General features: G+C 74.0%; 70 protein-coding genes and 1 riboswitch (1 of these 71 only partly in view). Of the genes, 19 read left to right on the top strand and 51 right to left on the bottom strand.

What is annotated here, in order from left to right:
* Positions 1 to 1,041 precede the first annotated feature (1,041 nt).
* From NQU55_RS23615 to NQU55_RS23570, 10 genes are all read right to left on the bottom strand, one after another.
* On the bottom strand, positions 1,042 to 2,361 hold the full coding sequence (locus NQU55_RS23615) for a class I SAM-dependent RNA methyltransferase (protein ID WP_168092995.1): 1,320 nt from the start codon (positions 2,359 to 2,361) through the stop codon (positions 1,042 to 1,044).
* A gap of 100 nt (positions 2,362 to 2,461) precedes the next feature.
* A complete protein-coding gene (locus NQU55_RS23610; RefSeq protein ID WP_168092996.1) occupies positions 2,462 to 4,513 on the bottom strand; it encodes an APC family permease in 2,052 nt (683 codons plus the stop codon).
* A 173-nt stretch (positions 4,514 to 4,686) separates the two neighbouring features.
* Positions 4,687 to 5,790, bottom strand: coding sequence for a cytochrome P450 family protein (locus tag NQU55_RS23605; protein WP_256791072.1), 1,104 nt, complete (start codon positions 5,788 to 5,790; stop codon positions 4,687 to 4,689).
* Complete coding sequence (locus NQU55_RS23600) at positions 5,787 to 7,388, bottom strand: cytochrome P450 (protein ID WP_240976366.1); 1,602 nt, start codon at positions 7,386 to 7,388, stop codon at positions 5,787 to 5,789. The genes NQU55_RS23605 and NQU55_RS23600 overlap by 4 nt, the downstream gene beginning before the upstream one ends.
* 311 nt (positions 7,389 to 7,699) lie before the next feature.
* Positions 7,700 to 8,317 carry a GTP-binding protein gene (locus NQU55_RS23595; RefSeq protein WP_058042180.1) on the bottom strand — a complete coding sequence of 206 codons (618 nt, stop codon included), beginning with the start codon at positions 8,315 to 8,317 and terminating at the stop codon, positions 7,700 to 7,702.
* Positions 8,295 to 8,657: a DUF742 domain-containing protein gene (locus NQU55_RS23590; protein WP_058042179.1), complete on the bottom strand. Its 363-nt coding sequence runs from the start codon at positions 8,655 to 8,657 to the stop codon at positions 8,295 to 8,297. The genes NQU55_RS23595 and NQU55_RS23590 overlap by 23 nt, the downstream gene beginning before the upstream one ends.
* On the bottom strand, positions 8,654 to 9,055 hold the full coding sequence (locus tag NQU55_RS23585) for a roadblock/LC7 domain-containing protein (RefSeq protein WP_206329336.1): 402 nt from the start codon (positions 9,053 to 9,055) through the stop codon (positions 8,654 to 8,656). Before NQU55_RS23585 ends, NQU55_RS23590 begins: the two co-directional genes overlap by 4 nt.
* 29 nt (positions 9,056 to 9,084) lie before the next feature.
* Positions 9,085 to 10,983: an ATP-binding protein gene (locus NQU55_RS36890; RefSeq protein WP_308402265.1), complete on the bottom strand. Its 1,899-nt coding sequence runs from the start codon at positions 10,981 to 10,983 to the stop codon at positions 9,085 to 9,087.
* A gap of 219 nt (positions 10,984 to 11,202) precedes the next feature.
* Positions 11,203 to 12,657 carry a nitrosuccinate lyase gene (locus NQU55_RS23575; RefSeq protein ID WP_168092999.1) on the bottom strand — a complete coding sequence of 485 codons (1,455 nt, stop codon included), beginning with the start codon at positions 12,655 to 12,657 and terminating at the stop codon, positions 11,203 to 11,205.
* Positions 12,654 to 14,699, bottom strand: a complete 2,046-nt coding sequence (locus tag NQU55_RS23570; RefSeq protein WP_168093000.1) for an FAD/NAD(P)-binding protein — start codon at positions 14,697 to 14,699, stop codon at positions 12,654 to 12,656. Before NQU55_RS23570 ends, NQU55_RS23575 begins: the two co-directional genes overlap by 4 nt.
* 310 nt (positions 14,700 to 15,009) lie before the next feature.
* On the opposite strand from NQU55_RS23570, the gene NQU55_RS23565 reads away from it, so the two are divergent.
* The 3 genes from NQU55_RS23565 to NQU55_RS23555 all read left to right on the top strand — a co-directional run bounded on the left by NQU55_RS23565 (position 15,010) and on the right by NQU55_RS23555 (position 18,131).
* Complete coding sequence (locus NQU55_RS23565; protein ID WP_168093001.1) at positions 15,010 to 15,990, top strand: NADPH:quinone reductase; 981 nt, start codon at positions 15,010 to 15,012, stop codon at positions 15,988 to 15,990.
* A 103-nt stretch (positions 15,991 to 16,093) separates the two neighbouring features.
* A complete protein-coding gene (locus tag NQU55_RS23560) occupies positions 16,094 to 16,675 on the top strand; it encodes an SRPBCC family protein (protein ID WP_168093002.1) in 582 nt (193 codons plus the stop codon).
* A gap of 19 nt (positions 16,676 to 16,694) precedes the next feature.
* Positions 16,695 to 18,131, top strand: coding sequence for an MFS transporter (locus NQU55_RS23555; RefSeq protein WP_256791071.1), 1,437 nt, complete (start codon positions 16,695 to 16,697; stop codon positions 18,129 to 18,131).
* 806 nt (positions 18,132 to 18,937) lie between these two features.
* Here the strand turns inward: NQU55_RS23555 and NQU55_RS23550 are convergent.
* From NQU55_RS23550 to NQU55_RS23540, 3 genes are read right to left on the bottom strand one after another with little or no spacing between them, the layout of a single operon-like run.
* Positions 18,938 to 20,500: an FAD-dependent monooxygenase gene (locus NQU55_RS23550; protein WP_168094793.1), complete on the bottom strand. Its 1,563-nt coding sequence runs from the start codon at positions 20,498 to 20,500 to the stop codon at positions 18,938 to 18,940.
* Positions 20,497 to 22,188: a class I adenylate-forming enzyme family protein gene (locus NQU55_RS23545; protein ID WP_256791070.1), complete on the bottom strand. Its 1,692-nt coding sequence runs from the start codon at positions 22,186 to 22,188 to the stop codon at positions 20,497 to 20,499. Before NQU55_RS23545 ends, NQU55_RS23550 begins: the two co-directional genes overlap by 4 nt.
* Positions 22,185 to 23,237, bottom strand: coding sequence for an arylamine N-acetyltransferase family protein (locus NQU55_RS23540; protein WP_240976736.1), 1,053 nt, complete (start codon positions 23,235 to 23,237; stop codon positions 22,185 to 22,187). The genes NQU55_RS23545 and NQU55_RS23540 overlap by 4 nt, the downstream gene beginning before the upstream one ends.
* A 381-nt stretch (positions 23,238 to 23,618) precedes the next feature.
* Between NQU55_RS23540 and NQU55_RS23535 the strand changes: the two genes are divergently transcribed.
* Positions 23,619 to 24,425, top strand: a complete 807-nt coding sequence (locus tag NQU55_RS23535; protein ID WP_168094796.1) for an NADPH-dependent FMN reductase — start codon at positions 23,619 to 23,621, stop codon at positions 24,423 to 24,425.
* Here NQU55_RS23535 and tal read toward each other — a convergent pair.
* The 5 genes from tal to NQU55_RS23510 form a co-directional block, all read right to left on the bottom strand.
* Positions 24,371 to 25,663, bottom strand: a complete 1,293-nt coding sequence (gene tal / locus NQU55_RS23530) for a transaldolase (RefSeq protein WP_168094795.1) — start codon at positions 25,661 to 25,663, stop codon at positions 24,371 to 24,373. The two genes, NQU55_RS23535 and tal, sit on opposite strands and share 55 nt — an antisense overlap.
* Entirely contained in the window at positions 25,660 to 26,181 is a 522-nt protein-coding gene (locus NQU55_RS23525) for a transketolase-like TK C-terminal-containing protein (RefSeq protein ID WP_168094794.1), read from the bottom strand. The genes tal and NQU55_RS23525 overlap by 4 nt, the downstream gene beginning before the upstream one ends.
* A complete protein-coding gene (locus tag NQU55_RS23520) occupies positions 26,178 to 28,133 on the bottom strand; it encodes an anthranilate synthase family protein (RefSeq protein ID WP_256791075.1) in 1,956 nt (651 codons plus the stop codon). Before NQU55_RS23520 ends, NQU55_RS23525 begins: the two co-directional genes overlap by 4 nt.
* Positions 28,134 to 28,213: 80 nt before the next feature.
* Positions 28,214 to 28,894, bottom strand: a complete 681-nt coding sequence (locus tag NQU55_RS23515) for an isochorismatase family protein (RefSeq protein ID WP_168095656.1) — start codon at positions 28,892 to 28,894, stop codon at positions 28,214 to 28,216.
* A 6-nt stretch (positions 28,895 to 28,900) separates the two neighbouring features.
* Positions 28,901 to 30,073, bottom strand: a complete 1,173-nt coding sequence (locus NQU55_RS23510) for a 3-deoxy-7-phosphoheptulonate synthase (RefSeq protein ID WP_168095657.1) — start codon at positions 30,071 to 30,073, stop codon at positions 28,901 to 28,903.
* A gap of 462 nt (positions 30,074 to 30,535) precedes the next feature.
* On the opposite strand from NQU55_RS23510, the gene NQU55_RS23505 reads away from it, so the two are divergent.
* Positions 30,536 to 31,693: a transaldolase family protein gene (locus tag NQU55_RS23505; protein ID WP_168095658.1), complete on the top strand. Its 1,158-nt coding sequence runs from the start codon at positions 30,536 to 30,538 to the stop codon at positions 31,691 to 31,693.
* A 62-nt stretch (positions 31,694 to 31,755) separates the two neighbouring features.
* Here NQU55_RS23505 and pabB read toward each other — a convergent pair whose 3' ends face one another.
* Together pabB and NQU55_RS23495 are read right to left on the bottom strand one after the other, a co-directional pair.
* Positions 31,756 to 33,846: an aminodeoxychorismate synthase component I gene (gene pabB / locus NQU55_RS23500; protein WP_256791069.1), complete on the bottom strand. Its 2,091-nt coding sequence runs from the start codon at positions 33,844 to 33,846 to the stop codon at positions 31,756 to 31,758.
* 18 nt (positions 33,847 to 33,864) lie between these two features.
* Positions 33,865 to 34,554: a methyltransferase domain-containing protein gene (locus NQU55_RS23495; RefSeq protein WP_240976878.1), complete on the bottom strand. Its 690-nt coding sequence runs from the start codon at positions 34,552 to 34,554 to the stop codon at positions 33,865 to 33,867.
* Positions 34,555 to 34,929: 375 nt separating this feature from the next.
* Here NQU55_RS23495 and NQU55_RS23490 point away from each other — a divergent pair, with 375 nt between their 5' ends.
* The gene (locus NQU55_RS23490) at positions 34,930 to 36,954 is read left to right on the top strand and encodes a helix-turn-helix domain-containing protein (protein ID WP_168095632.1); all 2,025 of its coding nucleotides are present in this window, start codon (positions 34,930 to 34,932) and stop codon (positions 36,952 to 36,954) included.
* On the opposite strand, the gene NQU55_RS23485 is transcribed toward NQU55_RS23490, so the two are convergent.
* Positions 36,942 to 38,171: an IS701 family transposase gene (locus tag NQU55_RS23485; RefSeq protein WP_240976879.1), complete on the bottom strand. Its 1,230-nt coding sequence runs from the start codon at positions 38,169 to 38,171 to the stop codon at positions 36,942 to 36,944. The genes NQU55_RS23490 and NQU55_RS23485 overlap by 13 nt on opposite strands.
* A gap of 399 nt (positions 38,172 to 38,570) precedes the next feature.
* Between NQU55_RS23485 and NQU55_RS23480 the strand changes: the two genes are divergently transcribed.
* Positions 38,571 to 39,239 carry a potassium channel family protein gene (locus tag NQU55_RS23480; RefSeq protein WP_256791068.1) on the top strand — a complete coding sequence of 223 codons (669 nt, stop codon included), beginning with the start codon at positions 38,571 to 38,573 and terminating at the stop codon, positions 39,237 to 39,239.
* Positions 39,236 to 39,913 (top strand): potassium channel family protein, encoded by a 678-nt coding sequence (locus NQU55_RS23475; protein ID WP_168095847.1) that lies wholly within the window; start codon positions 39,236 to 39,238, stop codon positions 39,911 to 39,913. The genes NQU55_RS23480 and NQU55_RS23475 overlap by 4 nt, the downstream gene beginning before the upstream one ends.
* A 73-nt stretch (positions 39,914 to 39,986) precedes the next feature.
* Here NQU55_RS23475 and NQU55_RS23470 read toward each other — a convergent pair whose 3' ends face one another.
* The 4 genes from NQU55_RS23470 to NQU55_RS23455 all read right to left on the bottom strand — a co-directional run bounded on the left by NQU55_RS23470 (position 39,987) and on the right by NQU55_RS23455 (position 44,634).
* Positions 39,987 to 40,718, bottom strand: coding sequence for a DUF3159 domain-containing protein (locus tag NQU55_RS23470; protein ID WP_168095846.1), 732 nt, complete (start codon positions 40,716 to 40,718; stop codon positions 39,987 to 39,989).
* A gap of 3 nt (positions 40,719 to 40,721) precedes the next feature.
* Positions 40,722 to 41,120, bottom strand: a complete 399-nt coding sequence (locus NQU55_RS23465) for an OB-fold nucleic acid binding domain-containing protein (RefSeq protein ID WP_079110128.1) — start codon at positions 41,118 to 41,120, stop codon at positions 40,722 to 40,724.
* 186 nt (positions 41,121 to 41,306) lie between these two features.
* Positions 41,307 to 41,996 carry a response regulator gene (locus tag NQU55_RS23460; RefSeq protein ID WP_058042159.1) on the bottom strand — a complete coding sequence of 230 codons (690 nt, stop codon included), beginning with the start codon at positions 41,994 to 41,996 and terminating at the stop codon, positions 41,307 to 41,309.
* Between the two features lie 85 nt (positions 41,997 to 42,081).
* Positions 42,082 to 44,634, bottom strand: a complete 2,553-nt coding sequence (locus NQU55_RS23455; protein WP_256791067.1) for a DUF4118 domain-containing protein — start codon at positions 44,632 to 44,634, stop codon at positions 42,082 to 42,084.
* 229 nt (positions 44,635 to 44,863) lie between these two features.
* Between NQU55_RS23455 and NQU55_RS23450 the strand changes: the two genes are divergently transcribed.
* Positions 44,864 to 45,400 carry a GNAT family N-acetyltransferase gene (locus NQU55_RS23450; protein ID WP_168096682.1) on the top strand — a complete coding sequence of 179 codons (537 nt, stop codon included), beginning with the start codon at positions 44,864 to 44,866 and terminating at the stop codon, positions 45,398 to 45,400.
* Positions 45,401 to 45,493: 93 nt separating this feature from the next.
* Here NQU55_RS23450 and NQU55_RS23445 read toward each other — a convergent pair whose 3' ends face one another.
* The 8 genes from NQU55_RS23445 to NQU55_RS23410 form a co-directional block, all read right to left on the bottom strand.
* On the bottom strand, positions 45,494 to 47,422 hold the full coding sequence (locus NQU55_RS23445; RefSeq protein WP_372504789.1) for an NAD-binding protein: 1,929 nt from the start codon (positions 47,420 to 47,422) through the stop codon (positions 45,494 to 45,496).
* A 132-nt stretch (positions 47,423 to 47,554) separates the two neighbouring features.
* Positions 47,555 to 48,202, bottom strand: a complete 648-nt coding sequence (kdpC, locus tag NQU55_RS23440) for a potassium-transporting ATPase subunit KdpC (RefSeq protein WP_168096177.1) — start codon at positions 48,200 to 48,202, stop codon at positions 47,555 to 47,557.
* A 7-nt stretch (positions 48,203 to 48,209) separates the two neighbouring features.
* Complete coding sequence (gene kdpB, locus NQU55_RS23435; protein WP_168096176.1) at positions 48,210 to 50,318, bottom strand: potassium-transporting ATPase subunit KdpB; 2,109 nt, start codon at positions 50,316 to 50,318, stop codon at positions 48,210 to 48,212.
* Positions 50,315 to 52,006 carry a potassium-transporting ATPase subunit KdpA gene (gene kdpA / locus NQU55_RS23430; RefSeq protein WP_256791066.1) on the bottom strand — a complete coding sequence of 564 codons (1,692 nt, stop codon included), beginning with the start codon at positions 52,004 to 52,006 and terminating at the stop codon, positions 50,315 to 50,317. Before kdpA ends, kdpB begins: the two co-directional genes overlap by 4 nt.
* Positions 52,007 to 52,014: 8 nt before the next feature.
* Positions 52,015 to 52,104, bottom strand: coding sequence for a K(+)-transporting ATPase subunit F (gene kdpF / locus NQU55_RS23425; RefSeq protein ID WP_043188605.1), 90 nt, complete (start codon positions 52,102 to 52,104; stop codon positions 52,015 to 52,017).
* Between the two features lie 328 nt (positions 52,105 to 52,432).
* Positions 52,433 to 53,215 (bottom strand): DUF3710 domain-containing protein, encoded by a 783-nt coding sequence (locus NQU55_RS23420; protein ID WP_168091524.1) that lies wholly within the window; start codon positions 53,213 to 53,215, stop codon positions 52,433 to 52,435.
* 1 nt (position 53,216) lies between these two features.
* Positions 53,217 to 53,717 carry a dUTP diphosphatase gene (dut, locus tag NQU55_RS23415; RefSeq protein ID WP_058042151.1) on the bottom strand — a complete coding sequence of 167 codons (501 nt, stop codon included), beginning with the start codon at positions 53,715 to 53,717 and terminating at the stop codon, positions 53,217 to 53,219.
* The gene (locus NQU55_RS23410) at positions 53,714 to 54,298 is read right to left on the bottom strand and encodes a PaaI family thioesterase (protein ID WP_168091525.1); all 585 of its coding nucleotides are present in this window, start codon (positions 54,296 to 54,298) and stop codon (positions 53,714 to 53,716) included. Before NQU55_RS23410 ends, dut begins: the two co-directional genes overlap by 4 nt.
* Positions 54,299 to 54,357: 59 nt before the next feature.
* Between NQU55_RS23410 and NQU55_RS23405 the strand changes: the two genes are divergently transcribed.
* Positions 54,358 to 54,804 carry a DUF3093 domain-containing protein gene (locus tag NQU55_RS23405; protein ID WP_168091526.1) on the top strand — a complete coding sequence of 149 codons (447 nt, stop codon included), beginning with the start codon at positions 54,358 to 54,360 and terminating at the stop codon, positions 54,802 to 54,804.
* Positions 54,805 to 54,876: 72 nt separating this feature from the next.
* On the opposite strand, the gene NQU55_RS23400 is transcribed toward NQU55_RS23405, so the two are convergent.
* The 4 genes from NQU55_RS23400 to NQU55_RS23385 all read right to left on the bottom strand — a co-directional run bounded on the left by NQU55_RS23400 (position 54,877) and on the right by NQU55_RS23385 (position 58,310).
* Positions 54,877 to 55,689 (bottom strand): hypothetical protein, encoded by an 813-nt coding sequence (locus NQU55_RS23400; protein WP_168091527.1) that lies wholly within the window; start codon positions 55,687 to 55,689, stop codon positions 54,877 to 54,879.
* 14 nt (positions 55,690 to 55,703) lie between these two features.
* Entirely contained in the window at positions 55,704 to 56,000 is a 297-nt protein-coding gene (locus NQU55_RS23395; RefSeq protein WP_030366107.1) for a DUF4193 domain-containing protein, read from the bottom strand.
* A 398-nt stretch (positions 56,001 to 56,398) separates the two neighbouring features.
* Positions 56,399 to 57,649 carry a sensor histidine kinase gene (locus tag NQU55_RS23390; RefSeq protein ID WP_168091528.1) on the bottom strand — a complete coding sequence of 417 codons (1,251 nt, stop codon included), beginning with the start codon at positions 57,647 to 57,649 and terminating at the stop codon, positions 56,399 to 56,401.
* A gap of 7 nt (positions 57,650 to 57,656) precedes the next feature.
* A complete protein-coding gene (locus NQU55_RS23385; protein WP_030368611.1) occupies positions 57,657 to 58,310 on the bottom strand; it encodes a response regulator transcription factor in 654 nt (217 codons plus the stop codon).
* Positions 58,311 to 58,670: 360 nt separating this feature from the next.
* On the opposite strand from NQU55_RS23385, the gene NQU55_RS23380 reads away from it, so the two are divergent.
* Positions 58,671 to 58,835 (top strand): hypothetical protein, encoded by a 165-nt coding sequence (locus NQU55_RS23380; RefSeq protein WP_168091529.1) that lies wholly within the window; start codon positions 58,671 to 58,673, stop codon positions 58,833 to 58,835.
* Positions 58,836 to 58,913: 78 nt separating this feature from the next.
* Here NQU55_RS23380 and NQU55_RS23375 read toward each other — a convergent pair whose 3' ends face one another.
* Positions 58,914 to 59,714, bottom strand: a complete 801-nt coding sequence (locus NQU55_RS23375) for an inositol monophosphatase family protein (protein ID WP_168091530.1) — start codon at positions 59,712 to 59,714, stop codon at positions 58,914 to 58,916.
* 14 nt (positions 59,715 to 59,728) lie between these two features.
* Complete coding sequence (locus NQU55_RS23370) at positions 59,729 to 60,856, bottom strand: ferrochelatase (RefSeq protein WP_168091531.1); 1,128 nt, start codon at positions 60,854 to 60,856, stop codon at positions 59,729 to 59,731.
* A gap of 142 nt (positions 60,857 to 60,998) precedes the next feature.
* On the opposite strand from NQU55_RS23370, the gene NQU55_RS23365 reads away from it, so the two are divergent.
* Together NQU55_RS23365 and NQU55_RS23360 are read left to right on the top strand one after the other, a co-directional pair.
* Positions 60,999 to 62,279 (top strand): MFS transporter, encoded by a 1,281-nt coding sequence (locus NQU55_RS23365; RefSeq protein ID WP_168091532.1) that lies wholly within the window; start codon positions 60,999 to 61,001, stop codon positions 62,277 to 62,279.
* Positions 62,230 to 63,585, top strand: coding sequence for a D-arabinono-1,4-lactone oxidase (locus NQU55_RS23360; RefSeq protein WP_168091533.1), 1,356 nt, complete (start codon positions 62,230 to 62,232; stop codon positions 63,583 to 63,585). The genes NQU55_RS23365 and NQU55_RS23360 overlap by 50 nt, the downstream gene beginning before the upstream one ends.
* Before the next feature lie 157 nt (positions 63,586 to 63,742).
* Here the strand turns inward: NQU55_RS23360 and NQU55_RS23355 are convergent, their stop codons facing one another.
* Positions 63,743 to 64,729 (bottom strand): hypothetical protein, encoded by a 987-nt coding sequence (locus NQU55_RS23355; protein ID WP_168091534.1) that lies wholly within the window; start codon positions 64,727 to 64,729, stop codon positions 63,743 to 63,745.
* A gap of 347 nt (positions 64,730 to 65,076) precedes the next feature.
* On the opposite strand from NQU55_RS23355, the gene sepH reads away from it, so the two are divergent.
* Positions 65,077 to 66,159 carry a septation protein SepH gene (gene sepH, locus NQU55_RS23350; RefSeq protein WP_168091535.1) on the top strand — a complete coding sequence of 361 codons (1,083 nt, stop codon included), beginning with the start codon at positions 65,077 to 65,079 and terminating at the stop codon, positions 66,157 to 66,159.
* Positions 66,160 to 66,599: 440 nt separating this feature from the next.
* Here the strand turns inward: sepH and NQU55_RS23345 are convergent, their stop codons facing one another.
* Entirely contained in the window at positions 66,600 to 67,436 is an 837-nt protein-coding gene (locus tag NQU55_RS23345) for a sulfurtransferase (RefSeq protein ID WP_168091536.1), read from the bottom strand.
* Between the two features lie 292 nt (positions 67,437 to 67,728).
* Between NQU55_RS23345 and NQU55_RS23340 the strand changes: the two genes are divergently transcribed.
* Positions 67,729 to 68,574, top strand: coding sequence for a VOC family protein (locus tag NQU55_RS23340; protein WP_168091537.1), 846 nt, complete (start codon positions 67,729 to 67,731; stop codon positions 68,572 to 68,574).
* Here the strand turns inward: NQU55_RS23340 and NQU55_RS23335 are convergent.
* The 4 genes from NQU55_RS23335 to NQU55_RS23320 all read right to left on the bottom strand — a co-directional run bounded on the left by NQU55_RS23335 (position 68,549) and on the right by NQU55_RS23320 (position 74,056).
* Positions 68,549 to 69,226 carry a thymidine kinase gene (locus NQU55_RS23335; RefSeq protein WP_168091538.1) on the bottom strand — a complete coding sequence of 226 codons (678 nt, stop codon included), beginning with the start codon at positions 69,224 to 69,226 and terminating at the stop codon, positions 68,549 to 68,551. The two genes, NQU55_RS23340 and NQU55_RS23335, sit on opposite strands and share 26 nt — an antisense overlap.
* A gap of 75 nt (positions 69,227 to 69,301) precedes the next feature.
* Positions 69,302 to 70,510 carry an alkaline phosphatase family protein gene (locus NQU55_RS23330; RefSeq protein ID WP_168091539.1) on the bottom strand — a complete coding sequence of 403 codons (1,209 nt, stop codon included), beginning with the start codon at positions 70,508 to 70,510 and terminating at the stop codon, positions 69,302 to 69,304.
* Positions 70,510 to 71,115 (bottom strand): DUF5998 family protein, encoded by a 606-nt coding sequence (locus tag NQU55_RS23325; protein ID WP_168091540.1) that lies wholly within the window; start codon positions 71,113 to 71,115, stop codon positions 70,510 to 70,512. The genes NQU55_RS23330 and NQU55_RS23325 overlap by 1 nt, the downstream gene beginning before the upstream one ends.
* Positions 71,116 to 71,245: 130 nt before the next feature.
* On the bottom strand, positions 71,246 to 74,056 hold the full coding sequence (locus NQU55_RS23320; protein WP_168091541.1) for a bifunctional acetate--CoA ligase family protein/GNAT family N-acetyltransferase: 2,811 nt from the start codon (positions 74,054 to 74,056) through the stop codon (positions 71,246 to 71,248).
* A gap of 107 nt (positions 74,057 to 74,163) precedes the next feature.
* Here NQU55_RS23320 and NQU55_RS23315 point away from each other — a divergent pair, with 107 nt between their 5' ends.
* A complete protein-coding gene (locus NQU55_RS23315; RefSeq protein ID WP_168091542.1) occupies positions 74,164 to 74,445 on the top strand; it encodes an HPr family phosphocarrier protein in 282 nt (93 codons plus the stop codon).
* Between the two features lie 246 nt (positions 74,446 to 74,691).
* Here the strand turns inward: NQU55_RS23315 and NQU55_RS23310 are convergent, their stop codons facing one another.
* From NQU55_RS23310 to NQU55_RS23295, 4 genes are all read right to left on the bottom strand, one after another.
* Positions 74,692 to 75,441 carry a GntR family transcriptional regulator gene (locus tag NQU55_RS23310; protein ID WP_168091543.1) on the bottom strand — a complete coding sequence of 250 codons (750 nt, stop codon included), beginning with the start codon at positions 75,439 to 75,441 and terminating at the stop codon, positions 74,692 to 74,694.
* A gap of 185 nt (positions 75,442 to 75,626) precedes the next feature.
* Positions 75,627 to 76,436: a M23 family metallopeptidase gene (locus NQU55_RS23305; protein ID WP_168091544.1), complete on the bottom strand. Its 810-nt coding sequence runs from the start codon at positions 76,434 to 76,436 to the stop codon at positions 75,627 to 75,629.
* Positions 76,437 to 76,449: 13 nt separating this feature from the next.
* A riboswitch (cyclic di-AMP (ydaO/yuaA leader) is annotated at positions 76,450 to 76,605 on the bottom strand.
* Between the two features lie 215 nt (positions 76,606 to 76,820).
* Positions 76,821 to 78,188 (bottom strand): M16 family metallopeptidase, encoded by a 1,368-nt coding sequence (locus NQU55_RS23300; protein ID WP_168091546.1) that lies wholly within the window; start codon positions 78,186 to 78,188, stop codon positions 76,821 to 76,823.
* 35 nt (positions 78,189 to 78,223) lie between these two features.
* Positions 78,224 to 79,576 (bottom strand): M16 family metallopeptidase, encoded by a 1,353-nt coding sequence (locus NQU55_RS23295; RefSeq protein WP_168091547.1) that lies wholly within the window; start codon positions 79,574 to 79,576, stop codon positions 78,224 to 78,226.
* Positions 79,577 to 79,799: 223 nt separating this feature from the next.
* Here NQU55_RS23295 and NQU55_RS23290 point away from each other — a divergent pair, with 223 nt between their 5' ends.
* Positions 79,800 to 82,256, top strand: coding sequence for a DNA gyrase/topoisomerase IV subunit A (locus tag NQU55_RS23290; protein ID WP_256791063.1), 2,457 nt, complete (start codon positions 79,800 to 79,802; stop codon positions 82,254 to 82,256).
* 37 nt (positions 82,257 to 82,293) lie between these two features.
* Here NQU55_RS23290 and NQU55_RS23285 read toward each other — a convergent pair whose 3' ends face one another.
* Positions 82,294 to 83,400, bottom strand: a complete 1,107-nt coding sequence (locus tag NQU55_RS23285; protein ID WP_168096296.1) for a CobW family GTP-binding protein — start codon at positions 83,398 to 83,400, stop codon at positions 82,294 to 82,296.
* Positions 83,401 to 83,416: 16 nt separating this feature from the next.
* Positions 83,417 to 84,565, bottom strand: a complete 1,149-nt coding sequence (locus tag NQU55_RS23280; RefSeq protein WP_168096297.1) for a citrate synthase/methylcitrate synthase — start codon at positions 84,563 to 84,565, stop codon at positions 83,417 to 83,419.
* Between the two features lie 130 nt (positions 84,566 to 84,695).
* Between NQU55_RS23280 and NQU55_RS23275 the strand changes: the two genes are divergently transcribed.
* The gene (locus NQU55_RS23275) at positions 84,696 to 85,985 is read left to right on the top strand and encodes a citrate synthase family protein (RefSeq protein WP_168096298.1); all 1,290 of its coding nucleotides are present in this window, start codon (positions 84,696 to 84,698) and stop codon (positions 85,983 to 85,985) included.
* 61 nt (positions 85,986 to 86,046) lie between these two features.
* Positions 86,047 to 86,439, top strand: partial view of a ferredoxin family protein gene (locus tag NQU55_RS23270; RefSeq protein ID WP_256791062.1) — the start only. It continues 510 nt past the right edge of the window; the window shows 393 of its 903 coding nt (coding positions 1-393); it begins with the start codon at positions 86,047 to 86,049; its stop codon lies beyond the right edge, outside the window.

Genomic DNA, 86,439 nt, shown 5'->3' with positions numbered 1-86,439 from the left:
AAGCTACTCGTCATGGAAAGACAGTTTGATGGGTCGGCGTCGACGATGTCCTCTCAGGACCCGGAACGGGCTCAGCGGACGCTCACCACGCGACCAGCCAAACGTGCGGACTGGAGCGACATCCTCGAACCGGCCCGCCACACAGTCCCGCAGCGGATGTCGACGACGCCCGTGCACGGCGTCCATAAACGACGCTCGACGCACGGTCCCGCCGGGTCCACCCCAGCTCAAGCAGATTCCGGTCCCCGTCGTCCTGACGGTGGCTGGTGACCCCTCTCGCCCGCTCGAGGCCCCCGACGCGCGCACCGCGAAGAGGATCACCCAGAACCTTCGCCGCGCACTGCTCTCGCCCCTGCACCAGATCTTGTTCCGGAGCCAGGGCTACACCTTCCTGCTCCAGGCCGAACCGAGCACGGGTGAAGCCATGCGGCCGCCGGGGATGCGTACGATCCTCGTCCCCCCGAGCAACATGGCCGGTGTCATCTCCGCGGGGTCGGTCTCCATGGGGATCGAGAAGAAGGTCAGCAAGTACCGCGAGCTAGCCCAGGAAGCCGGACTCCCGCTGATCGTCGCGGCCGGCGCGGACACGTTCAGCTCGCGCTTCGCAGGCCTAAACGGTGAGGGAGCCCGGATTGTTTCCGGCGAAGCCCTCGGGGTTGTGAAGGTCCTGGAAGCGTGGCACGCACCCAACAGCCGGATACTTCCCCGGTCGCACCCGCGACACCTACTGAGAGTGATGGAGCAGGGGTTCCGCTACGAGCTGCTTCGATCCCCGCGCTCACCCACTGGGCAGACCAGGCGCCCGGCACGTGCCCGCTCCGCCGGGTTCAGCGCGATCACTAGGCGGGGCCGGCAACCGCATGGCGCAGTCCGCCGGCCGAGCCCCTAGCGCCAGGTGGTCCGAGGCCAGCGAACTGGGCCCTCAACCCACCTGACACCTCGTCAAAACGAGCGTCACGAGCGTCATTTCAGCGTCAAGATATCGCCCGTACCGCACGTAACGCCCATAGTGCGCACGCACAAAGGCGCAGGTCAGGCGTCCTACCCCACCGGCTTGAGGATCGCCACGCACTCCACGTGATGCGTCATCGGGAAGAGGTCGAACGCCCGCAGCTTCACCGGCTTGTAGCCGGCCTCCGCGAAGTAGTTGAGGTCGCGGGCCAGGGCGGCCGGGTCGCAGGCTACGTAGGCGATGCGGCGGGCGCCCAGGGAGGCGAGGTGGCGGACCGTCTGCTTGCCGGCGCCGGCGCGGGGCGGGTCGAGGACGATGATGTCGGCCTCCTTGATGCCCGTGCGCGGGAGGACCTGCTCGACCTTGCCCTGTTCGATGCGGACGCGGTCGAGGTCCTGGAGGTTGTGGCGGGCGTCCTCGACGGCGCGCTTGCCGGATTCGATGCCGAGGACGGCGCCCTTCTCGCCGATGCGCTCGCCGAGGGCGCCGGCGAAGAGGCCCACGCCGCAGTAGAGGTCGAGGGCCATGTCGCCCTTGCGGGGCATGAGGCCCTGCATGACGGCCTTCACCAGCATGTCGGCGGCCTGCGGGTGGACCTGCCAGAAGCCGCCCTCGCCCACGCGGTAGGTGCGCTCGTCGGCGCGTTCGCGGACGAAGGGGCGGCCGTGGACGCGGTGGACCTGCTTGTCCTTCTCGCCGATGCGCAGGACCGAGACCGGCTTGTCGAGTTCCACGATCGGGAGGCGGCCTCCCGGCTTCGGGGTGAGGATGACCTGGCGGTCCGCCGAGCCGCTCGCCGCGATGGCCTCCACCGAGGCGATCTGCGGCCACTCGCGCTTCTCGATGCCCAGCTCGCTCACGCCCGGCGCGGCGATCATGCAGTGGTCGATGACCTGGACGTCGTGCGAGCGGTGCTTGCGCAGGCCCGCGTGGCCCTCGGCGTCGATGGCGTACTGGACGCGGGTGCGCCAGGCGGGGACCTCGCCCGCGGGGAGCTTGTCGCCCTCGGCCGGCATCACGGTGCCGTCCCAGCCGGCGTCCTCGGGGGTGAGGCCCGCGAGGCGCTTGAGCTGCTCGGCGATGACCTCGCCCTTGAAGCGGCGCTGGGCGCCGGGCTTGGCGTGCTGCCAGTCGCAGCCGCCGCACTTGCCGGGGCCGGAGAAGGGGCAGGGGGCCGGAACGCGGTCCTTCGACGGTTCCAGGACCTGTACCGCGTCCGCGCGGAGGAAGCGGGAGGTCTCCTCGCCCTCGGTCACCCGTGCGATCACTCGCTCGCCGGGGAGCGTGTGGCGGACGAAGAGGACGCGGCCCGACTCCGTGCGGGCGACGCAGTGGCCGCCGTGGGCGACCGGGCCCACCTCGACCTCGTACTCCTCGCCGACCAGCGATTCCTGCGGGGCGTTCTGCATGGTGGTCGGCTCCAGAGACGTAAAGAGAAAGGTGGGGCGGGACAGCCGTCCAGTCTACGGGCCGTCCCACCCCACCTGCGAATTCACCGGGTCGACGGTGCTACTTCTTCGTCGACGCCTTTTCCTTCTTCTGCTCGCCCACCGGGCCCCGCCGCACCGAACCCGGCGCGTTCCACTCGGCGCGCTTGCGGGCCCGCAGCTTGGCCGCCTCGGAGGAGTCGAGCTGCCAGGGCACCGAGGTGACCATCACGCCCGGCGTGAAGAGCAGGCGGCCCTTCAGGCGCAGGGCGCTCTGGTTGTGCAGCAGGTGCTCGTACCAGTGGCCGACCACGTACTCCGGGATGTAGACGCTGACGACGTCGCGCGGGCTCTCCTTGCGGAGGCTCTTGACGTAGTCGATGACGGGGCGCGTGATCTCGCGGTAGGGCGAGTCGAGGATCTTCAGCGGGACGTCGATGCTGCGGCGCTGCCACTCCTCGCGCAGCGCCTTGGTCTCGGCCGGGTCGACGCTGATGCTGAGCGCTTCGAGGGTGTCGGAGCGCATGAGCTTGGCGTAGGCCAGGGCCCGCAGCGTCGGCTTGTGGATCTTGGAGACCAGGACGATCGAGTGGACGCGCGAGGGGCGGACGGTGTCGTCGCCCGGGCCCTCGTCGGCGGCGATCTCCTCGGACACCCGGTCGTAGTGCTTCCGGATCGCCGTCATGGTCGCGTAGAAGATCACCATGCCGAGCAGGGCGACCCACGCGCCGTGGGTGAACTTCGTCAGCAGCACGACGACGAGGACCAGGCCGGTGAGGAAGGCGCCGAACATGTTGATCGCGCGGGAGCGGACCATGTGGCGGCGCTTGGCCGGGTCGGTCTCCGTCCGCAGGTGGCGGTTCCAGTGCCGGACCATGCCGGTCTGGCTCAGGGTGAAGGAGACGAAGACGCCGACGATGTAGAGCTGGATGAGCTTGGTCGAGTCCGCGCCGTAGATGTAGACCAGGACGGCCGCGGCGCCCGCGAGCAGCACGATGCCGTTCGAGAAGGCCAGGCGGTCGCCGCGCGTGTGCAGCTGGCGCGGCAGGTAGCGGTCCTGGGCGAGGATCGAGCCGAGCAGCGGGAAGCCGTTGTACGCGGTGTTCGCCGCGAGGAACAGCACCAGCGCGGTCGACGCCGCCAGGATGATGAAGAGGAACGATCCGCTTCCGAAGACGGCCTCGGCGACCTGCGAGATCACCGGGTTCTGGGTGTAGTCCTCGCCGACCGGCGTGCCGTTCTTGAGCAGGTCGGTGGCCGGGTTCTCGGCCATGCGGACGTTCGTCGCCATGGCCAGGCCGATGATGCCGCAGAACATGGTGACGGCGAGGGCGCCCATCAGGGCGAGCGTCGTGGCGGCGTTCTTCGACTTCGGCTTGCGGAAGGCAGGGACGCCGTTGCTGATGGCCTCGACGCCGGTGAGGGCCGCGCAGCCGGAGGAGAAGGCGCGCAGCAGCAGGAAGACGAGGGCGATGCCCGCGAGGCCCTGGTGCTCGGCGTGGATGGTGAAGTCGGCCGTGGGGGCCTTCATGGTCTCGTCCATGAAGAAGCCGCGGATCGCGCCCCAGGCGATCATGATGAACACGCCGCCCACGAAGACGTACGTGGGGATCGCGAAGAGCTTGCCCGACTCCTTGACGCCGCGCAGGTTCATCAGGGTGAGCAGCACGATCACGCCGACGGCGCAGGCCGTCTTGTGCTCGATGACGAACGGGATCGCGGAACCGAGGTTCTCGATGCCGGAGGAGATGGAGACCGCGACGGTCAGGACGTAGTCGACGAGCAGGGCGCTCGCGACGGTCAGGCCGGCCTTGGGGCCGAGGTTGACGTTGGCGACCTCGTAGTCGCCGCCGCCGCTGGGGTAGGCGTGGACGTTCTGGCGGTACGAGGCGACCACCGTGAACATCAGCACGACCACGGCGACGGCGATCCATGGGCTGAAGTGGTAGGCCGACACGCCTGCCGCGGAGAGCACGAGGAGCACTTCGCCCGGCGCGTACGCCACGGAGGAGAGCGGGTCGGAGGCGAAGACGGGCAGGGCGATGCGCTTGGGGAGAAGGGTTTCTCCCAGCTTGCTGCTGTGCAGCGCCCGGCCGATGAGGATCCGTTTCGGCAGGTCGGTCAGTTTGGACACAACAGAGAATCGTAAGCGCTCGCCCGGACGGCCGCCCACCCGCCACCCGCCGGAACGGAAATGTGGCGCACGCCGCACCACCCGTTCCGTGCTGCGACGGGGGTGCGGCGGGGCTCGGCCGGACCAGGCCGGGGGTCCAGGGGGTGACCCCTGGACGATCGCCGTGGGCGGGGTCAGCCGTGCAGCAGGGCGGGCAGCGCCCGGTGGCCGTTGGAGATGAAGGACTCCACGGGCCGCAGGTCGCCCGGCTCGACGGCGAGCCGCATCCGCGGGAAGCGGTCGAAGAGCGCGGGCAGGGCGATCGAGGCCTCCAGGCGCGCGAGGGGGGCGCCGAGGCAGAAGTGCACGCCGTGGCCGAAGGCGAGGTGGTCCTTGACGGTGCGGGTGACGTCGAAGCGGTCCGGTTCCGCGCCGTGCAGCTCCGGGTCGCGGCCGGCCGCGGCGTAGGCGGCGAGGATCGCGTCGCCCTGCTTCAGCACCGTGCCGTCGGGCAGCGCGATGTCCTCGGTGGCGTAGCGCAGCGGGAGGCTCGCCACTGGGGCCCGGTTGCGCAGGGTCTCCTCGATCACGTCGTCCCAGCCGGCCTTGCCCGCGCGGACGAGGGCCAGCTGGTCGGGGTGGGTGAGCAGGGCGTGGATGGCGTTGTCGAGGAGGTTGACGGTGGTCTCGTGCCCGGCGCTGATCACCAGCAGCAGGGTGTCGAGGAGCTCCTGCTCGCTCAGGCGCGAGCCGTCCTCCTCGCGGGCGGAGATCAGCACGCTGGTCATGTCGTCGGCGGGGGCGGCCCGCTTGGCGGCGACGAGGGCGCCGAGGAGCTCGTAGGTCCGCGCGTACGTGGCCGTGACCTCGTCCGGGTCGGCGGAGGTGTGGAAGATGCTGTCGACGCAGTCGCGCAGGCCGTCGCGGAGGTCCGGGTCGGTGACGCCGAAGAGCTCGCAGATGACCTGGATGGGGATCGGGTAGGCGTACGTCTCGCGCAGGTCGACGGGCTCGCCCGGGGCCCTGGCGGCCAGAGCGTCGAGGAGGTCCGCCGTCATCGCCTCGATGCGGGGGCGCAGGGCGGCGGTGCGGCGGGCGGTGAAGGCCTTGGCCACGAGGGTGCGCAGCCGTTTGTGGTCCGTGCCGTAGGCGGTGAACATGTTCCGCACGGCCACCCAGGTGAACAGGGGCCACTCGGGCGAGATGTCACCGTTGATCCAGGCCGGCCAGTGCTGGTGCGGGTCCTTCGAGACGCGCGGGTCCGTCAGGAGCTCCTTCAGCAGCGGCTGGGTGGTCACTGCCCACGCCACCACTCCCCCAGGAAGCTCCACGGGCGTCGCGGCGCCCCGCGCCCGGATGCGGGCGGCCTCGCCGTGGATGTCGCTGCCGGTGGCGTCGATCCGGAAGGGGGCGGACTGAACCGGGGCGGTACGGGGCTTGTGTTCCATCGGCTGTCTCCAGGGAGGTCGGCCTGCTGCGGGGAATGAGCGGACTGATCGGAGCGGGGGTGCTCGTACGGCGGTACGGGGCCGGAACCGGGTACGGGGCCGGAACCGGGAACGGGGACGGGACCGGCACCGGGGACGGGCCTGAGGCCCGGGCCGGGGCCGGAACCGGGCCCCGGGCCGCGTACGGCGGACGCCGAGAGGTCGTGGACGGGCGCCGGCCGCGAGGTGGACGGCGGCGCCGGGGGGAAGCGCACGGGCAGGGCCGTCAGCGCGCGGTGGAAGGGGCCCGGGCGCCAGACGAGGCGGTCGGCCGGGATCGCGAGCTCCAGGTCGGGCAGGCGGTCCAGGAGCTTCTCGACGGCGACGGCGGCGATCAGGCGGGCCGCGTCCTTGGCCGGGCAGTGGTGGGGGCCCGCGCTCCACGCGAGGTGGGCGCGGTTGCCGGTGCGCCGGCCGGAGAGCAGCGCCGGGTCGGTGTTGGCCGCGGCGAAGCTGACGACCACGGGCTCGCCGGCGGCCAGCGGCACGCCGCCGAAGTCGACGTCCTGGACGGGGTAGTGGACGCCGTAGTTGGCCATGGGCGGGTCGAGCCACAGCACCTCGTCCAGGGCGTCCTCGACGGGCATGCTGCCGCCGGCGAGGTCGCCGGCGAAGCGGTCGTCGGAGAGCAGCAGCCGCAGGGCGTTGGCGATGAGGTTCTGCTGGGGCTCGGTGCCGGCGCCGATGAGGACGACGTGCTGGTGGATCAGCTCCTCGTCGCTCAGGCGGGCGTGGTGCGCCATCAGCCAGGACGTCATGTCCGCGCCGGGCTGCTCCCGCTTGAGGGTGATGAGCTCGACGAGGCTGCTGGTGATGAGGGCGTCGGCGCGCTCGGCGTCGACGCCGTCGAAGATGCCCGAGAAGCCCTCCACGAGCCGGTCGCCCAGCTCGGGCGGGCAGCCGAAGAGCTGCTGGAAGACCAGCAGCGGCAGCACCTTGGCGTACGCGCCGAGGAGGTCGGCCTCGCCCAGGCCGGCGAAGCGGTCGATGAGCGTGTCGGCGCTGCGCTCGACGTAGCCGCGCAGGGCGTTGGGGTCGATGCGCGCCAGGGAGTCGGTGACGGCCTGGCGCAGCCGCGTGTGGGCGTCGCCGTCGGAGAACAGGCAGTTCGGCCGGTAGGCCATCATCGGCACGACGGGGTTGTCCGGGGCGACCCGGCCGTCGGCGAGGGCGCGCCAGCGGCGGGCGTCCTTCCCGAAGATCTCCGGGGTGCGGAGCACTTCGAGGGCGGCCCGGTAGTCGGTGACGAGGGTCGCGTGCGCACCGGGCGCCAGCTCCACCGGGGCGGCCGGGCCCAGGGCGCGCAGGCGCGTGTAGACGGCGTGCGGGTCGGCGGCGAAGTCGGGGCCGTACATGGGGGTGGGCGCGGGGGCGCCTGCAGCGCCCGGGTAGGCGAGGCCCTGCTGCATCAGGTCCTGGGGCGCGGCGCCCTGCTCCACGGCTCCCGGGTGCGCGGGGTCCTGCGGCATGAAGCCCTCGTGCGCGGGGTCCTGCGGCATGAAGCCCTCGTGCGCGGCGTCCTGCGGCATGAAGCCCTCGTGTGCGGGGTCCTGGAGGGCGCCCTGGAGCCCGGTGCCGTGTTCCACGGGACCCTGGTGCCCCGCGCCGTGCTGCGCGGGGCCGCCCGGGTGGGCCGGAGCCCGGTGGGCCGGGCAGCCCGGTGGGGGTGTGGGGGCGGGGGCCGGGTCCCCTCCCGTTCCCCACACGTCGGGACGGTGGTTCACGCGTGCTCCCGTACCGCGGTGCGCCGCTGCAGGTACTCGACGAGGGAGATCAGCGCGCGGGTCGAGGAGACCCGGTCGCGGGCGTCGCACGTGACCAGCGGCGTCTCGGGCAGCAGGTCGAGCGCCTCGCGGATCTCCTCCTCGGGGTACACCGGCGCCCCGTCGAAGTGGTTCACGGCCACCGCGTACGGCAGGCCGAGCTCCTCCAGGAGGCCCATGACGTCGAAGGACTGCTCCAGGCGGCGGGTGTCGGCCAGGACGAGCGCGCCGAGCGCGCCGTGGGTCATGTCCTGCCACAGGCGGGTGAAGCGCTGCTGGCCGGGCGCGCCGAAGAGGTAGAGCACGAGGCTGTCGCTGAGGGTGAGGCGGCCGAAGTCCATGGCGACCGTGGTGGTGGTCTTGCCCTCGATGCCGGCGAGGTCGTCGACGCTCGCACCGGCCTGGGTCATGGTCTCTTCGGTGCGCAGCGGCCGGATCTCCGACAGCGAGCCGACGAACGTGGTCTTGCCCACCGCGAAGTGGCCGACGACGAGGAGTTTCGCGGCGGTGCTCACGGTACGGCGCAGATAGAGGTCTCCGTCGGGAGCTGGCTCAGAGGCGAGCGCGGAGTCCATCCAGCACCTCCTGCAGGATCTGGGCCTCGGGGAGTTGTGCCGAGGGGATGGGGGCCCGGGTGATGAGGTGGCCGCTGTCGACGAGGTCGCCGAGCAGCACCTTGGTGACGCTGACGGGCAGCATGAGGTGCCCGGCGATCTCGGCGACCGACAACGGGCCGCCGAGGCAGAGTTCCATGAGCCGGCGCTTCTCGGGGCTGAGCCCGGTGAGCGGCCGGTCGTACTGGGCCAGGACCAGGGTGACCAGGTCGAAGGTGTTGCGGGTCGGGTGGGCGCGGCCGTCGGTGACGACGTACGGGCGCACTAACCCTCGCTCGTGCCTCGGCGTGGGCGGGGTCATGCCGGGGCGCCCGTGCCCTGCCAGTTGTTCGCGCGGGGCGGGCTGGTCAGCTCCTTGCCGAGCCGGTCGACGAGCTTCTGCATGCGGTACGTGACCGCTTCCATGTCGACGTGCTCGGTGGCGGAGACGGCCAGGTAGGCGCCGGGTCCCGCGGCGATGAGGAAGACGTAGCCGTGGGCGAACTCGACGAGCGTCTGCCGCCACGGGTTCTCCTGCTGCGCCTGGTGGGTGCAGAACTCGGAGGTCGAGCGGCTGATCGACTGCAGGCCCGAGAGGGCCGCGGCCTGGCGCTCGGCCTCGTCGCGCTCGATGCCCTGGGAACGGGCGCGCAGCATGCCGTCCGAGGAGAGCAGGATCGCGTGCCGGGCTTCGGGCATCTTGACGACCTCGTCCAGCATCCAGCCGAGCTCGTTGTTGAGGTGGTCGTTCACGCGTGGGGGTTCCCTTCGTCGTCTACGGGGGTGCGGGGCGGCGGAGCCTGGGGAAAGGGGTGGGCGGCGTCCGGTTCCGGGGCCCCGTGCAGCGGGCCGACGGGGGTGCCCGCGGCGGGCGTGCGGCCCGCGCGGGTGCCGCGCGCGAAGGCGCCCATGCGGCGGGCGGTCTCCTCGGCGGTGCGCTCGGGGACGGCGGGCCCGCCGCCGGGGGCGCCCGGTGCGGACGTCTCGGCGGGCAGGGGCGCGGGGCGGCCCCGGCGGGCGTCGGGGGACGGCTGCCGGCGGCGGCGCTTGGGGAGGCCGCCGGCGGTGGAGCCCACAGAGCCGGGGATCCCTCCGGGGAAGCCGCTGCCGGAGCCGGGGCCGCCGTCGGTGCCCGGGGCGCCGTCGGGGACGGAACCGCTGCCGGGGAAGGGGCCGCCACCGGCGAGCGGGCCGCCGTCGGAGACCGGGCCGCCCCCGAGGCTGCCGTCGGAGCCCCCGCGGCGGCCGCCGGGCGCGCCGGGGAAGCCGGCCGGTGCCTCGGGGTTACGGGTGGAGCGCTCGGGGAAGCCGGTCGGCGCCTCGGGCCCACGGGCGGAGGACTCCGGGAAACCGGCCGGTGCCTCGGGCCCACGGGCGGAGGACTCCGGAAATCCGGCCCGTGCCTCGCGGTTGCGGCGGGCGGGGCCTTCCGGGAAGCCGCCGGGGGACTCGGGCCCGCGGGCGGAGGTCTCCGGGAAGGCGGCGGCCGAGGCCTCGGGGAAGTCGGGGAAGTCCGGGACGGGCGGCGTACGTCCGGGGGACCGCGTCGCGGCGGTGCGGTCCGCCGCCTGCGAGCCCGCACCCGCGCCTGCGCCCGTGCCCGCGCCCGCGCCCGGGTGACGCAGCGGCGTCGTGCCGGGCCCGTCGATGTCGAGCTGGGTGAGCAGGGTGCTGGGGAGGAACAGCACGGCCCGGACGCCGCCGTAGGGCGAGCGGGTGTCGACGGAGACGCTGAACCCGTAGCGCGCGGCGAGCACGCCGATGACGGGGAAGCCGAACTGCGGCGGGTCGCCGAGGCGGGAGACGTCGACGGCGGCGCGGCCGGACAGCAGGGCGCCGGCCCGCTGGGTCTCCTGCCCGTCCATGCCGACCCCGGCGTCGTCGATGACGATGCAGGCGCCGTTGTGCACGGGCTGCAGGCCGACCTCGACGGTGGTGTTGGGCTGGGAGTGCCGGGCGGCGTTGTCGAGGAGCTCGGCGACGGCGAGGACGACGGGCTCCACGGCGCGGCTGACGACGGCGAGGTCGGCCTGGCTGTGCACCTGGACGCGCCGGTAGTCGCGGATGCGGGACGTGGCGCCGCGGACGACGTCGGTGAGCGGGGAGGCGGCGCGCTGCCGGCCCGGCCAGGAGCCGCACAGGACGGCGATGGCCTGGGCGCGGCGGCCGAACTGGGAGTTGGCGTGGTCGATCTGCAGCAGGTCGCGCAGCACGTCGGGGTTGTCGTGCCGGTCCTGCATGTCGGAGATGGCCAGCTGCTGCTCGTGGGCGAGGCCCTGGAGCGCGCGCATGGAGGCCTTGAGGGCGGCCTTCGCGGACTGGTCGGCGCGGGCCTGCGCCTTGTCGACGGCCTGGGTGAAGGTGTCCATCACCGACTGCAGGCCGTGCGCGAAGACGGTGCCCGTGAGCTGTTCGTCGAGCAGGCCGGGCAGCGGCACGGGCTGGTGCATGGAGGCCGTGACGGCGGGGAGCCGGACGGTGACCAGGTGCCCGAGTTCGCTGTCGCGCGCACGCTGCCCCTCCTCCAGCGTGGCGGCGCGCAGCCGCAGGGCCGCGGCGATCCCCCGCTGGCGCACCAGCAGGACCGCGACGGCGATCAGCGCGGCGGTCAGGCACCAGGTCACTACGTCCGGTATGTGATGTGACATCAATTCCTCGTGGACGCAGGGGGCATGCGGACGGCTGGACGGGTCCGTTGTCCCTGACGTCCCGTCCAGAAGCGGAATACGCCGATCATCCTAACCACGGCGTCGCCCGCTTGGCCGATCTTCGCCCGTGAATGACCGAACACGCATCCGCCTTCCGCGGGCCTCGGGTGAGGGTACGGAAGGCGGAGGAAAAACGCAGGTGATTCGCGTGAGGTGTTGTCAGGGCCACAATGCCCGGTCCACCAGCGGGCCTGCGGCGCCGGTGTAGTCGGCGGGGTCGCACAGGGCCGCCAGTTCCGCCTCGGTGAAGTGACCGTTCAGTAGTGGCTTCTCGGCGAGAACCGCCTGCAGTTCCCGGCCATCCGCGGCCGCTTCGGCCGAAGCCTCCGTCAGCAGCCGCCTGGCCTCTGCCCTGCCGAGGCGCGGCGCGAGGACCGCCGCGAGCCGCTCCGAGACGATCTGTGCGCCCGTCAGGCCGAGGTTGGTGCGCATGCGGTCCGCCCGCACGTCCAGGCCGCCGGCCAGCTCGCCGGCGGTACGGGCGGCTCCGCCGGTGAGGCGGAGGCACTCGCGCAGCAGCTGCCACTCGGCGTGCCAGGCGCCGGCCGACCGCTCGTCCTCGGCCGCCAGACACTGCGTCAGGGCACCGGCCAGCGCGGGGACCTGCAGCGCCGCGCTGCGGATCAGGGTGGCGAGCACGGGGTTGCGCTTGTGCGGCATGGCCGAGGAACCGCCGCGCCCGGCCGGGCCGCCCGGCTCGGCGACCTCGCCGACCTCCGTGCGGGCCAGCGACTGCACGTCGGCCGCGACCTTGCCGAGGGCGCCCGCGGTGAAGGCGAGGGCCCCGGCCAGGTCGGCGACGGGGGTGCGCAGCGCGTGCCACGGCAGGGCGGGGCGCGCCAGGCCCGTCTCGGCGGCGAACGCGTCCACGAGCCGCTCCGCGTAGCTGCCGTCGCCGGTGCCCGCGACGCCGTCGAGCCGGGCGTGCTCCAGGTAGCCGGCGAGCGTGCCCGCCGCGCCGCCCAGCGAGACCGGCAGGCTCTCGTGCACCCGGCCGAGCCGGGCCTCCGCGTCGAGGACGAGCTGCCGCCAGCCGGCCGCCTTCAGCCCGAAGGTGGTGGGCACGGCGTGCAGGGTGAGCGTGCGGCCCGCCATGACGGTGTCCCGGTGCCGGGCCGCGAGGGCGGCCAGCGCCTCGGCGGTACGGGTCAGGTCGGCGCGGACGGTGCGCAGGGTGCGGTCCGCGACCAGCATGGCGCCGGTGTCGAGGATGTCCTGGCTGGTGGAGCCGCGGTGCACGTAGGCGGCGGCCTCGGGTGTGTCGGCGGCGACGAGACGGGTGAGCGCCTGGACGAGGCCGACGACGGGGTTGGCCGTCTCGCGGGCCGCCAGGGCCAGGGCCCGCACGTCGAGCCGCCCGGCCCGCGCGCACCGGGTGACGGCCTCCGCGGCCGGGGCGGGCACGGCCCCGAGACGGGCCTGCGCCCGGGCGAGGGCGGCCTCGGCGTCGAGCATGGCCTGCAGCCAGGCGGTGTCGGCGGTGGCCTCCTCGGCGGGCGTGCCGGCCCGGACGGGCGAGAGGAGCCCGGCGTCGACGACCGGTCCGGCGTTGTCCGGCGCCGTCCGGGCCGTGTCACGTTCACGAGGGCCCGCGTTTCCTCCGCCGCCGGTCATACGATCACTCCTTCCGGGGTCGTGTCCGGCGCCGGGGGCCGCAGGGCCGGGGGGACGTGGGCCACCGGGGGCAGGGACAGGACCGCGCGGGCGATGGCGTCCGCGTCGCCCAGGGTCACCGAGTCCACGCCCGGCCGGATGCCCGCCGCCGTGACCCAGTGCACAGATTCCGTGGGCACCCCGTAGGCGAAGCGGCGCGGGTGGGGCCGGCCGCGGCCGTCGAGGACGTGGTACGGGCGCTCGGTGACGGCCAGTCCGCCGGTCTCGTAGCCCGCGCCGGTGGCCGTGGGGATGCGGTAGGTGGTGATCTGATCGGTGTTCAGCAGGTGGCGCAGGAGGGGGTCGGCGGTGCGGCGCAGGTCCGGTTCGGGCAGCCGGGCCTCGATGAGCACCCGGGAGCGGACGGGCGGCCCGGGCACGGCCGGGCAGCCGGCGGCGAAGGAGGGGCCGTCCGGTCCCGCGACCTCCAGGCGGACGACGGTGCCGGGGCCGGTGACGACCAGGACGCCTGCCTCGATGAGGGCGGCCATCTCCTCGATGCGGGAGGCGGGCGGGCCGATGGAGAGGAAGGCGTTGAGGGGGGTGTACCAGCCTTCGAGGTCGTCCCGGTGGGAGTCGCCCTCCAGGCCGCCGTGGTCGACGGCGAGCCGGATCTCGTTGCGCAGGTCGCGCAGGACGTCCAGGGCCGCCTTCAGGGGCCCGCTGACGTTGCCCTCGCGGGCGGCCCGCACGTCCGCGCGCAGGTAGTCCAGGAGCCAGGCGTGGAAGTCGGCGCGGCCGGTGAACGCGCGGTCGCCGTACGGTCTGGCGAGGCGCTGCCAGTCCCAGCGGTCGGCGGGGGCGATGCGGAAGGCGTCGAGGAGTTCGGCGCGCTCGTCGTCCTTCTCCAGCGCCAGGTAGCGCTCCGTGAACGCCTCCCGTTCGCCCGCCCGGCCGAGCCGCTCCAGCAGCGTGCCGTAGTAGACGCTCTCCACCTCCCCGGCGATCAGCGGCCACAGGTCGGTGCCGAAGCGCACGGGGCCCCCGCGCCCGGCGCGCTCGCGCAGGCCGGCGATGTAGCGGGCGGTGAGCAGCCGGGGCCGGTGGCGGCCGTGGGCGCCCTTCTCGTTCTCGCCGCGCGCGTGGTACGGGACGCCGCGCCGGGAGAAGGCGTACAGCCGCGGCTCCGCGCCGGACGGGCGGTAGACGACCCGGCCGCCCTCGCGGACGAACGCGCCGCCGCGCCCGGCGGTGAACAGGGCCATGTAGTCGAAGAAGTTCAGGCCCAGGCCGCGCAGCAGGACGGGCTGCCCCGGCGCGATGCGCCCGAGGTCGAGGTCGGCGGGGTTGACGGGCGTGACGTAGTCGAGGTGGTGGATGCGGGCCAGCGACGCCGTACGGGCCTCCCGGGCGGACAGCTGGGCGGGCACGTGGCCGAGCGCCATGACGACGGCGTCGAGCCGGTTTAGGCGCGTGCCGTCCTCCAGGCGGATGCCCTGCGGGCCGCCGGTGATGCCCTCGACGTCGGCCATGGCGACCGCGCGCGAACGGTGGACCTCGACGGTCACGTGCGCGGGGGCGCGGGCGGCGATCCGCCGGAAGCTGTCGTGGAGGTAGCGGCCGTAGAAGGCGCGGGTGGGGTAGGCGTCCGGGCCCAGGGCGCGGGCCTCGGAGAGGGTCGCGGCGTCGTGCAGGCCGTTGTTCTCGCCGTCCCCGTCGGCCCCGTCATCCCCGTCGGCCCCGTCGGCCCCGTCCGGCCTCTCGGCGGCGATGCCGCGCGCCCACTCGTACAGGCTGGGACCCGGCTCGACCGGGCCCTCGATCCGGGCGCTGTCGTCCGTGTACACCGTGATCTGCGAGGCCACGGTGTTCATCAGCAGGTGGGGGGACTGATCGGTGCGCCACACCGTGCCCGCGCCGGGCGCGGAGGGGTCGACGACGTGCACGGTCACCGCGGAGTGCGAAGGCGCGGCGCGCTCGTTGGCGCACAGCCGCTCCAGCACGGACAGCCCCCGTGGGCCGGCACCGACGATGCCGACCTCGATACGACTGCTGCTGCTCATGCGTATGCTCCTCCGTTCTGAGGGGACTCCCGGGGCGGGGACTCCCGGGGCGGGGACTCCCGGGGCGGGGATGCACGGCGGTGCGGCGGTGCGGCGGTGCGCCAACGGTTGCCGTACGAACGGCTGTGGTGCGGCGGTCTCCGCACGGTTTTCCTCTGATCTCATCTGGCCGTCGGCGGACGACGGGGTCAACGTGCGGGTACGGGGTCCGTCAGGTCCCCGCCGCCGGGCCGCATGAGGTGACATACCGTCAGCCGCCCCCTTCCCCGGCCCTCTCCCCCGCCGACCGCGCCGTGCGACAGTGGGCGGCATGCGCGCCGCCTACATCGACCGGCTCGGCCCGCCGGAGGAGATCGCGGTCGGCGAGCTCCCCGCCCCGCGGCCCCGGCCGGGCCCCACCGACGTCCTGGTCGACGTCGCCGCCACGACCGTCAACCCCGTCGACACCCTCGTCCGCTCGGGACGCTTCCGGACGGCGCTGCCCTTCCCCTTCGTGATCGGCCGGGACCTGGTGGGGACGGTCGCCGAGGCCGGGCCGGGCGCGCCCGGTTTCGCGCCCGGCGACCCGGTGTGGTGCAACAGCCTGGGGCACTGCGGCCGGCAGGGAGCCGCCGCCGAACGGGCCGTCGTCCCCGCCGACCGGCTCTACCCGCTGCCGGCCGGGGCGCGGCCCGAGGACGTCGTCGCGGTCGCCCACCCCGCCGTCACGGCCTACCTCGCGCTGTTCACCCACGGGGGGCTGCGAGCCGGCGGGACCGTGTTCGTCGGCGGGGCCGCCGGGAACGTGGGCAGCGCGCTGGTGGCGCTGGCCGTGTGGGCGGGCGCCCGGGTCGTGGCCACGGCCGCGGCGCGCGACGCGGAGTACGTGCGCTCGCTCGGCGCCGACGAGGTCCTCGACTACGCCGGCCCCGGGCTCGCCGGGCACCTCGCGGCGGCCGCGCCCCGCGGCGTCGACGTGCACCTCGCCACCCACGGCGGGCACGACCTGGACGCCGCCGTACCGCTGCTCGCCCCGCGCGGCCGGATCGTGCTGCTGGCCGGCGTCGCCGCCCGGCCCGTCCTCCCCGTGGGGCCGCTGTACCAGAAGGGCGGGGCGGTGGTGGGGTTCGCGATCTCCCACGCGTCCACCGCCGAGCTCGCCGAGGCCGCGGGGGTCGTGGGGCGACTGGCCGCCACGGGGCGGCTCCGGGCGCGGGCCGTCGAACGGCTCCCGCTCGCGGCCGCCGCCGAGGCGCACCGCCGCATGGAGAACGGCGAACTCCGCGGGCGGCGGCTGCTCCTGACGATCTGAGGACCGGCCCCGCGCAGAACCGTACCGGGGGGTTGCCCGGGACCTGACTCATCCGCCGGGCCGCCATTGCCCGGGGCCCGCGGGCCCGCGCACCCTGGAACCTATGACTCCCCCGACTCCCCCGGCCACCGGCTCCGGCACCGCCGACGCCGACGCCGACGCCGATGCGATCCTCAGGGTGCGGGCCCACGTCCTCGTCGCGGCCGCGCCGGACGCCGTCTACGACACGGTCAGCGACCTCGCCCGCAGCGGCGAGTGGAGCCGCGAGTGCACCGGCGGCCGGTGGGTGTCCGGGACGCCGCGCACGGCCGGCGCCGTCTTCCGCGGCGAGAACCACCGCGGAGCGGACGTCGTGCCCTGGGCGCCGGTCGTCCGCGGCCCCTGGACCACCGAGTCCGAGGTCGTGGCCGCCGAGCCGGGGCGCCTGTTCCAGTGGGTCGTCCGCGACAGCGCCGGCCGCCGCCAGGACAGCACCTGGACGTACGAGTTCGAGGCCGCCGGGAACGGCTGCCTGCTCGTCCACCACTACCGGCTCGGCCGGCCCACCGAAGGTCTCGCGAAGATCTTCCGGCAGCTGGGCCCGGACGGGCAGCGGCGGTTCACCGCCGAGTGGAACCGCAAACTCGCCGACGACGTGGAGGCGTCGCTGTCCCGCATCAAGGACATCGTCGAGCGGACCGTCTGACAGGCCGGGATGAGGAGAGATGTCGAACCGAGCGGCGCCGTCCCGCCCTTGGGCCGAGCAGTGGGACCCCGACGACCCGGGCTTCTGGGCCCGGGGCGGGCGGCACGTGGCCCGGCGCAACCTGTTGCTGGCGGCGGTCTGCGGGCACCTGGGGCTGTCCGTCCGCGGCATGTGGCCGGTGATCGTGCTGTTCCTGCCCGCGGGCGGCGGGGCGGTGCCCGGGCCCGGGCCCGCTGAGAAGTTCCTGCTGCTCGTCACGCCCGTGGTCGCCGGGGCGGCGCTGCGCCCGGCCGCCGGGCGCGCCCTCGCCCGGCTCGGCGGCCGGGACCGTACCGCCGTCACCACGGCCGCCCTGGCCCTGCCCGGGCTCGCCGCCGTGTACGTCCTGCAACGGCCCGGCGCACCGCTGTGGCTCCTCCTGGCCGCCGCCGCGGCCGCGGGCGCCGGTGACGCCGCCGCGGCCTCCCCGGCCGGGGCCGCCGCCTCCTACCCGCGGCACGCCCGGGCGCGGGCCCTCGCCCTCGCGACCGCCGGGGGCGACCTCGGACTCGCCTCCGCCCAACTCGCCGGGCTGCTCGCCGCCGTCACCGCGGGCGGCTCCTCCCCGGCGCTGATCGCCGCCGTCCACGTGCCGCTGACCGTGCTGGCGGCGCTGGTGGCCGCGCTGCGGATGGACAACCTGCCGGGGCGGGGCGGCGGGGCGGGTGCGGGGCGTGGGGCCGGCGCGGGGCGCGGGGCCGGCGCGGGGTTCGGGGCCGGTGCGGGGTTCGGGGCCGGTGCGGATCCGCACGTGGTGGGGCTGTCGCTGCTGTTCCTCGCCACCGCGGGCTCGTTCACCGGCTACGGGATCGCCTTCGGGCTGGTGCTGCGGCACCAGTCCGGCGTCTCCGCCCTTGTCGCCCTCGCCTGCGCGCTGCCGGCCACGCTGCTCGGCGCGGCCGCCCGGCCCTGCGGCGGGTGGCTGGCCGGGCGGTGGGGCGGGGCGCGGGTCACGCTGGGGAGCCTGTCGGGGATGGCAGTGGGTACGGCCGTGCTCGCCGCGGCGTCGTCGCGGGGCTCCGTGGGGGTGTTCGGCACCGCGTTCACCGTGCTCATAGTGCTCGGGGGCGTGGGAGCCGGTGCCGTCGTGACGGTCGCCCCCGCGGTGTTCGCGGCGCGGGCCGGAGAGGCCATCCTCTCCGGCCAGGACGCGAGGACCGCCTTCGCGGCCGCCCGCCGGCGCACCGCCGGCGCCGCCGCGCTGACCGGCCCGGCGGGCGCGCTCGGCGCCGCGTTGACAGGCCTGTCCCTGGGCGCCGCCTACGAGGCCGGCTCACCGGCCCCCGCCCTGTGGGGCCTCCTCGGCCTCTACGTGGTGTGCGCGGCGCTCACATGGACGGCATACGCCCGCCACGAACCGGCACCGACGGCCCGCCGCTACCGAACGGGGGGCTCGGGCGAGCCCGTACACCCTTGACGGCCGGCCCCCGCAGGGGGCAGTTCGGCACCGCCGAACACGCCCTTCATGGCCGATCGCCGTCGCGGCGGAAGGAAGGACGCGGGCGGCACCCTTCACCCGGCCCGCCCGCACCCTCACCGACCACGACCGACCAGGCAAGCGATGCCCCCAGCCCCTGAACCGCCGCCACGGCGAACAACCACCACGGCCCGGACCGGCGGTGCCGAAGCGGCAGCACACGTGAACTCGGCACCGCCGGACACCACCGTCATGGCCGATCACCGTCGCGGCGGCAGGAAGGGCGCTCCCCGCGCCCTTCAACCCAGCCGTCGGCAGACCGCCAAGGAGACCCGTACCTCTGAAACCGCCGCCACGGCGAACCACCACCACAACGCGGACCAGCGGCGCCGAACCGGCAGCACACGTGAACTCGGCACCGCCGGACACCACCGTCATGGCCGATCACCGTCGCGGCGGCAGGAAAGGCGCTCCCCGCGCCCTTCAACCCAGCCGTCGGCAGACCGCCAAGGAGACCCGTACCTCTGAAACCGCCGCCACGGCGAACCACCACCACAACGCGGACCAGCGACGCCGAACCGGCAGCACACATGAACTCGGCACCGCCGGACACCACCGTCATGGCCGATCACCGTCGCGGCGGCAGGAAGGGCGCTCCACCCGCCCTTCAACCCAGCCGTCGGCAGACCGCCAAGGAGACCCGTACCTCTGAGACCACCGCCACGGCGAACAACCACCACGGCCCGGACCGGCGGTGCCGGGCAAGCCCGTGCAGGTGGGCTCGGTGCCGCCGCAGGCCGGCCCTGTCAGGGCAGAGGTGTCGTGGCGTGGGTCAGCTCTGCCTGTAGGTGGGGGGTGTCGTCAGCGTGGCCGTGGGCGGAGATGTGGCCGTCCGGGCGGATCAGGTAGTAGCCGGGGCGGTGGCAGTGGGTTGTGGGGGCTGTGGTGGTCAGGGGGAGGTGGTACGGGCGTATGCGGCGGTGGGCGGAGGCCAGTCGGGTGGCCTCCGCCGCCCACGCCGGGGGCGTTCCCGAGGGGAGGACCAGGGCCAGGGCCCACTCCGACGGGTCCGTTCCCGGGCCGCTGATGCCGTGGGCGAGGGCGAGCCCGCGGGGGAAGAGAGCCCCGGCCCGTACGCCGCCCGGCAGGCGGCAGGCCGCCGGGCGGGCGGGTTCCTGCGTGGCGCGCCGCGGCCGGTAGGCGAGGCGGTGCCCCGCCATGACGGGGGCGTAGAAGCGCGTGACCGCTCCCGTCCGCTCCAGGAGCCGGAACGCGGCGTCGCGGGCCGCGACCCGCACCCGCCCGTCGGCCATCCAGGCCCGCGTCTGCAGGTCGGTGTCGCGCACGATGCGCCGCGTGGCTTCGGCGCGCTCGGGGCCGTAGTCGGCGAGGAGGGAGGCCGGGGAGTCGCCGTGGAGGACCGCGGCGAGCTTCCAGGCGAGGTTGTGCGCGTCCTGGAGGCCGTTGTTCATGCCCTGGCCGCCCGCGGGGCTGTGGACGTGCGCCGCGTCGCCGAGGAGGTGGACGCGGCCGTGCCGCAGGCTGCGGGCCCGGCGGGCGTGGACGCGGAAGACGGCCTGGTGGACGGGCGCGGTGATGCGTACGCCGCCCGGTCCGCGCGCGTCGAGGAGGGCTTGCACGGCGGGGACGCCGGGGGCGGGCGCTCCGGCGGGCAGGGCGGTCAGGATGCGGAAGACGCCGCCGGGCAGGGGCACGATCACGAGGGTGCCGGACGGCGCCTGGTAGTAGTGGATCTCGCCGGGCGGGAGGGGCCCTTCGACGCGGGTGTCGAGGAGGGCGAAGGTCATCGGGTAGGTGGTGCCTTCGAAGGGCGTCGCGAGCCGGTCGCGGACGGTGCTGCTCGCGCCGTCGGCGCCCAGGAGGTACGGCGTGCGCCAGGTTTCGCCGCGCCCGCCGGGGTGGCGCAGGAGCACCCGCACCGTGCCGTCGTCCTGGGAGAAGTCCGTCAGCCGCACGCCCCGTTCGACGGTGCCGCCGAGCGCGTGCAGCCGCCGGGTGAGCAGCCGTTCCGTCTCGTACTGCGGAAGGTTGCGGGCCGCGCAGCCGGCGGGGAAGGCGAAGGCGGCGAGGGGGCGGCCGCCGGTGAAGTAGCGGTAGGCGTCGATGCGTACGGACGCGGCGCGCACGTCGTCGCCGATGCCGAGGTCGTCGAGGATGCCGAGCGCGCGGGGCCACAGGGACAGCGCCCTGGGCGTGTCCGCGGGGTGCGCGGCGCTGTCGACGAGGCGCACGGGCACGCCGCGGCGCAGGAGTTCACAGGCGGCGAGGAGCCCGGTGGGCCCGGCGCCGGTGACGAGCACAGCGTCGGACGAGGACCCGTACCCGTACCCGGATCGGGAACGGGTCACGGCGTCCGCCCCGCGCTCCCGTCCCCGGCCGCGGCCCTTCCCCCGTCCCCGTCCCCACCCCCGCCCAGCCTGCGGGCGAGTTCCAGGCGGCGCACCTTCATCGTGGCGGTGCGGGGCAGCGCGGACAGGGGCAGCTGCACGGGCCCGGCGAGCTGCGGCCATTCGGCGGAGGCGGAGGCCCAGCGGCCGGGGTCGAGGGGTGCGTCGCCGCGGGTGCAGACCACGGGGACGGGCTCCTTGCGGGGCCCGGGCACGAGGACGACCTCGGCGAGTTCGGGCAGCCGGTCCATCAGCCGGTCCTCGACCTCGAGGGTGGAGCCGAGGGCGGGGAGGACGTCGACCTCGCGGTCGAGCAGGTGCAGGCAGCCGAAGCGGGTGCGGTAGCCGACGTCGCCGGTGCGCCACCACCCGTCGTACAACTGGCGTGCGAAGCGTTCGGGCTCGGCGAAGTAGCCGGTGGCCCGGCCCGGGGCGCGCACTTCGATGGCGCCGGGGCGTTCGCGCGTGGGGCGGTGTCCGCCGGGGGCGGTGAGGCGCACGCGGACGCCGGGCAGGGGCAGGCCCAGGCAGCGCCCGTCGGCCCGGTGGACGGTGCGCGGGGTGTACCAGCGGCCGGAGAGCGGGCCGCACTCGCTCTGCCCGTAGAACTGGAAGAACCGCGGGGAGGCGCGGCGCGAGGCGAGCAGCAGCCTGCGCATGGTGGGCGGGTGGAGGGCGTCGAAGGTGGAGCTGAAGTACCGGACCGTGGCGAGGGGTTCGCGCGGGTCGTCCGCCAGTTCCTCCCAGGCCATGAAGGAGTTGGGGTGGGTCTCGACGAAGCCGGGGCGGGTGCGGGCGAAGAGGTCCGCGACGTGCGCCGGGCCGGGGTCGCCCACGATGACGAGCGGCATGCCCTTGGGCAGGGCGACGGCGAGCGCCAGGTACATCCGCGAGTGGACTGGGCTGAGGTGCGCCGCGTAGGTCTCGCGCGTACGGATCAGGGCGGCGAGCGCGCGCTGCGGTGCGTACCGGCCGTACAGGCCGGCCACCGTGTGCACCACCAGCTTGGGCAGTCCGGTGGTGCCGGAGGTGTGGGTCATCAGTGCGGGTCGGTCCGCGGGCAGGATTACGGGGGCGCGGCGCGGTGCGCCGGCCAGGGCCGCGAGGGGGGTGCAGCCGGGGCGGGCGGGGCCGGTGGTGAGGACCGTGGCGGCGATGCCGGCCAGGTCGAGCGGCGCCAGGCACGTGCGCAGCTTGTCGTCGTCGGTGACCAGATGCGGGCGGCTCGGGTGGTTCGGGTGGTTCGGGTGGTTCGGAGGGTTCGGGTGGTTCGGAGGGTTCGGCTGGCACAGCCGGCGCAGCAGGGCGCCGGCCGTGGCGCCGTCGAGCTCCGGGGAGAGCAGGACGGGGACGGCTCCGATGCGGGCGGCGGCGCAGGCCAGCAGGTAGATGTCGAAGTTCGCGGCCTTGTGGACGGCGACGTGCTCGGTGGGGCGCACGCCGGCCGCCCACAGCCGGGCCGCCAGGTCGTCCACGTGCCCTGCGAGGCCGGTGTAGGTGAGCCGGCGGCCCGTGCCGGGCAGCGCGTCGAGGTCGTGGTCGAGGGTGACCGGCACGGAGCCGTGCGCGGCGGCCGCACGCTCCGGGATCAGCCCGAGGTGAAGCCCCTTCACGAGACCCTTCACGAGGCCCTTCGCGAGGCCCTTCACGAGGCCGTCCACGAGGCGGCGTGCCGCTGCAGCAGGGCGGACTCCTCGGCGGTGAGGGCGATACCGAAGGTGCCGCGCAGGACGGGGCCGACCTCGTCGGGGGCGAGTTCGGTGCGCAGGAGGCGGCCGTCGGCGTAGCGGGCGGCGAGGGTGCGGTCGGTGAGCGTGTGGCGGACGTGGTCGTCGCCGCGCTGGGCGACGAGGCGGCCGGTGAAGGGCGAACGGGGGTGGTGGGACGTCCAGTAGTGGGCGGCCTCGAAGTCGTCGGGGACGTGGTGCTCCAGGCGCAGGGAGTAGACGTCGAACCAGCCGTCGGGGTGCAGCGAGCGCAGGACCCACTGCTCCGGGACGGCGGCCGCGCCGCGGCCCGCCACCGGTTCGAGGTCCAGGCGCCAGGTCCAGTCGCCGGTGGTGACCGTGGCACCGGGGGCGAGGGGTACGGGTTCGAGGGGGCCTTCGTCGCCGAAGCCGACGTCGCAGAGCCAGGGGCGGCCGTCCGCCTCGACGACGAGGGTCGCGTGGGAGCGGCGGCGCACGCGGGTGCTGCCGCGGCGGACGCGGGCGAGGTGGCGGACGACGGGGAAGCCGAGGTGTTCGAGGACGGCGGCGAAGAGCAGGTTCTGCTCGAAGCAGTAGCCGCCGCGCCGCGCGCGGACCAGTTTGCGCTGGAGCGCGTCCGTGTCGAGCGGCATGTCCCGGCCGAGGAGGACGTCGACGTTCTCGAAGCTGACGGAGGCGGTGTGGGCGCGCTGGAGGGCGCGCAGCGTCGCGGCGGTCGGCGGGAGAGGGCGGATGGTGGGACCGGTGGGATCGGTGGGGCGGGTGGGGCCGCCCATGCAGGCCGAGCCGGTCAGGCCGGTCCTGGCGAGGTAGGCGTCCAGGTCGAGGGCGGCGGTATCCCATGCGGCCGGGGCCGCGGCCACGGCCACGGCTGCGGCTGCGGCTGCGGCTGCGGCGGGCGGCCCGGCAGGCGCGCCCTCGGGGCCCGGCCTTCCGGCGGCGGGGCCGGCCGACCCCGCGGAGCCCTGGACGACGGCGGTGTTCGGCATGGGCCGCATGCTCCTTACTCCCGTGCGACGGGGTCTGGTGCGGTGCGATGCAGTGGAGTGCGGCGCAGCGCATGGCAGGGCCGGTGGGTGTCCGGGCCGTGGGGCCGTTCCGGGGGTCTCCCCACGGCCCGGGTGCCTGCCATCGTGGGCCGTCCGCGCGGCCGGGCCAACGCGCGGCGGCGGAGTGCGTCAGCCCGCCCGCCAGTGCGTCAAGTCGGCTCCGTACGGGGCCGGGTGACCTGACAGACGGGGCCCGGGGCGGGGGCGTGCCACCCCGGGCCGATCTACCCTCGGACCGTCCGGCAGGGCCGGAGGGCCGCCGTTCGCCGCGGCCCGCGCCGGCGCCGCGCCGGGGCCTCCGACGGAGAAGCGGGGACCGACATGACCAAGGTGGTACTGATCTCGGGCAGTCTGCGCGCCGCATCGGTGAACTCGGCGGCGCTCAGGGCCGCACGCCGCATCATCGGCCGGACCCGTCCGGCCGCCTCGGTGGTCTCGCTGCCGATCGGCCGGCTGCCGTTCTACAACGGGGACATGGAGGGCACGGGGGCGACCCCGGCCGTGGCCGCCGCCCGCGCGCTGGTCGCGGGCGCCGACGCCCTGATGATCAGCACGCCCTGCTACAACGGCGCGGTGCCCGGGGTGCTGAAGAACGCCCTCGACTGGCTCTCCCGCCCGGACGGCGCGAGCCCGCTCACCGGAAGGGTGGCCGCCGTCCTGAGCGCCTCGCCCGGCGGCCGGGGCGGCATCGACGCCCAGCCGGCGCTGTTCGACCTGCTGGACAGCTGCGAGGCGATCACGGTCGAGCACCCGCCCGTGGCCATCCGTTGGGCGCACCAACGGCTTGACGCAGCAGGCGAGATGACCGAAGGAGAGGCGGTGCGGGCGCTGCGCGAGCTGGTCGACGCCACGTTCGAGGCGGTGGCCATCATGGAGGAGCAGCGCAGGTCGGTGCGGGAGCAGGAGCGGGAGCTGCACGCGCGCGTACGCGAAGAGAGCGCCCCCGTAGGCGAGGCAAGCAGGCAGCCCGTACGCGAAGAGGCCGGGCGGCCGGTAGCCGACGGAGCCGGGCCGGTACGGGCGCCGCGCGGTCCCGTGCGGGCTGCGCACGGGACCGTGCCGCCGGCGGCGCCTCAGCGGGCCGCGGACGCTCCGTCGAGGGCCAGCGTGACCTCGTCCAGGAGCTGATGCCAGGCGTCGTTGAGCTCCTTGAGCGCCTCGGACTCCAGGCGCAGGGCCAGTTCGCCGTGGTCGATGCCGAACCACTCCAGGTGCCCGAGCAACCGCCCGGCGGCGGCGTACGCACCGGCATCGGGCGCGGCGCCGACCGGTACCGCACCCGCCGCACCCACCGCACCCACCGAGCCCACCGCACCCACCGAGCCCAGCGCACCCACCACGTCCGGCTCCTCCAGCAGTTCCTCCGGGAGGGCCGTCACCGTGCCGCGCGTCAGCAGCGGGGCGGCGTAGCGCGCGGGCAGGAGACCGGGCCCGGAGGCGGCCGTCGCGGTCCACAACAGCCGCTGGGGCCGGGCTCCGTGGGCGGCCAGGGCGTGCCGGCGGGGCTCGTCCAGCATGCGCTCGTACTGCTGGTGGAGCTGCCGGGCGACCGCGACGGCGGTGGCGCCGCGCATGGCCCTGGCCTCCAGGGTGCCCTCGCGGTCGAGGAGGGCGTCGACGGCCGCGTCGACGCGGCTGACGGGGAAGGAGGCGACCGACGCGAGCGCGGGAAGGTGACGCCCTGCGGCGCGCGCCCGCTCCAGCCCCTCCAGGTAGGCCTCGCCGGCCTGCCGGTGGCGCGCGGCGGACAGGACGAGGGTGGCGTTGACGTTGATGCCCTCGGCGAGGCACGCGCTGAGGGCCGTGAGGCCGGCGGGGGTGGCGGGGATGCCGAGCATGGCGTTGCGGCGGTCGACGGCCCGCCACAGTGCGCGGGCCTCGGCGAGGGTGGCCGCGGCGTCGTGGGCGAGGCGGGGGTCGAGGCTCACGGAGACGAGCCCGTCGACGCCCGCGGTCGCCTCGTGGACGGGCCGCAGGATGTCGCAGGCCCACCGGATGTCGTGGACGGCCAGGGCCTTCAGGGCCCGTTCGGCGGGGATCCCGCGCTCGGCGAGGTCGCCGAGCTGGCCCGTGTAGTACGGGCCGCGGGTCAGGGAGCGGGCGAGGAAGGCCGGGTCGGAGACGACCCCGGCGATGCGCCCCTGCCGGGCCAGCGCGGCCAGCCGGCCGCTCGCGAGCCGCTGCCGCGCGAGCCCGTCGAGCCACACGGACACCCCGGTCGCCCAGGGCCCGTTCGGGCCGCCGTCGGTTGCGGCCGGGCCGTTCGCAGAACCTCCGGCCGGGGCCGGGCCCCGTGCGGGGCCCGGCCGGCCCGCCGCCGCTCCCTCGTGGCCCCGGCCGTGGCCGCGGCCGTCGGCGGGCGTCACGGCCTGCCTCTTCCCGTGGTGCCCGTGGCGCCCGTGGCGCCCGTGGTGCGGGACAGGGCCGCCCGGGCCGCGGCCGCCACCCGTTCCGGGGTGAGGCCGTGGCGGCCGTACAGACCTTCGCCGTACGGGCCCCGGCCGGGTGTGCCGGTGTCGAAGTGGTCCAGGCACACGTGCTCGCCGGTTCCGCCGAGGAGCTGGTACCGGCCCACTTCCGCGGCCGCCCCCACCGAGACTGTGGCGGGCGCGCCGGGCGGCAGGACGGCGTCGCGGTAGGCGCTGCCCTGCCGGTGGAACCACGTGGCGCAGGGCATCGACACCACGCGCGTGGCGATGCCCTCGCGCTGCAGGATGCGGCGGGCGTCCAGGGCGGTCGGCACCTCGCCGCCCGCGGCGACGAGGACGACGTCGGGCGCCGCGGCGGCCAGGTCGGCGTCGTGGGCCTCGGCGAGGATGTAGCCGCCGCGGGCGGCCCCGTCGCGCGCGGCGACGGGGACTTCGGTGATCTGGGCGGGGTTCATGCGACGGGCACCTCCGGAGCGAGAGCGGCGAGCAGTCCGCCCACGATGCGGGGTCCTCCTTGAGTGAGGACGGATTCCGCGTGGAACTGCATGGAGGCGAAGTGGGGCCCGCGCAGCGCGTGCACCTCTCCGGTGAGCGGATCGCGGCTGACGCCGACCGTGCCGACGCCCTCCACGTCCACGCTGTCGTGGTCGCTGCGGGCGGCGAAGGTGTTGTAGAAGCCGACGCGCTCGCGGCTGCCGAAGAGGTCGATCTCGCGCTGGACTCCCTGGTTGGGGACGTCCCGGCGGACGAGTTCGAAGCCGAGGGCGAGGGAGAGCACCTGGTGGCTGAGGCAGACGGCGAGGAAGGGGCGCCGCTCGTCCAGGAGGGCGCGGACGGCGCCCCGCAGGTGGGCGATCTTGGGGTGGCGGCCGTCGCGCGGGTCGCCGGGGCCGGGCCCCATCACGACGAGGTCGTGCCCGCCGAAGGCGTACGGCTCGTCGAAGCGCCTGACCGTCACCGTCAGCCCCATGGCGCGCAGCTGATGGCCGATCATGGAGGTGAAGGTGTCCTCGGCGTCGACGACCAGGACGCGCCGCCCGGCCAGGCCGGGTGCGGTGAGCGCCCGGTCGGCCTCCTGGGCGAGCCAGAAGCCGGCGATGCTGTCGTTGCGCTGCTCCAGGGCGGCGCGGACGCTCGGGTGGCCGCCGAACCGGGCGGCGCCGCCGGACTCCAGGGCGGAGATCAGCCCCGCGGCCTTGGCGCGGGTCTCGGCGACCTCGGAGGCGGGGTCGGAGTGGCGCACGAGGGTGGCGCCCACTCCGATCCGCACGCTCCCGGTGCGGTCGATGTCCGCGGTGCGGATGAGGATCGACGAGTCCAGCGTGCGCTCGCCGTGCGCGTCGCGCCCGATGAGGGCGAGGACTCCGCTGTAGTAGCCGCGGCCTCGGGGCTCGTAGCGGTCGATGACCCGGCAGGCGCTCTCCAGCGGGCTGCCGGTGACGGTGGGCGCGAACATCGTCTCGCGCAGGATCTCGCGCGGGTCGCGGTCGGTGGTGCCCTCGATGAAGTACTCGGTGTGGGCGAGGCGCGCCATCTCCTTGAGGTACGGGCCCACGACGCGCCCGCCGCCCGCGCAGATGCGGGCCATCATCTTCAGTTCCTCGTCGACGACCATGTACAGCTCGTCGGCCTCCTTGCGGTCGGCGAGGAAGTCCATGACCTCGGGCAGGCTCGGCCCGGCGGCGGGGTAGCGGTAGGTGCCGCTGATGGGGTTCATCACGGCGGTGCCGCCGCGGACGCTGATGTGGCGCTCGGGCGTGGCGCCCACGAAGGTGCGCTCGCCGGTGTGCACGACGAAGGTCCAGTAGGCGCCGGACTCGCGCTCCAGGAGGCGGCGGAAGAAGGTCAGGGCGTGGGCGGGGGTGTAGCCGTCGATGCCGGCGAGGAAGGAGCGCTTGATGACGAAGTTCGCGCCCTCGCCCTCGCCGATCTCGTCGGCGACGACCCGGCGGACGGTGTCCGCGTACGCCTCGTCGTCCATGTCGAAGTGCCCGCCGGACAGGGTGATCGGCGTCTCGGGGATCCGGGCGAGGACCTCGGCGAGGGGCAGGACGGCCTGGTGGGTGACGGTCATGGCGAGCAGCGGCGCGCCGTCGTCCGCGCCGCGGAAGCCCCGTTCGGCGATCTGGCGGTACGGCACGATCGCCAGGACGTCGTGGGAGGCGCCGCGGGGCGCCGTCCCGGTGGGCGCGTCCTCCGGTGCGGTCCCGGCGGGCGTGTCCTCCAGCGGGACGGACGCCAGGGTCTGCGGCCGGGAGATCCCGCCCAGGAGGAGTTCGACGGCGCCCGGTCCGGTGGACTCGGGGCGGTGGAGGAGGGCGAAGGCGGGCGGCCGGGGGCCCAGCACCCGGGCGAACAGGTCGCCGGCCGCGTCAACGGTCTTGTCGCCGGTCACGCCGCCGGTCATGTCGTGGGTCGTGTTCTCGGTCGTGTTCACGATCGGCCCCGGTCCTTTCCGCATCGGCCCCGGTCCTTTCCGCTCGGCGCTCATATCGCCGCCCCCCGTACCGCGAGCGCGTCGGCAGGATCCCCCGCGCCCTGCAGCCGGCCCAGCAGGTCCGCGGTGGTGGTGACCATGGCGCAGCGCGCCGCCGCGTACTCCAGGGCCAGGCGGTGGTACGCGGCGGAGAAGTCGGCCACGGCGTCCGCGACCAGGAACGGGCGGATGTCGTTGGTGAACGCGTCGACGGCGCTCATCAGCACGCCGACGTGGGCGTACACCCCGCAGACGATCAGCTGGTCGCGGCCGTTGGCACGCATCCGCCCCAGCAGGTCGGAGCGGAAGAAGGCGCTGTAGCGCCACTTGGTGAAGATCCAGTCCCCGGGGGCCGGGGCGAGCGGCTCGACGACGCGCCGGTCGGCGGGGTCGACGCGCATCCCCGGGCCCCAGAAGTCCTTGAGCAGGCCGCGCTGTTCGTCGTTCATGCCGCCGGGCTGCGCCGTGTACGCGACGGGGATGCCGAGCGCGGCCGCGGCCCCGCGCAGCAGGGCCGCGTTGGCGACGAGCTCCTCGCGCGGGTGCTCCGGCAGGTGCCCGACGAAGTAGCGCTGCATGTCGTGGATCAGCAGCACGGCGCGGGCCGGGTCGGCGGTCCAGTCGGCGGTGTTCCCGGGCAGCTCGCCCGGGGCCGGCATCGGATAGGGCTCGATGGGGGGAATGCCTGCCATGGTGGATCAGCCCTCCCAGGCCGAGACGACGGAGATGGCCTGCTGCGGATTGAGCCGGGGGTCGCAGAAGCTCGTGTACTTGTCGCCCACGTGGTCGAGTTCGGACTCGTTGCGGACGCATTCGGTGACGTGCTCGGGCGTGGTCTCCAGGTGCAGGCCGCCCGCGACGCCCCCGGAGGTCCGCACGGCGCACTGGAAGTTGCGGACCTCGCGGATCACGGTGTCCAGCAGGCGCGTCTTGAGGCCGTCGGGTGCGGTGAGGGTGTTGCCGTGCATCGGGTCGGTGAGCCAGATGACGGGGTGCCCGGCGTCGCGGACCGCCGCCACGAGCGGGGGCAGCTTCTCGCCGACCTTGTCGGCGCCCATGCGGGCGATGAGGGTGAGCCGCCCGTGCTCCCGCCCGGGGTCGAGGAGCTCGCACAGGGCCAGGATCTCGTCCGTGCTGGTCGTGGGCCCGACCTTGCAGGCCACGGGGTTGGAGACGGCGGCCAGCAGGGCGACGTGCGCGCCGTCCGTGCGGCGGGTGCGCTCGCCGATCCAGGGCCAGTGCGTGGAGGTGAGCAGGGGCCGGCCGTCCTCGCCCGCGCGGACCATGGGCAGCTCGTAGTCGAGCAGGAGCGCCTCGTGGCTCGTCCACACCGGCGGGCAGACGCCCGAGCGGCGGGAGGGGTCCAGCCAGCCGAGGTGCGTCATGGCCTCGCCGGCGGCCAGGTAGCCGGAGAGCAGGCGCTGCGGGTCGGGGCGGCGGCGCTCCGGGTGGGGCTCCGGGTTGTTGACCATGTGGCCCCTGTAGACGGGCAGTTCCGTCCCCGCGACGCGCTCGGTGGCGCTGGAGCGGGGCTTGGCGAACTGCCCGGCCATGCGGCCGGCGCGGACCACCGGCTTGTGGGCGACCATCTTCAGGACCCCGGCCAGGACGTCCAGGAGGCCGGCCTTGCGGGCGACGTAGCCCGAGGTGCACTCGGCGGGGTCCTCCGCGCAGTCGCCCGCCTGGACGACCTGGGCGGCGCCGCGGGCGACCTCGGCGAGGTGGTGGCGCAGGGTCCGTACGTCGTCGGCGCGGACGAGGGCCGGGCGGCGCGCCAGCTCCTCGCGGACCCGCCGCACCTGGGGGGCGTCGCCCCAATCGGGCTGCTGGAGAGCGGGTTTGTCCTGGACGTCGAGCAGAGCGTCGGTCATGGGGTTCTCCAATAAACGCTTAAGTGACTGCTCTTGAGAACAAGCAAGCATGCAAGGCAAAGCAAGGGGCGTGCCCGGGTTCGTGAGCGGCGGCTCCCTGGGTCGCTGGGGCGAGGGGCGGGGGTGGTGCCGGTGGCGTGCGGGATTCGGTGGCCGCGTACAGGCTCGGTGGCCACGTGCGGGCTCGATGGCCGCGTGCGGGCCTCGTCCGGCGTGCGGGTCTCGTCCGGCCGCGGACGCGGTCGGTTCTCGATCGTCCGAGAACGCCCCTGTTCCGCCAATGCCGCCCCGCTCACTCCGTCAGATGGGGCCCGACTCCATCAGATGGCTGTCAAGACTCCGTTCGCGCCAAGTTGACGGAGTACAGACAGGCTGTTCCCGCGGCGCCCCGGACCGGACTTACTGTCGTGCTCTCTGCCCTGGGTGTTTCCGCGGCCGATCCGGAGAGGGGGCGACCCTGCCATGGGAGAGCGCACGGTGACGTCTGGTGGTGAGGTCCTGCGGGAGCTCCTCGCGGAAGGCGTCTCCCCCTGGCTCGACGGCCTGCGCCGCTCGCTCCTCGCCTCCGGCGCCCTCGCCCGGCTCGTCGCCGCGGGCGAGGTGCGGGGGGCCACGTCCGACCCCGGGGCGCTCGCCGCCGAGGTCGCCGACGGCACCGCCTACCGGCAGCAACTGGCCCACCTGGCCTGCCGGTCCGTCCCGCCCACGACCGCGGTGCAGGCGCTGTGCGCCTACGACCTGCGCGCCGCGTGCGACGAGCTGCGGCCGGTTTTCGCCGCCACGCGGGGGCTCGACGGGCACGTGTCGATGGGCCCGGACCCGTGGCTGGCGGGCGGCTCCCGCGTGACGGCCGATGCCTTGGCCGACGCCGCGGCCGCCCTGCACGGGGCCGCCTGCCGGCCCAACGCGCTGGTGAAGATCCCCGCCACGGACGAGGGGCTCGCCGCCACCGGAGCGTGCCTGGCCCGCGGCATCGGCGTGCACGTCACCGGCATCTTCTCCGTGCGCCGCTACGAGCAGGTCGTGGACGTGTGGTTCGCCGGCCTGGAGCGGGCCCGGGCCGCCGGCCTCGACCTGTCCGCGATCCCCTCGCTCGCCTCGCTGCCCGTGGCCCGGATCGACGCCGAGGCCGACGCGCGGCTGCGGGCGGCGGGGCGTGCGGGCGGCACGGCGGCCCCGGGGGCGCGGGACACCGCCTCCCTCGCCGTCGCCCGGCTCGTGTACCGGCGCTACGAGGAAGGGCTGGGCAGCGCGCGCTGGCGGGTCCTGGCCGCGGCGGGTGCCCGCCCGCAGCGGCTGATGTGGTCCGTCGGCTCCCCCGTGGAGACGGAGCCGCGCGGCGTGCCGTACGTGGAGTCGCTCGTGGCCTGGGGCACCGTCAGCGCGATGTCCGGGACGACGCTGGCCGCGGCAGGGCGGCGCGGGCGCCTGCGGGGGGACACGCTGACGGGACAGGACGGGGCGGCGCGGGCCGCTGTGGTGCGGTTCGAGGCGGCGGGGGTGTCGTTCGACGAGGTGGCCGGGGCGCTGGAGTCGGAGAGCGCGGTGCGGGCGGGGCAGGCGTGGGGTGCGTTGCGGGGGGCCGTGGCGGACCGGTTGCGCGAGGGGTCGGGCGGGTGAGCGGGCCCCGCCCTTCCCTGCCGCTCGCGGCCGGCGGGCCGGGCCCCGCCCGCTTCGTCTCGTCAGATCGTCACCCTGTCCTTCGCCCCGTGGCGGTCCGGGAAGTCCGTGCCCGTGAGGGCGGTGAGCGGGGCCGCCTTGACCGCTGTCTCCTCGTACTCCTCCTCCGGATCGGACAGGGCGATGATCGCGCCGCCCACCCCGTACCGCACCCGGTCCGCCGTGACCACGGCCGTGCGGATCACGACGCTCAGGTCGGCCGCGCCGCTGAGCGAGAAGTAGCCGATGGCGCCCGCGTACACGCCGCGCGGGCCCTGTTCCAGGCGTTCGATGATCTGCATGGTGCGGACCTTGGGCGCGCCGGTCATCGAACCCGGCGGGAAGGCCGCGCGGACGCAGTCCACGGGCGAGCGGTCCGGGCGCAGCGTGGCCCGTACCGTGCTCACGAGCTGGTGGGCCTTGGCGTAGCTCTCGACGCGGAAGACGTCCTCCGCCTCGACGGAGCCGACTTCGGCGCAGCGGCCGAGGTCGTTGCGGACCAGGTCCACGATCATCAGGTTCTCGGCCCGGTCCTTCTCGCTGGCCGCCAGGTCCGCGGCGAGCAGGGCGTCCTCCTGCGGGGTCGCGCCCCGCGGGCGGGTGCCCTTGATGGGGCTGGACTCGGCCCGGCCGTCCCGGTCGATGCGCAGGAACCGTTCGGGCGAGGTGCTGAGGACCGAGAGGCCGCCGAAGGACAGGAGGGCGCCGAAGGGCGCGGGGCTGGTGCGGCGCAGGAAGCGGTAGCCCTCCCAGGGGTCCAGGGTGCCGGCGGCCTCGGCCATGTTGGTCAGGCAGACCTCGTAGGTCTCCCCGGCCGCGATCTGCTCCTTGCACTCGTCGATGCGCTCCAGGTAGGCCTCGCGGCCGTGGCGCAGCCGGAGTCCGCCGAGCGCGCCGGGGCGGCCGGCGGGAAAGGGCCGCAGTCCGGCGAGGGCCGTGAGCTTGCGGGCGGTGGCGTCGAACCACGAGCGGGCCGCGGTCTCGTCGCCGTCCTCGGCGAGTGCGAGGAGGTGGGTGGTGCCGGTCCTGTGGTCCAGGACGAGGGCCCTGTCCGCGAAGACCATGGTGGCGTCCGGCTCGGCAGGCCTGGGGCCCGGTTCGCCGCCGCACTCCGCCTTCAGGCCGTAGCCGAGGTAGCCCACCCAGCCGAGCGCGAAGTCGCAGGGGAGGGCCGGGGTTTCGGCGCGGGTCGCTTCCAGGTCCCGGTTCAGCCAGTCCAGGAAGCCTCCCGTCACCACCTCCGTGCCGTGCCGGCCGCGGACGGTGACCGTGCTGCTGTGGACGTCCGCGGAGGCGATGCGGGCGAGCGGCCCGGAGGCGTCGCCCATGACGGAGAACCGTCCGGTGGGGCCGTCGCGCCTGCTGCTGTCGAGCCAGTAGGCGTGCGGGCCCCGGCGGAAGAGGCGGTCGAAGACGACCTCGTCCTCCCAGCGGGTCGGCAGGGCGGCGGTGAGGACCCGCAGGCGGCGCCCGGGCCGCGGCTTCTCCGGCGGGCGGAGGGCCGCGGGACGGGGCCCTGGGCTCCGCCGCACCCCGTGGTGCTGCTCCGTCATCCGGCGGAAGTTGTCCAGAATGCGGTGCCCGTACGCGCTGCCGATCGACTCGGGGTGGAACTGGACCCCCCACAGCGGGAGCTCACGGTGGCGCAGTCCCATGATCGTGCCGTCGGCGGTGCGCGCCGTCACCTCCAGGGACGCGGGCGGTCCGCCGACGGCCAGCGAGTGGTAGCGCACGGCCGCGAAAGGGGACGGCAGTCCCTCGAAGAGGCCGGTGCCGTCGTGGTGGACGGGCGAGACCCGGCCGTGGCGGGGCTCGGGCGCCCGGCCGACTTCGCCTCCGTACACCAGGGCGATGCCCTGGTGGCCGAGGCAGACGCCGAGCGTGGGCAGCGTTCCGTGGCGCAGGATATCGGCGCAGATTCCGAAGTCGGCCTCGCGTTCCGGGGTGCCGGGTCCGGGCGAGAGGACGACATTGTCGAATTCGGTCAGCCGACCGGTTTTCCAGAACGGGTCGTCATTGGTGACGACTTCCGGTTCCCTGCCGTTGACTTCGGCCAGATAGTGGAACAGGTTGTAGGTGAAGGAGTCGTAGTTGTCGACTAATAACGTACGCACGTATCCCCCGTCTCGGCGCTATCGGACGACTTCCGGGCGGCGGGCGGAATCCGCCGCCGGGGTCACCTCCAGCAGCATGTGCTCGACTTCGTGCTCGCCTTCCCGTACGGCGGTGCGGCGCACCACGTCCAGCCGGCGGCCGCAGCGGTCCGCGATGCGGCGCAGGGCGGGCACGTCCCCCCGGCTGCTGAAGTGCAGCAGGACCCTGCCGCCCGGGGCCAGCAGGCCGGGCGCCCCTTCCAGGAAGCGGCCGTGCGCCGCATAACCGGGGTCGACGTAGGCCCGCTCGTGCATGGTCCGGGGCCGGTACTCCGCCGGCGCCAGCACGTAATTGGAGGACCAGAAGACCGTGTCGAACCTTTCTCCCGGATCCAGCCGGTCGAAGAGGTCGCTGCGGAGGGCGCGGACCCTGCCGGACACTCCGTGCCGGGCCGCGTTCATCGAGGTGTTCAGTACCGCCGCGGGATTGATGTCGGCGGCGACCACACGGCCGCAGCCCGCCAGGGCGGCGGCGACGGCGACGACGCCGGTGCCGCTGCCGATCTCCAGCAGCGATCCCCGCGGGGCACCCGGTGCCCCGGGGAACCGCGGGGTGTCCGTCTGCGCGGAATCCCCGGCGAGGCCGAGGAAGTCGAGTGCGATTCCCGTCGCCGGCGAGTAAATCGGAGCAAATACTTCCGGTAAGAGATCCCACTCGAGGCCGCACATCGTGAAAGCGGCCGGCCGGTCCTCCCGCACGCGCGCTTGACGGCTGCGTTCGAGAGAGAGTCTGTAGTCGCGTACCCCCGTCATACCGAGCCCCCTGAATCGGCGACAACTCCCGGCGGTGTGCCGGGTGTTCATCAACCTTCACCTATAAGGGCACTTAACAGGAAGGTGATCCAGTAACACACCGTCGGGATTCGGCGGTGGTCCGGACACCACCGGACACACCCCGCCGCGCCTGCGGCGGCCGCCGCCACCCTCTTGATCGGCCGCGGTTGACGCGCCACTGCTCGTGTGCATAGCTTCCCCGCATACCGTGCCGCGGCTCTATCCGTGCGGCAGAGCGCACCGGACCCGGGGGGCATCGTGTCGCAAGGCATGTCCGAGGACGGCATATTCGCCGTGCTGGAGCTATTGGCCGCCGGAGCGCCGGCCCAGGAATACGAAGCCCTCGTCGAACGGGTCCGCCGCGCCGGCGCGCAGCCGCAACTCCTCGACCGGCTCGGCGACGCGGTCCAACTCGGCCTGTCCATAAGGACGTGGACGGAGCGTCAGCAGCAGCGCGAGGCCGGCATGTCCGCGCTGATCGACACCGCGCGCGACCTCGCGACCCCGCACGACCTCGACACCCTCCTGAAGGTCATCCTCCGGCGGGCCCGGCGGCTCCTGGCCGTCGACATGTCGTACATCGGGATGTACGCCGAGGGCGAGCGGTACGTGAGCATACGGGCCGCCGACGGCCACACCACCGCGCTCAACGTGGGCCTGCGGCTGCCCGGCGGCAGCGGGCTGGGCTCCGCGGTCATGGACAACCCCTCGCCGTTCTGGACCCCGGACTACCTCGCCGACGAGCGCATCCAGCACAGCGGCGAGATCGACTACGTCGTCAAGGCCGAGGGGCTGCAGGCCGTCCTCGCCGTCCCGCTGAGCCGCGGCGCGCACCCCTTCGGCACCCTCTACGTGGCCGAGCGCAAGGTCCGGCACTTCACCACCGACGAGATAGCGCTCCTCAGCTCCCTCAGCGACCTGGCCGGCGTGGCCATCGAGAAGGCCGAGCTGCTGGACCGGACCACCGCCCTGGTGGCCGAGCTGGAGCAGCACTCGACCCGCGTCGAGGCGGGGCTGCGCAGCGCCCAGGAGCTGAGCGACGCCCAGCACCGGCTGATCCAGCTGGTGCTCGGCGACTGCAACCTGGACACCCTCGCCCGCGCCTCCGCCACGGAGCTGGGCGCGGCGGTCCAGGTGTGCGCCGCCAACGGCACCGTCCTCACCTCGGCGGGGCTGGTCAGGGAGGCCGCGAAGGACGAGGAGGACGCCGGAGGGGCGGGGGTCGCCGGGGGCGCGGAGGACGGCGGGGAGGCGGCCCCGGCCGAGACGCTGCTGGTGCCCGCCGCCATGGACGCCCACGCCGCCCGCGAGCCCGTGGCCCTGGCCGACGGCCTGTGGGCCGTGCCCATCTCCGCGGGCACCGGCAGCAACCTCGGCACCCTGCTGCTGCGCCCCGACCGCCCCGACGCGGTGCAGGACGAGCGGCTGCTGCGGCTGGTGGCCCAGGTCATGGCCGTGCAGCTGCTGGTGGAGAGCAGCCGGACGGCGATCGCCGAAGGGCAGGTGCGCGACGACTTCCTCGCCGACCTGCTGGCGAGCCCGCAGCGGCCCCCGCACCAGCTCGAACAGCACGCGCGGCGGCTCGGCATCAACCTGAGCAAGCCGCACGTCGTGGTCGTGGCGCGCCCCGAGGGCGACGCCCGCGGCAAGATGGCCATCTGGGCGTCCTCCTACGCGCACCGGCTCAGCGGGCTGAAGAGCATGCACAACGGCTGCGCGGTGCTGCTGCTGCCGGGCACGGACCCGGGCGGCGCGGGCCGCGCCGTCTCCGCGGAGCTGTCGCCGCTCCTCGGCCACCCGGTGACCGTGAGCTCGGCGGGCCCGGTCGCGGGCCCGGCCTCCGTCCACCACGGCTTCCAGGAGGCGCTGCGCTGCCTGGACGCGATGACCTCGCTGGGGGTCATCGGCCGTTCGGCGTCGGTGCGCGAGCTGGGCTTCCTCGGGGTGCTGCTCTCCGACAACCACGACGTGGAGGGGTTCGTCGACTCGGCCATCGGGCCGGTGATCGACTACGACCAGCAGCGGTTCACCGACCTGACGCGCACGCTGGAGACGTACTTCGAGGCGGGCGGCAGCCCGACGAACGCGGCCAAGAAGCTTCATGTGCACCCCAATACCGTGGCCCGTCGCCTGGAGCGGATCAGCGAGCTGCTGGGGCCGCAGTGGCAGCAGCCCGAGCGCGCCCTGGAGGTGCAGCTGGCCCTGCGGGTCTTCCGGGTGCGGCACAGCCTGCGGATGCGGGACCGGGCCGGGCCCGGCGCGGGCGAGGACACCCCGGGGTCTCAGGAGACGTAGCCGAGCGGGAGGCGCTCCTCCGGCCCGCCGGTGAGCGCGGCGACGGCGTGGGCCGCGGAGGCGAGCGTCACGTGCCGGTGCCAGCCGCTGAAGGAGCGGCCCGCGAAGTCCCGGATGCCGACGTCGTCGGCGATCTCCCGGAAGTCCCGGTCGACCCGGTCCAGGAGCTTGCCCAGCCGCACGAGGGCGGCGGGCGGGACGTTGACGAGGTCGGTCAGCCACAGCTCGGCCGGCCAGCGGTGGCCGTTCTCGCCCACGCCCAGCAGGAGTAACTCCCTGCGCCGCACCGGCCCGGGCGCGGCCGCCGTGCGCAGCGCGGGCAGCCCCACGCGCACCGCCGCGGTCAGCGAGGTCCGCACGACCCGCGAGGGACCGTGGTCGCGCCACATCACCGGGCGGCGCATGTCGCGGGCCGCGCCGAGGATCTGGTGGGCCGGCAGCGCCTCGGACCCGCGGCCGGGCACGGCCGGGTCGGACACCGTCAGCCGCAGCGAGTTGCTGATGCGCACCAGGGCCGGCACCCCGCAGGCGCGCAGCCGCAGCAGGGCCGCGGGGGCGTCCATGTCGCGGGCGTCCAGCACCAGCGGGCGCAGCGGCAGCCCCCAGTCGCGCATCATCCCGGCGTACGCCTCCACCGTGCACTCCCCCAGGGTCTCGGGGCGGACGGAGTCGGGGATGCAGGCCTGGCTGCGGCGCAGCCCGTCCCGCAGCCAGGCGTCGGAGAGGTGCAGCCGCCAGTTGACGGGGGTGCTGCGCTCGGCGGAGGCGGCCCAGACGCCCACGGCCTGCTGCGCGTTGAGCACCTGGCCGACGGCCGGGCAGAAGCGCCGGTCGACGCCCACGGAGTTGTCCCCGGCCTTGGGGATGACCATCGGCCGGACGACCCACGCGTGCGGCGGCGCCACCCGGGTCAGGTAGTGGGCGAGGGCGCGGCGCACCGGGGTCCAGTCCCAGGTGGAGCTGGAGATGAAGTGGTGCAGGCTCTGCTCGGCGGCCTGGCCGCCGATGAGCGCCGCGATGTTGCGGATGGACTTGCGCCCCTGGGTCCCCAGCAGGCCGCGCACGTAGGCCTCGCCGCGCCGGCGCTGGTCGCTGCGCGGCAGGGAGGCGAAGAGCGCGGAGCACAGCTCGGCCAGGACGGCGTCCCGGGTCTCGGGGCAGGCCGGTGCGGGCGCCTCGTGCCGGGCGGTCCGCGGATAGAGAGCAACACCACTCATCGGAATCCCCCATCTCGGCTGCTGGTGGCACTGTCAACGGTGCGCTCGCGCACCCCCCGGCGCCCAGGTGTGAAGGGCACCCCCGTGGCCCCTCATTTGGTGGTCCCACCACCACCCGGGGCTCTCCCGGGGCCTCGGCGGGGGCCTTCAGGGCCCCGGAGGTGTGCCCGGACCACCACCCCGGCGGCGGGTCGGGGGGCCAGTCGGCGGACGGGGTCGAAGCCGCGCGGGACGTTGCGGATACGGTGGTCCCATGCACCGGCGCGGGCGTCCCCCGGGGACGTCCGCGCCGATACCGCGGGCAGCATGCGGCCGCGCGGGCGCAGCACACCGGAAAGGAACACGTGAGCAGGTTGTTGGTGCAGGTCAGCGCGGTAGTCCGGAGCGTGGGGTAGCGTCGTGCACATTGTGATCATGGGCTGCGGGCGGGTCGGCTCGGCCCTGGCCCAGACCCTTGAGCAGCAGGGTCACACGGTGGCCGTGATCGACCAGGACCCGACGGCCTTCCGCCGCCTGGGCTCCGGGTTCGGCGGCCGCCGCGTGACCGGCGTCGGCTTCGACCAGGACACCCTGCGCGAGGCGGGCATCGAGGAGGCGGGCGCGTTCGCGGCCGTCAGCAGCGGTGACAACTCCAACATCATCGCGGCCCGCGTGGCCCGCGAGATGTTCGGCGTCGAGAACGTGGCCGCGCGGATCTACGACCCCCGGCGCGCCGAGGTCTACCAGCGGCTCGGCATCCCGACCGTCGCCACCGTGCGGTGGACGGCCGACCAGATGCTGCGGCGGCTGCTGCCGTCCGGCGCGGAGCCGCTGTGGCGCGACCCGAGCGGCGGCGTCCAGCTGGCCGAGATTCCCGCCTCGGACGCCTGGGTGGGCCACAAGATCAGCAAGCTCCAGGAGGAGACCGGCGTGCGGGTGGCGTTCCTCACCCGGTTGGGCGAGGCGATGCTGCCGGCCTCCTCGACGGTGTTGCAGGAAGGCGATCTGGTGCATGTGATGATGCGCACCGACGAGGTCGAGAAGGTCGAAGCGGCGTTCGCGCACGGCCCCGAGGAGGCGCACGCATGAGGGTCGCCATCGCCGGCGCCGGTGCCGTCGGCCGCTCCATCGCGGGCGAGCTGCTGGAGAACGGGCACGAGGTGCTGCTCGTCGACAAGGCCCCGACCGCCATCTCGGTCGAGCGGGTGCCGCTCGCGGAGTGGCTGCTGGCCGACGCGTGCGAGATCACCTCGCTCGACGAGGCCGCGCTGCAGCGCTGCAACGTGGTCATCGCCGCCACGGGCGACGACAAGGTCAACCTGGTCGTCTCCCTGCTGGCCAAGACCGAGTACGGGGTGCCCCGGGTCGTGGCCCGGGTGAACAACCCCAAGAACGAGTGGCTGTTCAACGAGTCCTGGGGCGTCGACGTGGCCGTGTCCACGCCGCGCCTGATGTCGGCGCTCGTCGAGGAGGCCGTGAGCGTCGGCGACCTGGTGCGCCTGATGCGCTTCAGCCAGGGCGACGCCAACCTCGTGGAGCTCACGCTGCCGCCGGAGTCGGCGCTGGCCGGCACCCGCGTCGGGGACGTGGCCTGGCCGGACGACACCTCGCTCGTCACGATCATCCGCGGCAACCGGGTGCTCACCCCCAGCCGGGAGGACTCCCTGGAGGCCGGTGACGAGCTGCTGTTCGTCGCGGCCCCGGCGCGCGAGGAGCAGCTGGAGGACCTGCTGTCGGCGACGACGGACGCCGACCAGCGCTAGCGCACACGGACGAACGCCGGGCGGGCTCGATGATCGAGCCCGCCCGGCGTTCGTTTCGTAGGCGAGGGGGAGATCAGCTCAGGGCCTTGCTGCTCTCCGCCTTCTCCGCGCGCTCCGCCGCCTCCATCTCCGCGATCACGTCGATCGGCGGCGGCGCCTTGGCCAGGAAGATCCAGGTCAGGTAGACCGAGAGCAGCATCGGCGGGATGCCGAGGGCCACCTTCACCCAGCCGAGCTGGGTGGCGTCGCCCCACCAGTACAGCGGGAAGAGGATCGCCGACTTGGCCAGCAGGATCAGGCCCCAGGCCCAGCTCGCCTTGGTGTAGGCGACCTTGCGGCCGGGGTTGCGGGTGCGCCAGGAGAGGTTCTCCTTGAACACCGGGCCGAGGATCAGGCCGAGCAGCGGATAGCCCGCCAGGGCCGTGACGATGTACGCCACGGCCAGGCCCAGGGTGTAGAGCATGCCGGGCAGGTGGAAGTTCTTGGCGTCGCCGGTCATCATCGCGAAGACCGCGCCGATGGCGACCCCGAAGACACCGCTGAAGGCGTGCTTGACGGTGTCCTTGCGCAGCAGCCGGGCGATGCCCATCAGCAGCGAGAGGCCCAGCGCGGCGATGGCCGCGGTGTGGATGTCCCGCTTGACCGTGAAGATCGCTACGAAGACCAGGCCGGGCACGGTCGTCTCGACCATGCCCCGCACCCCGCCGAAGGCCTCGAAGAGGGCGGCTTTGGTCGCCGCCGACGCGTCGGGGCCGTCACCGCCCGTCCCCTGCTGGTCCGTCATCGGCTTGTCGAGAGACGTCACCCGCTACTCCTGTCCGAGCGGTCGGAGTTCGTACTTGGGATTGAACAGCACCCGGCGGCCACGGCTCATCGAGATCCGGCCGGAGGCGATCAGCTTACGGCCGGGCTCTATGCCGACGATGGAACGGCGGCCGAGCCACACGACGTCGAGCGCGGCCGAGCCGTCGAACAGCTCGGCCTCCAGCGCGGGCACCCCGGCACGGGGGCGGAGCGTTACGGTCCGCAGTGTGCCGGTGACCTTGACTATCTGCCGGTCGTCGCAGTCGCATATCCGCGTGCAGCCCGTGGCCTCCGCGTCCTGCTGCAGTTCTGCGTGGTGCAGCTCCTCCTGCGAGGTGGACAGCCGGTCGAGCATCCGGCGGAAACGGCCGGTCGGCTTCTCGGAACGGGGTACGGCACTCATGAACCCAGCGTACCGGCAGCCCTCCGGGCGGGTTCCTGCCCCGTGAGCGGGCTGCCGTTTCCTCCTCGGGTCCGGGGCGGAGCCCCGGGTCACAGCTCGAAGCGGTACCCCATCCCCGGTTCCGTGATGCTGCACCCCCCGGGGGGGGCACCCCCCGGACCCCCGGCCGACAAACGGCCACCACCGTCACAGCTCGAAGCGGTACCCCATCCCCGGTTCCGTGATGAAGTGCTTCGGATGCGAAGGGTCACGTTCCAGCTTGCGCCGCAGCTGGGCCATGTACACCCGCAGGTAGTTCGTCTCCGTGCCGTAGGACGGGCCCCAGACCTCCTGGAGCAGCTGCTTCTGGCTGACGAGACGGCCCGTATTGCGGACGAGCACCTCCAGCAGGTGCCACTCGGTCGGCGTCAGCCGCACGTCGCGGCCCTCGCGGTTGACCTTCTTCGCCGCGAGGTCGACGGTGAAGACCTCGGTCTCGACGATCGCGTCGTCCCCCGCGGCCGCCGCCCCCGTCGGCTCGGCGCGCCGCACGGCGGCCCGCAGCCGCGCCAGCAGCTCGTCCATGCCGAAGGGCTTGGTGACGTAGTCGTCCGCGCCGGCGTCCAGCGCCTCGACCTTCTCGTCGGAGGTCTGGCGGGCGGACAGCACCAGGATCGGCACCCGGGTCCAGCCCCGCAGTCCCTTGATCACCTCGACGCCGTCCATGTCGGGCAGGCCGAGGTCGAGGATGACCACGTCGGGGTGGCGGGCGGCGGCGAGCTGGAGGGCCGTCGCGCCGTCGGGCGCGGCGTCGACCTCGTACTTCCGCGCCTTGAGGTTGATCACGAGGGCGCGGACGATCTGCGGCTCGTCATCCACCACGAGCACCCGGTTCATCGGTAACCACCTCTGCTGTTCGTGCGGGCCCGCCGGCGGGGCCCGGGATCGGGGACTGCTGGACTGTCGGTGTGCGGGGGACGGCTCACGAGGTGGCCTGCGCCGGGAGGTCCGGGCGGACCGGGGCGACGCCGTCGGCGGCCCGCAGCGTGAGCACCATGGTCATGCCCCCGCCGGGGGTGTCCTCGGCGGCGAGGGTGCCGCCCATGGCCTCGGCGAAGCCCCGGGCGACGGCCAGGCCGAGACCCACGCCGGCGCCGCGCGGCGCGTCCCCGTAGCGCTGGAAGGGCTCGAAGATGCGGTCCTTGGCGCTGTCGGGGACGCCGGGGCCGCGGTCGGCCACCCGCACCTCCACGCGGTCGCCCAGGGCGCTGGCGGCCACCAGGACGGGCGTCCCGTCGGGGCTGTGCTTGACGGCGTTCTCGACGACGTTGGCGACGCTGCGCTCCAGCAGGCCGGGGTCGACGGCGACCATCGGCAGCGTCTCGGGGATGTCGAGGGTGACGCTGCCCTCGGGGACGCCGCCCAGGGCCATCGGCACCACCTCGTCCAGGTCGATCTCGCGGATCAGCGGGGTGACGGTGCCGGTCTGCAGCCGCGACATGTCGAGGAGGTTGCCGACGAGGTGGTCGAGGCGGTCGGCGCCGTGCTCGATGCCGGCCAGCAGCTCGGCCTCGTCCTCCTCGGACCAGGCGACGTCGTCCGAGCGCAGGGAGGTCACCGCGGCCTTGATCGCGGCGAGCGGGGTGCGCAGGTCGTGGCTGACGGCGGCGAGCAGGGCGACGCGGATGCGGTTGCCCTCGTCCAGGCGGCGGGCCCGCTCGGCCTCGCCGACCAGCCGCTGCCGGTCCAGGACGACCGCGGCCTGCGCGGCGAAGGCGGCGAGCACCCGGCGGTCCTCGGCGGGCAGGACGCGCCCGGACAGGGCGAGCGCCATGTTGTCGCCGACGGGCATGTCGACGTCCGCGTCCTCGGGCCGCAGCAGGGGCTTGCCCGAGTTGGTCACGACAGCGGCCGCGCAGGTCCACGGGTCGACGTCGCTGGTGCGCTCCAGCAGCGCCACGGACTCCATGGCGAAGGTCTCCCGGACCCGCTCCAGCAGGGCCTCCAGGCTGTTGTCGCCGCGCAGCACGCTGCCGGCGAGGAAGGAGAGGATCTCGGACTCGGCGCGCAGCCGGGCCGCCTGGTGGGTGCGGCGCGCGGCCACGTCCACCACGGACGCCACGGAGACCGCGACGAAGACGAAGATCGTGATGGCGACGATGTTCTTGGGGTCGGTGATCGTCCACCGGTGGAGGGGCTCGACGAAGAAGTAGTTCAGCAGCAGCGAGCCGAAGGCCGCGGAGGCGAGCGACGGCAGCAGGCCGCCGAGGAGGGCCGCCGCCACCGTCGCGCACAGGAACAGCAGCATGTCGTTGGCGAGGCCGAGGTCCGGTCCTATGTGCATCAGCAGCAGGCTGAGCAGGGCCGGGCCGCCCAGGCCGACGAGCCAGCCGGCCACGATGCGGCCCCGGCCGAGGCGGGCGCCGCGCGCCACGGGCAGGCCGCGGCCCTTGGCGACCTCCTCGTGGGTGACGATGTGGACGTCCAGGTCGGGCCCGGAGTCGCGGGCCACGGTCTGGCCCACGCCGGGGCCGAAGATGTACTGCCAGTTCTTGCGCCGGCTGGAGCCGAGCACGATCTGGGTGGCGTTGACCCCGCGGGCGAACTCCAGCAGCGAAGCGGGCACGTCGTCCCCGATCACGTGGTGGAAGGTGCCGCCGAGGTCCTCGACCAGGGTGCGCTGGACCGCGAGCTCCTTCGGCGAGGCCGAGGTGAGCCCGTCGCTGCGGGCGATGTAGACGGCGAGGATCTCGCTGCCGGAGCCCTTGGCGGCCATGCGCGCCGCGCGGCGGATCAGGGTGCGGCCCTCGGGGCCGCCGGTGAGGCCGACGACGATGCGCTCGCGGGCCTGCCAGATGGTGGAGACGCTGTGCTCCGTGCGGTACTGCCGCAGGTACTCGTCGACGCGGTCGGCGGTCCACAGCAGGGCGAGCTCGCGCAGCGCGGTCAGGTTGCCGGGGCGGAAGTAGTTGGAGAGGGCGGCGTCGACCTTGTCGGGCTTGTATATGTTCCCGTGGGCCATGCGGCGGCGCAGCGCCTGGGGCGACATGTCGACCAGCTCGATCTGGTCGGCGCGGCGCACGACCTCGTCGGGCACGGTCTCCTGCTGCCGCACGCCGGTGATCGACTCGACGACGTCGCCGAGCGACTCCAGGTGCTGGATGTTGACCGTGGAGACGACGTCGACGCCCGCCTGGAGCAGCTCCTCGACGTCCTGCCAGCGCTTGGTGTTGCGCGAGCCGGGCACGTTGGTGTGGGCGAGCTCGTCGACGAGGACGACGGCGGGCCGGCGGGCGAGGACGGCGTCGAGGTCCATCTCGGTGAAGACGGCCCCGCGGTAGGTGATCTCCCGGCGGGGCACCTCCTCCAGCCCGTGGAGCATGACCTCGGTGCGCGGCCGGTTGTGGTGCTCGACGAAGCCGACCACGGCGTCCGTGCCGCGCTCCACCCGGCGGTGGGCCTCCGAGAGCATCGCGTACGTCTTGCCGACGCCCGGTGCCGCGCCGAGGTAGATCCGAAGCTTGCCGCGTCCCATGGCCCCATTGTCTTTCACGTCACGCGGCGGTGTCCGGGCGGTCCGCGCCGGCCGGATGTGCTGATGTGCTCGCACTGCCGCGTACGGCCGACCTTACGGCCAAAGTTCTGGACATATGGGGCGCCCGGGGATGCCGGGCGCGGTATTGACGCAGCTCTGACGCCCCGCCCCGTGACTTTTGCGCGACCCGTCCGGTCCCGGCCGGGAGGCGGGCTGACAGCATGGCGGCATGACTGACGTACGCACGGCGCACACGTCCGGGCTGACCGACGCGGAACTCGCCGCGGTCCGCGCCCTCGTGGACGACGCGTTCGAGGGGGACTTCTCCGACGAGGACTGGGACCACACGGTGGGCGGCATGCACGCCCTGGTGTGGGAGGGCGGCGAGCTGATCGGCCACGGCTCGCTCGTGCAGCGCCGGATGCTGCACCGCGGGCGGGCCCTGCGCGCCGGATACGTGGAGGCCGTGGCCGTCCGCGGGGACCGGCGCCGGCAGGGCGTGGCCTCGGCCGTGATGGACGCGCTGGAGGAGGTGCTGCGCCGCGGCGGCTACGAGCTGGGGGCGCTGGGCGCGGCGGACGAGGCCGTGCCCCTCTACGCGGGCCGCGGCTGGCAGCAGTGGCGCGGCCCCTCCGCGGTGCTCTCCCCGGCGGGCGTGGAGCGCACCGAGGAGGAGGACGGCTGCATCTACGTGATGCCGCTGACGGCGAAGCTGGACCTGGACGCGGAGCTGGCGTGCGACTGGCGGCCCGGCGACGTCTGGTGACGGCCGGCCGGGCGCCGGCGGTGCCGGTGGGGGGCACGGCGGTGCAGGCCGGGGCCCGGCGGCCCGGGTGAACCCCGGCCCCTCCCCCGCGCCTCAGCGCGGACGGGGCACCGGCCTGCGGCCCAGCAGGTCGGCGAGCCCCTGCCGGGTGGCCGCGACGATGACGCGGTCCTGGCCGCCCAGGACGTAACGGGCGGGGAGGTCCTCCAGCAGGCGGGTCTCCTCCCGGGCGGAGGCCTCCAGGCGGCCTGCGTCCAGACGCCGGGTGGTCACCGCGAGCGCCCGCCACGCGCCGGGCACGAACGCCTCGGCGGCGGGCTGCCCGTTCAGCTCGGGGCGGCCCTCCACCTCCAGCGCCGCGATGAGGACGACCTGCCGCTCGACGGGGACCGCCCCCAGGATCTGACGCCCTATCATCGCGCCGGCGAAGGCCGGGGCGACGAGGAAGGAGACGCTGCGGCTGCGCGTCCACGCCCGGGGATGGGAGGCCCGCAAGGTGCGGTAGACGGCCTTGGCGAAGCGGTCGTCGTACAGCCGCATGACCACCCGCACCCCGGGGTTGACCGCGCGGGCGTACAGCACGGCCTCCAGGTTGGTGATGTCACTGCTGGTCAGCGCCAGCAGCGTGCCGCTCTGGCCGACCTTGGCGGCGTCCAGCACGCCTTCCTCGGTGACGTCGCCGATGATCGTGGGCACGCGCAGCGAGCGGGCGAGCGCGACGCCGCGGGCCTGCGGGTCGCGCTCCACGCACACGACGGGGATGCCGAGCTCGCGCAGCCGGGCCAGCACACGGGTGCCGATCTTGCCCAGGCCCAGCAGCACCACGTGGCCGGACAGGCCGCGCCGCGGGCGGCGCAGCGCCGAGGCGGAGCGGAACGTCCCGAGGCCCTCCAGGGCGGCGGCCACCAGCAGGGGCAGGAGCAGCAGGCCCGTGAGCCCGGAGAGCAGCTGGAGGACCTTGCGGCCGTGGCCCTCGCCGATCGCCGGGTCGTTGATGGCGAAGAGGTCGAGCAGCGAGAGGTAGACCGCGTGCGTCGGGTCGTCGCTGGTGACGCTCCAGGACGCCACGGCCAGCGCGCAGACGGCGGCGGTCAGCAGGCCGAGGGCCCAGCGCAGGCGCCGGGAGAAGAAGGACCCGAGGGGCAGGCCGCGGACGGTCGGGCGGACCGGCGTGGGCTGCAGGGCGAAGGGCACCGCCTCCAGGACGACCTCGGCGCGCCCCTCGGCGCCGGGCGGCCGCGGGTCGCCCGGCAGCAGCAACGGGCCGTCGCCGTCGAGGGCTTCCGCGCTCCCGGGCCGAGGCGGCGCCGAGAGCAGGGCGAGGGTGCACAGCTCCCGCCCCTGCCCGCGCCCGGCGACCGCGTGGGACCGCTCAGCGGCCCGCAGCATCAGGCCGCCCGCCTCGATGACCTTGCTGTGCCCGGAGACGGCGGCGGTCACCAGGACGGGGGCCGCGGTGTCGGCGTCCGACAGGACGGTGGTGGTGGCGGCTTCCGTGTCGGTGACGAACGCGCCGTCCACGGCCGCGGCCAGCTGGGCGGCCTGGTCGAGGAGCTTCGCCAGATGCTCGCCGAGCCTGCGGTTGTAGAGGCGGATGACGAGCCGGACGCGCGGGTTGAGGCGGCGGGCCAGGAGGGCCGCCTGGACGTTGGTCTCGTCGTCGTCGTAGACGAGGGCGAGCGCGGTGGCGTGGGCCACCCCCGCCTCGGTGAACGCCTCCTCGCCGGGCTCCGCCGCCTCCAGCACCCGCACGAGGCCGCCGCCCGCCGCGGTGCCGTTGCGGTCGGGCGCGCCCGCGCGGCCGACGACTCCGGTGACGCGCCCGAAGAGCGCCGCGGCACGGCCGAGCGCGGGCGCGGGGCGCTGCCGGGCCTCGCGCGCCGGCGGCAGGACGACGGTGACGCGCTCGCCGTAGACGCCGGAGAGCTCGGCGGCGAGCCGGTGCACGAGCCCGTCGTCCCCGCACACCACCATGTGCGGTGCGGCCGGGACGACATGGGGCTGCGGGTTCAATGTGACCACGTTCAACAGAGTGCCCCGCGCCGGTCGAACATTCACCGGATTTCCCGCCCCCGGATGTAAGGGGTGGTACACGAAGACGGACGGGGCCGCCGGTCCGGCCGGCAGGCCCCGTCCGTGCTCCCGCGGGACGCGCTACTTCTTCGCGAGCTCCTGCAGCGCGACGTTGAGCTTCAGGACGTTGACGCGCTCCTCGCCCATGAAGCCCAGGACGCGGCCGTCGACGTGGTCCTCTACCAGCTTCTCGACCTTGCCCGCCGGCAGGCCGTTGGCCTCGGCGACCCGCTTGGCCTGCAGGCGCGCGTACGCCGGGGAGATGTCCGGGTCGAGGCCCGAGGCGGAGGCCGTCAGGGCGTCCACGGGCACCGCCGACGGGGAGACGCGGTTGAACGCGGCGACGTCCGTGCGGCGCTGCTCGACGGCGTCCAGCAGGGTCTTGCTGTCGGCGGCGAGGTTCGAGGCGCCGGAGACGATCAGCTTGTACTGCGTGTTCTCGGCGTTCGGGCCGGCGGCCGACGGGCGCGGCTGGAAGAACTTCGGGTCCGGCAGCGGGTTGCCGTCCTTGTCCTTCTTGTCGAGGTTGTAGCTCTGGCCGAGCCGCTCGGAACCGACCGACTTGCCGCCCGCCTTGATCTCGGAGCCGTTGGCCTTGTCGTGGAAGGCCGCCTGGGCGATGCCGGTGACGACCAGCGGGTAGATCACCCCGCAGACCACCGTGAGGACGAGCAGGGCCCTCAGGCCCGCGCCCAGCAGGCGGGCCGTGCTGTGTACGGAAGTGTTCATGGTGACGTCACCCGATGCCAGGGATGAGGGAGATGAGCATGTCGATGATCTTGATGCCGATGAACGGGGCGACCAGGCCGCCCAGTCCGTAGATTCCGAGGTTGCGCCGCAGCATGCTGTCGGCGCTCATCGGCCGGTAGCGCACGCCCTTGAGGGCCAGCGGCACCAGCGCGACGATGATCAGCGCGTTGAAGACGACGGCCGAGAGGATGGCCGACTCCGGGGAGGTCAGGCTCATGATGTTGAGCTTGTCCAGGCCGGGGTAGGCCACCGCGAACATCGCCGGGATGATGGCGAAGTACTTGGCGACGTCGTTGGCGATCGAGAAGGTCGTCAGGGCGCCGCGCGTGATGAGCAGCTGCTTGCCGATCTCCACGATCTCGATGAGCTTGGTGGGGTCGGAGTCCAGGTCCACCATGTTCCCGGCCTCCTTGGCGGCCGAGGTGCCGGTGTTCATGGCCACGCCCACGTCCGCCTGCGCGAGCGCGGGGGCGTCGTTGGTGCCGTCGCCCGTCATCGCCACGAGCTTGCCGCCGGCCTGCTCGCGCTTGATGAGCGCCATCTTGTCCTCGGGCGTGGCCTCGGCGAGGAAGTCGTCGACGCCGGCCTCCTCCGCGATGGCCTTGGCCGTCAGCGGGTTGTCACCCGTGATCATGACGGTCTTGATGCCCATGCGGTGCAGCTCCTCGAACCGCTCCCGCATGCCCTCCTTGACGACGTCCTTGAGGTGGATGACGCCCAGGACGCGCGCGCCCTTCTCGTCCTCGAGGGCGACGAGCAGCGGCGTGCCGCCGGCCTGGGAGATCCGGTCGGTCAGCTCGCGGGCGTCCTCGGCGACGCGGCCGCCGCGCTCCTCGACCCAGGCGATGACCGAACCGGTCGCGCCCTTGCGGACCTTGCGGCCCTCGACGTCGACGCCCGACATGCGGGTCTGCGCCGTGAAGGGCACCCACTCGGCGCCGGTGAGCTCGCCCTGGTGGCGCTCGCGCAGGCCGTACTTCTCCTTGGCGAGGACGACGATCGAGCGGCCCTCGGGCGTCTCGTCGGCGAGCGAGGAGAGCTGGGCGGCGTCGGCGACCTCGGCGGCCGTGGTGCCCTTGACGGGCACGAACTCCGCCGCCCGGCGGTTGCCGTAGGTGATGGTGCCGGTCTTGTCGAGCAGCAGCGTCGAGACGTCGCCCGCGGCCTCCACCGCGCGCCCGGACATCGCCAGGACGTTGCGCTGCACCAGCCGGTCCATGCCCGCGATGCCGATCGCGGACAGCAGCGCGCCGATGGTCGTCGGGATGAGGCAGACCAGCAGGGCCGCCAGGATGATCATCGACTGCTCGGCGCCCGCGTAGATCGCGAACGGCTGGAGCGTGATGACGGCCAGCAGGAAGACGATCGTCAGCGAGGCGAGCAGGATGTTCAGCGCGATCTCGTTCGGCGTCTTCTGCCGGGCCGCGCCCTCGACCAGGTTGATCATCCGGTCGATGAAGGTCTCGCCGGGCTTCGTCGTGATCTTGATGACGATGCGGTCGGAGAGGACCTTGGTGCCGCCGGTGACCGCCGAGCGGTCGCCGCCGGACTCACGGATGACCGGGGCCGACTCGCCGGTGATGGCCGACTCGTCGACGGACGCGACGCCCTCGACGACGTCGCCGTCGCCCGGGATGACGTCACCGGCCTCGCAGACGACCAGGTCGCCCACGCGCAGGTCGGTGCCGGGCACCGACTCCTCGGCGTCGCCGTTCAGCCGGCGGGCCACCGTGTCGGTCTTGGCCTTGCGCAGGGTGTCGGCCTGGGCCTTGCCGCGGCCCTCGGCCACGGCCTCCGCCAGGTTGGCGAACAGGACCGTCAGCCACAGCCAGACGGTGATCGCCCAGCCGAACCAGTCTCCCGGGTCCTTGACCGCCAGCCCGGTGGTGACCACCGAGCCGATCAGGACCACGAACATCACCGGGGACTTCACCATCACCCGGGGGTCGAGCTTGCGGAACGCGTCCGGCAGCGACTTCATCAGCTGCGCGGGGTCGAAGAGGCCGCCGGAGACGCGCCCTGGCCCCTGGGACCCCTGGGACGGGGCGTCCTGGGGTTCCTCGGACGTGGGCCGGACAGGGGTGGTCGTGCTCATGAAAGTCCCTCCGCCATCGGGCCAAGGGCCAGGGCCGGGAAGTAGGTCAAGCCGGTGATGATCAGGATCGCGCCGACGAGCAGGCCCGCGAAGAGCGGCTTCTCGGTGCGCAGGGTGCCGGCGGTCTCGGGGACGGGCGTCTGCTCGGCGAGCGAGCCGGCCAGCGCCAGCACGAAGACCATCGGCAGGAAGCGGCCGAGCAGCATGGCGAGGCCGATCGTGGTGTTGTACCAGGGCGTGTTGGCGTTCAGGCCCGCGAAGGCCGAGCCGTTGTTGTTGGCGCCCGACGTGAACGCGTAGAGGACCTCGGAGAAGCCGTGCGCGCCGCTGCCGTCCACCGAGTTGCCCTTGACGTTCAGGATCGACTCGGGCGGCGAGGACAGCGCCATGGACAGGGCGGTGAAACCGAGCACCAGGGTCGGGGTGATGAGGATGTAGCACGCGGCGAGCTTGATCTCGCGGGTGCCGATCTTCTTGCCGAGGTACTCGGGCGTGCGGCCGACCATCAGGCCCGCGATGAAGACCGCGATGATCGCCATGACGAGCATGCCGTAGAGGCCGGAGCCGACGCCGCCCGGCGCGATCTCGCCGAGCATCATGCTCAGCAGCGTGATGCCGCCGCCCAGGCCGGTGAAGGAGGAGTGGAAGGAGTCCACCGCGCCGGTGGAGGTGAGCGTCGTCGTGGTCGCGAAGATCGCGGAGGCGCCCACGCCGAAGCGCTGCTCCTTGCCCTCCATCGCCCCGCCCGCGGCCTGCAGCGCGGCGCCGTGGTGGGCGTACTCGGTCCACATCATCAGCGCGGTGAAGCCGAGCCAGATCACGCCCATGGCCGCGAGGATCGCGTAGCCCTGCTTGACGTTGCCGACGAGCTTGCCGAAGGTGCGCGTCAGCGAGAACGGGATGACGAGGATCAGGAAGATCTCGAAGAGGTTGGTGAAGGCGTCGGGGTTCTCGAACGGGTGGGCGGAGTTGGCGTTGAAGTAGCCGCCGCCGTTGGTGCCGAGCTCCTTGATGACCTCCTGCGAGGCCACGGCGCCGCCGTTGACCTGCTGGGTGCCGCCGGTCAGCTGGCCGATCTCGTGGATCCCGGAGAAGTTCTGGATCGCGCCGCAGGCGACGAGCACCAGCGCGCCTATCACCGAGATCGGGAGCAGGATGCGGACGGTGCCGCGCACCAGGTCGGCCCAGAAGTTGCCGAGCTCGCCGGTGCGCGAGCGGGCGAAGCCGCGGACGAGGGCGACGGCCACGGCGATGCCGACGGCCGCGGAGACGAAGTTCTGCACCGCGAGGCCGAGCGTCTGGACGGCGTGGCCCATGGCCTGCTCGCCCGAGTACGACTGCCAGTTGGTGTTGGCGACGAACGAGGCGGCGGTGTTGAACGCCTGGTCCGGGCTGATCGCGGTGAAGCCCAGCGACAGGGAGTCGGGGAGTATGCCCTGGATCCGCTGCAGCAGGTACAGGAAGAGAACGCCGGCGAACGAGAAGGCCAGCACGCCGCGCAGGTACGCGGGCCAGCGCATCTGGGCGTCCGGGTCGGCGCCGATGGTGCGGTAGAGCAGCTTCTCCACGCGCAGGTGCTTCTCGGAGCCGTAGACGCGGGCCATGTAGTCGCCGAGCGGGCGGTGGACGAGCGCCAGCGCCGCGACGAGCGCGGTGAGCTGGAGGACTCCGGAGAGAACGGGGCTCATATCTGTACTCAGAACCTCTCCGGGAAGACGAGGGCGAGGATCAGGTAGCCCAGCAGGGCGACGGCCACGACCAGGCCGACGATGTTCTCGGCGGTCACAGCTTCGTCACCCCCTTGGCGACGAGAGCCACCAGCGCGAAGACCGCGATCGTGGTGACGACGAAGGCCACGTCGGCCATCGTGTGCTCCTAGAGAGGGTTCGGATATGAACGGACCATCACAGGAAACCGCCCCCGGGAGCCCTCGCACGCTCCGTTGACGCGCTCTATACGGCCATTAGCGCCCCCTTGACGCAATCCATACGGGCACCTTTTTGACCTGCAGAAACGCCGCTGGGCCGCAACCCCTGTTCGGGGTTGCGGCCCAGCGGAACGCAGCAATCCAGCCGTCGGCGGACGACGGCGGACCGATTTGTGGCAGGCTGCCGTCAGCGCACTTCGGTGATCTCCGGACCGCGCTCCAGGCGGTCCACGCCGCCCGCGAAGCGCGAGCGGTCGTCGTCCTGCGGCTGCAGGCCCTCGGCGACCATCTGGGCGTCCTCCGGCAGCTTCAGCACGATCGGGTCGCGCGGAGCCATCGGGGACTCGCCGCGCACGACGACGGTGTCCCGGAAGATCTGCTCCAGCAGGCCGGCGGTCTGCGGCTGCACCGCGCCCTGGCCGGAGATCACGCCGCGCAGGAACCAGCGCGGCCCGTCGCACCCGATGAAGCGGACCATCTGCACGCCCTGCGTGCCGTCCGGCAGCGCCACCGGCACCTGGGCCCGCAGCTCCCAGCCGAGCGGGCCCTCGACCTCGTCCACGACACCGCCCTGCTGGGTGATGCCGGAGGCGATCTCCTCGCGGACCTCGACCCAGATGCCCTCGCGCTTGGGGGCGGCGAAGGCCTGCAGCTGCACGGCGCTGTCGCGCAGCACCACGGTGGCGGCGACGATCGCGTCACCCGCGACCTCCACGCGCAGCTCCATGCCCTCGACGCCGGGCACGAACAGACCGCCCAGGTCGACCCGGCCCTCGGTGGCGTCACGGACCTCGGAGAGGTCCCACGGCCCGTCGGGGCGGGGCTCCGGCTCCAGCCTGACGCGGCCCCCGGCCGCGGAGTCCTGCGCGTCCGACGCTGAGTCCTCAGCCAACTCCTCGGAGGTCACGTCGTCGAGATGACCGGCATCCCCGACAACGTCCTCACTGCGCTTGCGGCGACGACCGAACACGTCACTGTCCTTCCCGGTCGCTGGCGACCGAAGCGAATCCATACCCCACGGCAGCGTGGCCACCGGTGGACCCGAAGCCCCCTTCGGCCCGTGCCGAGCCCGGAAGCTCCGCGACCTCGTGGAAGCGGACCTTCTCTACCTGCTGGACGACCAACTGGGCGATGCGGTCGAACCTCTCGAACCGAACGGTTTCCCGCGGGTCCAGATTGACCACAATCACCTTGATCTCTCCACGGTACCCGGCATCGATGGTCCCCGGGGCATTCACCATGGAGACTCCGCACCGGGCGGCGAGGCCCGAACGCGGGTGCACGAACGCGGCGTAGCCGTCCGGCAGCGCGATGGACACGCCCGTCGGGAGCACCATGCGCTCCCCCGGGGCCAGCTCGGCGGCCTCGGTGGTCACGAGGTCGCAGCCGGCGTCACCGGGGTGGCCGTAGGAGGGGAGGGGCACCTCGGGGTCCACACGGCGGATGAGGACGTCCAAGGGTTGACGCGTCACGGGTTCACCTCGAAAGCTCGCGCGACCTTCACCTGGTCGGGGTTGGCCAGCGTGGCCTGGATCTCTGCGGGACGGCCGTTCTCGATGAAGTGGTCGACCTTGACCTCGACGAACACCGCCTCGGCGCGGAGTGCGAGCGGGCCCTCGGGCCCGCCGATCCGGCCGGTGGCCGCGGCGTAGATCTTACGGCCGTGCACGGCCTTCACCTCGGCCCGCAGGTGGAGCACGGTGTCCACGGGCACGGGCAGCAGGAAGTCGGTCTCCAGCCGGCCGGTCACCGCGATCACCCGCAGCATCCAGCCCAGCGAGCCCAGCGTCTCGTCCAGCGCCGTCGCCAGCACCCCGCCGTGGGCGAGGCCCGGGGCGCCCTGGTGCGCCTCCTTGACCCGGAACTCCGCGGAGACGCCCACGCCCTCGCCGGCCCGCACCTCGACGTGCAGCCCGTGCGGGACGCCGGGGCCGCAGCCGAAGCAGTACTCGTAGTGCGACCCGATGATCTCTCCGGGCGCGGGCGCGTCGGGGTGCCGCACCGGGGGCACGGCCCCCTCCGGCGGCGTCAGCGCTGTCGTTCGTCCACTCACAGGGGCTGACCTTACCCGCGACGGCCGGGCCCGGTCCCGCTCGTGTCAAGCTTGGGCCCATGCAGGCTTACGAAGAACGTCTCACCGCGCCCCGTTCCTGGTGGTTCATCGCGGTTCTGGCCGGGGTCGCGATGGCGCTGATCCTGCTGCCCCTGGGGACGGTTCCCATGCTCGGCGGGCTGGTGGGCGGCGGGGCCCTCGCAGCGGTCGCCGTCAGCTCCTACGGGTCCGTGCGCATCCGCGTGGTGAGCGGCGCACTGCTGGCGGGCGACGCCCGCATCCCCGTCGAGGCGCTGGGGACGCCGCAGGTGCTGGACGCCGAGGAGGCCCGCGCCTGGCGCACGCACAAGGCGGACACCCGCGCCTTCATGCTGCTGCGCGGCTACGTGCCGACCGCGGTCCGGATCGAGATCACGGACCCGGCCGACCCCACTCCGTACGTCTACCTCTCCACGCGCTCTCCCGAGCGGCTGGCCGAAGCCCTCGCGGCCGTACGGGCGTCCTGACGCCGCGGACGCCCCGTCGGGCCGTGCGATGCCCTGACGGCCCTCTCGGGGGCCCGGGCGGGGCGGCGTGGCTCAGGGCAGCCACGGAGGGCCTTCGGAGCCCTCCGGGAGCGCCTCCCACGGCACCTGCCGCGCACGCAGGTCGATGCGGACCTTGGCCGCAAGCCTTCTGGTGTCGCGGCGGTTCATCACCGCGCCCACGGTCGCGCCGATCATGAAGGGCGCGAGGTTGGGCAGGTTGCGGAACGTGCGCTTGAGGATCTGCTGGCGCAGCTCGCGCCGGAGCTGGCCGCCCAGGGCCGCGTTGACGGTGGTGGGGGAGGTGACGTCGATCCCGCGCTCGTCCGCCCAGGCGGCCAGATAGGCCATGGAGCGCTGACGCAGCGTGCCGGGGGCCCGCAGGCCGTACACCTCGTGGAGCTCGGCGATCAGCTTGAGCTCCACGGCGGCCACGCCGGCGATCTCGGCGGCCAGTTCGGCGGGCATCGCGGGCGGCACCGGCAGCATCGCCGCGGCCCCGACCCCGGCGCCCACGGTGGACGTGGCGTTGACCGCGCCCGTCACCAGCTTGTCGGCGAGCTCCTCCGGGCCGAGGCCCGGGAACTGGGCCCGCAGCGTCGCGAGGTCGCGCACCGGGATGCGCGGGGCGTTCGCGATCAGCCGGTCGACGAGGGCGGTGAGGCCCGCCCGCGCTCCCCGGCCGCCCTTGGTGGCACCACGGCCGACAGCAGCGACGAGCGAGGCCGTACGGCCTCGCTCGACCTGGGTGCCGACCGTGTCGCCAGGGGCAGGGCCGTCGCCCTGCCGTGCGGCCTCCTGGTCCGGCCCGGTGGTCAGCTCGGGCTGCCGGGAGCGCCGCTTCCGGAACGGGGTCGAGCCTGCCATCGCAGACCCGTTCCTCAGTCGCAGTCGCGGCAGATCGGCTGGCCGTTCTTCTCGCGCGCCAGCTGGCTGCGGTGGTGCACGAGGAAGCAGCTCATGCAGGTGAACTCGTCGGCCTGCTTGGGCAGGACCCGGACGGCCAGCTCCTCGTTGGAGAGGTCCGCGCCGGGCAGCTCCATGCCCTCCGCGGCCTCGAAGTCGTCCACGTCGACGGTCGACGCCGACTTGTCGTTCCGGCGGGCCTTGAGCTCTTCAAGGCTGTCCGAGTCGACGTCGTCGTCGGTCTTGCGTGGGGTGTCGTAGTCCGTTGCCATGTCGCTCTCCCCCTCTGGGTGTCTGCGGTGTCTCCAGCGCACGTAACGCGTGAGAGGCCGGACTTGTGCCCGACCCGAGGCGGAGATTTTGCCTCACATCAAGGTCTGTTACTCAATCGACACCCAACCGCACACCTGAAGAGGTGATGGGGATGGATGGCGAACCGGACCGTACACGGTCCGAATGCCGCATGCGGATGCGCCATCACGTGTACTTCCCGTGATCAGGACCAGCGGAAACCCCCATTTTTCCGGCGTTCCGGCGCGCCCGCTGATCACGGAGAGTGGATGGCCGGAAGTTTGCCTGTGTGAGCGATTACACACACTCACAGCAAGGGTCGGAACGTGAAAATTCCGCCCAAAGCGAACCTACGGCCGCCCTATTCTCGCAGAAATTTTCAGGTGGGCAGGACCACTCTCATGATCAACCCGCCTCCCTCGCGCGGCTCCGCGGTGATCCGCCCGCCGTGCGCGCGGGCCACCGAGCGCACGATCGACAGACCCAGGCCGACGCCCTTGTCGCTGCCCGTGCGCTCCGTGCGGAGCCGGCGGAACGGCTCGAAGATGTTGTCCAGCTCGTAGGCCGGGACCACGGGCCCGGTGTTCTCCACCACCAGCACCGCCTGGCCCGGCTGCGCCTCGGTGGTGACCTCGACCCAGCCGTCCGGGGCGTTGTACCGCACGGCGTTCTGCACCAGGTTCAGCGCGATCCGCTCCAGCAGCACGCCGTTGCCCTGGACGACCGCGGGCTGCCGCGTGCCGCGCAGCTCCACGCCCTTGGTCTGGGCCTCCGAGCGCGTCTGGTCCAGCGCCCGGGAGGCCACCTCGGCCAGGTCCACGGGCTTGCGGTCGACGATCTCGTTGTCGCTGCGCGCGAGCAGCAGCAGGCCCTCCACCAGCTGCTCGCTGCGCTCGTTCGTGGCCAGCAGCGTCTTGCCGAGCTGCTGGAGCTCCGGGGGCGCGCCGGGGTCGGAGAGGGTGACCTCCAGCAGCGTGCGGTTGATCGCCAGCGGCGTGCGCAGCTCGTGCGAGGCGTTGGCCACGAACCGCTGCTGCGCGGTGAAGGCCCGCTCCAGCCGGTCGAGCATCTCGTCGAAGGTGTCCGAGAGCTCCTTCAACTCGTCCTCCGGCCCGTCCAGTTCGATCCGGCGGGAGAGGTCGGTGGCGGCCACCCGGCGGGCGGTCCGCGTCATCCTGCCCAGCGGCGAGAGGACCCGGCCCGCCATGGCGTAGCCGAAGGCGAAGGCGATCACGGCCAGGCCGAGGAGGGCCAGCAGCGAGCGCTTGAGGAGGCCGTCGAGGGCCATGGCGCGCTGGTGCTCCATGCACAGCCGCAGGCCGTTCATGAAGGTGTCGCTGTTGGTCGCGGAGCCCTGGGGCAGGCTCCGGCAGCTGGCGCTGGTCTCGACGTTGGCGTTGAGGATCCGGAACGGCAGCTGGTTGCCCTGGGTGAGGGCGTCGGCCGCCAGCAGATAGATGATCGTCAGCAGCAGCACGCCGGCCATCAGGAACATCCCGCCGTACAGCAGGGTCAGCCGTATCCGGATCGTCGGGCGCAGCAGGGGGAACGGGCGCACGACGGGCTGCCGCGGGTCCCAGGTGGGCTTGGGAGGGGTCGCGGGGGGCGTCGGGGTGGGGGCGGAGGTCATCGGGGGATCAGATCCGGTATCCGGAGCCGGGCACGGTGACGATCACCGGGGGCTCGCCGAGCTTGCGGCGCAGGGTCATGACGGTGACCCGGACGACGTTGGTGAAGGGGTCGGTGTTCTCGTCCCAGGCCTTCTCCAGCAGCTGCTCGGCCGAGACGACCGCGCCCTCGCTGCGCATGAGGACCTCCAGGACGGCGAACTCCTTGGGCGCCAGCTGCACCTCGCGGCCGTCGCGGAAGACCTCGCGGCGGTTGGGGTCGAGCTTGATGCCGGCGCGCTCCAGGACGGGCGGCAGGGCCACGGTCGTGCGGCGGCCGAGGGCCCGCACGCGGGCGGTGAGCTCGCTGAAGGCGAAGGGCTTGGGAAGGTAGTCGTCGGCGCCGATCTCCAGGCCCTCCACGCGGTCGCTGACGTCGCCGGAGGCGGTGAGCATCAGGACGCGGGTGGGGATGCCGAGCTCGACGACCTTGCGGCAGACGTCGTCGCCGTGGACGAGCGGCAGGTCGCGGTCGAGGACGATCACGTCGTAGTCGTTGACGGCGATGCGCTCCAGGGCGGCGGCACCGTCGTACACGACGTCGACCGCCATGGCCTCCCGGCGCAGTCCGGTGGCGACGGCATCGGCGAGCAGCTGCTCGTCCTCGACGACGAGTACGCGCACGGCGTTGATCCTTCCCTTTGGGCCCGGGCGGGCAGGCTGGAGATACCCCTGTGGGTGTCTCCATCCTGCCTCGAACGTCGGTAAACCGGCTGTAAGGGGTGCCGGGGCCTGCTTGCCGGCAGGGCATTCCGGATCGCGGCCGGGCCGGGGCGCGGAGCGCTTTCCGGACGGGTGGGGGGATTGGTTCCGGTCGGGAGGTTTCCCCGCGGACGGCGTTGGGGAAGACGTCTGCACACCCGCGATCACGCCCAGTGGCGGCACGCCACCACGGCCCGTCCGCCCGCGCCGGGGCAGGGGCGCGATCGATTCGCCGTCGGCACACCCCCGTGCCATCGACCCACGACGAGGGGGCGCAGCACCATGGACGCGTTCACCGCTGGCATTCTGCAGCGCATAGAGAGCACCCGCAGCGAACGGGACCAGGCCCGCAGGCTGGGCGACGAGTACACGGCCGAGGTGGAGCAGTCCGCCTTGGACGACCTGCACCGTCTCGCCGCCGAACACGGCGTCGAGGTCTCGGCCTGAGCAGGATCCGACGGCAGTGCCCCGGCGCCGAACGGCGCCGGGGCACTGTTGTGTCCGGCAGGGGCCGGGCGGCGGGGCTCAGCCCTGCCAGGCCCCCAGCTCCTCCAGGCGCCCCTGCAGCGTCTCGAAGAGCACCGGCGGGGCCGCCACGGTCAGCTCCGGGGAGACGGGCTCGCCCGGGCGCCCGCCGGTCAGGGCGCCGGCCTCACGGGCGATGAGCGCGCCCGCCGCGTAGTCCCAGGGGTTGAGCCCGCGCTCGTAGTAGCCGTCCAGGCGGCCGCAGGCCACGTCGCACAGGTCGATCGCCGCGGACCCGCCGCGCCGGATGTCGCGCACCTGCGGCAGCAGGGAGCGCAGGACCTCGGCCTGGGCGGCGCGCCGCGCGGTGAGGTAGCCGAAGCCGGTGCCGATCAGGGCCTGGTCGAGGCCGGGCGCGGGCCGGACGGACAGCCGGCGGTCGCCTTCGTAGGCGCCCTCGCCGAGCACGGCCCGGTAGGTCTCGCCGCGCATCGGCGCGGCCACGACGCCGACGACCGCCTCGCCGTCGAGCTCGGCCGCTATGGACACGGCCCAGGACGGCAGGCCGTAGAGGTAGTTCACGGTGCCGTCGATCGGGTCGATGACCCAGCGCACGCCGCTGGTGCCCTCGCTGCTGGCGCCCTCCTCGCCCAGGAGGCCGTCCTCGGGGCGGCGCTCGGCGAGGAAGCCGGTGATCAGCTTCTCGGCGGCGATGTCCATCTCGGTGACGACGTCGATCGAGCTGGTCTTGGTCGCGGCGACCCCGAGGTCCGCCGGGCGCCCGTCGCGGAGCAGGGCCCCGGCGCGGTCGGCGGCCTCGAGGGCCACGGCCAGGAGTTCTGCCTTCAGGGTGTCGCTCACGGTGCTGGTGCTCCTTACGCGTACGGGCTGTCGGCTCCGGCGGCGGCCGGGCGCGGGGCCCGGGCCGGGCAGCAGCCGACGGGACAGAGGTCGTGCGAGGGGCCGAGGGCGCCCAGGGCGCACCGCTCGGGGCGCTCGCCGCGCTCGCTCGCGGCCCGCTCCAGGACCAGCTCGCGGACGGCGGCGGCGAAGCGCGGGTCGGCGCCGACGGTCGCGGCGCGGGCGACCGGCAGGCCGAGCTCCGCGGCCTTGGCGGCGGCCTCGGTGTCGAGGTCGTACTTGACCTCCATGTGGTCCGAGACGAAGCCGATGGGGACCATGACGACGGCGGGGACGCGGTCGCCGTGCGCGGCCTCCAGGTGGTCGCAGATGTCGGGTTCGAGCCAGGGGATGTGCGGGGCGCCGCTGCGGGACTGGTAGACGAGCCGCCAGGGGTGCTCGGTGCCGGTCTCCTCGCGCACCGCCTCCGCGACGGTGCGGGCGACGTCCAGGTGCTCGGCGACGTAGGCGCCGCCGTCGCCGTGGCCGTCCGCGGGGCCGGAGGTGTCCGCGGCGGCGGTGGGGATGGAGTGGGTGGTGAAGGCGAGGTGCGCGCCCTCGCGGACGCCCTCGGGCAGCTCGGCGAGGGCCGCGAGGACGGCGTCGGCCATGGGGCGGACGAAGCCGGGGTGGTTGAAGTAGTGCCGCAGCTTGTCGACGCGGGGCGGCGTGACGCCCTCGGCCTCCAGGGCCGCGAGCGCGTCGGCGAGGTTCTCGCGGTACTGCCGGCAGCCGGAGTACGAGGCGTAGGCGCTGGTGGCGAGGGTGAGCACGCGGCGCCGGCCGTCGGCCGCGATCTCGCGCAGGGTGTCGGTCAGGTACGGCGCCCAGTTGCGGTTGCCCCAGTAGACCGGCAGGTCGAGGCCGTGCTCGGCGAACTCTTTGCGCAGGGCGCCGAGCAGCGCACGATTCTGGTCATTGATCGGGCTGACGCCGCCGAAGAGGAAGTAGTGCTGCCCGACCTCCTTGAGGCGCTCGCGGGGGATGCCGCGCCCGCGCGTGACGTTCTCCAGGAAGGGAACGACGTCGTCCGGGCCCTCGGGGCCGCCGAAGGAGAGCAACAGCAGGGCGTCGTAGGGGGCGTGCGCTGGCTGATCCGACATGCGTCCGATCCTGCCACCCTGCACGGACCACCGGGAAATGACGGTGCGCCGAACAAACGTACCCCAGTAAGCTGTATCGGCCAGCTACATCCCTTACGGCACCCTCGTCCCGTCCCCCGAAACGACCCCCTAGGGAGCCGTCTTGCCCAGTCCCTACCGCGAGATCTTCGCCGCTCCCGGCAGCAAGGCGTTCTCGGCGGCCGGTCTCCTCGGCCGGATGCCGCTGTCGATGTTCAGCATCGGCATCGTCACGATGATCTCCCAGATCACCGGCCGCTACGGTCTCGCGGGCGCCGTGTCCGCGGCCCTGGCCGTCTCCGCCGCCGTCCTCGGCCCGCAGATCTCCCGGCTGGTCGACCGGCACGGGCAGAGCCGGGTGCTGCGCCCGGCGACGCTGGTGTCCCTGGCCGCCGTCACGGGGCTGCTGCTGAGCGCGCAGCAGCGCTGGCCGGACTGGACGCTGTTCGTCTTCGCCGCGTTCGCCGGCTGCGTGCCGAGCGTGGGCTCGATGGTCCGGGCCCGCTGGGCGGCGATCTACGGGGGCCGCGGGCTCCTGCACACGGCCTACGCCTTCGAGTCCGTCCTGGACGAGGTGTGCTTCATCGTCGGCCCGATCCTCTCGATCGGGCTGTCCACCAGCTGGTTCCCCGCGGCGGGCCCGCTGCTGGCCGCCGTCTTCCTCGCGATCGGCGTCGTGTGGCTGACCACCCAGCGCGCCACCGAGCCGGAGCCGCACCCGCGCGGGGAGCACGGGGGCGGCCACACGCTGCGCTCCCCCGGCCTGCAGGTGCTGGTGGCGACCTTCGTCGCCACGGGCATGATCTTCGGTGCGTGCGACGTGGTGACCGTCGCCTACGCCGAGGCCGAGGGCCACAAGAGCATGGCGAGCCTGGTGCTCGCGGCGTACGCGCTCGGCTCCTGCCTGGCGGGCATCGTTTTCGGACTCCTGCGGCTGAGCGGGGACATGGCGCGCCGCTGGCTCGTGGGCGTGTGTGCGATGGCCGTGAGTATGATCCCCCTCCAACTGGTCGGGAGCCTGCCGTTCCTGGCCGTGGCGCTCTTCGTCTCGGGGCTGTCGATCGCGCCGACCATGGTGACGACGATGGCCCTCGTCGAACAGCACGTACCGCGCGCGCAGCTGACCGAGGGCATGACCTGGACGAGCACGGGTCTCGCGGTCGGCGTGGCGCTGGGATCGTCGGCCGCCGGCTGGGTGGTGGACGTCCACGGCGCCGCCGCGGGGTACGCGGTGTCCGGGGTGGCGGGGGTGCTCGCGGCGGCGGTCGCGTTCCTGGGGTACCGCCGGCTCCACGGGCCGGCGCCGCAGCGGCCGGGGGGACCTGTGCCGCAGCCAAGGGGAGGGTCTGACGCACATGACGGAGACGACCGGAACGACGACCTCAGCAAGGGCATCGTCGCCTAGGGCGGCCGGGCCGGCCCGCTGGCGCAACTGGGCGGGCAACGTCACCGCGCACCCCGTGCGGACGGTGGCCCCCGCTTCCGCGGCCGAGGTCGCGGAAGCGGTCGTACGGGCCGCGGCGGACGGCCTGCGGGTGAAGGCCGCCGGCACCGGCCACTCCTTCACCGCCGCCGCCGCCACCGACGGCCTGCTCATACGCCCGGAGCGGCTCGGGGGCCTGCGCGCGATCGACCGCGCGGCGGGCACGGTGACCGTGGGGGCCGGCACCACGCTCCGGCACCTGAACACGACGCTGTCCGCGCACGGCCTGTCGCTGGCCAACATGGGCGACATCATGGAGCAGACCGTCTCGGGGGCGGTCAGCACCGGCACCCACGGCACGGGCCGCGACTCGGCCTCGCTCTCGGCCCAGGTCCGCGCCCTGGAGCTGGTCACGGCGGACGGCTCGGTGCTGACCTGTTCCGCGGACGAGAACCCGGAGGTCTTCGCCGGCGCCCGGCTGGGGCTGGGCGCGCTGGGCGTGATCACCGCCGTCACCTTCGCGGTGGAGCCGGAGTTCCTGCTCCGGGCGCGCGAGGAGCCGATGCCCCTCGACCGGGTCACCGGCGAGTTCGAGCAGCTGGTCGCCGAGAACGAGCACTTCGAGTTCTACTGGTTCCCGCACACCGGCAACTGCGTCACCAAGCGCAACAACCGCAGCTCCGGTCCCGCGAACCCGCCCGGCCGGGTCGCCGCCTGGGTCGAGGACGAGCTGCTGTCGAACGGCCTCTTCGGCGCCCTGTGCGCCGTGGGCCGCGCCGTCCCCGCCGCCGTCCCCGGCATGGCGCAGCTCGCCGGCCGCGCGCTGTCGGCCCGCACCTACACGGACGTGCCGTACCGCGTCTTCACCAGCCCCCGCCGGGTCCGCTTCCTGGAGATGGAGTACGCGCTGCCGCGGGAGGCCGCGATGCCGGCGCTGCGCGCGCTGCGGGCCGCGATCGAGCGCTCGCGGCTGCGCGTGGCCTTCCCCGTCGAGGTCCGCACGGCTCCGGCCGACGACATACCGCTGTCCACGGCCCACGCCCGGGACACCGCCTACCTCGCCGTGCACATGTACCGGGGCGCCCCCTACCGCGCCTACTTCCGGGCCGCCGAGCAGATCATGACGGCGCACGGCGGGCGGCCCCACTGGGGAAAGCTCCACAGCCGCGACGCCGGGCACCTCGCGGCGGCCTATCCCCGCTTCGCCGCCTTCACCGCGCTGCGGGACCGGCTGGACCCGCAGCGCGTGTTCGGCAACGACTACCTGCGGCGCGTACTGGGCGACTGAGCGGACGGCCCGGCGCCCCGTCATCGCGCCCGGCCTCCCGCCGTCGCATGCCGTGCCCCGTAAGGGGCGCGGGGAACTGCGCGACCAGCCATCACCGACCGGCGGCCGACCGGCAGCATCCGGCGGGGCACCGGGCCCGGCCGGGCGGAGCGCGGGTCTACGAGACGGTGCCCGGCGTCGCCGCACCCGTACCCGCGGCAGCGTTCTGCCCCTGCGTCGGCGGCTTGGGCGACGCCCCGCCCCCCGAGCCGCCCTGCCCGCCCGTGCTGCCGCCGCCCTTGTCGTCCCCGCCCGTGCCGCCGCCCTGAGAGGCCGAGGGGTCGGGCGTCGGGTCCGGCTTGGTGCTGGGCGTCGAGCCTCCGGAGGAGGGCGACGTCGACGGATCCGGCGACTGCTTGCCCGTGCCGCCGCCCTGACGGGAGGCGTCCGGGTCGGGCGAGGGGCCGGAGCCGCCTCCGGTGCCGCGCTCCTCGCCGCCGTCGTGCGAGCGCTCCGGGTCCGGGGACCGCTCGGGCGCCGGGTCCTGCTTCTCCTGCGGCTTCCCGCCGTCGATGATCCGGCTGAACGTGGTCCCCTTACCACCGTCCGCGCTCGACCCCTTGACCAGCTCGACCGCGGTGACGGTGCCCATCGCGAGGACGAAGACCGCGCCGGCGGCGATGAGCGGGCCCTTCCAGCCGCGCACACGGGTGCCGTGCGTCGTGGCGGGGGTGTACGTGTCCGTGTAGGCAAAGGAGTGTTCATCGGCGCGCGCTCCAGGATGCGCGCCCGCGTATGCGCCTCCGGACTCCGGCGACCGTGACGCCGTGTGCAACGGCCGCGTCGCCTCGTCGCCGGCCGCGGCGCGGCCGACGGCCCGGCCCGCGTCCCGCACGGGCACCTGGCGCAGTTTCGGCTTCGCCGCCTGCGTGGTCGCCTCGCGGAGCTGTTCGCCGGTCCGCTTGAACACGTGCTGGAAGACCGTGCCGCCCGACGTGGCCACGACACTGACGACGCCGGCGCCGATGACCGTGCCGTACACCCCGAGCTTGCCCGCGAGCAGCGCGGCGACGACCGCCGCGAGGGCGCTGCCGGCGACCTGCGCGAGGCTCAGCTCCAGACGCTTGCCCTTCTGTTTTGCCTCACTTTCGCCTTTGTCGTCCATCTCCTGCCTCTGTGTAGCTTTGGCTCCGTCTTGCAGGTAGAAGAGACATTCGAGCGTAACGAACAGTTCCGATTCCGGCGATTCTGTGAACCTCGACACCCGTGCGTCCGCCTTCGCGCGCGATAGGTACGATCAACTCCCTTCTCCCGCGTGAACTTCGATGGCGCGCCATTCCACCCCCAGTGGCCCGAATGGAGTACTGTGACGAGCCCTGGCCCCGGTGTCCCGTCCGGCTGCCTGGACCCAACGGGCGGGGCCCCACCGGCTCTCACCCCCGTCAACTCGGCAATGTTGTGGCAGGCTGCACCCGGGCAGGCCACACTCGACTAGCGGAAGCAGCGACGCACGTGACGTCGGCAGGCACCACCCGGGAGGTCCCCATGCCCGAACTGCGTGTCGTGGCCGTCTCCAACGACGGCACACGGCTGGTGCTCAAGGCTGCGGACAGCACGGAGTACACCCTTCCCATCGACGAACGGCTGCGCGCCGCCGTGCGCAACGACCGTGCTCGTCTGGGGCAGATCGAGATCGAGGTGGAGAGCCATCTCCGCCCCCGCGACATCCAGGCGCGCATACGTGCGGGAGCCTCCGCGGAGGAAGTGGCGCAGCTCGCGGGCATCCCCGTGGAGCGGGTGCGCCGGTTCGAGGGCCCGGTCCTGGCCGAGCGCGCGTTCATGGCCGAGCGCGCCCGCAAGACGGCGGTGCGCCGCCCCGGCGAGAACACCGGCCCGCTCCTCGGCGAGGCCGTGGCCGAGCGGCTCATACTGCGCGGGGCCGAGAAGGACACCGCGCAGTGGGACTCCTGGCGCCGGGACGACGGCACGTGGGAGGTCCTGCTCGTCTACCGGGCGGCAGGTGAGCCCCGCGCGGCGAGCTGGTCGTACGACCCGCCCAGGCGGATCGTTCAAGCGATGGACGACGAGGCCCGCGCGCTCATCGGCGAGACCGACGACACGCCCGAGCCGAGCTTCCCCTTCGTGCCCCGGATCGCCCGTCTGCCGCGGGACAGGCCCCTCGACCGGTCGCTGGACCGGCAGCAGGCCGCGTCCTCCGGCCCGTCCTCGTCCGAGGCGGACGCCGAGCCCTCCGAGGAACCGCCCGCCAAGGAGCGGGATTCGCTGACGAGCCTGCTCGAAGCGGTCCCCAGCTTCCGCGGCGACATGGTCGTCCCCGAAACGCCCTCGGCCGCACCGGCAGGTGACGAGCCGTCCGACGAGCCGGAGGCGGTCGAGCCCCCGGCGCCGGCCGCGAGCGCGGGCGCCGCGTACGCGGACGTCCTCATGCCGCGGTCCGTGGCCGGCCACCGCGACCGGCTGGTCGGCACGACGGACCGTCAGGCCGAGGCCGACGGGGTCCGGCCCGGCCGCCGCGCGGCGGTCCCCAGCTGGGACGAGATCGTCTTCGGCACCCGCCGCAAGAAACAGGAGTAACCGCCACGCCAGTGACCACCCGTCAGTCCCCCGGCTCCGGCCGGGGGCGTCGACGGCAGCGCGCGCCGGGCCGCCCCCGGTCCGGCGACCGGGCGGCGGACGATCCGCCGGGCCGCCCATGGGGGGCGAGCCCGATGGAAGCGCGCGGTCATCCGCGCCGGCCGCCGTGGCGCTCGGCCACGACGGTGCTCTCCGGCGGTGCCGTCCCGCCCCGGGCACCGTCCCTCCGCCCCGTACGCGGTCGGCTCGGCACCGCCGGACCGCGCCGTGAGGGCTTCCCGCCCTCGCGGCGGGAAGCGAACCGCTCGACGGGAGGGACTGCAGACCAGCGGGCCCGCCCGCCCCAGGGGGCGACCCACCCGGCCGGTCGCTCCGGGGCCCGCTCCACGGGCCGGCCGATGAGCCGCCCGCAGGGCCGCCCCGCAGACCGGTCCGCGATCTCAGCCCGGCTGCGGGCCCGTGGCCACCGGGCGCGAGGGGTCCGAGGACCACTCGCTCCACGAACCCACGTACAGGGCCGCCGGGACGCCCGCCACGGCCAGCGCGAGGAGCTGGTGCGCGGCGGAGACGCCGGAGCCGCAGTAGACGCCCACCTCGGCGCCGTCCACCGCGCCCAGGGCGCCGAAGCGGGCGGCCAGTTCGGCCGCGGGCCGCAGCCGCCCGTCCGCCGCCACGTTCTCCGTCGTCGGCGCCGAGACCGCGCCCGGGATGTGCCCTGCCACCGCGTCGATCGGCTCGGTCTCGCCCCGGTAGCGCTCTCCCGCCCGGGCGTCCAGCAGCAGCCCGCGGCGGGCCAGCGCCGCCGCACCGTCCGCGTCGAGCAGCGGCAGCGCCCCCGGCGCCGGCACGAAGTCCCCCTCGCGCACGGGCGTCCGCCCGGCCGTGACCTCCCCGCCCTGCGCCCGCCAGGCCGCCAGGCCCCCGTCCAGGACGCGCACGGACGGATGCCCGGCCCAGCGCAGCATCCACCAGGCCCGCGCGGCCGCCCAGCCCTGTCCCCCGTCGTAGACGACGACGTCCCCGCCGGAGCGGACGCCCGCCCTGCGCATCGCCGCGCCGAACTCGCCGAGCCCGGGCAGCGGATGCCTGCCCCGCTTCCCCGGGGGGCCGGCGAGCTCGCCCTCCAGGTCCACGTAGACCGCGCCGGGGATGTGCCCCGCCTCGTACTCCGGCCGGCCGGGCGGGCCGCCGAGCTGATAGCGGACGTCCAGCAGGACGGGCGGCTGCCCGCCGGCCGAGGCGTCCATGAGTTCGACTGCGGAGATGATGGCATTCATGGCCCCCATCCTGACGTAGTCCGGCGTGCGCCGAACGGGCCTCTGGCGAGGTGGCGCACAGCTGATCGATACTGGGCGCCGCGTTCGCCGGGGCGCGCTCGGGCGCCGGAACGGTACTGCCCCCGCGATTCCGGGCATTCTCCTGCGGGAACCCGGGAATCCCGGCGCGGCCGGGGGGCGCGTGGCGGCAGGTGGTGCAACCATCTGGTCGTGCCCCGTCCCGTACCACCCCCGCGCGCCGCGGCCCGGCGCGGGTCGCGCGGCCACCACGATGGTCCGAGGAGAGAGTGACATGACCGAGGTTTGGGGCTCCCCACGGCCAGGAGCGGGGGAGATCCGGCAGGCGCCGGGCAGCCCGTGCTGGACGAGTCTCCTGGCGCACGACCTGGAGGCGATCCAGGACTTCTACGGCGCTCTGTTCGGCTGGGCCTTCTACAGCCCCGGGCCGCGCCGGCTGGGCCCCTACGTGCGCGCCACGATCGACGGCCGCGACGTGGCCGGCCTCGGGGAGCTCACGCCCGGCCGCCGGCTGCCGACCGCCTGGACCACCTATCTCGCCAGTGACGACGCCGACGAGGCCGCGGAGTGGATCCGCTGCTCCGGCGGCACGGTGGGGGTGGGCCCGCTGTCCGCGGAGGACGCGGGGCGGCTGGTGCTCGCCAGCGACCCGGCAGGGGCGCCCTTCGGCGTGTGGCAGGGCCAGAAGCTGACCGGCGCCCAGCTGACCGGCGTGCCTGGCACGCCCGCCTGGCACGAGCTGGTGACCCGCCGGGCGTCGGCGGTCGCCGGCTTCTACCGGGCTCTGTTCGGCTACGACGTCAAGCCGGCCGACGCCGCCCGCTCGTCCCGCTCCCCGGTGGACTCCCCCGCGGACCCCGACCCCGGGGACCACCTCACGCTGCAGCTCGACGGCCGTCCGGTCGCCGCGATCCGGGGCGTCGGCGCGGCGCTGCCGCGCGAGCGGGGCCCGCACTGGATGACGTACTTCGAGGTCGCGGACACCGATGCCGCGGCCCTGCGGGTGGTGGAGCTGGGCGGGCGGGTGCTGGACCCGCCGCACGAGGCGCCGGCCGGCCGCATGGCCACCGTCACCGACCCGGAGGGGGCGGTCTTCACCCTGCTGCGGGCGTCCCGTTGACGGGGGCGGGGTCGACGGGCAGCACGTCGGGAGAGAGGGCGGCGGCGCGCGCCGCGGCGGAGGTCAGCCGGCGGCGGTGGTGGCGCCGGCACAGCACCTCGTAACCGACCACGGTCTCGGGCTGGTTGACGTCGCCGACGACCACCTGGGCACCCTCGACGACCATCTGCCCGCCCACCGTACGGGCGTTGTGCGTGGCCCGCGCACCGCACCAGCACAGCGCCTCGACCTGCAGCACCTCGATGCGGTCGGCGAGTTCGACCAGGCGCTGGGAGCCGGGGAAGAGCTTGGTGCGGAAGTCGGTGGTGATGCCGAAGGCGAAGACGTCGAGTTCGAGGTCGTCCACGATCCGGGCGAGCTGGTCGATCTGGTCCGGCTCCAGGAACTGCGCCTCGTCGGCGATGACGTAGTCGGCGCGGCCGCCCGCCGAGAGGTGGGCGACGATGTGCGCGTAGAAGTCGAACCCCTCGCCCGCCTCGACGGAGTCGGTGACCAGGCCGAGCCGGGAGGAGAGCTTGCCCTCGCCGGCGCGGTCGTTCCGGGTGTAGATCATCCCTTGCAGGCCGCGGGTCGAGCGGTTGTGCTCGATCTGCAGAGCGAGGGTGCTCTTTCCGCAGTCCATGGTTCCGGAGAAGAACACCAGCTCGGGCATGGGGAAGCCAATGCCTTTCATAGGTCGGGGCGTTGAGGGGGCGCGCGGTCGTACGGGGGCTGCGGGCTTACGGGGTCAGGCACGCACTTCGAGGAGCGGCACCAGCTGCTCCACGGGCGTCATGGAGCCGTGCAGCCCCACCATCGCGGATTCGTTCGGCTCGGTCTCGGTGGCGACGATCGCGATGTCGTCGCGGGCGGCCGCGACCACGTCGCCGATCCGGCCGTGGACGCGGCCGTCCACCCCGTCGCCGGGGCGGCCGAACCAGCCCGCCTCGATCGCCTCGTCGCGGCTCGCGATCCACATCTGCTCGCCGAGCACCTCCCGCCACACCGCGAGCACGTCGGCGGCGGCGCCGGGCACGGCGTAGACGTGGCGGGCACGGGCCTCGCCGCCGAGCAGGGCGACGCCCGCGCGCAGCTCCCAGTCCTCGTCGAAGTCGATGCGCGACTCGGGGTCGAAGGGGATGTCGATCATGCCGTGGTCGGCGGTGACGTACAGCGCCGAGCGGGGCGGCAGCTGCTCGGCGAGGCGCTGCGCGAGGCGGTCGACGTACATCAACTGGCCGCGCCACTCGTCGGAGTCGACGCCGAAGCGGTGCCCCTTGCCGTCGAGGTCGCTGTAGTACGTGTAGACGAGCGAGCGGTCCGCGGCGCCGAGGCGGTCCGCGGCGAGGTCCATCCGGTCCTCGCCGGAGAGCCGGCCGTGGAAGGTGCCGCCGCTCAGCGCGATCTTCGTCAGCGGGGTGTGCTGGAAGTCCGGGGCGGAGACCTGGCAGGTGTGCACCCCGGCCGCGTCCGCGAGCTGGAAGACGGTCGGGTACGGCTGCCAGACGTGCGGGTCGGTCCAGGGCCGCCAGCGCAGCTGGTTCATCAGCTGCCCCGTGGCCGGGTCGGCGACGGTGTAGCCGGGCAGGCCGTGGGCGCCCGGCGGCAGCCCGGTGCCCACCGAGGCGAGGGAGGTCGCCGTGGTGGACGGGAAGCCGGCCGTCAGGGGCGAGCCGGTGCCGTTGGCCGAGCCGGTCATCAGCGAGTGCAGGAACGGCGCCTCGGCGGGGTGGGCGCGCAGCAGCTCCCAGCCCATGCCGTCGATCAGGAAGACGCACACGCGGTCGGCGGGGGCGAGCTCCAGGCCCGTGGAGAATCCGGGGACGCCCATGCCGCTCGCGACCGCGGGCAGCAGGTCGGCCAGCGAGCCCGCGCCGTAGCGGGGCAGCGGGGCGGAGCGGGGGTCGAGCGGGACGGGCTCGTGCCAGGCGGAGCCCACCGTCGTGGAAGAGGACATCAGCGGGCGGTCGCCGCAGGGGCCGCAGGAGCCGCGGTGGCCTCGGAGAGGGCCTGGGCGAAGGCCAGCGCCTGGCGGACGGTGTCCGGGCCGTCACCCGCCTCGCTGACGCGCAGGCTCAGGTCGTCGGCCGTGGAGGAGCCGGTGTAGCCGTGGTCCGCGTCGCAGTTGGGGTCGCCGCAGGCGGCGGGCTCCAGGTCGATCCGGGACACCGCGCCCCAGCCGATGTTCAGCACGACCTCGCGGGGCAGGGTGCCGGGGGTGTACGACTCCGGGTTGGCGACGACGCGGCTCAGCACGACCGAGGAGATCCGCTCCAGCTTCACGGATTCCGTGGAGGTGGTGGCGTACGGGGACGGCGAGGTGCCGTCGGCGGCCTGCTCGTCGGTGTGGCTGACGATGAACCGGGTGCCGGTGAGGACGAGGACGGTGACGTGGCGGCGCACCTCGTTGGAGTCGAACGTCGTCTCCTGGTGCACCAGGTACGACGCGACCGGCTCCCCGCCCACTGCGGCCTCCACCGCCTCGGCCACGAGGGCCGGGTAGTAGCCACTGCGCTCGATCGCCGCGCGCAGCCCTTGGGTCGTCGTACCGGTCTTCGCCATAAGCCCATCCTAAGGGGCCCACGGGCCCCAACCGCCCGATGCGCCCGCGCCGGCCCCGGCCGGGACCGGCGGGATGGGACGGGCGTCACACGGCGGGCCCGGCCGGGTGCGGCCCGGCGGCCGGCCGGGGTCAGACCGCCGGCAGGCTGCGCGGGCCCAGGTCCGTGCGGGCCGGGGCCGGGGCCAGGCGGATGGTGGCGCCCAGGACGTGCACCCCCTGGGGGGCGACGATCACCGGCTCCAGGTCGGCGCCGACGACCTCGGGGTGGTCGTCGACCAGCCGGGAGACGCGCAGCAGCAGCTCCTCCAGGGCCCTGGTGTCGACGGGCGTCGTGCCGCGCCAGCCGAAGAGCAGCGGGGCGGTGCGGATGGAGCGGATCTGCTCGGCGGCGTCGCGGTCGGTGACGGGGACGAGCCGGTGGGCCGTGTCGCCGAGGAGCAGGGAGGGGGCCCCGGCCAGGCCGAAGGACAGGACCGCCCCCGCCGCCGGGTCGATGGCCGCCCGCACGACGGTGTCGACCCCGCGCGGCGCCATGGACTGGACGACGAGCCGGGTCTCCTCGGGCTTGCCGAGGAGCTCGGTCAACTCGGCGTACGCGCGGCGCAGTTCCGATTCGCCGCCCAGGTCGAGCCGGACGCCGCCGAGGTCGGCGCGGTGGCGCAGGTGCGGGGCGGTGGGCTTGAGGGCGACGGGGAAGCCGAGCCGCTGCGCGGCGCGCACCGCACCGTCGGGGTCGGGCGCCGGCAGCGCGGGCAGCACGGCGATCCCGTACCGGGCGAGGAGCCGCTGGGTGTCGGGGGCGGAGAGGGTGACCGCCCGCGGGCCCTCGGGCGGCGGCGCCAGGCCGGCTCCGTGGGCCTCCAGCAGCACGCCGATGTCGGCGGCGGCGCCGGCCTCGTCGATGTCGTCGTACTCGGGCACGCGGCCCGGCTCGGCGGCCTGGCGCCGCCAGCGTGCGTACCGCGCGGCCTCGGCGAGCGCCCGGACGGCCCGCTCGGCGGCGGGGTAGGTCGGTATCCGCACGGCCGGTGCGGAGGCCGCCGGGCCCTCCGCTCCCCCGGCGTCCTCGTCCGCCGGCTCCGCGAGGGCCTCGGCGAGCCCCGGGATCTCCAGGTGCACGACGGTCACCGGCTTGGCGACCGGTGAGGCCGCGACCGCCTCGCGCAGCGCCCGGGCCAGGTCCGCCGCGGAGGCGTCGCCCACCCACGGGATGGCGGTGACGACGACGGCGTCGCACTCCTCGTCGGCCAGGACGCCTGCCAGCGCCCTGCGGAAGTCTGCGGGCCGGGCGGCGGTGGTGAGGTCGTACGGGGGCTGGGGGCGCAGGCCGTCCGTGAGGCAGGCGTCGTAGGTGAGCAGGGCGAGGGACTCGGAGTTGCCGAGGATGGCGACGCGGGGCCCGGCGGGCAGCGGCTGGGAGGCCAGCAGCAGCCCGGTGTCGGCGAGCTCGGTGACCGTGTCGACGCGGATGACGCCGGCCTGCCGGAGCAGGTCGGAGACGGTGGCGTCGGGGATCCGGGTGGTGGGCACGGCGTGCCCGGTGGGCGCGGCCCCGCCGTGGCGGGCGCCCTTGACGACGACGACCGGCTTGCGGGCGGCGGTGCGCCGCGCGAGGCGGGTGAACTTGCGGGGGTTGCCGATGGACTCCAGGTACATGAGCACGAGGTCGGTGTCCGGGTCGTCGTGCCAGTACTGCAGGAAGTCGTTGCCGGAGACGTCCGCGCGGTTGCCGGCGGAGACGAAGGTGGAGATGCCGACGAGCCCGGCGGCGCGCCGGTGGAGCCCGGAGAGCAGGGCGATGCCGATGGCCCCGGACTGGCTGAAGAGGCCTATGCGGCCTGCGGCGGGCAGCTCGGGCGACAGGGAGGCGTTGAGGCGGACGCCGCCTGCGGTGTTGATGAGGCCGAAGGCGTTGGGACCGATGATGCGCATCCCGTAGGAGCGGGCCTGGCGCACGAGCTCGCGCTGGCGCTCGCGCCCGTCGGCGCCGCTCTCGCCGTACCCGGCGGAGAGGACGACGAGGCCCTGGACGCCGTGCTCGCCGCACTCGGCGACGACGGAGGGCACCTGATCGGCGGGCACGGCCACGACGGCGAGGTCGACGGGCCCGTCGATGCCGAGGACGGAGCGGTGGGCCGGCACGCCCTCGGGGTCGAGCCGCGTGGTGCCCTCGGGGAAGGCGTGGTTGACGGCGTGGAGCCGCCCGGTGAAGCCGCCCGCCAGCAGGTTGCGCAGCACGGCCCGGCCCATGCCGCCCGGCGCGCGGCCGGTGCCGATGACGGCCACGGAGCCGGGGGCGAGCAGCCGCTGCACCGAACGGGCCTCGGCGCGCTGCTCACGGGCCCGCTGGACGGCCAGGGAGCGGTCGGTGGGCTCCAGGTCCAGTTCGAGGCGCACGACGCCGTCCTCGAAGCTGCGCTTCTGGGTGTAGCCCGCGTCCGTGAACACCTTGATCATCTTGGTGTTGGCGGGCAGCACCTCGGCGCTGAAGCGCCGGATCGCGCGCTCGCGGGCCACGGCGGCGATGTGCTCCAGGAGGGCGGAGGCGACGCCGCGGCCCTGGTGGGCGTCCTGCACGAGGAAGGCGACCTCGGCCTCGTCGGCGGGCTCGGAGGCCGGCATGCCGCGGCCGTCGATGCGGTCGTAGCGCACGGTGGCGATGAACTCGCCGCCGACGGTGGCGGCGAGGCCGACGCGGTCGACGTAGTCGTGATGGGTGAAGCGGTGCACGTCCCGGTCGGAGAGGCGGGGGTAGGGGGCGAAGAAGCGGTAGTACTTCGACTCGTCCGAGACCTGCTCGTAGAAGCTCACCAGGCGCTGGGCGTCGTCGGGGGTGATGGGGCGCAGGTGCGCGGTGCCTCCGTCGCGCAGCACGACGTCGGCTTCCCAGTGGGTGGGGTACGGGTGCTCGGGCCCGGACCGCGCCGGCGTCGTCTGCATGGGGCCAGCGTAAGGCCGGGCACGGACATCGGGAGCGCTGCGCCGGAGCACTCCGGGCACCGTGAGACACTGGTCTAGACAACTTCTCCGACTTGAAGGGCAACACCATGGCTGAGCGCCGCGTCAACGTCGGCTGGGCCGAGGGCCTGCACGCCCGTCCTGCGTCGATCTTCGTCCGTGCGGCGACCGCCGCCGGCGTCCCCATGACGATCGCCAAGGCCGACGGCAACCCGGTCAACGCCGGCTCCATGCTGGCCGTGCTGGGCCTGGGCGCCCAGGGTGGCGAGGAGATCGTCCTCGCCAGCGACGCCGAGGGCGCCGAGGCCGCCCTGGACCGTCTGGCGAAGCTGGTCGCCGAGGGTCTCGAGGAGCTCCCGGAGACCGTCTGATTCGACGGAATCACGCGCGGCGGGGCCGCGGCGGCCGATTGAGGGCCGCCGCGGCCCCGTTGTCGTTTTCCCGGCCGCACCCCGCGCACCCCATTCACACCCCGCGTGCGCCCGCGTGAAATCCATGGCATTCCAGCGGTAACAGCCGGGCATTCCTTTGGCGGAAGTTCGGCTGGAGATGGTTCCCGCGGTAACACCGGACGTAAATGGGCACACCCCCGGGAAGCCGGGCCGGGAACCCCGGGATCAGGAACCGGAGATCACCGTTCGCACGGCCGGGCCCGTATTCCGCACGCGGGCCGCCGGCACGGTGCGGCGCAGCCGGAATTCCCCCGGCGACCGGTCCGCACGGGCCGCCGCGATGGCCCGGGCCCGCTCCGCGTCGCCGCGGGCGACGGCGTCCACGAGGGCGCCGAGCACCTCCCAGGTGTCGACGGGGCGCGCGGGCGGCTCCGCCGCGTACACCCAGGCGATCTTGAGCCGGAGCTGGGTGAGCAGGCCCGCGAGGCTCGGGCTGCCGGACGCCTGGGCGAGGGTCTCGTCGAACCAGTCCCCGAGCGGCCGCAGCTCGCCCGTACGCCCGCCACGGGCCCGCTCCTGGCCGAGCCGCACCAGACCGCGCAGCACCTTCAGGTGCGCCTCCGTACGGCGCTGTGCGGCGCGCGCGGCGCCCAGCGGCTCCAGCAGGGCGCGGACCTCCAGCAGATCGGCGGCCTCCTGCTCGGTCGGCTCCGCGACGCAGGCGCCCGCGTGCCGCCGGGTGGTCACGAACCCCTCCGAGGCCAGGGTGCGCAGCGCCTCGCGCACGGGCACGCGCGAAACGCCGTAGCGGCGCGCGAGGACTTCTTCGGTGAGCCTGCTGCCGGGCGGAAACGTGCCCGAAACAATGTCGTCACGGATCGCCGTGCACACGGCGTGCGCGGAAATGCGACGGCCGCTCTGATTTGCTGTGCCATCACCGTTCACGTACGGCCCCGCATGGGTGAACCTCCGCATAACCCCCGCGAAACGCGGCCGATTGACGCCTGTTCAGCGACTCTATTGCAGCCGCCCGCGATTTCCGACGGCGCACGTGAAGTCATCGATATGTTTTGGCCAACACGAGGATACGACGAAGGCCCCGGCCGGTGGGCCGGGGCCTTCATCAGGCGAATGTGCCGCGCGGGGCGCGGGCGGGTGCGTCAGAGGTTGACGCCGTGCTCGCTGAGGTACGCGACCGGGTCGATGTCGGTGCCGTACGTGGCGCCGGTGCGGGCCTCGAAGTGCAGGTGCGGGCCGGTGACGTTGCCCGTGGCGCCGGAGAGGCCGATCTGCTGGCCGGCGGTGACCGACTGGCCGACGCTGACGTCGATGGACGACAGGTGGCCGTACTGCGTGTAGGTGCCGTCGTTGTGCTTGATGACGACGTTGTTGCCGTAGGCGCCGCCGTAGCCGGCCTCGACGATGGTGCCCGCGCCCACGGCCTGGACCGAGGTGCCGGTCGCGGCGTGCATGTCGATGCCGGTGTGGCTGCCGGAGGACCACAGGCCGCTGGAGGCCTTGTAGGACGTGGAGACGTACGAGCCGGCGATCGGCGAGACGAAGGTGTTGAGGCGCTTGCGCTCCTGCTCGCGGGCGACGCGCTCCTGCTCCTTGCGCTCGGCCTCGGCCTTGCGCTTGGCCTCGTCCGCGGCCTTCTTGACGTCGGCGGCCTGCTGCTTGGCAGCGGTCTCGGCCTCGTGGACGGCGGTGTTCTCGGCTGCGGCGCTGGTCTGGACCTGGGCCTGCTCGCCGATGCGGCCGGCCGTGTCCTCGCCGATGACGACGGCCTGGGTCAGGCCGGTGTCCTCGGTGGGGCGCTGGGTCTCGTCGGGAGAGGCGGCCATCGCCGGGGCGGCGAGGCCCGCGACGACACCGGTGGCGGCGAGGGTGGCTATGCCCGCCGCGTTCGCGCTGACGCGAACGGCGCGGCTCGGCTTGCGGTGCTTCCCGGTGGCACGAGTGAACGCCATTGGTGAGGCTGGTCCTTTCCTTCCCTCTCGCCTACCGGGTTAGCTGACGGGTTCGGAGCAGGAAGGTCTCCTACGGATCCCTCCGGAAAGGGGCCCGATTCACCCCAGGGACACTTGGGTCCCCGGCTCCCCTGGCTCGCGCCGTACGGGGACTCGGCGATGTCTGCCCGGGCCGCGGATGCGACGCACATCTGACGGACAGACGCTTTGACGCTAGACGCCGCCACTTTCGATCGGCAAACAGAAGCCCCGTTTTGTGGCCCACGCCACAACGCAGACGTGCAACCACTCCGCTAAATCGGACATTTGGCAGGCACGCACGCCTCAGGAGCGCGCGTGCCTGCCGGTTGACGGGCCGACCGGCGCGGCCGGCCCGCCGGGGCTTCAGCCCGTGATCACGGTCACTTCGCCGATGCCGAGGGCCCGGACGGGCTCCTCGATCTGCGCGGCGTCACCGACGAGCACCGTCACCAGGCGGTCGACCGGGAAGGCGCTCACCACGGCGGCGGTGGCCTCCACCGTGCCCGTCGCGGCGAGACGCTCGTACAGGTGCGCCTGGAAGTCGTCCGGCAGGTGCTGCTCGACCTGGTCGGCGAGGGTGCCCGCGACGGCCGCCGCCGTCTCGTACTTCAGCGGGGCGACGCCGACGAGGTTCTGCACGGCGGAGTCGCGCTCCTCGTCCGTCAGGCCCTCGGCGGCGAGGGTGCGCAGGACGGTCCACAGGTCCTCCAGCGCGGGGCCGGTGGAGGCGGTGTCCACCGAGCCGCTGATGGCGAGCATGGCCGCGCCGGTGCCCTCCGGGGTGGACAGCAGCACCTGGCCGAAGGAGCGCACCCCGTAGGTGTAGCCCTTCTCCTCGCGCAGGACGCGGTCCAGACGGGAGGTGAGGGTGCCGCCCAGGCAGTACGTGCCGACGCTCTGGGCGGGCCAGACCTGACCGTGCCGGTCGGCGCCGATGCGGCCGATGAGGAGCTGCGTCTGGACCGCGCCGGGGCGGTCCACGATGACGACGCGGCCGGTGTCGTCCGCGGTGACCGGCTTGAGCGGGTACGGCTCGGCCGGGGAACCCGTCCAGGCGCCGAGGGAGTCGGCGAGGGCCTCGTCGAGGTCGACGCCGGTGAAGTCGCCGACGACCACGGCGGTCGTCGTGGCGGGACGCACGTGGGCCTCGTAGAAGGCCCGCACGGAGGCGGCGTCGATGCGGGCGACCGTCTCCTCGGTGCCCTGGCGCGGGCGGGACATCCGCGAGCCGGCCGGGAAGAGCTCCTTGGAGAGCGCCATGGCGGCCCGGCGGGCGGGGTTGGCCAGCTCGTGCGGGATCTCGTCCAGGCGGTTGCCCACCAGGCGCTCGACCTCGTGGTCGGGGAAGGCGGGGGCGCGCAGCGCGTCGGCCACGAGGCCGAGAGCCTTGCCGAGCCGGGAGGCGGGGACCTCCAGGGACAGGCGCACGCCGGGGTGGTCGGCGTGGGCGTCGAGGGTGGCGCCGCAGCGCTCCAGCTCGGCCGTGAACTCCTCGGCGGTGTGCTTGTCGGTGCCCTCGGACAGGGCGCGCGCCATGATGGTGGCGACGCCGTCGAGGCCCTCCGGCTCCGCGGCGAGGGGGGCCACCACGTTGATGTCGACGGCGACGACCTGCTGGCCCGGGCGGTGGCAGCGCAGCACCGTCAGGCCGTTGGGGAGCGTGCCGCGCTCGGGGGCGGGGAAGGCCCAGGGGGCCGCGGTTCCGGCCCGGGGCCGAGGGTGGAAGTCCATGGAAGGCTGGGCGGTGTCAGCGGCCAGGGCGTCGCTCACTTGGCCGTCTCCTCTTCTGCTTCGGCGTTCTCGTCGGCGGCGGGGGCGGCCGGCTCGGTGGGCTCGTACACCAGCACGGCGCGGTTGTCGGGGCGCAGGCGGGCCTGGGCGACCTGCCGCACCTCCTCCGGCGTGATGTCCAGGACGCGCTGCACGGCGGTCAGGGCGAGCTGCGGGTCGCCGAACAGCACCGCGAAGCGGCACAGTTCGTCGGCGCGGCCGCTGACGGTGGAGAGCCGGTCCAGCCACTCGCGCTCCAGCTGCGCCTGGGCGCGCTCCATCTCCGCGGGGGTCGGGCCCTCGGCGGCGAAGCGGGCGAGCTCCTCGTCGACGGCGGCCTCGATGCCGGCCACCTCGGCGCCGCCGGACGCCTTGACGTCCAGCCAGCCCAGCGAGGGGGCGCCGGCGAGCCGCAGCAGGCCGAAGCCGGCGGCGACGGCGGAGCGGTCGTGGCGGACCAGGCGGTTGTGCAGGCGGGAGGACTCCCCGCCGCCGAGGACGGTGACGGCCAGGTCGGCGGCGTCGGCCTCGCGGGAGCCGTCCTGCGGGAGGCGGTAGGCGGCCATCACGGCGCGGGCCGGGACCTCCTCGCGGACGACCTGGCGCAGCTCCTCGCCGATGACGTCGGGCAGGCTGCCGTCGCGCGGGGGCTGCTTGCCGTCGTGCGCGGGGATCGAGCCGAAGTACTTCTCGATCCAGGCGAGGGTCTGCTCGGGGTCGATGTCGCCGACGACCGACAGGACGGCGTTGCCCGGGGCGTAGTAGGTGCGGAAGAAGGCGCGGGCGTCCTCCAGGGAGGCCGCGTCCAGGTCGGCCATGGAGCCGATCGGGGTGTGGTGGTACGGGTGGCCGTCCGGGAAGACCATGGCCGTCAGCCGCTCGAAGGCGGTGCCGTAGGGGACGTTGTCGTAGCGCTGGCGGCGCTCGTTCTTGACGACGTCGCGCTGGTTCTCCATCGACTCGTCGTCGAGGGCGGTGAGCAGGGAGCCCATCCGGTCGGCCTCGAGCCACAGGGCCAGCTCCAGCTGGTGCGCCGGCATGGTCTCGAAGTAGTTGGTGCGCTCGAAGCTGGTGGTGCCGTTGAGGGAGCCGCCGGCGCCCTGAACCAGCTCGAAATGGCCGTTCCCCTTGACCTGTGCCGAGCCCTGGAACATAAGGTGCTCGAAGAGGTGGGCGAGACCTGTGCGGCCCTTGACCTCATGGCGCGAGCCGACGTCGTACCAGAGGCAGACGGCGGCGACCGGGGTCAGGTGGTCTTCGGAGAGCACCACCCGCAGGCCGTTGGCCAGGCGGTGCTCGGTCGCTGTGAGGCCGCCGGTACCGGCCTGTTGCGTGGCCGTGTGACCCATGGGCATGTACGTCCCTTCGATCGCTTGAAATCTCGCGCCGGTGCGCGATGACTCGCGTGATGAGCAGTGCTGTCACTGTATGCAAGCGCGCTGACATCCGGCGAAGTTCCCGGCGCGGTGCCCCCTTACGGACGGGTCGTGTCCGGTGTTGTCAGTGGCGCGGTCCACAATGGTCCGCGTCAGCACCCTGCCTCGGCAATCGATCGAAGGAGCCGCAGCCGCGATGGCCCGCCGCAGCACGAAGACCCCGCCGCCGGAGAACTTCGAGGAGCGCATCCTCGACATCGACGTCGTCGACGAGATGCAGGGTTCCTTCCTCGAGTACGCCTACTCCGTCATCTACTCCCGGGCCCTGCCCGACGCGCGCGACGGTCTCAAGCCGGTCCACCGCCGGATCCTCTACCAGATGAACGAGATGGGCCTGCGCCCCGACCGCGGCTACGTGAAGTGCGCCCGCGTCGTGGGCGAGGTGATGGGCAAGCTCCACCCCCACGGCGACGCCTCCATCTACGACGCCCTGGTGCGCATGGCGCAGCCGTTCTCCATGCGCGTGCCGCTGGTCGACGGCCACGGCAACTTCGGCTCCCTCGGCAACGACGACCCGCCCGCGGCGATGCGTTACACCGAGGCCCGGATGGCGTCGGCGACGTCCCTGATGACGGAGTCGATCGACGAGGACACCGTCGATTTCACGCCGAACTACGACGGCAGCGAGCAGGAGCCCGTGGCCCTGCCCGCCGCCTATCCCAACCTGCTGGTCAACGGCTCGTCCGGGATCGCGGTCGGCATGGCGACGAACATGCCGCCGCACAACCTCGGCGAGGTCGTCGCGGCCGCCCGGCACCTGATCAAGCACCCGGGCGCCGACCTCGACACGCTGATGAAGTTCATCCCCGGCCCGGACCTGCCCACGGGCGGCCGGATCGTCGGCCTCGGCGGCGTGCGCGACGCCTACGAGACGGGCCGCGGCACGTTCAAGATCCGCGCCACCGTCTCCGTGGAGACCGTGACGGCCCGCCGCAAGGGCCTGGTCGTCACCGAGCTGCCCTTCACCGTCGGCCCCGAGAAGGTCGTCTCCAAGATCAAGGACCTGGTCGGCTCGAAGAAGCTCCAGGGCATCGCCGACGTCAAGGACCTCACCGACCGCGCCCACGGCCTGCGTCTGGTCATCGAGATCAAGAACGGCTTCAACCCCGAGGCCGTCCTGGAGCAGCTCTACAAGCTCACGCCGATGGAGGAGTCCTTCGGCATCAACAACGTCGCCCTGGTCGACGGCCAGCCGCTGACGCTGGGTCTCAAGGAGCTCCTGGAGGTCTACGTCGACCACCGCTTCGAGGTGGTGCGGCGGCGCAGCGAGTTCCGGCGCGGCAAGCGGCGCGACCGGCTGCACCTGGTCGAGGGCCTGCTGGTGGCCCTGCTCGACATCGACGAGGTCATCAGGATCATTCGATCGAGTGAGAACGCGGCGCAGGCCAAGGAGGCCCTCATCGCGCGCTTCTCCCTCTCCGAGGTGCAGACGCAGTACATCCTCGACACCCCGCTGCGCCGCCTGACGAAGTTCGACCGCATCGAGCTGGAGGGGGAGCGCGACAAGCTCACCGAGGAGATCGAGGAGCTGACGCGGATCCTGGAGTCCGACGCGGAGCTGCGCAAGCTGGTCTCGGGCGAACTGGCCGACGTGGCGAAGAAGTTCGGCACCGACCGCCGTACGGTCCTGCTGGAGTCGGCGGGCGCCCCGGCGTCGGCGGTCCCGCTGCAGGTCGCCGACGACCCGTGCCGCGTGCTGATGTCCTCCACCGGCCTGCTGGCCCGCACGGCCACCGGCGAGCCCTTCCCGCCCGCCGCGGGCGAGGCCAAGCGCGTCAAGCACGACGTGATCGCCTCGGCGGTGCCGGCGACGGCCCTGGGCGAGGTGGGCGCGGTGACGTCGGCCGGGCGCCTGCTGCGGATGCGGGTGATCGACCTGCCGCAGCTGCCGGAGACGGCGGCGGCGCCCAGCCTGGCGGGCGGCGCACCGGTGTCGGAGTTCCTCTCCCTGGCGGACGGCGAGACGGTCGTCTGTCTCACCACGCTGGACGAGTCCTCGCCGGGGCTCGCGATCGGTACGGAGCAGGGCGTCGTCAAGCGCGTGGTCCCCGACTACCCGGCCAACAAGGACGAGCTGGAGGTCATCGCCCTCAAGGACGGCGACCGCATCGTCGGCGCCGCCGAGCTGCGGACGGGCGAGGAGGACCTCGTCTTCATCACCGACGACGCCCAGCTGCTGCGCTATCCGGCCTCGCAGGTGCGGCCGCAGGGCCGGCCCGCGGGCGGCATGGCGGGCGTCAAGCTCTCGGCGGACGCGAAGGTGATCTCCTTCACGGCCATCGATCCGGCGGCCGACGCGGTGGTGTTCACCCAGGCCGGGGCGCGGGGCACGCTGCTGGGGGCCTCGGAGGGCACGGCGAAGCTGACCCCCTTCGACCAGTACCCGCGCAAGGGCCGGGCGACGGGCGGCGTGCGCTGCCAGCGCTTCCTCAAGGGCGAGGACTGCCTCGTCATGGCCTGGGCGGGTGCCGCGCCGGCGCGGGCGGCGGACGCGAAGGGCGCCCCGGTGGAGCTGCCGGAGGCCGACCCGCGGCGGGACGGCTCGGGCACTCCCCTGGCGAAGCCGGTGAAGGCGCTGGCGGGCCCGGTGTAACCGGGCCCGCAGGGCGGGGGCGCCGTGGGCGCCCCCGTCAGCCCTGCGCGTACCGCAGGACGCCCCACATGCTGTTCTCCTCCGCCGGCGGCTCCCCCGCGGCGACGCGGCAGCGGTCCAGCCCGGCCCTCAGGGCCGCCGTGTCGACTCCCCTGCCGATCAGTACGAGCTGGGTGAGCCGTTCCTCGGCCCGTGCCCAGGAGGAGCGGTAGAAGCGCAGGAAGTCGCCCACGGCGTGGACGGTGAACTTGTGCTTGTGCCCGGCTATGCCGAAGTACACGAAGCCCTTGATCCGGTAGAGGCCCTCCGGCCGGCTGTCGAGGAACTCCATCAGCCGCCGCGGGTCCACGGGCTCCTCGGAGACGAACTCGACGCTCTCGTAGGCGGCGTGCAGGTGCCCGTTGCGGCCGCAGCCGTCGTGGCAGTCGTGGCCGTCCTCGTGATCATGATCACAGCTGCCGTGGCCGTGGCCGCAGCCGTCCGGCTCGTCGTCGGCGGCCAGGTCCTCGAAGGACAGCTGGCGCGTCTTCGACGGGTCGTCCTCGCGCGGCTTGCGGTCGAAGAGCAGCTCCGGGTCGATGCGCCCGTACGAGGCGGGCACGACGGGCGTGCCGGGGCCGAGCTCCTCCAGCACGGCGAGGATCTCCCGGCGGGCCTCGTCGCCGACCCGGTCCGCCTTGTTGAGGACGACGAGGTCGGCGATGGCCACGTGGCGGTCGAGCTCGGGGTGCCGGGCCCGGGTGGCGGCGAACTCCGCCGCGTCGACGACCTCGACGAGACCTCCGTAGACGATGTCCTTGTTGTCGCTGGCCAGGATCATCCGGATGACTTCCTGCGGCTCCGCCAGGCCGCTGGCCTCGATGACGATGACGTCGATGCGGGCCGCGGGCCGGGAGAGCCGGTCGAGGAAGCCGTCGAGTTCGCTGGTGTCCACGGCGCAGCACAGGCATCCGTTGCCGAGCGAGACCATCGAGTCGACCTGCCCGGCGACGCTCATCGCGTCGATCTCGATGCTGCCGAAGTCGTTGACGATCGCCCCGATGCGGGTGCCCCCGCTCCTCCCCAGGAGGTGGTTGAGGAGCGTGGTCTTGCCCGATCCCAGGAATCCTGCCAGCACGATGACCGGGATCTGTCGCTTGGCCACGGGGGCGCCTCCATCGTCAGTCGAGCACGGCGGGGACCGGCTGGGGCGGGGGCGGGCCCACGTACCGGGCCGCCGGGCGGATGATCTTCGAGTCGTCCGCCTGCTCCAGGATATTGGCGCTCCAGCCGACGACGCGGGCCGCGCAGAAGGTGGGGGTGAACATCTCGCGCGGCAGACCGCACAGCTCCATGACCACGCCCGCGTAGAACTCGACGTTGGTGTGGAGCTCCCGGCCGGGCTTGAGCTCGGCGAGGATCGCCTCCACCCGGCCCTCGACCTCGACGGCGAAGTCCACGAGGTCCCCGCCGAACTCCAGGGCGATCTCGCGGAGCATCCGGGAGCGGGGGTCCTCGGTGCGGTAGACGGGGTGCCCGAAGCCCATGATCCGTTCGCCCGCGAGGACGCGTTCGCGGATCCAGGAGTCGATGCGGCCGGGGGTGCCGATGGCGTCGAGGGTGTCGAGCGCCCGGCTGGGGGCGCCGCCGTGCAGCGGGCCGGAGAGCGCGCCGATCGCGCCGCACAGGCAGGCAGCGAGGTCCGCGCCGGTGGAGGCGATGACGCGGGCGGTGAACGTCGAGGCGTTGAAGCCGTGGTCGATGGTGGAGACGAGGTACCGCTCGACGGCCCGCGCCTGCCGTGCGCCGGGCTCGGCCCCGGTGAGCATGTAGAGGTAGTTGGCGGCGTGCGGCAGGTCGTCGCGCGGCTCGACGGGCTCCAGGCCGTTGCCGAGCCGGTGGAGGGCCGTGAGCAGGGTGGGGACGGCGGCGCAGGCGGCGAGCGCGGCGGCCTCGCGGCCGGCGGCGTCGGTGTCGTACAGCGGCCGGAGCCCGGACGAGGCGCCCAGCAGGGACAGCGCGGTGCGCAGCCCGGCGAGCGGGCCGGAGGCGGCGCCGGCGCGGGCGATGCCCGGCAGCGCGTCGCGCACGTCCTGCGGGAGCCGGCGCAGGGCCGCGGTCTCGGCGGCGAAGCGGGCCCGCTGCTGCGCGTCCGGCAGGGAGCCGCGGAACATCAGGTGCCAGACGTCCTCGAAGGACCGGGTCTGTGCGAGTTCGACGGCCGAGTACTGGCGGTAGTGGTAGAAGCCCTCCCGGCCGCGGACGTCGCCGAGGGCGGTGTCGGTGACGACGACGCCGGCGAGTCCGCGCGGCACTTCGGTGATCGGCATTGCTGCCCCCTGATCCGTGTTCAGTGATCGATCAAGCCTTGATTGGACTGTCCATGCTTGACTCAATAGTTGTCAATGTTGATTTCAATCAATATGCAGAGGTGGACAGCGGGTGGATAGCGTGTCCTCCATGGCGGATCACAGGACGAAGGACGGCGCGGGCCCGCGGCCGGGGGACGGCGCGGAGCGCGACGGCGCGACGGAGGAGCGGCTGACCACCCGCGAGGTCGCCGAGCGGCTCGGCGTGAAGCCCGAGACGGTCTACGCGTACGTGAGCCGCGGGCAGCTCACCAGCCGCCGCGGCCCCGGCGGACGCGGCAGCACCTTCGACGCGCGCGAGGTGGACGCCCTCGTGCGGCGCGGACGGCGCGAGACGGCGTTCGGCGGCGAGACGGCGATCCGCACGGGCGTCACCCTCATCGAGAAGGGCCGGTACTTCTACCGCGGCGTGGACGCCACCGCGCTCGCGGACCGGTACGGCTACGAGGAGGTCGCGGAGTGGCTGTGGACCGGCCGGCTGCGGCCCGGCACGCGGTTCACCGCCCCGGAGGACGGCCTGATCGCGGCGCTCCGCGCGGTGAGCGCCATGCCCGCGCACAGCGGCCCCACCGACCGGCTGCGGGTGGCGGCGATCGCGGCGGCCGCCGCCGACCCGATGCGCTTCGACCTGTCGCCCGAGGCGGTGCTGGGCACGGCGCGCGGGCTGATCCCGACGCTGGTCGACGCACTGCCGGCCGCCGGGCGGCTGCCCCGCGGGGACGGCGGCGGCACCCCGCTCCCCCGCAGGCTGTGGTCCCGGCTGACCGCGCAGGCGCCCGACGAGGCGTCACTGCGCGCCCTGGAAGCCGCGCTCGTGCTGCTCATCGACCACGACCTGGCCGCGTCCACGCTCGCCGTACGGGTAGCCGCCTCCGCCCGCTCCCACCCCTACGCCGCGGTCTCGGCCGGGCTCGGGGTGATGGAGGGCCCGCTGCACGGCGCGGCGAGCGGCCTGGCGCACCGGATGCTGACGGAGGTGCTGCAGCGGGGCAGCGCGGGGGCGGTCGTGGCCGACCACCTGCGCGGCGGGCGCCGCGTGCCCGGCCTCGGCCACCGCCTCTACCCGGGCCCCGACCCCCGCGCCACCGCCCTGTTCGCCCGGCTGGAATCCGTACCGGCGGCCGCGGACGCGCTGGAGGCGGCGCGCGAGGTCGAGGCCACGACGGCCCGGCACGTGGCCCTGCACGCCAACGTGGACCTCGCCCTCGCCGTGCTGTCGGTCTCCGCGGAGATGCCGCCCGAGGCCGGGGAGACGGTGTTCGCGGTCGCCCGTACCGCCGGCTGGATCGCGCACGCCCTGGAGGAGTACACGGAGCGTCCGCTCCGGATGCGCCCCACGGGCGCCTACTCGGGCCCCAGGCCGCCCCAGCCCATGCCGTGAGGTTCAGCCACCTCCGCAGTGCGCCGTACGATCACCGGCAACTCAGGTTAGGCTTACCTTCGTGAGTACGTGCGCGACCGCCTCCCGCCACCTGTCCGAGCCACTGGCCGGCACCGCCGCCACCGCGCGGACGTGGCTGCTCGTCGAGCAGCCGGGGCCCTGGGGCGCGGACGCGCTGACCTCGAGCCACCTCGACCCCGCCGTCGGGCGGGCGCTGGACGCGGCCGCCGAGGGAACGGGCGTCCGGATCGCGCTGATCCGCCGCCCCGGCCGGCACGCCGACTGCCACCAGCCCGGCACCCACCGGGTGTTCGCCGCCCACACCGCCCCGGGCCGCTCCTGGATCCGCACCACCGCGGTCGCCGACCCCGCGGAGCTGACCCGGCTCGACCTCGCCGCGCTCGGCGCGGGCGAGCACGGCGGCCTGTGGGAGGCCTACGAGGGCGACCCGCTG

Origin of the sequence: Streptomyces telluris, from assembly GCF_024519335.1 — a bacterium.
Taxonomy (GTDB): Bacteria; Actinomycetota; Actinomycetes; order Streptomycetales; family Streptomycetaceae; genus Streptomyces; species Streptomyces telluris.
Note: the sequence above shows the minus strand (reverse complement) of the source record. Positions and strands in the feature narration are given on the sequence as shown.

What these genes read in the sequence shown, in the direction of transcription:
- NQU55_RS23615 (WP_168092995.1), bottom strand. Translation starts at nt 2,361, where the DNA reads ATGCAGAACGCCCCGCAGGAATCGCTGGTCGGCGAGGAGTACGAGGTC.
- NQU55_RS23600 (WP_240976366.1), bottom strand. Translation starts at nt 7,388, where the DNA reads ATGCAGCAGGGCCTCGCCTACCCGGGCGCTGCAGGCGCCCCCGCGCCC.
- NQU55_RS23595 (WP_058042180.1), bottom strand. Translation starts at nt 8,317, where the DNA reads ATGGACTCCGCGCTCGCCTCTGAGCCAGCTCCCGACGGAGACCTCTAT.
- NQU55_RS23590 (WP_058042179.1), bottom strand. Translation starts at nt 8,657, where the DNA reads ATGACCCCGCCCACGCCGAGGCACGAGCGAGGGTTAGTGCGCCCGTAC.
- NQU55_RS23585 (WP_206329336.1), bottom strand. Translation starts at nt 9,055, where the DNA reads ATGCTGGACGAGGTCGTCAAGATGCCCGAAGCCCGGCACGCGATCCTG.
- NQU55_RS36890 (WP_308402265.1), bottom strand. Translation starts at nt 10,983, where the DNA reads ATGTCACATCACATACCGGACGTAGTGACCTGGTGCCTGACCGCCGCG.
- NQU55_RS23575 (WP_168092999.1), bottom strand. Translation starts at nt 12,657, where the DNA reads ATGACCGGCGGCGGAGGAAACGCGGGCCCTCGTGAACGTGACACGGCC.
- NQU55_RS23570 (WP_168093000.1), bottom strand. Translation starts at nt 14,699, where the DNA reads ATGAGCAGCAGCAGTCGTATCGAGGTCGGCATCGTCGGTGCCGGCCCA.
- NQU55_RS23565 (WP_168093001.1), top strand. Translation starts at nt 15,010, where the DNA reads ATGCGCGCCGCCTACATCGACCGGCTCGGCCCGCCGGAGGAGATCGCG.
- NQU55_RS23560 (WP_168093002.1), top strand. Translation starts at nt 16,094, where the DNA reads ATGACTCCCCCGACTCCCCCGGCCACCGGCTCCGGCACCGCCGACGCC.
- NQU55_RS23555 (WP_256791071.1), top strand. Translation starts at nt 16,695, where the DNA reads ATGTCGAACCGAGCGGCGCCGTCCCGCCCTTGGGCCGAGCAGTGGGAC.
- NQU55_RS23540 (WP_240976736.1), bottom strand. Translation starts at nt 23,237, where the DNA reads ATGCCGAACACCGCCGTCGTCCAGGGCTCCGCGGGGTCGGCCGGCCCC.
- NQU55_RS23535 (WP_168094796.1), top strand. Translation starts at nt 23,619, where the DNA reads ATGACCAAGGTGGTACTGATCTCGGGCAGTCTGCGCGCCGCATCGGTG.
- NQU55_RS23525 (WP_168094794.1), bottom strand. Translation starts at nt 26,181, where the DNA reads ATGAACCCCGCCCAGATCACCGAAGTCCCCGTCGCCGCGCGCGACGGG.
- NQU55_RS23520 (WP_256791075.1), bottom strand. Translation starts at nt 28,133, where the DNA reads ATGACCGGCGGCGTGACCGGCGACAAGACCGTTGACGCGGCCGGCGAC.
- NQU55_RS23515 (WP_168095656.1), bottom strand. Translation starts at nt 28,894, where the DNA reads ATGGCAGGCATTCCCCCCATCGAGCCCTATCCGATGCCGGCCCCGGGC.
- NQU55_RS23510 (WP_168095657.1), bottom strand. Translation starts at nt 30,073, where the DNA reads ATGACCGACGCTCTGCTCGACGTCCAGGACAAACCCGCTCTCCAGCAG.
- NQU55_RS23505 (WP_168095658.1), top strand. Translation starts at nt 30,536, where the DNA reads ATGGGAGAGCGCACGGTGACGTCTGGTGGTGAGGTCCTGCGGGAGCTC.
- NQU55_RS23495 (WP_240976878.1), bottom strand. Translation starts at nt 34,554, where the DNA reads ATGTGCGGCCTCGAGTGGGATCTCTTACCGGAAGTATTTGCTCCGATT.
- NQU55_RS23490 (WP_168095632.1), top strand. Translation starts at nt 34,930, where the DNA reads ATGTCCGAGGACGGCATATTCGCCGTGCTGGAGCTATTGGCCGCCGGA.
- NQU55_RS23485 (WP_240976879.1), bottom strand. Translation starts at nt 38,171, where the DNA reads ATGAGTGGTGTTGCTCTCTATCCGCGGACCGCCCGGCACGAGGCGCCC.
- NQU55_RS23475 (WP_168095847.1), top strand. Translation starts at nt 39,236, where the DNA reads ATGAGGGTCGCCATCGCCGGCGCCGGTGCCGTCGGCCGCTCCATCGCG.
- NQU55_RS23465 (WP_079110128.1), bottom strand. Translation starts at nt 41,120, where the DNA reads ATGAGTGCCGTACCCCGTTCCGAGAAGCCGACCGGCCGTTTCCGCCGG.
- NQU55_RS23460 (WP_058042159.1), bottom strand. Translation starts at nt 41,996, where the DNA reads ATGAACCGGGTGCTCGTGGTGGATGACGAGCCGCAGATCGTCCGCGCC.
- NQU55_RS23455 (WP_256791067.1), bottom strand. Translation starts at nt 44,634, where the DNA reads ATGGGACGCGGCAAGCTTCGGATCTACCTCGGCGCGGCACCGGGCGTC.
- NQU55_RS23450 (WP_168096682.1), top strand. Translation starts at nt 44,864, where the DNA reads ATGACTGACGTACGCACGGCGCACACGTCCGGGCTGACCGACGCGGAA.
- kdpC (WP_168096177.1), bottom strand. Translation starts at nt 48,202, where the DNA reads ATGAACACTTCCGTACACAGCACGGCCCGCCTGCTGGGCGCGGGCCTG.
- kdpB (WP_168096176.1), bottom strand. Translation starts at nt 50,318, where the DNA reads ATGAGCACGACCACCCCTGTCCGGCCCACGTCCGAGGAACCCCAGGAC.
- kdpA (WP_256791066.1), bottom strand. Translation starts at nt 52,006, where the DNA reads ATGAGCCCCGTTCTCTCCGGAGTCCTCCAGCTCACCGCGCTCGTCGCG.
- NQU55_RS23405 (WP_168091526.1), top strand. Translation starts at nt 54,358, where the DNA reads ATGCAGGCTTACGAAGAACGTCTCACCGCGCCCCGTTCCTGGTGGTTC.
- NQU55_RS23400 (WP_168091527.1), bottom strand. Translation starts at nt 55,689, where the DNA reads ATGGCAGGCTCGACCCCGTTCCGGAAGCGGCGCTCCCGGCAGCCCGAG.
- NQU55_RS23395 (WP_030366107.1), bottom strand. Translation starts at nt 56,000, where the DNA reads ATGGCAACGGACTACGACACCCCACGCAAGACCGACGACGACGTCGAC.
- NQU55_RS23390 (WP_168091528.1), bottom strand. Translation starts at nt 57,649, where the DNA reads ATGACCTCCGCCCCCACCCCGACGCCCCCCGCGACCCCTCCCAAGCCC.
- NQU55_RS23380 (WP_168091529.1), top strand. Translation starts at nt 58,671, where the DNA reads ATGGACGCGTTCACCGCTGGCATTCTGCAGCGCATAGAGAGCACCCGC.
- NQU55_RS23370 (WP_168091531.1), bottom strand. Translation starts at nt 60,856, where the DNA reads ATGTCGGATCAGCCAGCGCACGCCCCCTACGACGCCCTGCTGTTGCTC.
- NQU55_RS23360 (WP_168091533.1), top strand. Translation starts at nt 62,230, where the DNA reads ATGACGGAGACGACCGGAACGACGACCTCAGCAAGGGCATCGTCGCCT.
- NQU55_RS23355 (WP_168091534.1), bottom strand. Translation starts at nt 64,729, where the DNA reads ATGGACGACAAAGGCGAAAGTGAGGCAAAACAGAAGGGCAAGCGTCTG.
- NQU55_RS23345 (WP_168091536.1), bottom strand. Translation starts at nt 67,436, where the DNA reads ATGAATGCCATCATCTCCGCAGTCGAACTCATGGACGCCTCGGCCGGC.
- NQU55_RS23340 (WP_168091537.1), top strand. Translation starts at nt 67,729, where the DNA reads ATGACCGAGGTTTGGGGCTCCCCACGGCCAGGAGCGGGGGAGATCCGG.
- NQU55_RS23335 (WP_168091538.1), bottom strand. Translation starts at nt 69,226, where the DNA reads ATGCCCGAGCTGGTGTTCTTCTCCGGAACCATGGACTGCGGAAAGAGC.
- NQU55_RS23330 (WP_168091539.1), bottom strand. Translation starts at nt 70,510, where the DNA reads ATGTCCTCTTCCACGACGGTGGGCTCCGCCTGGCACGAGCCCGTCCCG.
- NQU55_RS23325 (WP_168091540.1), bottom strand. Translation starts at nt 71,115, where the DNA reads ATGGCGAAGACCGGTACGACGACCCAAGGGCTGCGCGCGGCGATCGAG.
- NQU55_RS23320 (WP_168091541.1), bottom strand. Translation starts at nt 74,056, where the DNA reads ATGCAGACGACGCCGGCGCGGTCCGGGCCCGAGCACCCGTACCCCACC.
- NQU55_RS23315 (WP_168091542.1), top strand. Translation starts at nt 74,164, where the DNA reads ATGGCTGAGCGCCGCGTCAACGTCGGCTGGGCCGAGGGCCTGCACGCC.
- NQU55_RS23310 (WP_168091543.1), bottom strand. Translation starts at nt 75,441, where the DNA reads ATGCGGAGGTTCACCCATGCGGGGCCGTACGTGAACGGTGATGGCACA.
- NQU55_RS23305 (WP_168091544.1), bottom strand. Translation starts at nt 76,436, where the DNA reads ATGGCGTTCACTCGTGCCACCGGGAAGCACCGCAAGCCGAGCCGCGCC.
- NQU55_RS23300 (WP_168091546.1), bottom strand. Translation starts at nt 78,188, where the DNA reads ATGGACTTCCACCCTCGGCCCCGGGCCGGAACCGCGGCCCCCTGGGCC.
- NQU55_RS23295 (WP_168091547.1), bottom strand. Translation starts at nt 79,576, where the DNA reads ATGGGTCACACGGCCACGCAACAGGCCGGTACCGGCGGCCTCACAGCG.
- NQU55_RS23290 (WP_256791063.1), top strand. Translation starts at nt 79,800, where the DNA reads ATGGCCCGCCGCAGCACGAAGACCCCGCCGCCGGAGAACTTCGAGGAG.
- NQU55_RS23280 (WP_168096297.1), bottom strand. Translation starts at nt 84,565, where the DNA reads ATGCCGATCACCGAAGTGCCGCGCGGACTCGCCGGCGTCGTCGTCACC.
- NQU55_RS23275 (WP_168096298.1), top strand. Translation starts at nt 84,696, where the DNA reads ATGGCGGATCACAGGACGAAGGACGGCGCGGGCCCGCGGCCGGGGGAC.